The organism is Maricaulis maris, assembly GCF_049116555.1.
Classification (GTDB): domain Bacteria; phylum Pseudomonadota; class Alphaproteobacteria; order Caulobacterales; family Maricaulaceae; genus Maricaulis; species Maricaulis maris_C.
Genome location: NZ_JAGDYT010000001.1, coordinates 510,376 through 624,141, shown reverse-complemented (window position 1 = coordinate 624,141; position 113,766 = coordinate 510,376). Strand labels below are relative to the sequence as shown.

The following is a 113,766-nucleotide window of genomic DNA, read 5'->3' as shown; positions in this document are numbered from 1 at the left end:
ATCGAACACGCCTTCCGGTTCCGCTTCGACAACCGAGGCCTCGGCAACCGAGCCGTCTTCCGACACGGTATATTCGACCACAGCGTAACCTTCGATGCCGCGACGCTCAGCGCCTCGCGGATATTCCGGAGCTTCCACAGCGGTGCGCTCGCGGTCCTGAGCCAGTGCCGGAGCCGCAGTGAAAGCCAGAGCCGACATCGCGGCTGCCAGAATCATGGTTCCCGTCTTTTTCATGACTTACCCTTCATCCATTTTAAAATGGCGCGTCCGGGATTTTCCCCGTGTTCGAACGCCGTGTTGAATTCATGCGGGTCGTTTGCTGCCCGACGAGATGGAGAATGCACGAGAGCGGTTGCCAAACTTTTAAACCGACGCGGAAAAGGCGGTTTTTGGATTGATTTTTTATTCGAACAAAATCAGGAGCTTAAAGGCTTTCTCGCTCCCAAAAGTCCCGATTGTGCCAAAATGTGACAGGTTTCGATCTGATCTATGCTTAATAAAGCCATAACGGAACCGCACAAATCTTATGCATACAGCCGGTTTATTGAGAAAGGCAGATTGATCCAGAGATGAGCACACCGGAACGCCGCCTGAACCCGACCAATCTTCTGGAGTTTTGCGCCACTGTTCTCAGTGAGGGCGGGGCCAGCAAGGATGACGCAGCCTGTGTTGCCGCCCATCTGGTCGACGCCAACCTAAAGGGCCATGACAGCCATGGCGCCGGCCTCCTGCCCGCCTATGCCCAACACATGAAGCGCGGCCAGGTCAATCTGGAGGCCTCGGAACAGGTGCTGGCCGATACCAGCGTCATCCTGCGCATCGATGCCGATGGCGGCTGGGGGGCTCCGGCTGGTCAGCGCCTGGTCGAGAGGGCCAGCGTCAAGGCGCGCGAGCACGGGCTCGCCGCGGCCACACTGGGACATGTCCATCATCTCGGTCGCCTTGGCGCCTATGCCGAACAGGCGGCCGCTGCCGGCCTGGTCTCGATCCACTTTGTGAATGTGACCGACCATGCGCCCCTGGTCGCCCCCTATCGCGGTACGGATGCGCGCTTCGGGACCAATCCGGTCTGTATCGGCTATCCGGCGACGCCGAACCGACCCGCCTTCCTGCTCGACATGGCCACCAGCCAGATCGCCCTGGGCAAGGTACGCATCGCCGCCAATCGCGGCGTGCCCGTGCCGGGCGGCTCGCTGATCGACAAGCACGGCATGGCGACGACCGACCCCAGCGGCATGGCCGGGTTTGAGCTGGCAGGCGCCCTGACCCCGCTGGGCAAGCACAAGGGGTATGGACTCGCCTTCGCCTGTGAACTCCTGGCCGGCGTACTGGGCGGAGGCGGCACAATCCAGCCGGGCACACCCCGCAGGGGCGGGATCAGCAACGGCCTCTTCTCCATCTTCATCGACCCGGCGGCCTTCGGCGACGCCGACTGGATGCAGGCCGAGACCGACGCCATGGCCCGCTACGCCCTCGCCTCCCCGCCGATGGACTGGGACAGCCCCGTCCTCTATCCCGGCGACCCGGAACGGGCGATCGCCGGCAAGCGCGGCAAGGAAGGCATCCCGATGGATGACATCACGATCGGGCAGTTGAATGCTGTGGCGGAAGCGCTGGGTGTGGCAGAACGGCTTTAGCGCCTACTCCAGCTCTGCCCCCACAAGGCCGAACGCCGCCATCACATCTTCCCCAATCCGCATCGGGCGGCGACTTTCGCGGCCGATCCGGCACCATTCGGTGGTGGCGCGGGCAGAGACGCGTTTGGCGCCGGGCTTGCGGATATCGACATGGCGGTCGAAACGGGGGCCATGCACCTTTCCCAGCCAGGTGCGGATCTCGGCGGTTTCGCCGGGCAGGATCGGATCGCGGTATTCGATCGTGTGTTTCAGGGCGACCCAGACTTCCCCGGCCACTGTGTCGGGCGGGCTGATGAGATGCCAGTGGGTCACCGCCATCTCCTGCACCCAGCGCAGATAGACAACATTGTTGACGTGACCCAGCTCGTCGAAATCATCAGGCTTGGGCGTAATGGTCCGCATCAACGCGGTTTCATAGGAGATACAGCCCATACCCTCGCCGGGGGCGAGCGGTTTGTGGTCGATAATGCCGGTCAAACCGATCTGTCCGTCGTCCATGTCATCTCCTCAAGCCTGATACGGAGTCGTCTCACGCGTGCGCACGCGAGGGAAGTGAATGGGCGGTATTCAATGAAGCCCGCTCGACGCGCGAGACCCGGGGTCTCCGTATCGCGAGCTTACTCGCTCTGCCCTGTCATGTCGTCCGACAGGCTGATACCGGCGGCACACGCCGTTCCGCCGGCCAGAACACAGGCGAAAAAGTCACGAATGCGCTCTTCCATTTCCGGCGGGGTGGTATGTTCCACACCGGGGAGTGCCAGCGAGTTGAAATCACGCATGCCGAAGCCGACATAGAGATCCTGCACAAACGGCACCCGGTCGAGTGTCGATGCGCCCAATGTCTCATTCACCCACTGCGCCTGCTCACAGGAATAGCTGTCCGAGCGGAATGCATCACAGGTGAAGGGGGGCGCCCGCACGGAATCGTTTTCATCGGCGCCGCCCTGGTAGAGAAGGACGGGCGTTTCCCGCAACGCCTCAGCATTCAGCGCTCGCCCAGTGACCATTTCCAGGTCCGCGACACCGACGGGAAAGCTGAGCGCCTGGCCGTCAACTTCGCTGACAGGCAAGATCGGCAATCCGCCCAGTCCACCGGCAGCAACAGCGCGCACCCGCTCGGGATGGAGGGCGGCCATTCGGGTCACAAAATCACCCGCAGCTGAAAACCCCCAGAACAGGGCATCCTCGCTGACATCAAACCCGCTCGCTGCGAGCTTGGCTTGTGCATCATCCAGCATGGCGAGCAATTGCAGGTCCGGGCGCGCATATCGCGGCTCTTGATGCAGCATCGCGGCGCGCGTCATCGCATGGATGTACAGATTGCCCTCAGGGCCATCAACGAGCGGCCGTGGAAACACGGGAGTCAGCATCGGCGTACCGAGATGCCGCCCATAATCGACAAACAGCTGTTCGTTGCGCATAGCCGCCCAATAATCATGCGTCTCGAACGGTGCCCCGAACAGGCCGTCATTATTGGGTTCAACCAACACCGCACCACCGGGCGCCACGACATCCGGGACAAAGAGGTAGTATGGCCAGTGGAAACCGGCTTCGGGATCGGCTTCGATCCGATAGATCGTGCGGGGGGCAAGCTCACCGTGATAGACCTCGGCCGTCGGGGCAGGCCCTACAAGCTGGCTGATATGGTCCGGGGTCCGGGAATTCGGGTTCATGGACACACGCGCGCGCGGATCCACAGCTTCATCCGACTGGGCCTGCAGCCCGCCCGGCGCAACCAGCACAGCCACAACTGCCATCACCAAGCGCATCATCAGTACATCCCCCGGAGCCGCTCGAACACAGCCCCGGATTACAGCAGATCCCAAGCGATGGCGAGGCGCCGCCGTGCCCTGAAAGGGAGGAACGTCGCCGTCTGTTTCCCCCTTTGAGGGGCAGTGGCCAGGCCCGGAGAAAATCCGGGCTTGGCGAGGAAGGCGCTACTTCTTCGGTGCCGAAATATGGATCGGGTGGCCCAGCGCCGTCAGGGCGGCTTCGGCGAAGCCTTCGGTCAGGGTCGGGTGGACGTGGATCGTGCCGGCAATGTCGTCCAGGCGCGCGCCCATCTCGACCGCAAGGGCGAACTCGCCGGACAGTTCGGAGACATGGGTGCCCACGGCGTGGATGCCGAGGATGACATGATCCTCCTTGCGCGCCGTGACGCGGACAAAACCGCCATCCAACCCGGCTTCCATCGAGAGGTAACGCCCGGAGGCGGCCAGCGGGAATTTGCCGGTGATGATCTCTTCGCCCTTGGCCTTGGCCTCGTCCGGGGTCAGGCCGACGCCCACGATTTCCGGCTCGGTGAAGCAGACCGCGGCTATGGAGACCGGGTCATGCTCGCGGCGATGACCGGCGATGATCTCCGCGACCATCTCGCCCTGGGCCGTCGCCTTGTGCGCCAGCAATGGTTCGCCGACGACATCGCCGATGGCGAAGACACCCCGCATGCCGGTGCGGCACTGATTGTCGACCTTGATGAATTTGCCATCCAGATCGAGACCCATATTTTCCAAACCCCAGCCGTCCAGACAGGCCTTGCGACCTACCGCGACCAGGATCTTGTCAGCCTCGATGGTCTTGGCCGCGCCCTTGGCATCCTCATAGGCAAGAACGGCCTTGCCGCCCGTTTCGGTGACACCCTTGGCCTTGCAGGACAGGTTCACATCGACCTTGTGCTTCTTCAGCCACATCGTGATCGGGCGGGTGATCTCCTTGTCATAGAGCGGCAGGATTCCATCCGACGCTTCGATGAAAGTGACCTTGGAGCCCAGCTTGCGATAGGCGATGCCCAACTCGAGACCGATATAGCCGGCACCGACCACAATCAGGTTTTCCGGCAACTCGGTCAGGTTCAGCGCTTCGGTCGAACCAATGACGGTATCGCCGAACGGCAGGAAGGGCAGTTCAACCTCAACCGAGCCGGTGGCGAGGATGACATGCTCGGCCGTGATCTCGACCTTTTCGCCATCTTCCATCGTCACGACACAGGTCTTGGCGTTGGAAAATTCGGCCCAGCCAGCGATGTGCTCGGCTCCAGCGGCCTTGATCAGCTGGCCGACCCCGCCGGTGAGCTTGGAGACGATGCCGTCTTTCCAGCCCACCAGCTTGCCCATGTCGAGCTTGGGCGCTTCGGCCAGCGAGATGCCCAGCACATCACCGTCCGCATGCTTGCCCATTTCCTCGAACTTGGTCGCTGCATGGATCATTGCCTTGGAGGGGATGCAGCCGCGATTGAGGCAGGTGCCGCCCAGACCGTGCTTGTCGACAATAATGGTGTCCAGACCCAGCTGGCCGGCGCGGATGGCGGCCGGATAGCCGCCCGGGCCACCTCCGACAATGAGGACTTGGCAAGACCGTGTCTGCATCACAGGCGCTCCTTGGAAGATCAAAGCACGAAAACGCGTTTTCCGGGGTTGGATTTAGCGGTTCGGGGGATAAAGGGAAAGGGGCTGACTGAGCCTAGGCGGCCCGGGCAAGGCGCCGCCAGAGCAGCGAGCCGATCGGCGCAAGGACCAGGATTGCGGCAAAGCTGCCGAAGACGACCCCGGGCATCCACTCTGATTGGATACCGACCGACTTGTGAAAGAACATCAGCAAGAAGATGCCGGCCGCCCAGACCGCGATGACGGAGACGCTGTCGGACCAGGTCTGTTTGATGACTGACGGCATTTCGGGCACCCCTCTGGAGGCATTTGTGCCTTTGATCCCGCGCCATCGTCAAGCCAGGTGGAGGCCGTTTGGAGGCCGGCGGGACGCCGGTGAAAACTCACAGCCGGGCCTGTTGAATAACTCAGACAATTAAGGCATGACACCTGTAAAGCAAGCTGAGGACACGCCATGATCATCGGGAAACACCTTGTCGCCGGAAACTGGATCGGCAGCGATGCCAGCTTCACCTCAAGCCCGGCTCACGGCCCGTCCCATGCATTCGCCGTCGGCACGCCGGCCCTGGTCGACCAGGCCTGTCAGGCCGCTGAGGATGCCTTCTGGTCCTATGGGTATTCCTCACGCGAGGATCGCGCCAAATTCCTCCACACCATAGCCGACGAGATCGATGCACGCGGCGAGGCGATCACAGAGATCGGCACCCAGGAGACGGGCCTGCCGGACGCGCGCCTCAATGGCGAGCGCGGTCGCACGGTCGGACAGCTTCGCCTCTTCGCCGAGCACATCCTGAAGGGTGAGTATCTGGACACGCACCATGATGCCGCCCTGCCGGACCGCGCGCCCCTGCCGCGCCCGGATATCAAACTCGTCCAGCGCCCGGTCGGCCCGGTCGCCGTCTTCGGCGCTTCCAATTTCCCGCTCGCCTTCTCCACGGCCGGTGGTGACACCGCGGCGGCCCTGGCGGCCGGATGCCCGGTCGTTGTCAGAGGCCATTCCGCCCATCCCGGGACCGGTGATCTCGTCGCCCAGGCCATCGACGCGGCCATCAAGGCCTGCGGCGTGCATCCCGGCGTGTTCAGCCTGATCCAGGGGGGGGATCGCGCGGTCGGGCAGGCCGTGGTCGAGCACCCGCTGATCAAGGCCGTCGGATTTACCGGCTCGCTGGCCGGTGGTCGTGCCCTGTTCGACCTGTGCGCGGCACGCCCAGAACCCATCCCTTTCTTCGGAGAGCTCGGATCGGTCAATCCGATGTTCCTCCTGCCCGGCGCCATGGCATCCCGCGCCGAAACGATCGGCGCAGGCTGGGCCGCCTCGCTGACCATGGGCGCCGGCCAGTTCTGCACCAATCCGGGCATCGCAGTCGTCATCGATGGCCCTGAGGCCGAGACCTTCATCCAGGCCGCCGTCACCGGCCTCGGCGAAGTCGGCCCGCAAACCATGCTCACCGACGGGATTGCCCAGGCCTACCAGAAGGGCCGCGATGTCATCCGCGGCACATCCGGCGTTCGCGAAGTCCTGACCACGACCTGCGATCTGCGCAATGCCACGCCCTATCTTTTCGTCACGACAGGAGCTGACTGGCTGGCGAATGAAGCCCTTGGCGAGGAAGTCTTCGGGCCACTCGGCCTGGTGGTCACCGTCAAGGACGAGGCCGACATGCTGAAAATCGCCCACTCGCTGCAGGGCCAGCTGACCGCCACCCTGCACATGGAAGACGGCGATACGGCGCTCGGGCAGAAACTCATGCCGGTGCTGGAACGCAAGGCCGGTCGCATCCTGACCAATGGCTTCCCCACGGGTGTCGAGGTTTGCGACGCCATGGTCCATGGCGGCCCCTATCCGGCCTCGACCAATTTCGGTGCCACCTCGGTCGGCACGATGTCGATCCGCCGCTTCCTGCGCCCGGTCAGCTATCAGAACATGCCGGACGCGCTGATGCCCGGCGATTGGGCGGGGTAGCTTTCCTCCCGATGCCATCGGGAGGGGCCCCCGAAGCTGTGGAGGGGGTGGCGACTTCGCCACGTTGTGGAGGAAAAGCGGCCCAACCGCCACTTGGCGAATGCTGTCAGTCAACGCCTTGGCTGGCGCTGGGATTACGCCGACCGGAGACCGACATAAACCAGGCGGGGACTAAGACTGGCAACCATCGCCTGGCCCCAATCCCACCAAACCAACCGACCCGACCATCCGCCCACAAAAAAGCGGGACGCCCGATCCGGGTGTCCCGCTCTTGTCGCATCATCCTGTTCGCTCAGCTCACATGAACAGCGTCGCCGGGTTTTCCAGATAGCCCTTTACGGCCTGGATCAGCATGGCGGCCTCATAGCCATCAACGATACGGTGATCGAAACAGCTGGAGAGGTTCATCAGCTTGCGCGGCACGACCAGGCCCTCGGCAGTGTAGCGCGGCAGGGTCTGCATCTTGTTGACGCCGATAATGGCGGTTTCCGGCGCATTGAGGATGGGCGTGGTGACCAGGCCACCGATCGCCCCCAGCGAGGTGATGGTGATGGTCGAACCGGTCAGCTCGTCCTTGGTCGCCTTGCCGTCCTTGGCCGCGCCGGCCAGACGTCTCAGCTCGGCCGCGATCTGCCAGATATCGAGGCTCTCGGCATGCTTGATGACCGGCACCATGAGACCGTTCGGCGTCGCAGCAGCGACCCCGCAATGCACGGCATCATGCTTGGTCAGCAACATCGCCTCGCCATCAAAATGGGCATTGGCCTGGGGCGTGTTTGGCAGTGCCCTGGTCAGCGCCATGACCAGGAAGGGGATGAAGGTCAGCTTGGCCTGGTCATCCGATTTGGTCGCATTGAGATGGGCCCGCAATTCTTCCAGCGCCGTGACGTCGATTTCCTCGACATAGGCAATATCCGGAATGGTGCGCTGGGCGTGGGACATATTGTCGGAGATGCGGCGGCGGAGGCCGATCACCTTCTCCTCGGTGATACCGGTGCGCGGCGCGCGGACCGATGAACTGCCCGAACCCGAGCGGGCCACGAGACGGCCGCCGGACTTGATGAAGTCGTCCAGATCGTCATGCGTGATACGACCGGCCGGGCCGGTGCCCGGCACATTGGCCAGGTCGATGTCGGCTTCCAGGGCCCGCTTGCGCACGGCCGGGCTGGCCAGAGGGCGTTCACCGCCCGTACGGCTGGCGATCGACGGCGCCACGCTGGCGGCGACCGGCTCGGCGGCTTTCGGCGCTGCGGGCTTGGCCGGTTCGGCCGGCTTGGCATCCTCAGCCGGGGCCGCGTCTTCGGCCGGAGCCGCGCCGTCGACAGCGATGAACATGATCTCGGTACCAACGGCGATAACATCGCCCGGCGCGCCGACCAGCTTGGTCACCGTGCCATTGACGGCACAGGGGATCTCAACCGTGGCCTTGTCGGTCATCACGTCCAGGACATGCTGGTCCTCGGTGACCGTATCGCCTTCCTTGACGTGCCATTCGACGATTTCCGCCTCGACGATCCCTTCGCCGACATCGGGCATCTTGTAACGGTATTCGCTCATCGATCAGGCCTCCAGAACGGCGTTCATGGCATTGATGAAACGGTCGGGCCCCGGGAAATAGGCCCATTCATGGGCGTGCGGATAGGGCGTATCCCAACCGGTCACGCGCTGGATCGGTGCCTCGAGTGCATAGAAGCATTCTTCCTGCACCTGGGCGGCCAGCTCGGCCGCAAAGCCCGATGTGCGCGGCGCTTCCTGGGCGACGATACAGCGACCGGTCTTGTTGACTGAACGGGCAATCGTCTCGAGATCATAGGGTACCAGGGTCTTCAGATCGATCACTTCGGCATCGATACCGGCCTTCTCGGCGGCCGCCTGGGCAACCAGAACCAGCGTGCCATAAGTGACGATGGTGATCGCCGAGCCTTCCCGCACGACTTCCGCCTTGCCGATCGGCAGGCTGTAATAGTCTTCCGGCACCTCACCCTTGGGATGTTTGCCCCAGGACGACAGCGCGCCGCCGGAATGGCCTTCGAACGGACCATTATACAGGCGCTTGGGTTCGAAGAAGATCACCGGGTCCGGGCTCTCGATCGCGGCGATCAGCAGGCCCTTGGCGTCATAGGGGTTGGACGGCATGACCACCTGGACACCCGGCACCTGGGTGAAAAAGGCTTCCGGGCTCATCGAGTGGGTCTGCCCCCCCCGGATACCACCGCCACAGGGCGAGCGGACCACGACCGGAGCGGTGAACTGACCGGCCGAGCGGTAACGCAGGCGGGACATTTCCGAGACGATCTGGTCCAGGCCCGGGAAGATATAGTCGGCGAACTGGATCTCGGCGACGGGCTTCAAGCCCTTTGCCGCCATGCCGATCGCCATGCCCATGATGGCCGCTTCATTGATCGGCGCGTCGAAAGAGCGGTCGAGACCGTATTTCGTCTGCAGATTGGCGGTAACCCGGAAGACCCCCCCGAAATAGCCGGCATCCTCGCCAAAGCTGATCACGTCGGGATCGCTTTCCATCATGTTGTCCAGGCCGGAATTGAGGGCCTGGATCATGTTCATCTTGGCCATGATCTAGACTCCCAGGTCCTGGCGCTGGCGACGCAGGCGCCAGTCCGGTTCGGCATAGACATCCTCGAAGATCGACTCGACCGGCGACAGCGGCCCGTCATGCAGCGTGCCGTGGGTCTCGGCTTCCTTGTAGGACGCGATCACCATCTCGTTGAGCTCTTTCTCGAGCGCGGCATGGCGCTCCTCATCCCACTCACCCAGACCGATCAGGTGCTGTTTGAGACGCTCGACCGGATCGCCCAGCGGCCAGATCTCATTCTCGCCCTTGGGGCGATAGCCGGACGGGTCATCCGAGGTGGAATGCGCATCGGCGCGGTAGGTGAAGTGCTCAATCACGGTCGCGCCATGTCCGGCACGGGCACGCTCGGCAGCCCATCGGGTCGCCGCGTAGACGGCGAGGAAGTCATTGCCGTCGATCCGCAAGGACGCCAGGCCATAGCCCATGCCCTTATAGGCAAAGGTTGGCGCGTCCCCGGCGGCGATGCCCTGGAAGGTCGAGATCGCCCACTGGTTATTGACCACATTGACGATGACCGGCGCCCGATAGGTCGAGGCCAGAACGAGGGCGCCATGGAAATCGCCCTCGGCGGTCGAGCCATCGCCGATCCAGGTCGCGGCAATCTCGCCATCACCGCGATACTCGCAGGCCATGGCATAGCCGACAGCCTGCGGCAGCTGGGTCGCGAGATTACCCGAGATCGAGAAGAATTTGCCCTCGGCCCAGGTATAGTGGACCGGCAGCTGGCGCCCCTTGAGATTGTCGCGGGAGTTGGAAATGCAGTGGCACATCATGTCGACAATGTCCCGGCCGCGGGCAAACAGGATGCCCTGCTGGCGATAGGACGGGAAAACCATGTCGGAATTCTGCATCGCCATGGCGCCGGCGACAGAGACCGCCTCTTCGCCCGTCGACTTCATGTAGAAGCTCATCTTGCCCTGACGCTGAAGCTTCAGCATGCGGTCATCAAAAACCCGCGTCAGCACCATGTGACGCAGTCCCTCGCGCAGGACATCCGGGTCCAGCTTGGGATCCCACTCACCCACTGCCTGGTGATTGTGATCAAGCACGCGGACCAGGCCGAGGGCCAGATCGCGTGTCTCCATACCGGCCACATCGGTTGCAGGCCGCTTGGCCTCCCCGGCGGGCGGGATGGCGATATGGGAAAAGTCAGGCGTGTCTCCGGGACGCACATGCGGCGCGGGAACGTGGAAGCGGGGTTCAGTGTGTGCCATGGGCTCTCGCTGAAAACTTCGGCAGGACGTGCCTATATGGGGTTCCCGCGATGATACGGAAACGCGACCGGCGTCTAGCGCGGAAGAGCTGGTCTTGTCCAGCATAGCAATGCGGTGCCATTTCGGGGTTCGCAAGTGCGGAAAGTTGAATTATTTTCTCTCGAAATCATGATTTGAGGAAATAATGACCGTCACCCTGGACACGATTGATGTGCGCATTCTCGAAGCCCTGCAAGTCGATGCGGGTCGATCCGTCGCCGACATTGCCGAAATCGTCGGCCTGACCCCCTCGCCCTGCTGGCGCCGGATTCGCCGTCTGGAGACCGAGGGCATCATCAAACGCCGCTCGATCCAGCTCGACCGACGCATGATCGGCCTCATGTTCACCGCCTATCTGGAAGTGAAGATCCAGCCGGCGCGCAAGGCCAATTACGAGAAATTCGAGAAGGCCATCCAGACCTTCCCGGAAATCACCGAGGCCTGCACCATGACCGGCCCCTATGACTACCTGCTCAAGGTCGTGACCCCCGATATCGACGCCTATAACGAGTTCATGTCGGAGAAGATGATCCCGCTGGACGTGGTCGGCGACTTCCGCACCTCGGTCCAGATCCGCAATGTCAAGGAAGGCCGCGGCCTGCCGCTCGGGCATATCGACGGCTGAGGCCGGCGTCGGACTTTCGCCAGTGCAGCATGCGGGGCGGTCCGTTTTCCGGCATTCGTGTGCGGCAAGGCCTGAGGCATCAAAAAAGGGCGCAGCCATCCGGCCGCGCCCTCTTCATGTCCGCCTGTAGGACAAGGCTTACATCCGCTCGACGGCCACCGCCGTGGCTTCGCCGCCACCGATGCAGAGCGAGGCAACACCCTTGGTCTTGCCGTGCTTTTCCAGCGCGGCGAGCAGGGTGACCATGATGCGGGCCCCGGAAGCACCGATCGGGTGACCCAGGGCACAGGCGCCGCCATTGACGTTGATGATGTCGTGGGAAATGCCCAGCTCCTTCATCGCGATCATCGGCACGACCGCGAAGGCCTCGTTGATTTCCCACAGATCGACATCACCGATCTGCCAGCCGGCGCGCTCGACGACCTTGCGCATGGCGGGAACCGGCGCGGTGGTGAAATAGGCCGGTTCGTGGGCGTGGGCGGCGGTGGCGACGATTTTGGCAATCGGCTTGAGGCCACGGCGCTCGGCTTCCGACAGGCGCATCAGGATCAGGGCCGCAGCGCCATCGGAGATCGCCGAGGCATTGGCCGCCGTCACCGTGCCGTCCTTGGAGAAGGCCGGACGCAGGGAGGGGATTTTCTCAGGCATCGCCTTGCGCGGCAGCTCGTCGGTGTCGACGACGGTCTCGCCCTTGCGGGTCTTGATCGTGACCGGCGTGATCTCGCGCTTGAAATCACCCTCTTCGGTGGCGCGCTGGGCGCGGGCCAGGGTTTCCAGGGCGTAAGCGTCCTGCTGCTCGCGAGTGAACTGGTGTTCCTCCGCAATCATGTCGGCATAGCCACCCATCGGCTTTTTCTCATAGGCGTCCTCGAGGCCATCCTGGGCCATGTGGTCCTTGATGGTGTCGTGGCCGTATTTGAAGCCGCCGCGATGGGTCGGCAGCATGTGCGGGGCATTGGTCATGGATTCCATGCCGCCGGCGATGATGATTTCGGCATCGCCCGCGGCGATCGAGGCGCGACCCATGATGGCCGCCTGCATGCCCGAACCGCACATCTTGTTGAGCGTCGTGGCTTCGACCGATTTGGGCAGGCCAGCCTTGATCGCCGCCTGGCGACCCGGAGCCTGGCCCTGGCCGGCCATGAGCACATTGCCCATCAGGATCTGGTCGATGTCATCACCGGCAATACCGGCTTCTTCCATCGCCGCCTTGACGGCAACCGCGCCGAGTTCATTGGCGGACAGGGGTGCAAGTTCACCGAGCAGGCCACCCATCGGGGTGCGGGCCATGCCGACGATGACGATGGGATCGTCCACAGCACTCATTTGATCTCTCCTCTGGGAATATTCTGTCTTAGTCTGGCGCGCATGATCGAATTATGCGGCACAGCGTCAAGTTTTTTCGCAGATGCGAAACGCGCGGTCCGGACATGGCCGGGATTGGCCACTTGGGGGCAATCCCTTCTAATCCTTGTCGCTTTTGTCGTCGCAACGCTCACAATCAACACAGTTGAACCCCTGTTCACCTTTGCAGTGACGGATGACCCGGTGAGATTGTTAGCGGTAGCAGCAGTCGCATTCATTATTCCGGGCCTGACCGAGGAACTGGTTTTCAGGGTCGTCCTGGGTGGCCGCACGGGCCGGATTCGCGCCGCGCTCGCCATCACCGCCTTCGTGCTCTGGCATCCGATTCAGGTCTGGCTTGGCCTGCCGATGGCGCAAACGCTCTTTCTGGAACCCGGCTTTCTCGCCATCACCGCCGCGCTCGGCCTTGCCTGCACGATGGCTTACCGGTTCAGCGGATCGATCTGGCCCGCCGTGATCCTGCACTGGCTGGTCGTGGTCGGGTGGAAGGGCGTGACCGCGCCGCTCTAGTCGCGGCAGGCCTCTTCCAGGCCCAGCTCACAGGCCTGCACGAACAGCTCCCGCGCCCGGTCGGCATCGCGGCGCATGGTCTGGGCGCCGTCGCGCCCGCGATGATACATCAGGGCCAGCTCGTGGCAGGCCATCGCATCATCCGCGGCGCAGGCCGCTGCGCAATCCTCCTGCTTTCGCATACGTCCCGGGCGATTGCCGTAACAGGCTTCGCGTTGGGCCGGGAGCGGGTCCCGTCCGAGCGAGGCCAGGATATCAGCCTCACGGGCACACCCATCATTGAAACCGCGCTCGCAGGACCGGTTTGCCAGGGCGAGTCCCTCGAGTCGCTCGGCCTCGCTGCCATCCTCCAGCAAGCCGGCCGCCTGCCAGCACGCCATCGACGAGCGGTTCGCACAGCCCGCTCGCGCCACCGGCAAATAGCGGTCGCGATCATAGCGGACATCATCATAGGGATTGGGCTCATTGATCCGCTCGAACAGCCAGCACGCCCCATCCGAGCCGAGGCTGCAGCTGCGCAACATCAAATTGACCCCCTCATCGGTCAGCCAATAGGTCCGGTCTGCCCGCTGCAACAGCCCGTGCGCATAGCTGCAGGCGAATCCTTCGCCCGCCTCGCATCGCTCCAGAAAGGGGGCCGGGTCCGGTGATGCCGGCTGGGCCCGGGCGACAGGGGCCAGCAGGACGCCAAAAATCAGGATCAGGAGAATACGCATCAGGCCTCGCCGGGTTGATGGTCAGGATAGGCGGCGCCTGCCATCACCGGCAAGCGCCAGCATCGCCACGGCGCGAAGGCCTGGCGGTTTGGGCAGTTGAGGGGTGCGAGGTGCCTTGCCGGTGCCTTGCTATGGAAGTTTTGTGGGTGGCGCCGGGGGCACCTCGCACACGGAGATTTACTCGGGCCCCTTGCGGGCCCCGTCTCGAAACCGACAGGGACAAACGGTCGAGCTTTGTGCCGCCGTCCTGCCGATGGCCACGCCGGGTTGGTCTGGCGGTGTTTCCAGGCAACCGGACGAGCTCCGTTCTCCCAACGCCCCCGGATCACCAATCCGGGCCTCGAGCAGCGCGGGACGGGAGGATTATGCGGTGGGTGAGAAGGGGTGGGGATAAGGTTTCTCGATTATCCGCCCCACACACCGTCACCCCGATGACAATCGGGACCCAGATTGCGACGCAAGCCATTGCCAGGACGGGTGAAACCGCGTCTGCGAGGCTGGGTCCTGACTTGCGTCAGGATGACGGTATTGGGGGCGCAGGGCGGGGATAAGTTGCGATTTGAGAGATACGCGCCCGCGGCGCACACTCATCCATAATCCGCTTGCCGGATGCGGCCCGCTGGCTGCCAAGTGGTTTTGGTGAAGGGGTCGCGCTCGCGCGATCTCTCTCAATCAACGCGTAGGCACACTTTGTCATCCCAGCCGGATGACCTGCGAACGCAGGTCGCAGAGCGGGGATGGCGATATAGGCGTTGCAAGCGCGCCTTCACGTGGGGCTCACAGCGAATCATCCGTGAGGGGCCTCAAGGCGCCCTACCCGATCAACCTGACCCCGGTGCTTGAGCCACCACCGCGCCCGCCGCTCGTGCTGGCGATCCAGCCGCCGCCGAGGACACGATCGGCGTCGTCGGATGAGTAGAAGACACACGCCTGGCCCGGCGCGACGCCTTCTTCGCCCTTGGCGAGGATGACGCTGATGCTGTCACCTTCGACCGACAGCGCGGCGGGGACGGGCGGGCGCGTGGAGCGGACCTTGACCTGCACCGGTGCGCCGTCCAGCGGGGCCTCATCGCCCAGCCAGTTGATGTCCTTCAGGGCGATCGTGTCGACTTCCAGCGCTTCGCGCGGGCCGACGACGACCTCGGCCTTGTCGGCATCCAGGCGGACGACATAGAGCGGATCGCCGACAGCGATTTTCAGGCCGCGGCGCTGGCCGACGGTGTAGCGGATCACACCCTCATGTGTGCCCAGCACGCGGCCATCGACATGGACGATCTCGCCCGGCCTAGAGGCGCCGGGGCGGACTTTCTCGACAATGTCGACATAGCGGCCCTGGGGCACGAAGCAGATGTCCTGGCTGTCCGGCTTGTCGGCGACGATGAGACCGAAGGCCTCGGCCAGCTCCCGCGTCTGGTCCTTGTTGAGATGGCCCAGCGGGAAGCGCAGGAAATCGAGCTGGTCATGCGTGGTCGCGAACAGGAAATAGGACTGGTCCTTGCCGGCATCGTGGGCCCGGCGCAGTTCGGCGCCATTGGGCCCGACCGCGCGCTGGATGTAATGCCCCGTCGCCATGCACACCGCGCCCAGCTGTTTGGCGGTGGTCAGCAGATCGGCGAATTTGACGGTCTGGTTGCAGCGCACGCAGGGGATCGGGGTGAAGCCGGCCAGATAAGTGTCGGCAAATTCCTCGATCACCGCTTCGCGGAAACGGCTTTCATAGTCGAGCACATAGTGACGGAAACCGCAGGCCTCGGCGACGCGCTTGGCATCATAGATATCCTGGCCGGCACAGCAGGCGCCCTTCTTGGCCATGGCGGCGCCATGATCATAGAGTTGCAGCGTCACGCCGACGACGTCATAGCCGAGATGGTGCAGCAGGGCCGCGGTCACCGAGCTGTCGACGCCGCCGGACATGGCCACCACGACGCGGTGGTCACCGGGATGGCCTCCCAGCCCCAGCGGATCGCCGGCAAGGCCCAATTGTGCAATGAGATCATCGGCCTGCGCACGGGCGCGGCCGGTTTCTTGGGTCGTCATAGATCGCCTCCAGCGGGGTCAAGGCCCGCAGCAAACGGTTGATGGAGGCGGCTATATAGGCGCTTTAAGGGGAGAGGTTAAGAGCGGATATTCCCGGCATTGCCGACATAGGCACTCATCGCGGCGGGGTTTTTGTTGCGATCCAGCAGGGCGCCACCAAGGCCGAGCCCGAGCAGGCCGAAGATCGGGAGCATGAGGGCGGCGGCCACAAGGCTGGCGCCGACATGGCCGGTGGCCAGCCAGACGCATCCGGCTCCGATCGCGGCACCGATCGTCATGGTGATCAAGGTAACAAGAATGCGTTTGAGCATGCGGCCTCCCGTGAATGTGCCAAGCATGCAAGCCACCGCGAGCCCGATCAATCGGGAATACGCCTGAGACCGTCCCCCGACCTATCTCAGATATTGCAGCAGGGAGACCTGGCTGAGCGAGGAGAAGGTTTTTGCCGAGACATCCAGCGCGGTCTGGGCCTGCTGGAAGCGGGTCGCCGCTTCGGCCATGTCGACATCCTCGAGGTCCGACAGCATCTGCTGCAGGAAGGTCTGGCGGTCGGATTGGGAGTTTCTCATCGTTTCCACATTGGCCTGGGCCGCGCCGTTCTCGCCAATCTTGGTGTAGAGATTGTCCAGCGCCGTGATGACATTCTGGATCTCGCCATTGAGGAAGGTTTCCTGGGGCGCGCTCAGGGGCCGATCGAAGGGCCCATTGGCGCCGGCATTGAAATCGGCGATACGCTTGAAACTGTCGAAAACCTCACCGCCGACATCACTGGCCAGCATGCCGGTGTCGATGGTCAGATTCTGGTCAAGCTGGACCTGGGGACGGCGATCATTGTTGACGAAAGCCTCGCTGGCGGTGCCCATCGGGATCAGGTCATCGATGTCATTGGTCTCGACGGGGGCCGTATCGGTGCGGGTACCGCCAAAGATATAGGTCCCCGCATGCTGCATGTTGAGCGCGTTGGAGACCTTGTTAAAGGCTTCACGCACCTGGTGCATCGTGTAGTCGCCATCCTTGGAAGTGACAGCCAGGCGCAGATCGGTGATCGCCTCGGCCATCTGACCCATGGCAATATCCTGGGTCTCCAGCCGTGCCTCGGTCCGCACGGCCGCCTGCTCGTAGGCTTGCGCGCGCTGCAGGGCGGCGCGGGTGGCGGAAAGCGTCTCGGCCTGGTGGCCGACGCCCTTGAGATCGGTGGCCAGCTTGCCGGTCGTCAGCTGTTTTTGCGCATCAAAGAGCGACTTCTGGGCCTTCATCAGGTCCATCAGAGCATTCTGGTTTGCCGCGAAGGTGGAAACACGGGTCATGACGCATAAACCTCCTAGACGATCCGCATCAGCGTATCGGTCATTTCCTTGGCCGCCTGCAGCATGCGCGCGGCGGCGTTATAGGACTGCTGGTACAGCGTCATCGCTGCCAGTTCCTCGTCCAGACTGACCCCCTCGACATCGGCCCGCTTCTGAGCCGCTGTCGCCTGCAACGTCGCCGCCGAAGCAGCCTCGCTCTCGGCACGGGCTGCGCGGGAACCGATCGTGCCGGCAATGCGGGCGGTGTAGTCGCCCAGGCTGGCCGTCGAAGCGGCCAGAGAGCCGGCGGCATTGAAGCTGCGGGATGTCGACAGCGCGGCCTGCAGGCCGCTGCCGCCGCGATTATCACCGGCTGCCAGAACAAAATCGCCCACCACGGTTGCCGCATCCATGTCCAGCTTGCCCAGGGCAAGGCGGGCCGAGTCTGCGCGGATGGCGGTATCGACCGAGAAGGATTCCGCGCGCGCCGCCTTGGCTTCCAGCCCGACCCCGAAGAGTTTGGAGAAAGGCACGCCGGTGCTGCCGCGTGACGTGTCATCGCCGGTCAGGGAAAGCTCATAACCCTCATAGCCCGCATTGGCGGTGTAGGAGAGCTTGCCATTGCCATCCAGCGAGAAGGTGACATAGCGCCCCATCCCGGTCGTGGTGTCATTGAGGGCGGTGACGATGTCGTCGACGGTTTCACCTGTGACCATCGGAATGGAATAGGTGCTGGCGGTCTTGCCATCGATCGTGTCCATCCGGAAATTCAACGCGGTTCCGGTGGCGAACTGGTGGACGTCCGTTCCCGACAGGCCGGTCTCGAAGAAGCCCGGCGAGTCCGAACGGACGAGATCATTCAGTCCGAAGAAGTGTGACAGGCCGCGCCCGCCGCGATCCGATGGCGTGGTCTCGTCCTGCAGGAAGGCCACGCCATTATTGGCGGCACTGGCGGAGACACTCAGCGTGCCGTCGGTAAAGCTCGCGGAACCGACGCCGGCCAGGGCTGTATTCAGCGCCGTGGCGAGATCACCGACCGTCCCGGCGAAGCCGACGGCGGCGCCGCCGTCAACGGAATAGGTGCCGGCGTCGAAATCGACATCAATGCGGCGCACGAGCACGCCGGAATTGTCCGCCACGGCAAGCGTGGTCGCACCGGTGAAATTATGGGCATCGGCCGCGGTCAGGCCGGTATTGCGACCGGTCAGGCTCTGCGGGGCCGGATAGGAGGCGGCGTCATTGTGGGCCGCGTTCAGCGCATCAGCCGCGCCGGACGCCATCTCGGCCAATTCCTCAGCCACATCCGGCAGCGTCTTGTCGCGCAGATCGATCAGGGCGCGCAGCTCACCGGACGCGATATGGCTGTCCAGTTCCTGCGGGTTCGCGCCATTGGGCGAGTCCGCATAGATCTTGCCGTACTCGACGCCATAGGAGCCGGTGCCGGCAACCTTGTAGGTCAGCGTGGCCGGGTAATTGTCGAGCAGGAGAACGCCGTCCGTCGTACGCAGCACAACGCGGCCATTGCCCTGGAAATCGGCGCGGATATCCATATAGCCGGACATCTCGTCGAGCAGTTCGGAAATCCGGTTTTCGGCGCCGGAGGAGTCGCCGCCACCGGCAGACACGCTCTGGACGTTGGAATTGAGCTCGTAGATTTCCCGAAGGATTTCGTTGGAGCGCTGCAGCGTCGCATTGATCTTGGCGTCGGTCTCCTGGCGCTGGGCCCGGATTTCACCCGACAGGCGCTGGGCTTCCGTGAAGAAGCTGTCCAGATCCGCTGCGGCCGACAGACGGGCGACGGACAGGGTTGGATCGACACTGGCCTGGGAGAGCCCGTTGAAGGCTGAATTCAGGCGCGCAAAGATCGATCCGCTATCGTCCAGATTGCCGAATTGCGACTGCAACCGGTCCAGGGCACCGGCCCGGGCTTCGGTCATGCCGGCTTCCGAGATCGAGCGCAGCGAGGTCAGCTGGAGATGACGATCGACGACACGGACGATGCCATTGACCTGAACGCCCATGGCGACGCCACCCACATTGCGGGCTTCGAAACTGGCGATGGTGCGGGCATAGCCGGCAGTGTTGACATTGGCGACGTTGTTGGACGACGCCCGCAAACCGGCCTGGCTGGCCTGCAGCCCCGAAAGGGCGTTACCGAGAATACCGCTCAACGACATGGCTGGCTCCCTGCGCAGTCGGCAAAAAAGAAGCGGTTGCGGCGATATCTGCCGTCAAAGCGGCAAGCATTGCCCAGCGGGGCGGTCAACCCGAAGGGCGCCTCCACCTGACATTCCATGCCGTAACCATTTGCCTCAATTTGCTTTTTCATGCGCTTTCCGAATTCCTGACCCGACAGCGATGGCCGAGACCTGCCTTAACCATCGCAAGCGGTGGGCCAGACGCCGCGCCGGCTGCGAAATCCGGTCAGGACCTGCGTCCATGCCACCCGGCCCCCACGCCGGGCGCGCGCGCGCGCCCGGGCCCACGCGCGGTCTTAAAGACCCGACCCTGATCGTCGCAGGCCCGGCAGGGCTCCGGGGCGGCAGACGACCAACCCGGCAAATTGCGCCCACCGGCGGGCAGGGCTGACCGGACGATCCTGCCCACCACGAGGTATTACCACGAAATTAACACTATAAATCAGCAGGTTATGCCAATATCAGTCTGGCACACCGTTTGCGATCATCTCGGTGAGACGAGGCGTGACGTGCGCCTTGAGCCAAGCGAAGAGAGTCGATGACTCTGGACCTGACCACGACGAACCTGTTCTCCAACCCCGGTGGATCCGGCGGCGCCATTGCGCAGCCCGCGTCCGGCGAGCGCGGATCTGTGCAGGGCGTCGCATCGGTCGAGCCTGGCGCGTCGCCATTCGCATTGATGGTCAGCGCCAACCAGGCCCAGGCAAATGCCGCACGTGTCGGAGCGCCGACTGCCACCGCGCCGGCACAAACCGCAACATTTTCCAGTGCGCCCGGAGCCAATGCGAACGGAGCCAGTGCGACCGGCGCCCTTGCCGTCGGAAACACTCCGGCAGCACCGGTTCGCGAAGCCGCGCTCACCTCGACCTCGCCGCTGGCCATGGATGCCACAGCGCCGGTCGTACTGCCGGCCACATCCGGGGGCGATGTCGAGCTCGGCGATGACCTGGTCATTCCTGTAACGCCGGTTGCGCCGGTGGCTCCCGTTGGCACCAAGCCAGCCCGCCCGGTTCAGAATTTCATTGATCCGGCCAATTCATCCGGCAATGCCGGTCCTGGCAGCCCGACCGGCGACACCACACTGTCACCGGCAACCCCGGCGACCCTGGCACCTGCGGCGGCCGCGACGCCAACACCGATGGCCGCGACGCCTTCGGACACCGCACAGGTACAGGTCCAGGGACAGGGACTGGCTCAGGCACAAGGACAGGCTCAGGCACAAGGACAGGCTCAGGCATCAGCCCCGGCGCCGCAACAGCCGGTCCAGCCAGCCATGGCCGCCGCGGGTGCGCCTCCGGCCCCCGATGCTGAAGCGGGCACCAAGCCTGTCGCTGCCGGCAAGCCGGTTTCCGAGATCATTCTGCCCAAGCCGGGCCTGACCGCCCCGGCGACAGGCAACCCGACCCACGCCGCGAACACAGCGAGCCCGGCCGCCACGCCGGGCCCGCAAGCGCAGGGACCGGGTCTCTCGGCCCAAATGGCCACCGCCTCGAATGGCCAGGCGACAATCGTCGAGACCCCGCCAGCGCAAACCCCGGGCGTGCAGGCTCCGGCCACGCAGACTCCGGGCACGCAGACTCCGGCCACGCAGACTCCGGCCACGCAGACTTCGGCCACGCAGACTCCGGCCACGCAGACTCCGGCCACGCAGACTCCGGGCAGCCAGGCACAAGGCAGCCTGGCGCCGGCCGCTCCGCCGCCGGGCGTGCAGGCCCAGACCCAGCAAGCCCAGGGCACACAGGTCCAGGCCACGCCAGCCCAAGGCACGTCCGCACAGGCCAGCCCGACCCAGGCCGTCAGCACTCCGACCGCAGCGATCGGGCCGGACGCGACGCTGGCGGCTACCGCCAGCGACACACCTGCCAATCCCAAACCAACCGCGGCCACCGCCACGCCGGTCACGACGGCCGCCAATCTCGCCGCTCCGAAGTCGGCTGAACCGCGCCTCGACGCGAGCAAGCCGGTTGCCGGGAAAGCGGCTCCCGCGGCCGCCGCCCCGGCGTCCAAGTCAGCCGCTGCCAGTACGGCCCGACCGGCAGCTGCCGCAGCGGCTCCGACGGCGCCGGCCACCCAGACGCCCACCCCCACCACGGATGGGACTGTCAGCGAGCCACTGCGCCAGCGCGGCCAGGCCGAGGCCGCCATCCAGACCGCCAGCAGTCTCGCGGCGCGGCCTGGCGGACAGGCCGTCGGCACGCCGGCCGGGCAGGCCGGGAAACCGGCTCAGCCAGGCGCAGGTTCGACCAGCGCCACGCCTTCATCTGCCGGCATGCCGACCGCCGATCCCGCAGCCGCTGCCGCTGCCGCTGCCGCTGCCGCTGCCAACAAGGCTGCGCCCGCCCTGGCTGCGCAGACCGGCGCGCCAATCACACCCCTGCCCGCCGTCATGGTCGAAGGCCAGGTCCAGGCTGCGGCCATGGCCGACGCGGCCCAGGCCGAGGCTGCCCTTCAGGCCGAAACCGATTTCAACCTGTCGCGGGCCGATGGTCGTCTCGCTGCAGACCGGCCCGGCAATCCCTTGCCGCGCTTTACGCCGCACAGCGCCACACAGCTGGCAGGACAGATCACCAAACAGGTCTCGAACGGCAACCGGGTCTTTGACATCCGCCTCGACCCTGCAGAATTGGGCAAGGTCGATGTCCGCATCGAGCTGCGCGCCGACAATCGCGTGCATGCGGTGCTGACGGTCGAGCGGCCGGAAACCCTGAATGAGCTGCAGCGCTCGGCCCGCGACCTCGAGCGCGCCTTGGCGGACGCCGGGCTTGAGCTTGGCGAGGACGGGCTGAGCTTCCAGATGAATGACGGCCAGAACCCGGCTGACGACGAGGGTCGCAGCCAGGGCGAGGCCCTTCCGATCTTCACCCAGACAACCGAAATGGCGCAGCGCGCCGAGGATGAACTCGCATCCCGGCCTCGCACTGCCTACGGCTTCCTGCTGTCCGGACGCTCCGGCGTCGATGTGCAGGTCTAGGAGTAACGCATGGTAGACGCAGTATCCGGTCTCGGCTCCAGCAGCCCCGCCCTCGCGAACTCGCAGACGGGCCTGGCCGACAATTTCGAGATGTTCCTGACCCTGCTTACAGAGCAGATGAAGAATCAGGACCCGTTGAATCCGCTCGACTCGACCCAGTTCGTGAACCAGCTGGTCGACTTCTCGAGCGTCGAGCAGCAGATCGCCCAGAACCAGAATCTGGAAAACCTCCTGCTGCTCCAATCGGCTGCCGCCCAGAGTGCGTCGGTCAGCTATATCGGTCGCGTTGCCACGGCCCTGACGCCGCAAGCCATGCTCACTGAGGGCGAGGCGAGTTGGGAATACACATTGCCGAGCGAGGCCACCACGTCCTCGATCATCATTCGCGATGCCGAGGACCGCATCGTGGCCCGTTCTGACGGCGAGACCACCGCCGGTTCGCACGACTTCACCTGGGACGGACTGGGCGAGGGCGGCAATACATTGGAGGATGGCGTCTACTCGCTGGAAGTCATCGCCCAGAACGCTGACGGCGACAATATCGCCGTGAATATCCAGGCCGCTGCCCGCGTTACGGGTGTCGACCTGTCCGGTTCCGAAGTCGTCGTGGAAATGGGCGGGATCCGCGTCCCGCTTTCCTCGGTGATGTCAATCAAGGACGCAAACGCATAGCCAGGCCGCCGGCCTGATACGGATCGCCAGAAGGGCGAGCCGTCTAACCCGACCAGCAGAAAGCTCCGTTAAAACAACACAAACGCCAGGAGCATGCATAATGAGCATCAATTCAGCGCTTTTGGCCGGCGCATCCGGCCTGATCTCGAACTCGAACGCACTCGCCTCGATTTCGGACAATATCGCCAACGTCAACACGGTGGGCTACAAGCGCGCCTCAGCCGTTTTCACCCCGCTCTATGACAGCGACAGCTCGACCAAGGGCTATTCGGCTGCGGGCGTCAGCTCTGTCGCACGGCTCGCCATCGGCGAGAGCGGCCTGCTGACCGCCGGCTCCTCACCGACCGATCTGGCCATCTCCGGCCGGGGTTTCTTCGTGGTTCGCGATGACGCGTCGTCGAACTCCTCCGACCCGGTCTCCTTCACCCGTGCCGGCCGTTTCACGCCGGACACGACAGGCTATCTGCGCAATGATGCCGGCAAGTATCTGGCCGGCTGGCCGGTCGCAGCCGATGGCACGGTTCCGCAAAACCCGTCCGACCTCAACGCCCTGGAGACGATCAACCTGTCCTCCATCGGTGGTGCTGCGGAAGCCACGACGATCATGGGCATCAATGCCAACCTGCAGCAGAGCCAGGCGATCTCGGCTGACGAAGCGACCTATGATCCGACGGCCTCGGCGACCAATATGGCCTCGGGTACGGTGACGCCGGACTTCCAGCGCTCCATTCCCTTCTATGACAGCGTCGGTGGTGTCCGCACCCTGACCATCTCCATGTTGAAGAGCTCGACCCCGAACCAGTGGCACGCTGAAGTCCACATGGTGCCCGCCGGTGACGTCTCGACGGGTGCCGCCCTGATCGACGGCCAGATGCTGAACGGCACCGTCGCCTTCGACGCCCAGGGCCGCCTCGACAGTGCCAACACGACGCTGCCGACCCAGCTCGACTTCCTGTCCTCCACCAATGTCGCAGCCCTTGGTGCGAATGAATTCCAGTGGGCAACGTCCACCGGTGTGGACTCCCAGTCCGTCACCCTGGACTTCGGCGATCCGGACGCACCGGGTGGCTTCACCCAGTATGACAGCCCGTCCGCCCTGCTCTCGACCAATGTGAATGGCTCCGCCTTCGGTAATTTCTCGAGCGTGGATGTGGATGATGACGGCTTCGTTTTCGCCAAGTTCACCAATGGTATTGTCCGCAAGATCTACCAGATCCCGGTTGCGACCTTCGTCAACCCGGACGGTCTGGAAGCGCAAGCGGGCGGTACGTTCACGGTGACGCCGGAATCCGGTGCCTACACGCTCAACCCGCCGGGCCTGGGATCCTCGGGGTCCATCGCGGCTTCGACCCTGGAAAGCTCGAATGTCGATCTGGCGAATGAGTTCACCAGCCTGATCACCACGCAGCGGGCCTATTCCGCTTCATCGAAAATCATCACCACCGCCGATGAGATGCTCGACGAAGCCATCCGGATGAAGCGCTAACCATCACCCAACCGCTTCTGGACTATGGGCCTCGCCACTCGGCGGGGCCCATTTTTTATGACCGGCGGATGAGCGGGTTTGGAACATTTAGAGCCGGATTTTAGCGACACGGTTAAATGTAAATTTACCCAGTGGTTTAGGGCGATGTTAAAGGGCTGCGTGTAGGTTGATCCTACAAACAAGAAACGGGGATCGGACATGCAGCCGCGCCTTAAAAAAGAAAATTACGTCATTGGACCGGATGGTAGCCCGCTCACGATCGGCGATTTGCCCAACCCGAGCACCCAGCGTTGGGTGGTTCGGCGAAAGGCAGAAGTCGTCGCAGCTGTGCGGGGCGGTCTTCTCTCTCTCGAGGAAGCGTGCGAGCGCTACTCGCTGACCGTGGAAGAATTCCTCGGCTGGCAACGCTCGATCGACCGGCACGGCCTGGCCGGTCTGCGTACAACACGCATCCAGCAATACCGCTAGCAAGCTCCCCTTGCGAGCTCACGCAGGACGGCGGCCGCGCCCCCTCGGCCGCCGTTCGCCTGTGTTTGCGAGACGCTGGATGTTTCGCTGCAGAAAGATTGCGAGCCCTGATTGGTTAATCGGGCTCCGGTCATGACGTATGCAAGCGCATTAAAGTCTCGTTTACCCGACAGGTAGGAAAATTCTGCCCAGTGCTTCGCTGATGAAGCGCACGCAATGAGGCAGGGATTTTCACGTGAACGCGCTTTTCGAACAGTTCAGGGCTTTTGGCGCCGGACGGCTGACTGCGATCTTCGGCCTGGCCGCAGGCGTCGCTGCCGCACTCGTGTATTTCTCCGGAGCCATGGGCGGCGCCAGCCAGTCCCTGCTCTATTCCGGCCTCGACCCGGCTGATGCCGCTGCGACGTCGCAGCTGCTCGATCAGGCGAATATTCCCTTTGATATCCGCGAAGGCGGTACGGCGATCTATGTCGATCGCGCCCAGGTCGATGAGGCACGCGTCCGCGTCGCCTCCAATGGTCCGCTGAGCGGCGCTTCGGTGGGCTATGAGATTTTCGATCGCCAGGACAGTTTCGGCCAGACCAGCTTCGTCCAGAACATCAATGCCAAGCGCGCCATGGAAGGCGAACTGGCCCGCACCATCCAGTCACTGAACTATGTCAGCTCGGCCCGGGTCCATCTCAATCTGCCGGAGCGCCGCCTGTTTGCCCGCGACCAGCAATCCCCGACCGCCGCTGTCACCATCGCCACCAATGGCCGCCTGAACTCCGAGCAGGTTCGCGTCATCCGCAATATCGTCGCCTCCAGCGCCGGCATCGAGCCGACCGGGGTCTCGATCGCCGATGATCGCGGTCGCCAGCTCGCCAGCGGCGGGGACGGGCAGTCGGGCAATTCCATCCTGATGGATGAGCGCCGCGGCGAAATCGAAGCCCAGATGCGCCAGAATATTCTCGACATTGTCGAAGGTGTCGTCGGCGCCGGTGCCGCCCGCGTCCAGGTCACCGCCGAACTGGATCGCCAATCGATCACGCAGAGCTCGGAAACCTATGACCCGAACGGCCAGGTCGTGCGCTCGCGTGAGCGCGGTGAGGACCTGTCCAATGATCAGGACGGCGCCAACGAGAATCGCGTGTCGGCCTCGGAAAACCTGCCGAACGCTGGCGACGCCAACGAAGCAGGCGGTCCCAATAGCCGCTCCAGCCGCGAAAGCACCAGCGAGCGCGTCAATTACGAAATCTCCTCGACGACACGCACCGAAATCATCGAGGCCGGCGCCATCAATCGCCTGTCCGTCGCCGTTGCTGTCGATGGTGTGCTGGAAACCGCCGAGGACGGCACCGTCACCTGGCGCGAACGCCCGCAGGCTGAAATCGACCGCATCGAGGCCCTGGTCCGCTCGGCCATGGGATATGTGAACGAGCCCGGTGCCCGCGAGGACATGCTGACGGTCAGCCAGATCGAATTCGCCCGGACCGACCCGCTGCTGGGAACCGCCGCGACGGGCGGCATGTCCTTCTCCAAGAATGACCTGATGCGGGCCGCCGAAATCGGTGTGATGTTCATCACCGCCCTGCTCATCATCTTCCTGGTCGCCCGGCCGCTGGTCAAAGGGGCAAGCGGCATGGTCATGCCACAAGGCCTCGCCCTGGCCGGCGCCGGCGTGGATGGCGCCGTGAGCGGCGCGCCTGCTCCGGCCGCCCTGCCAACCGCAGCCGGCCGTCCGGCCGCCCTGCCCGCGGCGGGCGGAGGCGCAGGCGTGGCCACCGCCGAGGACTCCATCGACATCGAGAAGATCGATGGTCAGGTGAAAGCATCCTCGCTGAAGAAAGTCGCCAATATCGTTGAATCCCATCCGGAAGAATCGATCTCGATCCTCCGGTCCTGGCTGCATGAGAGTTAAGTCCGACCATGGGTGAAAAACGCGCCATTGAAGACCCGTCACGCCTGACCGGCCCTGAGAAGGCCGCTGTCATGCTCCTCGCCCTTGGCGATGAGGGTGAAGGCATGTGGCAGCATCTGGACGAGGAGGAAATCCGCGAGGTTTCCCAGGCCATGTCCAATCTGGGCACGGTGACCTCAAGCGCCGTGGAACGCCTGATCGTCGACTTCGTCGGTCAGATGTCCTCGACCGGCTCGCTGATGGGGTCCTTCGAAGCCACCCAGCGCCTGCTGACCTCCTTCCTGCCTGGCGAGAAGGTCGATTCCATCATGGAGGAGCTGCGCGGTCCGGCCGGGCGCACCATGTGGGACAAGCTGGGCAATGTGAACGAGGTCGTGCTCGCCAATTATCTCAAGAATGAATACCCGCAGACGGTCGCCGTGGTCCTGTCAAAGGTGAAGCCCGAGCATGCCAGCCGCGTCCTCGGCGCGCTGCCGGAGGATTTCGCCCTGGAAGTCGTCACCCGGATGCTGCGCATGGAACCGGTTCAGCGCGAAATCCTCGATCGTATCGAGGAAACGCTGCGTACCGAGTTCATGTCCAACCTGGCGCGCACCTCCAAGCATGACAGCCACGAGATGATGGCCTCGATCTTCAACAATTTCGATCGTCAGACCGAAAACCGCTTCCTGGCCGCCCTGGAAGAACGCAATCGCGAGAGCGCCGAGAAGATCCGCTCGCTCATGTTCGTCTTCGAGGATCTCTCCAAGCTCGATCCGGGTGGCATCCAGACACTCATGCGCGCCATCGACAAGGAACAGATGTCCCTGGCGATGAAGGGAGCCTCGGACAGTTTGCGCGATCTCTTCTTCTCCAACATGTCCGAACGCGCGGCCAAGATCATGCGCGAGGACATGGGGTCTATGGGTCCGGTCCGCCTCAAGGATGTCGACCAGGCGCAACAATCCATCGTTTCCATGGCCAAGGACCTCGCCGCCAAGGGCGAGATCATGCTGGCCGATGGCGGCGCCGATGATGAACTCATCTACTAGGGAGGTTGAACAATGAATCCGGTCAAATTTGATTTCGATACAGAGTTCGACCATGACGGCCAGATTCTGCGTGAAGGGGAGAGCTATAAGCGCTTCTTCACCCAGGATGATGTCGACGCGGCCCGCATGTGGGGCGTCGAGGAAGGCCGCGAAATGGAAGAGGGTCGCTGCGCGCAGTCGCTGCAGGCCATCGCCTCCCAGATGCAGCTCATCCTGGCCCGCCTTGCCAATGAATCCGACGCCCTGCGCCAGGAAGCAGCCGGACTGGCCATCGCTGCCGCCAGCAAGATCGCCGGTGAGGCCCTCTCTGCCTACCCGATCGACACCATCGAACAGGTCGCGCTGGAAGCCGTGCAGGACTTGCGCTCAGAGCCGCGCCTGTCGGTACGCTGCAATCCGGAACTCGTTGAATCCCTCGCCGAGCGACTCGAGAAGACGGCGCGCGATGCCGGTTTCGACGGGGCCATCATGGTGCGCGGCGATGACGCCCTGCCCAATGCCGATGTGCGCCTGGAATGGGGCGCCGGTGCGGTTCAGCGCAGCGCCGAGGAAATCGAGCACCGACTGAATGACATCGTCGCACGCTGGCTGGCATCGCCGCCAAGTGACGAGGAAACCCACTCTGACGCGCCCGGCGACCCCGCCGCCGGCGTAAGCGCGGCTTAAGGAGGCCTGACATGGCTGACGACAATCTCGACCTTCCCGATCTGGGCGATGACGGCACGCAAGTGCCCGTCGAGGCCCCCCAGCGCGGCGAGCAGATGATGGATGAGGAAGAAAAGAGCGCCGCCGATCTGGCGCCGGTCTTTGACGTTCCCGTCAATATCTCCGCCGTCCTCGGCAAGGCACATATCGATGTGAATTCGCTGTTGAAGCTGACATCCGGCTCGGTTGTCGAACTCGACCGCAAGATCGGCGAAGCCATCGACATCTACGTGAATAACCGGCTCGTCGCGCGCGGCGAAGTCGTGGTGGTCGACGACCGGCTTGGCGTCACCATGACGGAAATCATCAAGGACGGGGACGCAGGCTAAGGCCTCGCGGAAAGGACGGAAAATATCATGCGTATTCTGATAGTTGGCAGTTTGGGCGGGCAACTCCACACCGCCACCAAGATCGCCCTCGACCGTGGCGCGAAAGTCTCGCACGTCGACACGATCGAACAGGCCACCGCCCATCTGCGTGCCGGACGCGGCGCCGACCTTCTCATGGTCGACCTGCATCTGGACGTCCAATCCCTGATCGAGGCCAATGAGGCCGAGCGGATTTCGGTTCCCGTTGTCGCCTGCGGCGTCAATGTCCGTCCCGAAGCCGCGGCGGCCGCCATTCGCGCCGGCGCCAAGGAATTCATCCCGATGCCGCCGGACGCCGATCTGATCGCGGCGGTCCTGGCCGCGATTGCCGATGACGAACGCCCGATGATTGCCCGCGACCCGTCCATGCAGGCCGTCATCCATCTCGCCGATCGCATCGCCGGTTCCGACGCCTCCGTCCTGATTACTGGCGAAAGCGGCTCCGGCAAGGAAGTCATGGCCCGTTATGTTCACACCAAATCGAAGCGCGCCCAGGCGCCCTTCATCTCGGTGAACTGCGCCGCCATCCCCGAAAACCTGTTGGAATCCGAACTCTTCGGTCACGAGAAAGGCGCCTTTACCGGCGCGATCGCCCGCCGCGTGGGCAAGTTCGAAGAGGCCGATGGCGGCACGCTGCTGCTGGATGAGATCTCGGAAATGGACGTGCGTCTGCAAGCCAAGCTGCTGCGCGCCATCCAGGAACGCGAGATCGACCGCGTCGGTGGCACCAAGCCGGTGAAGGTCAATATCCGCATCCTCGCGACATCGAACCGTGACCTGCGCAAGGCTGTCGCCGATGGCAGCTTCCGCGAGGACCTGCTCTTCCGCCTGAATGTGGTGAATCTGGCCCTGCCGCCCCTGCGCGAGCGCCCGGCCGATATCGTCGCCCTGTCCGAGCATTTCGTGAAGAAATACTCGACCGCCAATGCGATCGACGAACGCGCCATTTCCGACGCCGCCAAGACCTCCCTGCTGGCGCGTGAGTGGACCGGCAATGTGCGTGAGCTTGAAAACGCCATGCACCGCGCCGTGCTGCTGGCTTCCGGTCGTGAGATCACACCCGACGCGATTCGCATGCCGGACGGCTCGGCCTTCACAGGCTCGGGCAATCATGTCGTCCGCCAGGCCGCAGATACCGCCCAATCGGTTCAGGCCGACATGATCGGTCGCACGGTGTCGGAAGTTGAGCAGGATTTGATCCTGAACACGCTCGACCATTGCCTGGGCAACCGGACCCACGCCGCCAACATTCTCGGCATCTCCATCCGGACCCTGCGCAACAAGCTGAAACTCTATTCGGACCAGGGCGTCGACATTCCCGCGCCCAACCAACCCGCCCAGGGTGTTTCCGTAGCCTGATTGGACTGATCATTGGCCGATACCGCTGCATCTCCGACCCCCGCTCCCGCTGCGGGTGGGTTTGATCTCCGCGCCTTCCTGAACCGCACGCTGCGCGGTGATGTGGCGCTGGCGGTCGGCATTCTCGCCATTCTGGTGATGCTGATGCTGCCCATGCCCAGCTTCCTGTTGGACATGTCGCTGGCGATCTCGATCTCGATGTCGGTCCTGGTCCTGATGACCGCCCTCTTCATCAAGAAGCCGCTTGAATTCTCGGCCTTCCCGGCCCTCTTGCTGATCACCACCCTGTTGCGTCTGGGTCTGAACATCGCCTCGACGCGGCTGATCCTGTCCAAGGGGCATGAGGGGACGGACGCGGCCGGCGAGGTCATCGAGGCCTTCGGCTCCTTCGTCATGCAGGGCAATGTCGTCATCGGCATCATTGTCTTTGCCATCCTGGTGATCGTGAACTTCGTGGTCATCACCAAGGGTTCCGGCCGGATCGCGGAAGTCGCGGCGCGCTTCACCCTGGACGCCATGCCCGGCAAGCAGATGGCGATCGACGCCGATCTGTCCGCCGGCCTGATCACCGAGGACGAGGCACGCAAGCGTCGCACCGAGCTGGAAGGCGAGAGCAATTTCTTCGGTGCCATGGATGGTGCCTCCAAATTCGTCCGTGGCGATGCCATGGCCGGCCTGATGATCACCGCCATCAATCTGGTCGGCGGCATCATCATCGGTGTCGTCCAGTCCGGCATGCCTTTCGGCGAAGCCGCCTCAGCCTATTCCTCCCTGACCATTGGCGACGGCCTGGTCTCGCAGATCCCCGCCCTGATCATCTCGGTCGGTGCCGGCCTGCTGGTCTCCAAGGCCGGCGTCAACGGTCAGGCCGACAAGGCGTTGTTCGGGCAGCTGACCGCAAACCCGCAAGGCCTCGGCCTGGTTTCGGGCGTTGCCCTGATGGTCGGCCTCCTGCCCGGCATGCCGCTCATCCCCTTCGCCATGATGTCCGCCGGTGCCGGCGCCCTGGCCTGGATGAATCGCGATATCGCCGAACGAACGGCCCAGGCCGAAGCGGAAGCGGTCGCCGAGAAAGAAGCCGAAGTCGCCGAAACCCAGTCTGACCAGGAAGCCCCGATCGAGGACAGTCTTGCCATTGACGAGCTGAAGATCGAGCTGGGTTATGGCCTGCTGCCGCTGATCAATGATGTCGATGGCCGCAAGCTGACCGACCAGATCCGCGCCCTGCGTCGCTCGCTGGCCGAAGAAATGGGCTTCATCACACCGGCCGTGCGGATCATCGACAACATGTCGCTCGGCAATCACGAGTACACGATCCGGATCAAGGAATTGGAAGCCGGTCGCGGCGAGCTGGAATTGCACAAGCTGCTGGTCATGGATCCGGCCGGCCTGCAGATCGACATGCCCGGCAAACACGTCAAGGAACCGACTTTCGGTCTGCCCGCGACCTGGATTGATGAAGGCCTTCGCGAGGAAGCCTCCTTCCGCGGATATACCATCGTCGAGCCGGCCGCCGTCCTGGTCACCCATCTGACCGAGCTGCTGCGCGAGAACATGGCCGACCTGCTGTCCTACGCCGAGGTCGAGAAGCTGATCAGCAAGCTGTCCAAAGAGCACAAGGCCCTCGTTGACGACATTACCCCGAACCAGATCAGCCGGGCCGGCATCCAGCGTGTCCTGCAATCTCTGATCAAGGAACGCATCTCGATCCGTGATCTGCCGACCATTCTGGAAGGCATCGCGGAAGCCAGCGCCACGACCCAGAATCTCGACGCCATAGTCGAGCATGTCCGGACCCGCCTGGCGCGTCAGATCTGCCACACCAACAAGGCGCATGATGGCGTCCTGCCGGTACTGGCGATGGGCCCGCAATGGGAGCAGGCCTTCATGGAAGCGCTGGTCGGTGAAGGCGATCGTCGCCAGCTCGCCCTTGCGCCCTCCAAGCTGCATGATTTCGTGGCTGCCATTCGAAACTCTTTTGAAACCGCATCAGCTCAGGGTCATGTACCAGTGCTGCTGACGAGCCCGCTGATTCGTCCGTATGTGCGTTCTCTGGTTGAGCGTTTTCGCCCGCAGACCGTGGTGATGTCGCAGAATGAAATTCACCCGAGCGCGCGCCTTCAGACGATGGGCCATGTCGGTTAAGCGACCGAATTTGACCTGTGATATGATCCGAGCCCATGCATCTTAAAACCTTTGCTGCCCCGTCCCTGACCCAAGCCATGGCCGAAGTGCGCCGTGAAATGGGGCCCGACGCCGTGATCATTGCCACCAGCGATGGCCCCGACGGCGGCGTGCAAGTGCGTGCCGCCAGCGAGATGGCGCGCATTGCCGAGCCGGCCGAGCAGGTTCGCGACCGCGCCATCCGCCTTGCCGGCGAAGCCGATATCGAGCGTGGCCTGCGCGAGGACAATGAGCTGGACCGGGTGATTCGTGCGCTCGGCTTTCATCGCGCTCCGGGTTCAGCCGCCCAGGCCCTGATCCGCTCCGCCCATGATCTCTCCGATGGCCAGGCCGTGGCCCGCCTCGCCCATGCCATCGAGAGCCGCTACACCTTCCAGCCGCTGCCTGCCGTGCCCGAACATGCCGTCCTGTTCGCCGGGACGCCGGGCGTCGGCAAGACGTCGGCCCTGGCCAAGACGGCCGCCCGGGCGATCACCGCCGGGGCTGTGCCAACCCTCATCTCCTGTGATGGCGAGCGTGCCGGTGCCAATGACCGGCTGCAGGAACTCGCCCGCCGCATGGGCGCCGGTTTCCGCGCCGTGGATGATCCGCGCGAGATGATCGAGGCCGTCGACGAGATCGAGGGCCCGGTGCTGATCGACAGTCCGGCGGTCAATCCGTTCGAGCTCGACGATCTGGACATGACACTGGCCTTCGCCGACAGCGCCAACGCCGAAATCCTGTATGTCTTCGACGCCGGATTGACGCCCGAAGATGCCGAGGACGCCGCCTCGCTCTTTGCCTCGATCGGCGCCAGCCGCTGTATCCCGGTAAAGCTGGATTGCGCCCGCCGGCTTGGCGCCGTGCTCGGCGTCGGTGAAACCGGCCTGTCCTTCGCGCAGATTTCCTCGACCCCCTTCATCGGCGGCGGCCTGGCTCCGGCCACGCCACTGCGCATGGCCCGGGTCCTGATCGAGGACCGAAACACCCCCTTCGAGGAGGAAGACTGATGAAGATCGCGTCCGCACCGCAGGACCGCTCCGCCGGTCGAATCCTCGCGATCGCCTCCGGCAAGGGCGGCGTCGGCAAGACCATGCTGTCCATCGGCATGGCCCGCGCCTTCTCGCAAATGGGTGAACGCTGCCTTTTGATGGATGGCGATCTCGGCATGGCCAATATCGACGTCCAGCTCGGCCTGCAGCCCAATTCCGACATTTCCAGCGTCATCAATGGCCGCGTCAAGATCCAGGAAGCCGTCTGCCCGGCCATGGGCGGTGCCAGCCAGAAAGGCGGCTTCGATGTCATTTCCGGGCGCTCCGGTTCGGGTGCCCTGGCCAATCTGGCCGGTCCCGGCCTGACCAAGCTCGCCACCGGCGTCGCGGCTTTGGCGCTGTCCTATGACCGGGCCATTCTTGACCTCGCCGCCGGTGCCGACCGGGCCACGGTCCGCCTCGCACTGACTGCCGATGATGTCGTGATCGTGCTCAATGACGAACCGACCTCACTGACCGATGCCTATGCCTTCGTGAAGACGCTGCGCCTGCATGATGACGGCGCCTCGCCGCTGGTCGTGATCAATAATGCGCCGGACATGAATGCCGCCAATGAGGCCTTCGGTGCCTTTCGCAAGACCTGCGAGGCCTTTTTGAGCTTCACACCGACACTGGCTGGCATCGTGCGCAAGGATCCGACAGTCCCGGCCGCAATCCGGGCCCAGACCGCGGTCTCCCTGCGCGCGCCACAATGCCAGGCAGCGAAGGACATCCAGGCTCTGGCGGGCTCTTTGGCGCGCGGCAAGCAAGCCGCCTGATCGACCGGCCCGGGAGGCCTGACCATGTATGACAGTTTCGCAGATCGCCTGAGCGCCGGTTTCACGCCCTTCGACTGGTGGCTGATCATCGTCTTGTCGCTGGTCGCCGCCCTGATCATGCGCAAATGGCCGCAATGGCCGGCCGCGGCCTCAATCGCCTTCCTGATCGATGCCTGCGCCCCCTTCTTCTATCGCTGGTCGACCGGCATCCCACCGGATTTCGCCTTCGACTTTGCCTTCTCCCGCCTTGATGAGCGCGGTGGAGTGGTCGTGATCATGCGCCTGGTCATCTACATGATGACCATCGGCGCGATCTTCTGGGCGAAACGGCGTTACGGGCGCTAATCCGCCAACGGGCCAGCCTCCAAAAGGAAAAGGGCGACGCTCGGGCAAGCGCCGCCCTCCCTCACCATCCAGCTGCGAAGCTATTGGACGACGGTGATCTGGCTTTCGAGATAGGTCTCCGCCTCTTCGAAGGCGGCCTCGGCATCGCTGATACCGAACAATACCCGCTGGCCGGCTTCCAGAACCGGGCCGTAGAGCAGCGTCCCCTCGGCATCATCCTCGATATGGAAACGGCGCGTCCCGTCGGTTTCCAGCGCATCAAAGCGGGCCCGGACCAGCGCCCAGTAATCCTGGGTGGCGTTCCAGTAATCGCGCGCGGCCTGGGCATTGGACAGCGCGGTGCGGCGATAGGTGTTCACCCCGACTTCGCGAACCAGCTCATGCGCCTGCCCGTCTTCGTCCAGGGCGAGCTTGGAATTGTCCTGCTCGTGGATCCAGCCCCATTGCGTGACCGTGTGGCGGTTCACAGCGGCGATGGTGTCATAGTCGTCGCGCGTGGTGTCGTCACGACGTGGCAGGGGGCGCCACGAGACGGGCGGCTCCCAGGTCGAGATGCCATCGGCATCATGGTGCCAGGGCGCGACCGCGGCATAGCGCGGGCTGTCATCAACCTGATAGACGGTCTGCGACCAGGCGCCGTTGGCGTCCGCGGCGGCAATTTCCTCGACAGTCCAGTCATCGAAACCCTGGAAGGCCAGCATCGTCTCCGGCTCATAGCGCCAGTCCTGGCGCCAATGCTTGACGATGAAGGGATTGGCCGCGTCGCCGACGATCAGCAAGTGCTGCAACATGATGAAATCGCCGCGGTCCTCCACCACGACCACGACTTCGCGCGCGGGCGTCAGCTTTGGCTCGGCCAGCTCATAACCCGGCGCGATTGGCACGATCTCACGGAAATCGAATGTGACAGCGTATTCGCCCTGCATGGCGAGAATGGCCTGCCTGTCCTGTTCGAACGCAGCCTGGCTGTGCACGGGATGGGAATCCGTCGCAGCCAAGGCCGCGCGATCGGACGGTGCCGTGGTGGCGCAACCGGCCAGCGTCAGTGCGGCGGCGGCAATATAGGCGAGTTTCATAAGCCCCTCTTTGTCTCTGGGATGCGTCGGGTCCCTGGAATGACCCTGAAGAAATTGGCGTGTTGTTGATAAAGATTCTCACTTGCATTTGCATAATGCAAACGGCAGAAAGCAGCAAGTGCAAATCATTCGCAACAACGGGACATCACCATGAAACGCGTTTTCCTCGCCACAACCGCCCTGCTTACCCTCACGACGCCCGGCCTTTCCCAGGACGGCGAGACAGAGACCGGCGAGGATGTGATCATCGTCGAAGTCACGCGAACCCGGCTCGACAGCTTCGTCTATCCGGGCGCCACCGCGACCGTGGACACCGAAACACTGGACCTGACCCGCCCCGCCGATCTCGATGACCTTCTGCGCCAACTGCCCGGTGTTGAGGTATCCGGCGGCCCGCGTCGCACCGGCCAGACCCTTTCGCTGCGCGGTCAAGGCCGGGCCAACACAACCCTCTTGCTCGACGGTGCCCGACAGAATTTCGGTTCGGCCCATGATGGCGTTTTCTTTGTCGACCCGGCCCTGCTGGTTGGCGTCGATGCGGTCCGCGGGCCGGCCTCGGCGCTCTACGGGTCCGGCGCTTCGGGCGGCGTACTCGCCTTCCGGACCGCCAGTGCGGATGACGTGCTGGGCGCCGGCGAGACCTGGGGTTATGGGCTGGGCGCCGGCTACCGCTCTGTGGATGAGGAAAGCCGTGGCTCGGTCAGCCTTTATGGCCGCACCGGCGTCTTCGACGCCCTCGCCTCCGTCTCCACGCGCCAGTCCGGCGATATCACACTGGGGTCCGGCGCGGACCTCCCGGCCGATGATGAAAGCGTCTCAGGCCTCTTCAAGCTCGGCGCGGATCTGGCCGATGGCATTCGCACCGAGCTGAGCTGGCAGACATTTGACGGCACGGCCACCGAACCCAATAACGCCCAGGGCGTGGCAGGAGTCGGGTCGCTCAACGCGCTGGTCGACAAGGACATCACCTCGGACGCCATCACGCTCAATGCCTCGATCACGCCGCCGGCCATCAGCTGGCTCGACCTCGACGTCACGCTCTATCGCAATGAGACCGGCGTCGATGAAACCGAAACCGTGTCCGGCCGCGAGCTTCGCCGCGACCTGGAAACCGCCGGCATCCGCCTCGACCAGCGTTTTGGATTCACCCTCGGCGCCTTCGATGCCGGGCTGACGATGGGCGGCGAATATTATGAGGACAGCCAGGACGGGCATGACAGCGCCGAAACGAATGGCGTCCGCGGTGGCGCGCCCGATGCCGACAGCCAGTTCACCGCCGGCTGGGTTCAACTGGAACTCGACGGGCCGGCACCCTTGGGCCTGCCGGGCCGGGTCATCCTGCTGCCCGGTGTGCGCCAGGACCGTTTCGAGACCTCGACCCCGACCACGACGACCGTCTCCAGTGACGCCACGTCCAGCCGTTTCGCGGCGACCTATGCGCCGATCGAGGATTTCAACATCTTCGTCAGCTGGGGCGAGGCCTTCCGGGCCCCGTCGATCAATGAACTCTATCTGGACGGCACGCATTTCTCCCTGCCGCACATCATCCTTGGCCCGCCCACCTTCATCACGAACGCGTTCATCGCCAATCCGGACCTCCTGCCGGAAGAGACGGAGACACTGGAAATCGGCCTGCGGATGGATCTGTCCGGACGTACCAGTCTCGACCGCCTGGATGTCAGCGCCTCCTGGTACCAGACCGAAGCGGAAAACCTGATCGACCTGTTCGTCGACTTCGCCTTCGATCCGACCTGTTTCGCCCCGCCCTTCTTCGCCCCCTGTTCGGCGGGCACCACGCAGAGCCGGAATGTCGGATCGGCCGAGTTGGAGGGCTATGAAATCCAGTTGGGTCTGAGTGAAGGCGCCTTTTCGCTCGACGCGTCGCTGACCGGGATTGACGGCAAGGACGTCGCCACCGGCGCCCCGCTCGGCTCGCTCGCTCCGACCCGGCTCTTCCTCGATGGTCGGTGGTATTTCGAGGACAGTCGCCTGACCCTGGGCGGACGGGTCGCTGCGGCGACCGAGTATGACGAACCGCTGGACGTGGCCGAACACCGCGCCGGCTATGTCGTCGCCGACGCCTATGCTCGCTGGCAGCCCCTTGCCGACAGCGGTCTGCGTCTCAATGCCGGCATCGAGAACCTGCTGGATCACGATTACGACCGTGTCTTCGCCGGCACCAGCGAACCGGGCCGGTCGGTGCGGTTCGATGTGAGCTGGTCCCAGGCCTTCTAGGCGGCCCACCCCAAAACAAAAGGCCCCGGACCAGCCGGTCCGGGGCCTTTTGTGTCTTTACAGAACGCGCTGGGTCAGTGCGACGCGCGCCCGTGCCGGATCTGGGCGATCTCGTCGAGTTCATCCTGTTCGGCGGCGCGCACCGATTGCTCGATCCGGGCGAGGCGACGCTCTTCCAGAAGCTCGTATTTCTTGAGGTCCGTGAAGGCTTCCGACAGCCGGTCACGCAGGGCATTGGCCTGGACATCGACCTCATCGAGCGACGCGCGGATATTTTCCTTCCGCTTGATCACCGCCTGGGCGTAGGAGCCGTAAGCGACATAGCCTTCCTTGGACTGGGCCGCCGCCGCCTGCTCTTCCGGGACCGACGCCTCCAGGCGCTCAATCTGGCCGATCAGCGCTGCGCGCGAGCGATCAAGCTCGGCCATCTGCTTTTGCAATTCTTCCACTTTGAACCGGGCAAGCCGGATCAGAGGTTCATGTGAGCGTGTCATTGCCGCACTCCTTCACCACCACCCAAAATCTCCGACAGCCTTGCGAAAGTCGACGGAATGTCCGCCGCATCGTCTTTTTGCTGACCGAGAAACGCTTCCAGCGGTTCGTTGAGCTCTATGGCCCGATCCACCGCTGGATTGGATCCCTGGGTGTAGGCACCCAGACGGATCAATTCTTCCATGTCGGCATAGGCCGACAAATGCTTGCGCGCCTCCGCGACCAGGGGTCGCTCGGCAGCGTCATAAACTTCGGGCGCAGTCCGGCTGACCGACTTCAGAACGTCGATCGCCGGGTAGCGCCCCCGCTCGGCAATGGCTCGGCTCATGACCACGTGTCCATCCAGGATGCCGCGAACGGCATCGGCTATGGGTTCGTTATGATCATCACCATCCACCAAAACAGTGAAAAGACCGGTAATGGAGCCGGTTTTTCCGCCATCGGTCCGTTCCGGACCCGGGCCGGCGCGCTCAAGTAGCCGTGGCAATTCAGCAAATACGGATGGCGTATATCCACGCGTGGTCGGCGGTTCGCCGGCGGCAAGGCCGATTTCGCGCTGCGCGAGGGCAAAACGGGTGACACTGTCCATCAGGCAGAGCACGTCGAGCCCCTGATCGCGGAAATACTCGGCGGTGGTCAGGGTAAGGTGAGCGGCCTGGCGCCGGGCCAGGGCCGGGGCATCGGACGTCTCGGTGATCACCACGGAGCGCTTGCGGCCCTCCGGACCCAGAACATCATCGACGAATTCGCGCGCTTCACGGCCCCGCTCACCGATCAGGCCAATGACGATGACATCGGCATCGCAGGCGCGCGCCAGCATCGACATGAGCACCGACTTGCCGACGCCGGACCCGGCAAAAATGCCGAGCCGCTGGCCCCGTCGCATGGGAACAAAGCCGTTGAGGACCCGAACGCCCAGATCCAGACGGTCACCCAGGCGGGCCCGGCCATGGGCGCTGGGCGGATTGCCCTTGAGCGGATACGGGATGCCGCCTTCGGTCAGCGGCGCGCCATTATCAAGCGGTCGTCCGAAACCATCGAGCACCCGGCCCAGCCAGGACCGGCTCGGCCGAACCCGTGCTGCTTCCGGCTGCAGGCGAGCCCGCGCACCGGGGCGCACACCCTCAAGCGGGCCGAAGGGCATCATCAAGGCTGTCTCGCCACGGAAACCGACAACTTCGCATTCCGCGACCCCGTCCCCGGTCTCGATCTGCGCATGCGCGCCCAGCGATAAACCCGCCTTTGGCCCTTCCGCCTCAACCAGCAGTCCGTTCAGCGCGGTGACGCGCCCTTCAAGGACGCGGTCATCCATTCGCCCAACGCGATCGATCAGGGTTTCCATCATACGGGTCAGCCCGCCTTGCAAAGCGTGGCACAAAAGCCACTTCCCGATCAGTTTAGGTGCCGTCAGTTGCCTCGACGTAAACACCCGGCAAATTCTGCAGCCCCTGATCCCGACCGATTCTAGACCTGTCCGGATTCCGATTCCGTTTCAGAGTCAGGACCGGAAGCAAATTGCTTGTGGATAAGTTGAGCCCTGATCTTCACAGCCAAATTGAGCTGATTTGCCCATCAACACAGGCAAAAACGGCCCTCCGCCGTGAATACTTTATACCGCGCATATTTGATCAATCCGCTGCCACCGCCCATGGATCCGGCGAAATGGAGCCCGTTAACCCCTGAATGGTTAACGCGAAATCCGAATCAAGCTTCCCAGCAAGGACATCGCGAGCTGCCGATTCCAAAATCGGGTCAAGTCGCAGTTAACTTTCGTTAAGGGTTTCCGCATAGCGTCCAAATAAGGTTAATCACGAGATGAGGCCGGGCGAGAAGTGATTCGCCCCGCGTAGCAAAAACCGGAGGCGAACCAAATGCGGGTTCTTCTTATTGAGGACGATCGGGCGACGTCCCAGTCGATCGAATTGATGCTGAAGTCAGAAGGCTTCAACATCTACACCACCGACCTCGGCGAAGAGGGCGTGGACCTCGGCAAGCTGTATGATTACGACATCATCCTGCTCGACCTGAACCTGCCCGACATGCCGGGCTTTGATGTGCTCAAGACGCTGCGCGTGGCCAAGGTCGACACCCCGATCCTGATCCTCACCGGCAATGCCGACATCGACAACAAGGTGCGCGGCCTGGGCTGTGGCGCCGACGACTATATGACCAAGCCCTTCCACAAGGACGAAATGGTCGCCCGCATCCATGCCATCGTGCGTCGCTCCAAGGGGCATTCCCAGTCCATCATCAAGACCGGTTCGATCGGCGTGAATCTCGACGCCAAGACGGTTGAGGTTGAAGGCCAGCGCGTCCATCTGACGGGCAAGGAATACCAGATGCTCGAGCTGCTCTCCCTTCGCAAGGGCACGACGCTCACCAAGGAAATGTTCCTCAACCACCTTTATGGCGGCATGGACGAGCCGGAACTGAAGATCATCGACGTCTTCATTTGCAAGCTTCGCAAGAAGCTCGCAGCGGCCACCAATGGCGAACACTATATCGAGACTGTCTGGGGCCGCGGCTATGTGCTTCGCGACCCGGTGGAGGAGAAGGCCTCGGCCTGATTTCCGGTCTCAGCGTGATGAAAAGGCCCGGGCTGCCCGCCCGGGCCTTTTTCTTTGCGCGTCGCCGGCAGCCTCCCCTCAGGGGCGGACCCGGTCGCTGATCACAAATACCGGTCCGACCCGGTGAAGGAGGTCGAGACGCGGGAGTGACGGCACCCAGGCACCCGATACGACCCCGTCCAGATAAAGGGCATTCTCGCTGCCCAGCCCATCGCGGAAAAAGCGCGCCAGCCGACCGAAGGAAACCGGCTCAAGGCTGAGCACAAACAGGGCTGCACCCTCCCCGATCACGCCAACCCCGTTACGTACCCGGCGCGAGGGACCGTCATGCTGGATGGCAGGGTGCAGGGCCCCGTCGATGATGAGCATCGGCCCGGACTGGCTCGCCCACACGGCGTCGTCGGCATGATCCGGCCAGTCGGCACTGGTCACCACGAACGGGTGTCCGCGACCATCGGTATAGAAGACCCCATTGGGCATGAGATAGAAATTGCCCCGATGTCCCGCGCGCGTATTCAGGGCGCGCCCTGTCCTGCCCTCACCCACAAAGAGGCCCAGTGGCCGTCCGGTCTCCTCGAACATGCCGGCATTCATCGCGAAGCGAACGCGGCGCCCCTCAATGTCCGGATCGCGCAACAGCGCGTCGAGGCGACGCGAGCGTTGCGGGTCCAGATCATTGCGCACGAGACGGAGCGCGTGGCGGTCGGCCACGTAGTCGCAGACCAGGAAGCGGGATGTCTCGAAGATTTCTATCTCGCAGGCCGGAGGCTGCGGGACAATTGCCGGCGCGCTGTCGGGCTGCCCCCATGCAAGGCTGAGGGCAAAAGCGGCCAGGATCATACTCATGCGGACACCTTCGACACGCGGGCGGATCGGTTGACGAAATCGCCTCTACTAGGGCGCGCGCTCCGGCTCGGGTCAAGAAAAAGGCCCCGCAGCCGGGCTGCGGGGCCTTGATCAGGCAGAGCGGCGCTGGCCGGTCAGGCTGCGGCCGACTTTGCGGCAGCGGCACGGCCATAAAGACCCCGACGCCCTTCAACCGGCGAGAAATCACTTGAAAGCCCCACCACTGTCTCGGCGGCACCCATGATCAGATAGCCATCCTGGGCGGTCTGGTGGGCGATGCGTCCGAGCACCTTCTTCTTGGTGTCGGCATCAAAATAGATCAGGACATTGCGGCAGAATACCAGATCAAACGTGCCCATCAGGGAGAAGTTCTCGAGCAGGTTCTGCTTCTGGAACGTCACCATGGAACGAATGTTCGGCTTGACGCGCCACTGCTCACCCTGCTGCTCGAAATGTTGGACCAGGCGCTGTACGGCCAGGCCCCGCTGGACCTCGAACTGCGAATAAACGCCGGCCTTGGCCTTTTCGAGCACACGCGGTGCCATGTCGGTGGCGATGATTTCGATCCGCAGGTTTCCGAGCCGGGCACGCTCTTCCTCGAGCAGCATTGCCAGGGAATAGGGTTCCTGACCGGACGAGCAGGCCGCGCACCAGATGCGGATCTGACCATTATTGCCGCGGGCACGGGCCAGGACCGGCAGGACATCCTGCTTGAACAGGTCAAACGGTGTGTTGTCGCGGAAAAAGAAGGTTTCGTGTGTCGCAAGGGCTTCCGTGATCGACCAGAGGAGGCGCCCCCCGGGGTCGCGCCGGGCGGCTGAGATCAGCGCCTCGATCGACGGATACCCTTCGGCCCGGGCCAATGGCGCCAGACGGCTTTCCAGCAGATACCCCTTGTCGGCAGACAAAACGAGACCCGAGCGCTTGAACGCCTCTGCGGCCACGAAAAGGATGTCATCTTGTTTTATCATTATTACAGTCCACCTTTCACGCGCCGGACGATGCCCGGACCTATCTCCGACAAAGACAGGATTTCATCGGCCAGCCCGGCTTCCGCCACGGCTCCCGGCATGCCCCAGACGATACTGGTCGCCTCGTCCTGGGCCAGAATCGTACCGCCGGCATTGCGCAGCATGCGCGCGCCTTCGCGGCCGTCATGGCCCATGCCCGTCAGAATGATACCCAGTGCTGCTCCGCGCGTGACCTCGGCCACCGACTGGAACAGGGGATCGACTGCCGGGCGACAGAAATTGATCGGCGGTGTCTGATCGAGCACCGCATAAAAGCCCGCCGCATCCTTGCGGATGGTCATGTGAAAATCACCGGGCGCGACATAGACACAGCCCGGCTTCAGCCGCTCATTGTCTTCGGCTTCCTTGCACACCAGCTTGCCGGCCTTGGTCAGGTGTTCGGCGAGAATCTTGGTGAACAGCGCCGGCATGTGCTGCGCAATGACAATCGGCGCACGAACATCGGCCGGAATCGCAGCGATCACATCGCGCAAGGCCTGCGGCCCGCCGGTTGAGGAACCGATGGCGATGAGGTCCGGACGGCCGGTATGTCGCGGCGTGCCACGGGTCTGCGGCGGCTGAGCCACCGGCGCATGCATCTTTTTCGCGGGCGCCGAAGCCGGCGGCGGCGCGGAGATCGTGCGGGCGGTCGGTGCAGCCGGTGCGGCAGGAGCACTGGGCGCGATCTGGTTTTGCGTCGGGACCGGCGGAATCGGACGCGGCGCCAGGGCCTTCAGCTTGGTGAGAAGATCGCGGCGAAATTCCTCGGCACCCGCGAGCCGGCCGGCCTGGGGCTTGGAGGCATAATCTGCGGCGCCCATGGAGAGCGCGCGAATGGTCACTTCACCACCACGACGCGTCAGCGTCGAGGCCATGACCACCTTGCAGCCCGGCACCGCCTTCAGCAGCAGAGGGAGGGCTGCCAGACCATCCATTTTCGGCATTTCGACATCAAGCACGATCAGGTCGGGCTTGAGTTCCTCGGCCTTTCGCAGGCCTTGCTCGCCATCGACGGCAGCGCCGACGAGGGTGAGATCCGTGTCCTCTTCCACCCAGCGCGTCATGAGACCGCGGGCGACTGCCGAGTCATCGATCACGAGGACCCGGGCGATGGAATGGGCGGGAGACGCCGTACGGGCGAGTTCCGTCATTGGAAACCCCCTCAGGAAGCGCGCAGCAAACCCGTTTGCTGGAACTTGGACTCGATGATGTCGCCATCAAACGGCTTCATGACATACTCATCGGCACCCGCCCGGAGGGCTTCGGTGATGTGCGCCATGTCGTTTTCGGTCGTGCAAAAGACGACGACCGGCTGATCGCCGCTCTCTTCGCGCCGCAGCGCCTTGACGAAATCCAGCCCGTTCATGACTGGCATGTTCCAGTCCAGGAGGATCGCGTCCGGCATCTGCTTGCGGCAGGCTTCCAGGGCTTCCGACCCGTCACCCGCCTCGACACATTCAAACTGAAGTTCTTCGAGAATTTTGCGCGCGACTTTCCGGATCACCCGGGAATCGTCGACGACCAGACACATTTTCATCCCAACACCCTCCGCTAGGCGGCTTCTGCCCTGGCGCCAGCCGTTCCGATAACGGCCGAGACGTCGAGGACTGCCAGCAATTCCTTATCGAGACGGTGCACACCCTTGACCATCGACCGCCAGGTCGGATCGACATGAGCCGGCACCGGCTCCAGCTCCGCCCTAGGCCGACGAAGCACTTCACCGACACTGTCCACGATAAGTCCAAAAATTTCGCTACCACGCTCGACGCCAAGTGCCATTCCGGCATCATCGGCTTCGCGCGGCGGCAGACCGAGGCGGCGGCGGGCATCAATCGCGGTCACGATACGACCGCGCAGATTGAGCAGGCCGGCCACTTCATTCGGGGCCAGCGGGACCGATGTCACCGATTGCGGCGCGAACACTTCACGGATCGCGTCGACCGGAGCGCCGAAGAGCTGATCACCGATGCGCACCGAGACATATTCATTCATCGACTCGGCGCTGAGCTCCGAGTTGTCATCGTGATTCGTGGTCATGCCACCTTCTCCTCTTGAGACACCGAGTCGAGTGCGGCGATGAGAGCGCCACGATCAGATCTCGGCAGCACGGCCGTCAGGCCCTCGGACTGCGTATCTTCCGGCCAGTCGGTCACAGCGAGCGTCGGCAGGTTCGGCCACAGGCCCTCCTGGCGAATGCGCGACAGCGCCGTCGGATCACCGACCATGGCGTCGAACTGCTCCCCGGCCTCGGCAATGGCGTGCACTTCGTGCATGCCGCCGGTCGGGGTCACGTCATAACCTGCAGCAGCCAGCAGCGGCGCGATCATGCGGCGCGCAAAGGCGTCGGCATCGACCAGCAGGATGCGGCGGCGGCGATTGCTCGTCTTGCGCTGGATATTGCCGGCGCGGGACTGGTCGAGATACCAGGCGATGTCGACCACATCGGTGGCCTTGCCCTTGATGATGGCCGAACCGATGACGCCCTGCTTGTCCGAAGACATCTGCATGTCGACACGCTCTTCAACCACATCGACGATCTCGTCGACAGCCAGACCGATGGAGGTGTGGTTTTCGGCAAAGACCAGGACCGGCTGGCGCTGACCTTCCACCGTGCGGATTTCCGAGCCGATCGGCACGATCGGCATCAGGCGGCCGCGATACTGGACCACAAGGCGCCCATTCGTGCTTTCGATGGTGTCCGGATTGAATTCTTCCAGACGTGTGACCAGGGCGAGCGGAACCGCTTTCGGTTCGGACCCACCGGCGCGCACCAGCAGGAGGCGCTGCGTATTGGTGGCCTCTGCGGCTTTCGCGGCCGAGGCTTCCATCGAGGCTTCTTCGTCCAAGGCTGTTACAATCTCGCCGGCCAGACCATTCGGGTCGAGGATCATGATGACCGAACCATCGCCGAGGATGGTGGCACCGGAATAGGCATGAACGCCGCGCAGGGAATCCGAGAGCGGCTTGACGACGATCTCTTCCGTGTCGAGGACATTGTCGACGACCAGGCCGACATTGCGGCCACCGGCATCGAGAACGACCACGAAACCGGTTTCGTCCTCCTGGCCGTTATAGGCTTCGCCGACACCCAGCACATCGTGCAGGTCGACCAGCGGCATGAGCCGGTCGCGCAGACGCATGACGCGGGCGCCATTGAGGTTTTCAACCGTGTGCTCGGACCCGGCGCCAACACGAACCAGTTCGCGCACGGCGAGCTGGGGAATGGCGAAGCGCTGCTCGTCGCAACCGACGATGAGCGCTGACACGATGGCCAGGGTGAGCGGGATCTTGATCGAGAAATGCGAACCCTTGCCGGCGGTCGAGGTGACATCGATGACACCGCCGATCTGCTCGATATTGGTGCGCACCACATCCATGCCAACGCCACGGCCGGACAGGTTGGTGACTTTCTCGGCGGTCGAGAAACCCGGCGCGAAGATGAAGCGGTGGATCTGCTGCTCCGGCATCCGCTCGAGTTCGTCGTGCGTGGTCAGCCCCTTCTCGAGGGCTTTCTCGCCGATACGGGCCGTGTTGAGGCCCATGCCATCATCGGAGATGGCAATAATGATGTGCCCCCCTTCATGATAGGCGGACAGCTTGATCGTGCCCTTCTCGGCCTTGCCCGCCTTGACGCGGTCAGCCGGCATTTCCAGGCCATGGTCAGCGGAGTTGCGGACCATGTGCGTGAGCGGATCCTTGATGAGCTCGAGGACCTGGCGGTCGAGCTCGGTCTCATTGCCTTCCATCACCAGTTCGATCTTCTTGCCAAGATCGGTGGAGACGTCACGGATGATCCGCGGCAGCTTGCGCCAGGCATCGCCAATCGGCTGCATGCGGGTCTTCATGACACCGTCCTGCAGCTCACCGGTCACGGCGGACAGGCGCTGGAGCGGACCTTTGAGTTCTTCATCTTCCAGACCGCGTATGGTCTGCATCAGCTGGTTCCGCGTCAGAACAAGCTCGGAGACGGTGGTCATCAGCGCCTCGAGCACGTCGACACCGACGCGCACAGTCTGCTGGACCTTCACCCCGCCTTCGCCGGCAACGGCGTCATCGCCGCCCTTGAGCTCCGCCATTGCTGTCGCGAGGGCTTCGGCCTGACTCATGTCCTTGGTGATCAGCTCGGTCGCCGGCGGCGCGACAGCCGGGTCCGGCTCGGCGCTGGCAAAAGCGGCTTCAAGTTCAGCCGCGGACACTTCACCCGGGCGCAGCTCGCGACCCAGGGCCGGGTCGAACTCGCCGACGCCGATATGCTCGACCGGCTCGGCGACCGGTTCCGCGCCGGTCTCGACTTCCGGCTCGGTCCCGTTGAAAGCGGCTTCCAGATCAGCAAGGGAAACTTCACCCGGGCGCAGTTCGCGGCCCAGATCATTATCCCAGTTTTCCGGCTGCTGCGGGACGTTCTCGTCGGCCTGCTCCGGCAGGCGTCCCATCGAGGCGTCTTCGAGACGGCCGATCAGTTCGGAGTCATCACCGGCCGGTTCAACGCCGGTATTCTCGAGGGCTTCAAGCACGACCTTGATCTGGTCGATCGCCTGCAGGACCAGCGTCACCATCGGCGGTGAAACGCTCAGTTCGCCATCACGGAACTTGCCCAGAAGGGTTTCGCCAGCATGCGCCACCGCTTCCAGTCGCGGCAGTCCGAGGAACCCGCAAGTTCCCTTGATGGTGTGCAGGAGACGGAAAATATTATCGAGGATCGCCCGGTCTTCAGGGTTATTCTCGAAGCGCACCAGTTCGGAATCGATGACATCCAGGCTCTCGGCCGTCTCCGTCAAGAATTCGCTGATTAGATCGTCCATGGCAGGCCCCGTGCGGTTCTGATTCAACAGCAACCTGACAGGCCTTGGTTAACGGACTCTTGGCCGCGACGGTCTTCTCGCAGACAAATCGGTCATACGATATGCAACGCTGCCCACACCTGCGTCATCAACCAATCATCCCTTCCGGACCCTTCACCAGCGCGATGAACTCCACCCGGTTTTCATCCGCCTGCGCGCTCACCCTGCCGCCATTCGTGCGAGCAATCAGCCCCGTATAATAGGGCTGGATCGAGCGACCATCATAACCGTTTTCAGGCGCATGGGCTTCCAGGGCGCGGGCTGTGCCCTCTTCCAGGCGCGCGCGCGGGCCTTCCGATATGACACGAAGACGCGCCCCGCCAGCTGCGGTCGTCGCCTCGATGGTGACGGTGCCACCACGCGGCGCGGCATCAACGCCCAGAAGGCACATATTCAAGAGCAGCCGAGCCGCCTGCTTCTCCAGCCCGGTCGGCTCCACCTTCCAGACAATGTCCGGCTTGACCGAAGAGAACATGTTTTCGGTCAGGCGCTGCATTTCGCGACTGTCCAGAATGCCCGGCGCAGACCCGCCCGCCCCGAAAGCGAGGCGGCAGAATTCCAGCTTGGATTGGGCTTGCCGCGAACTTTCGCGCACCAGATCCATGGCGTCATCATGCATGTCACCACTGTCCGGATCATCGAACACGCTGAGCGCAGCGCCCAGCGCGGAGACCGGGCTGACAAGGTCATGACAGAGCCGTGCACAGAGCAGGGCGGCGAGTTGGTCGGCCGGGAGTTCGGCGGTGATATCGTCTTGCATGGCATTTTCCATACATGATTCTTGACCGCCGGGACCGGTTTTCGCACCGAAACTGCGATCGGGACTCCGGAAAGGTCTTGGCAACCGGATCAGTCCAAGACATGATTCGTTCCCGGCTGTGGGGACAGGTTTCGCGGGAATACGGGGCAACCCGGCAAACGGTGCGAGACTTGCTTGATGGACCACACATGCAGTGTCGTGTGAGCAGACCGGAGTTTTGCGCCTGTGGCTGAGTTTGACGTGACCCGTGCCGATACCCGTCGCACGCGAGGCCTCGTGGCCTTCGCCAGTCTCACCTTGTCTGCCGGCCTTCTGGCCGCGCTGATGGTGGGTGGAGAGCCGAGCAGTGACGCTGCCAGCAGCGACGCGATCAGCCTGGCCGTCGCGGCACCGATCGATGCCGGTTCCGAACCTGCCCTGCCCATCGATGTCTCGGAGCAGGACACCCTGCCGGTCGAACCGATTTCGGTCCTGCTCGATCCGAGCGAGCTGGTCCATGTCAATGACGCCGCCTTCACCCAGTGCGCCAATTGCCCGACCCGGATCCAGATTGAACGCACCGTGCCGCGCGGCGGCACCCTGGCGGGCGTGCTGGATGATGCCGACATTGACCGTGTCCAGGCGGCCCGCGCAATTGCGGCCCTCGGCACTGTTTTCGACCTGCGCTATCTGCGCGCCGGCGAGCGGATCAATCTCTATTTCGAAACCGAGACCCCGGCTGATGGCAGCGAGTCCTTCACGCGCTTTGACGGGCTCTCCTTCCGTCCCGATGTCGAGCGCTCGATCACCGTCGCCCGCACCTTTGATGACAGTTTCCGGGCTCGTGAGACCATTGCCGAATTCGACCGTGAGATGGTGCGGGCCTCCGGCTCCATCACCGCCTCGCTCTACGTCGATGCGCTCAATGCGGGTGCCACCGACCGCGTCGTCGTCGAGCTGGCTGGCGTTCTGGCCTATGCGATCGACTTCCAGCGCTCGATCCAGCCCGGTGATGATTTCGACATCCTGTTCGAGCGTTTCGTCGACGAGGAAGGCAATACCGCGCGCACCGGTGACATTCTCTACGCCATGTATGACGGGCGCGGCGACGCCAAGGAATTCTTCCGCTACGAGACCGAGGACGGCATTGTCGGCTATTACAGCACGGAAGGGGCCAGCGCCCAGCGCCTGCTGATGCTGACACCCGTCAATGGCGCCCGCCTTTCCTCATCCTTCTCGACAGCCCGCCGCCACCCGATCCTGGGCTATACGCGCCGCCATAACGGCACCGATTTCGCCGCCCCGCGTGGCACCCCGGTCATGGCCGCCGGCAATGGTATCGTCGAACGGGCCGATCGCTTTGGCAGTTTCGGCAATTATGTCCGGATCCGTCACGCCAATGGCTACGAAACCGCCTATGCCCATTTGAACGGCTTTGCCCGCGGCATTCGCGCCGGCAGTCGCGTCACCCAGGGCCAGGTCATCGCCTATGTCGGCACGACAGGGCGTTCGACCGGTCCGCATCTGCATTATGAAGTCCATCACAATGGTACCCCGCGCAATCCGATGACTCTGGACCTGCCCACAGGGCGTCAGTTGTCAGAGGACGAGATCCCGCTCTTCGAGGCCGAACGCGACCGCATCATCGCCATCCGCGAAGCTGCGCGCCCGGCCGCAGAAGACGAGACACCGGTCGTGGCCGATGCGGGGAATGGGGCGCAGTAACGCCTCCCGGTCGGACCACCATTGACGCGACTGCCCGAAAACCGTACCAGCACGGCAGGCATGGAGATGCCCGCCGCTCGCAGGTTTCGGCCCTGGTGAAATCTCCCCTGGATACGACATTTCCCTCACGTCTTTTCGACATGCGGCGGGATGGCAAGGCGAGCCCCATCACTTGATCCGCATGCCAGGAAAGAAGGGCATGTCATGACCCCAACCCAACCGCTTTCGCGCGACGCGCTGAAAGCCCAGGCCAAACGCTTGCGCAAAGCGCTCGAAGCGGAAGGCAATTTCATCTCCCATGGTGAAGCGCTGGAACTCCTCGCTCACCAGATGGGCCATCGCGACTGGAACACGCTGAGTGCCAAAGCCGGCAATCGGCCGGACACACCGCTGGCCGTCGGCGGACGCGTGTCAGGCCACTATCTCGGCCAGCGCTTTGACGCCGACATCATCGGCCTCCAAAGTGTCTCCAGTGGCAGCGGCGGCTGGCGGGTTTCACTCGATCTCGACGCGGCGGTCGACGTTGTGAAATTCGACGGCTTCTCGAATATGAGGCGCCGTATCAACGGTACGGTCGGCCGCGACGGTCGATCAGTCGCACGGACATCAGACGGCACGCCGCACGTGCAGCTGTCGCTTCGTTAAAACGCGAAATGAATACCGGTTGAAAGCCATCAACCAAACCAGTACGACCCCGCCAACAGGCAAGACTGCGGGCGGGGTCGCATGCTGAACATTCTGGTCCTTTGTACGGGCAATTCGGCCCGCTCGATCCTGGCCGAGGCGCTGCTCAATGCGCGCGGCGACGGTCGCATCAGCGCCTTCTCGGCGGGATCCTGTCCGACCGGCGCTCCCAATCCGCTGGCGCTGGAGACCCTGGCAACCCACGACCTGCCGACCGAGGGCTATCGCTCGAAGAGCTGGGACGAGTTCGCGGCTCCCGATGCGCCGGAACTGGACGCCGTGATCACCGTTTGCGACAGCGCTGCTGCCGAGGTTTGCCCGGTCTGGCCCGGCGCGCCGGTCCGCGCCCATTGGGGTCTGCCCGATCCGGCCGGCATTGACGATATCGACGCCGCGCGCAAAGCCTTTGTCGACACCTTCCGCGCGCTGGATGCCCGCATCCTCGCCCTGCTCGATGCCCTGCAGGGTAGCGACCGGATTGCGCTACAAGACGCGTTCGACCAGATCAGACATCGGGAATTCTAGCATTATGGCCACGACAGCAGAGCAACCCGCCCCGGGCGGCATCGGCTTTTTCGAGAAATGGCTGTCGGTCTGGGTGGCCATGGGCATGGCCGGCGGAATCGCGCTGGGCGTGATCGTGCCGGACCTGTTCACCTGGCTGGCCGGGTTTGAATACGCCTCGGTCAATCTCGCCATCGCGGTGCTGATCTGGGCCATGGTCTGGCCGATGATGATCCAGATCGACTTTGCCTCGCTGACCCGTGTTGGCGAACGTCCCAAGGGCCTGATCATCACCCTGGTGGTCAACTGGTTGGTCAAGCCTTTCTCGATGGCGCTGCTGGGCGTGCTCTTCTTCGAGCGTGTCTTCGCGCCCTGGCTGCAGCCCGAAGACGCCCAGCAATACCTCGCCGGCGTGATTATCCTGGGCGCCGCACCGTGTACGGCGATGGTTTTCGTCTGGTCGCAACTGACCAGGGGCGACGCCAATTACACCCTGGTGCAGGTCGCCGCGAATGACCTCATCATGGTCGTCGCCTTTGCCCCGATTGTCGCGCTCCTGCTCGGCGTAACCGACATCACCGTGCCGTGGGACACACTCCTGCTCTCGGTGGGCTTGTATGTCGTCATCCCGCTGATCGCCGGCTGGCTGACCCGCACGGCGCTGTCTCGCGGCAAGTCAGCCGAAGCGGCGGGCAAGGCCGTCGGTGATTTCACCGCGCTCATCAAACCGGCCTCGATCATCGGGCTGATCGGCACGGTCATCATCCTGTTCGGCTTTCAGGGCGAGGTCATCCTGACCCAGCCGATCACCATCGCCATTATCGCGACGCCGCTCCTGATCCAGACCTATGGCATTTTCGCCATCGCCTATGGCGCGGCCTGGCTGTGGAGGACCCCGTTCAACATCGCCGCCCCCTGCGCCCTGATCGGCACCTCGAATTTCTTCGAACTGGCCGTCGCCGTCGCCATCAGCCTGTTCGGCCTGAACTCCGGCGCAGCGCTGGCAACCGTGGTCGGCGTGCTGGTGGAAGTCCCGGTGATGCTGTCCCTGGTGGCGTTCGCCAACCGGACCCAGGGATGGTTTGCGGGGCGCTGAGGGGGCCGCACACAGCTCCTTTACATAGCGAATATTTGTTTGCAGGACGCATGGACTCGCCTTCAAATATCGCATGGTCTGAAAAGATGGCACAAATGAGCAAGTTAGTTTTCAATAATCCAAGAAAAAAGCTTTCTCGCGCGGCTCGGCACATACAAACTGCTGAGCAGCTTGCCAAACAATTCGCGGACAAAGCCAAACCGGAGTTAGTTCCGATCTGTGTCTATCCGGTTGAGGGTGAAACAAACAAAGTTCTCTATGAACTTCGGTTTTCTTCTCCGCCACCGGAGGATTTCCCACTTGTGGTCGGAGATACGCTTCATAATTTGCGCTCGGCGCTGGATATACTGATATGTGATATAGCAGAATTACGCGGAAAAAGAAGAGTATTTAGCTTCCCCTTTGCAGCAAATGAAGAACAACTCAACGATTTAATGGATAAAAAAGGAGTATCTAAACTTGGAAACGATGTCGTTGAAAAAATTAAATACCTGGCTCCATACAAAGGTGGAAACAGGGGACTTCGCGCGCTGCATGATTTAAACATTATCGACAAGCACAGAAACCCAATATCGATATTTATGTTCACGCGCGCACGTATTGCTATGCCTCCGCAATTCAATGATTTTGTCGCTTCCCACACCGGCCTAAATTTAAACAACTCGGTGATGCCACTTCGAGAAGGGAGCCGTGCAGTTGCGCGCGAAGGTACCAATCCATGGAGCTTATTCGGATCAATCGATGGACCTCCTGCACCTTTCTTCCCGGAAGCGGTGCCGTTCGAAGGAGAGCCGGTTATCGGGACGTTGAACGGCCTATTACGCATGACGGAAGAGATCGTACAAATTTTCGAGAACGGAATTGAACCAAACTGATTACTCTAGAAATGTACCAGCCCCGTACTGCTCACATGCTCCTGACTGAGTACCGACCACCAACACGTGACGGGCTGCCTTCGCTTCTCGAAAAGCCAAAATTAAACAACTTGCAGCTTTGAATCCCGCTCCTCTTCCAGAATGGGGCGGCCTTCGCGACCGCCCCGACAATCCTGCCTAGTTCACCACTTCCAGCGTCGGTTTTTTCACACCGACGGCAACTCCATTCACCGTCAGCACGCCGGCTTCGGTGGAGACCTGGATGGTGTCGCCATCCTTGATGCCGCCTTCCAGCAGGAGGCGGGCCAGTGGGTCCTGGAGCTCCTTCTGGATGACGCGCTTCAGGGGACGCGCACCATAGGCCGGGTCATAGCCCTTGGCCGCAAGCCAGGCGCGGGCGCCGGCATCGATCTCGATCGTCATGCGGCGGTCTTCCAGCAGGCGCTGGAGATAGCCCAGCTGGATGTCGACAATGGCGCCCATATGCTCTTCCGCCAGCTTGCGGAACAGGATGACCTCGTCGATCCGGTTGAGGAATTCCGGCCGGAAATGGCCGCGCACCACCGTCATGACCGAGTCCCGTGCCTCCTCGACATCGTCGACCAGTTGCAGGTGTTCGGACCCCAGATTGGAGGTCATGATGATAATCGTGTTGCGGAAATCGACGGTACGGCCCTGACCATCGGTCAGCCGGCCATCATCAAGGACCTGCAGCAGCACGTTGAAGACGTCCGGGTGCGCCTTCTCGATCTCGTCGAGCAGGACGACCTGGTAGGGTCGGCGGCGCACGGCTTCGGTCAGGGCACCGCCCTCCTCATAGCCGACATAGCCCGGAGGCGCGCCGATCATGCGGGCGACCGAGTGCTTCTCCATGTATTCCGACATGTCGAGCCGCGAGACAGCCGTCTCGTCATCAAACAGGAATTCGGCCAGCGCCTTGGTCAGCTCGGTCTTGCCGACGCCGGTCGGGCCGAGGAAGAGAAACGAGCCGATCGGACGGGCCGGGTCCTTGAGACCGGCACGGGCCCGGCGCACAGCATCGGACACGGCTTCCAGCGCCGGGTCCTGACCGATCACCCGGCCGCGCAGCGCGTCTTCCATGCGCAAAAGCTTGTCGCGTTCTCCTTCGAGCATCTTGTCGACGGGCACACCGGTCCAGCGCGAGACGATCTGGGCGATCTGCTCGTCATCAACGACTTCCTGCATTGTGGAGCCGGCATCACCGTCACTCTCGGCAGCTGCGAGCTTGCGCTCCAGGTCCGGCAATTGGCCGTATTTGATCTCGGAAGCCCGACCCAGATCACCGCGCCGTTCGGCATCGGCCAGATCGGAACGCGCCCGGTCGAGCGCTTCCTTGATCGTGGTCGCAGAGGCCAGCTTGTCCTTCTCGGCACGCCAGGCAGCAGTCAGCTCGGCCGAACGCGATTCCAGCTCCGCGACCTCTTTCGAGATCGTGGCCAGGCGTTCTTTCGAAGCGTCGTCGCTTTCCTTCTTGAGGGCTTCCGCCTCGATCTTCAGCTGGATGGCGCGGCGATCAATCTCGTCGAGCTCTTCCGGCTTCGAGTCGATCTGCATGCGCAGGCGGGCCGAGGCCTCGTCCATGAGGTCGATCGCCTTGTCGGGCAGGAAGCGGTCAGTGATGTAGCGATTTGAGAGATTGGCAGCCGAGACAATGGCACTGTCGGCAATGCGCACACCGTGATGGACCTCATACTTCTCCTTCAGGCCACGCAGGATGGAGACCGTGTCGGCCACGGTCGGTTCCTCGATCATCACGGGCTGGAAGCGCCGCGCCAGGGCGGCGTCCTTCTCCACATGCTTGCGATACTCGTCCAGCGTGGTGGCGCCGACGCAGTGCAGCTCACCGCGGGCCAGCGCCGGCTTGAGGAGGTTGGAGGCATCCATGGCGCCATCGGTCTTGCCGGCGCCGACCAGGGTGTGCATCTCGTCAATGAAAAGGATGATCTGACCGTTTGCGTTCTCGACTTCGGACAGGACTGCCTTGAGGCGCTCCTCGAACTCACCGCGATATTTCGCACCGGCGATCAGGGAACCCATGTCCAATGCCAGAAGACGCTTTTCCTTCAGGCTTTCGGGAACATCGCCATTGACGATCCGCAGGGCCAGGCCCTCGGCGATGGCCGTCTTGCCAACGCCGGGCTCACCGATGAGGACGGGGTTGTTCTTGGTACGGCGGGACAGGACCTGGATCGCGCGGCGGATTTCCTCGTCGCGGCCGATGACCGGGTCGAGCTTGCCCTCGCGGGCGACTTCGGTGAGGTCGCGAGCGTATTTCTTGAGCGCTTCATAGCCCTCCTCGGCCGACTGGCTGTCGGCGGTCTTGCCCTGGCGCAGATCATTGATCGCGGTGTTGAGGGCCTGCGGCGTAACCCCGGCGGCTTTGAGGATGTCATGCGCCTTGGATCCTGCCGTCAGCGAGATGGATTGCAGGATGCGTTCAGCGGTGACGTATTGGTCGCCGGCCTTCTTGGAGGCGTCTTCGGCAGCGCCGAAGAGCTTCGCGGTCTCGGGCGCGAGATAGAGCTTGGCCTCACCGCCCTCGACCTTGGGCAGGGCGGCCAGGGCCTGGTCGACCCCGTCCTGGACCTGTCGGACGCGGCCGCCGGCGGCCTTGATGAGATTGCCGGCAAGGCCCGCATCGTCATCCATGAGGGCCTTGAGCACGTGGATGGGTGCGAATTGCTGGTGGCTTGATTTCAGCGCCAGGCCTTGAGCGGCCTGTATGATGGACCGCGCGCGGTCTGTATAAGTCTCGAATTCCATGTCGATCCCCCGGATAAGGCGAGATAGGTTGCGTTTCGCCGCCTTGATCAAGCACGGCCAAAACGCGTTTCAGACCGCATGTAGGTGTTGCATATCGACAACACAAGGGGGTGAGGCGCGACATTCTGACCACGGTTTCATCCGTCAGCACCGGAGCGACTCACACCCATGCCGCAGCTTACAGCCATCACGCGATTTCCGATCAAGGGACTGGGTCCGGATTCTCTCGACCGCATAGCGCTGGAGGCCAACAAGACGCTTCACATGGACCGCGCCCACGCGATCGAGAACGGTCCCTCGCCCTTCGAGGATGCTGCGCCCGGCCATGTGAAGAAAAAGCATTTCCTGATGCTGGCCGGTCAGGCCGCGCTGGCGAGGCTGAAATGTCGCTACCGCGAAAAGGACGGGACCTATTCGGTCGCCCTGGACGGGACCAGGCCGATCACGATCCTGCTCGACAATCCCGCCACACACGACCCGCTCTTCGACGCCTTGCGGGCGCTGCTGGGCGAAACCATACGCGGACCATTGCGGCTTGTGCATGCGCCGGATCAGGCCATGACGGATATCCCGCAGCCTCAGATCTCGCTGATCAATGCGGCCTCCGTGCGGGACCTGTCGGACAAAACCGGGCACACACTCGACCCGCTCCGCTTCCGCGGCAACTTGCTGATCGACGGTCTCGCGCCGTGGGAAGAATTCGATCTGATCGGTCACGAAATCCGGATTGGCGGCGTGACCTGTCGGGTCGAGTCCCGCATCCGTCGGTGCGTTGCCACCAGCGTCGATCCGGAGCGCGGGGAGCTGGATATAGATGTGCCCGCAGCGCTGTTCGAACACTACGGGCACATGGATTGCGGTATCTATCTGTCCGTCCTGGAAGACGGCGAAATCGCGCTGGGCGACCCGATCAGCCTGGCTTAAGCCGCCTGGGTTTCGGGTCCGTCACCACCGGTCTTGTCGCTCTCGCCAGCATCGGCAGACGCAGAGGCCGTTTTCAGAGCGGCTTCCGCGGCCCGTGCGGCTTCCATCTCGGCCTTGGTGCGGCGCGGACGGCGGGTCCGGCGGCGTGGCTCTTCGCCCTCGCCATCCTTGTTGCCATCATTGCGGTCGGCGGCCTCGGCCGGCGTGCTCTCGGCTTGCGGCGTCACGACGCCGAGCGGATCCTCGACCTTGTCGCCTTCATTGTCCTGGTCACGTTCCTGGTCCCGATTTCCCGACGGGCGGCCACGGCCACTGCGGCTCCGGCGCTCACGACCTTCGCCCTGGTCGCGGCTGTCGCGGCCATCGCGACTGTCACGATTATCGCGACTGTCTCGATTGTCGCGGCGACCGCGGGACTGGCGCTCCTGGCCCTGATCCTCATCCGACTCGTCATCGGTGTTGTTATCGCCATGCTCGTCCTGATTGGGGTCACGCTTGGGCTGGTTGAGCTGAAGAATGCGCAGATAGTGCTCTGCGTGCTGGTACAGGTTTTCCGCCCGGACACGGTCACCGGCGGAGGACGCGTCCCGGGCCAGTTGCATGTATTTATCGTAGATCTGGGAGGCGTTGCCGTTGATCTTCACTTCGCCGGCGCAATTGCTTTGAAAGCTCCGGTTCGACGGATTGCCGGGCTTACGTCCTCGACCACGTTGACGCTTCATGTCGCGTATTCCTGTTCAACAGCGATGCAAATCAAATCGGGCTTTGCGGTGCATTCGCAGGTGCAAGCCTGTGCGCTGATACTTGGGGATCCAATGATTTGACCGGATAATGGCAGGTGGGTCATCCGGCCGCGCGAGACCCCCGTACTGGCGCGATCCACCTGCCTTGATCGGGACCCTAGACCGCAAGGCCGGTCATTCCAAGCCCTTTTAGCGGTCACCCGGGCGCACGCCGCCCGATCACGACTCGGTCCTGACCGGAGAGGTCCTGTTTCACGCCAATCCCGACCAGACCAGCCGCCGCGGCCAGGGCGCTGACCGACTCGCCCTGATCAAAGCCGATCTCGAGGGCGAACAGACCATCGGGCACCAACAAGCGCGGCAGATCAGCAATGATGACACGATAGGCGTCGAGCCCGTCCGCACCACCATCAAGCGCCAGCGACGGCTCGTGATCGCGGACTTCCGGCTCCAGACCCGCCAGAACATCGGAGACGATATAGGGCGGGTTGGAGACCAGGATATCCGCTGCGCCAGCGCGAAGGCTCTCGCCCCAGCGACTGCGCAGGAAACGGGCGCGGTTCGCAAGGCGGCACGTGCCGGCATTGCCCCGGGCAACGGCCAGGGCCGCGTCTGACAGGTCGACCCCGATTCCGGTCCAGCGCGGCCGTTCCGAAAGCAGCGCCAGGAGAATCGCCCCCGAGCCGGTGCCCAGATCGACCAAACGCGACTCGCTGTCCCCGGCCTCGGCCAGCACCGCTTCCACCAGGGCCTCGGTATCGGCGCGCGGTGTCAGCACATCAGCCGTGACGGCAAGGTCCAGCGTCCAGAAGGGCTGGCTGCCCAGGACTTGCGAGAGCGGGACACGCTGCAACCGGCGCCAGGCCAGCGCGGCGAGCATTTCCGCCTGCTGCCAGGAGAACAGCGCCGGATCAGCGAGGGCCTGGGCCAGGCTGGCCGGTGCCAGGACATGATTGAGCAGGAAGCGGGCCTCGTCAGCGCCTTCCGCGATCCCCGCCTGCTCCAGCCGGCCGGTCAGATCCTTGCGGATATCCGCAAGGGACAGGCCCCGCCAGGCCTCCATCAGCGGCTTGTGGGCCGCCGCATCGAATCCCGACCGGGCGGCCTCGACCAGCGTGTCGAAGGGCCCGCTCACCCGCCAGCCTTACGAATCGTCTTCGAGGGCGGCGAGGCGCGCGGCCTGGTCCTCGGAGATCAGTGCCGTGACCACTTCATCCAGCCCGTCCCCGGCAATAATGTCGTCGAGCTTGTACAAGGTCAGATTGATCCGGTGATCAGAGACACGGCCCTGCGGGTAGTTATAGGTCCGGATCCGCTCGGAGCGATCGCCGGAACCGATCTGACCCTTGCGTTCGGCGGCGCGCTCCGCATTGGCGGCCTCGCGCTGCATGTCATAGAGCTTTGCCTTGAGCAATTCCTGCGCCCGCGCGCGGTTCTGGTGCTGGGATTTTTCCTGGCACACCACCACAAGCCCGGTCGGGATGTGGGTCATGCGCACCGCCGAGTCGGTCTTGTTGACGTGCTGGCCGCCGGCGCCGGACGCGCGCATCGTGTCGACGCGGACCTGGCCCATATCCAGCTCGATATCGATATCTTCCGGCTGCGGCATGATGGCCACCGTGGCCGCCGAGGTGTGGATCCGCCCCTGGCTTTCGGTCGCCGGGACCCGCTGGACCCTGTGCACGCCGCTTTCGAACTTCAATCGCCCGAACACGCCATTGCCCGATATTGCAGCGACGACCTCCTTGAAGCCGCCATGCTCGCCATCGGAGGCGGAAACCAGCTCCCAGGTCCAGCCCTGAAGCTGGGCGTAACGCTGATACATGCCGTAGAGATTGCCGGCAAAGATCGCCGCCTCGTCGCCTCCCGTGCCGGCACGGATTTCGATCATCGCATTGGCGCTGTCATCCTTGTCCTTGGGCAGGAGAAGGAGGCTCATCGCGTGTTCGAGCTCGGGCAGGCTTTCCTTGAGCGCGTAGTATTCCTCACGCGCCATTTCGGCCATTTCGGGATCCCCTCCCTCCATCATCTCGGAGAGGTCCTCCAGTTCGGCGCGAGCCGCCTTCAGCGCGTTGGCCTTCTCGGCCACGGGCTTGAGTTCGGCATGCTCCTTGGAGAGCTTGACGATTTCATCGGGATCGCCGGCGGCGCCCAGGCGGGCTTCCACCTGGTCGAACCGGTCGATCACTTGGGCGAGTCTGGCTTCGGGTGCGTGCATGGCGTTCGGTTAGCACCAAGCGCAGGCGATGAAAATCCTGCGCCGCTGCAGTCGACGGGTCAGGCCATCACAGCCAGCACGTTCCGCACAGCCATGATGACCAGCACGATCGAGCCGAGACAGAAGACCAGGAAACGCATCGGGATGAAATTCCACAGGCACTGGATCAGCGAATGGATCACCCGGATCAGCACATAGGCCCAGGCCAGCATGATGTTGAACTCGTCCGAAACGCCGCCGAGCTGCGAATACAGCACCAGAGCGTAGAAGATGACCGGTTGTTCGTGCAGGTGATTATAGTTGTCGGCGATGCGGCGCACTTCGATGGGCAGCTTGTCCATCACCGACTTGTCTTTCGCCGTAGCCGGATCGATCCCGGCCTTGCGCATCGCCGGAATGCGGGTGGCATACATCCACACCCACATGATCAGCGTCCAGCACACCAGCGCCAGTATTGGCGTCATCATTGATTGGAACATATCTCGGCCCTTCCCTGCAGTTTCCCGGACGGTAGGCCGGTTCGGGGGGGAATGGCGAGATGAAATCAACATGATGGTGGAAATGCCCCGGCCTGCGGGACGTCCTGCATCCGAATGACGCTCGCCCCGCATCAACTGGACTGACGTCCAGATTCACGGGACACACAACCATGGCTGACACACAGACCTCCACTCCGGCGCCCGAGCGCTCACGCTTTCAGCGCAATCATGAGCGCATTTATGGCGCGGCCATCAGCCTGTTCGCGGCCCGCGGACCAGACGCAGTGACCATGGAGGATATCGCCGACGCGGCGGGGATGTCTCGCTCCAGCGTGTTCAATCATTTCCCGTCCAAGACCCTGATCCTCGCGACCTTCTTCACGCGGATGACGGATGAGGTCATCGCCGAAGCCCGGGCAGAGCCGGCGCGCGACTTTCGATCGGCCCTCATCGATCTGGGCCGGATCGCCGGTACCCACGCCATGCAACAAGGCCCGATCGTCGCAGCAATCGCCGGCCTGACCGCACCGAGCCAGCCGCTCGCCCCGACCGAGCAAGCGACCGATGCCGCGATGTTGACCTATATGCTGGCGCTTATTGAGTCCGGACAGGCGCGCGGCGAAGTGCGCGATGACCATCCCGCGAGCGCCCTGGCCAACCTGCTGCTCGCCGTCCTTACGGCAAGCGCCCACGAATGGGTCGCGAACGGACAGGCGACAGACCTCTCCACCCTTCTGGAAAGCCGGTTCTCGCTGATACTCGATGGCTTGATGCAAAAAAACTGACGCGGTCTGCATCCATTCCCGAACCCGGCTGCATCTCCTGATCATGGAATTTGGACTCGAGTCCAATTTGATGAAACGGAGACTGCATGACTCGCATTTCGACTGGCCTTGCCGCCCTGAGCCTGGCGCTCACCGGCGCGACCGCACTGGCGCAACCCGCTCAGCATGACGCGGCTGAATGGACCGCGGATCTCGACGCGCTCGTCGAAGTGCTGGAGGCCAACCACCCCAATCTTTTCCACACCACATCGCAGGCGGTCTGGGAGGCCCAGCTGGATGCTTATCGCGACAGCATCCCCGTGATGTCGGACGCCGAGCGCACGGTCGGCATGGCACGCCTGCTCGGGATGATCGGCGATGGTCATACCTGGATGCCCATGCATGCCCTGCCCTTTGACGGCCTGCCGCCCGGCCCCGGCTTCCGCTCCCTGCCGGTCCGCTTTGAACTCTTCGATGACGGTCTTTTCATCATCGGCGCGACAAACCCGGAACTGGTCGGCCTTCGGGTCGAAGCCTTTGGTGATGTTCCGGTCGCCGAAGCGCTGGCCCGGACCCTGGAAATCCTGCCGCAGGACGCCGTGAACTTCTCACGCGAACTGGCACCGGAATGGATGATGCAGGCGGAATTGCTGACCGCGCTGGGCCTTGCTGCAGATGCCGAGCGCATCGCGCTCACCCTGACGGATGGCGAGGCCAGCCGTGTTGAAACCCTTCAGCCCCTTGGGTCGGACGCCCGCTATGATTGGGTTTTCTCGATGGATGGCGGCCCGCAGGGCAGCGCGGTCTGGCATACAGCTGCCGCCGGCACGCCGGTCTGGCAAGCGCCGATGACAATGCCGGTGCGCCTCGTCACGTCACTCGAAAATGCGGCTTATCTGCAGCTCTTCTCGATCGCAAACGGACCGGAGACCTATGCCGATCTGGCGCGCCAGGCCGTCGCGGTGGCCGAGTCCCTGGATGATCCCGTCCTCATTATCGACCTGCGTCGCTGCCTGGGCGGAGACGGGTCGCTGAACCCGGCCTTTGTTGACGAATTGGTGGCCAGCGAGGCCCTGGCCCAGCCCGGACGCATTCGTGTCCTGACCAGTCGCCAGACCCACTCCGCCGCCATCATGCTTCTGTCCCGCCTGAAGAACCGGACCGGTGCCATCCGCTTCGGCCAGGCCGCCGCCGACCGACCCAATCACTATGGTGAAACCAATATCTGGGTGACGCCGAATACCGGCCTGCCATTGATCCACGCCAGTGAATACTACGCCACCTCGACGCCCGGTGACACGCGACTCCATCACGCGCCGGACATCGTCATTCCTTACCACTTCGACGATTACGCCGCCGGCACGGACCCCGTCCTCGCGGCCGCCCTGTCCTACAATCCGGAGACCTGATCCATGACCAAGACCCTCGCCCTCGCGACAACCGCCCTCGCCCTCCTGACCACGGCCTGCCAGGCCAATGACGAGTTCGTTCATTCTGCCGAGAACGACCATGTCGGGCGCATTCTGTACTACGAGCGAACCAACCAGGATGGCAGCCTGGATGAACGCATCACCGTCTACCGGGCCAGTCCGACCTCGCTCGAAGTCTACAAGGAGGCCGCCCTGTGCGGAAATGCGGCGCTGGTTACCGCAGAGCTGGACCTCGACACCTTCTCGACAACGACGTTCGTCGGCGGCCGCCTGCTGCCGGACGCGGAGGTGATGCCGTTCGCCTTCCTCGACCAGAACGAGACCGGCGACCGCATGGACATGGTCGTGCGCCTGCCCGACACGGAAATCCGCAATGAGTTCGAGATTGCCTCATCGCACTGGCATTTGTTCGATTTCGATCTCGCCAGCCTGACTGCGGTCACGCCCTATCTCTCCAACCCGGACGAGGCCTTCGGCTTCGGCATGGCCCTCCTCTGGGCCGACCCGTCCGCCGAGGACCCCCTGGTCTGGATGGGCGATGTCACCGCCAGCCCGACCGGGCTGGACAATGGCGAGTACAGCTATGCGCTGAGCGGCTCAGCGCTCAATGGTGACCGCTCAACCGGTTCGGATGGAACACTGCGGATCAATGCGGATGACGGTTATATCACCTATGCCGCGTTTCCGGTGCCCAACCATCCCGGCTACACCGATTTCGAACTGAATCTCCTGCGGGTCAGTGATGGCGGTGCAGAAGAATGGGATGCGCTGCTGCGCGCTCACTGGGCCGATTGCGGCGACTGACGCGCCGCCACGATGCCGGACACTGCCGACACCCTGCCCGATCGGGCGGGGTGTCTTGCTGTCAGCCGCAATTTCGCCGCCATGCCTGCCAATTCCCGCCCCTCAACGGGACTAGCCTCTTGCGAGATCAGTCGAGACCGCGTTTTATGGGACAAAATTCGAGCATCCCGGATTCAACGATGGAATTTCACCGCACCAAGCGTCTACCGCCCTATGTTTTCGAAGAAGTCAATCGTCTGAAGGCCCAGTTGCGGGCCGATGGCGCTGACATCATCGATTTCGGCATGGGCAATCCGGACCTGCCAACGCCGCCCCATATCCTGGAAAAGCTTCGTGAGACCACGGAGAAGCCGCGCACCAATGGTTATTCGGCTTCGCGCGGCATTCCCGGCCTGCGCAAGGCCCAGGCGCGTTACTACAAACGGCGCTTCGACGTCGACCTGGATCCCGACAGCGAGGTCATCGTCACGCTGGGCTCCAAGGAAGGCTTTGCCAATCTCGCCCAGGCGATCACCGCGCCCGGCGATGTCATCCTGGCGCCCTCACCCTCCTACCCGATCCATACATTCGGATTTCTCATTGCCGGTGGCACGATACGGCATGTTCACGCGCCGTCACCGGAAGACTATCTGCGCGGACTCGAGCACGCAGCGAGGCATTCGGTCCCGAGTCCGATCGCCGTCGTGGTTTGTTTTCCCTCCAACCCCACGGCACAGACCGCCTCGCTGGAATTTTACAAGGAGGTCGTGAAGTTCGCGACACGGCACGACCTCCTCATCCTCTCCGACCTCGCCTATTCCGAGATCTATTTCGGCGATGAGCCAACCCCGTCCATGCTGCAGGTCGACGGCGCCAAGGAGCGCACGATCGAGTTCACCTCGATGTCCAAGACCTATTCCATGGCCGGGTTCCGGGTTGGATTCGCCGCCGGGTCACAGCGCCTGGTGGGTGCGCTGGCCCGGGTCAAATCCTATCTCGACTACGGCGCCTATACGCCGGTCCAGGTGGCCGCCTGCGCCGCGCTGGATGGGCCGCAGGACTGCGTTGACGAGGCGCGGGCCATCTACAAGCACCGTCGCGATGTTCTGGTGGAAAGTTTCGGCCGGGCCGGCTGGTCGATCCCGTCACCGGAAGCGTCCATGTTTGCCTGGGCCCCGCTGCCACAGGGGTGCGAGGCGATGGGCTCGCTGGAGTTTTCAAAGCAATTGATGGAAGAGGCCGGCGTCGCCGTCGCGCCGGGCATCGGCTTTGGCGAGCATGGCGAGGGCTATGTCCGTCTGGCGCTGGTCGAGAATGAACAACGCATCCGCCAGGCCGCCCGAGGCGTGGCCGAATTCCTGAAGACACGACAACCGGCAATCCGGGCGGTCTGACCGCCCGGACTGCCTGTCGACGCAGGACCGGTTGAGGGAGGGTGCCGATCCTGCGGTATCTATGGGTCCGAGACCTTCACGGCATCAGAAATAATGGTGCACCGCTCCGGTCGAGTGACCCCAGCTGCCACCAGCCTTGGCCCGGCCGCGACGGCGACGCATACGGTTCTGCATGACCTTGCGGACATCCTCGAGTGGCGGCATTTCGGTCGCCTCCGGTGACTTCAGGTCTTCCCGGTGCGCCACAAACTCGGAATAGGCTTCAATTTCCGGCGCCAGGCCGGCTGCCACCAGCTCAATCATGATGGCGTCATCGATATAGCCGATTCCCGGCGTCGAATCGGGGATGAGGTCTTCCGGGTCCGCGAAATAGGCCAGCGCGTTCAGGACGCGTTCGCGATCCTCACCCTCAAGCTTCCAGTCTGCATCATCGAGCATGCCGACGAGCGGACCGAGCTGGGTCAGGCGGGTCTTGACGAATTCCGGCGGATTGGCTGCCAGGGCCTTCTTCATCATGTCCGCCACGCCTGCCGTAATGCGGCCCTCGTCCAGATCAGCACGATCTTCGCGTGCCGAGTCGAGACGGTCCCGGAAGAAGGCGAGATCGGATTCAGACAGTTCGAACTCAACCTTGAGAGTCGGGGTAGGCGGGTTGGTCATGATGGTATGGCACCTTCCTGTGGCCGTTGATTGATGGACACTGTGTCTCACACCGGCTTTTGCGCCAATAGCGGGAACGCAATTCTACCAGTCCCGGGGGACGCCGACCCTGCCCCATCCGCACGCGCCGGCTGCATCCAGCGACGCGTTACCCCGCCTTAACCACGGCACCAGTCTTCGCTGCCTCGCCCACCGGGGAGGTGCTAGGGTGAGGCCATGAATGTCGCTTTCAATACCGCCATCGCCGGCATGATGTCCGCCCAGTCCCAAGCCGGGTCTGCGGCGCGCGAGATGGTCAATAATGCGGCCAAGGGCGAAGACATCATCCAGGCGGCCGTTGCCCTGAAAAAGGCGGAGGCCTCTCATGCCGCCGCCGCGGTAACCGCGCGTATCGCCAGCGACATGACCGAAACACTGCTGGACATCACGGTCTAGCCAGACTTCCGGTCGGTGGGTGGCCGGTGGGCGTCATCCCCCCTGTGGCAGGCTCGCGATGGCCTGACGTCCAAGCCGGGGGGATGACGGACCGGTCCACCGGATCAAACCAGCCCCGCCTCTCGCAATTTGGATCGAACATGCCTAAATCGACGGCATGACTCATTCCGTATCCGTCGACATCGTCTCCGACCTCGTCTGCCCCTGGTGCTGGCTGGGCAAACGCTATTGGGATGAAGCGCGCAAACTGACCTCCGATATCAAGGTCGACACGACCTGGCGGCCCTTCCAGCTGGACCCGACGCTGGCCCGCGAAGGACTCCCCTACAAGGACTACATGCGCGAGAAATTCTCCGGTGCCGACGCCTCCGGCCGCTGGAAGGCGATGCGCGACCATCTCGAACAGGCCGGCCCGACCGTCGGGATTGATTTCCGCTTTGACGATATCGCCATGCGCCCGAACACACTCAATGCCCACCGGCTGATGCGATGGGCGGGCGGCCAGAACAGGACGGACACCATGGCCGAGGCCCTGTTTTCGGCCTTCTTCAAGGCCGGTCGCGATATCGGCGATACCGACACACTGATCGAACTGGCGGCCGATGCCGGGCTCGAACGCGATGTCACCGCCGACCTGCTGGCCTCTGATCGCGACGAGAAGGCGGTCTGGGAAGAAGAACTCTTCTACCGCAAGCTCGGCGTGTCGGGCGTGCCAACCTATATTTTCAACGGTCGTTTCGCCGTGTCCGGCGCCCAGGAACCGGCCGTGCTGGCCGATGCCATCCGCCAGGCCGTCAAGGAACCGGCCGAAACCGAATAAGCCCGCCGCAAGCGGGCAGGTCCAAGAGGGAGATACCATGACCGCACTCGACGCATTCGCGCTTTACACCGGGCTCAACGGCTTGTTGATCATCGCGCTCGCCTTCAATGTGATCCGCCACCGCCAGCGCGCCAAAGTCGGCATCGGGATCGGCAATGACGAGAAGTTGGAACTGGCCTGCCGGGTCCATGGCAATGCGGTGGAATACATTCCCGTCGCCCTGGTGATTATCGGCGGCCTCGCCCTGACCAATGCGCCGGTCCTGCTGATCCACGGACTGGGTATCGGCCTGACCGTGGGTCGCCTCCTGCATGCCTGGGGGCTGTCGCAGAGCTCCGGTTCGTCGATGGGCCGTTTCATCGGAACATTGTTGAGCTGGCTGGTCACGATTATCGGCTCGCTCTTCCTGATCTGGACCGCCATCAGTTGAGCCATTGCCCGGCAGGGCCTCACAGGGCTATAGCCGACACATGACACAGACCTTCCAAGCTCCCGACCCCGCCCGCCTTCAGGACATCGCTGCCGATCTGGTGGCCCGGGCCCTGAAGGCCGGTGCTGACAGCGCCGAAGCCTCCGTCGCCGAGTCGCGCGAAACCGAACTCTCGGTGCGGGACGGCAAACTGGAGGACATCGGCCGCTCGGAGTCACTCGATGCAGGCCTGCGGGTCTTTGTTGGCAAGCGGCAAGCCGGCGTCGCCTTCTCCGATCTGTCGGAGAAGGGACGCGACTTCACCATCGGACGCGCCGTGACCATGGCCAAGGCCGCCCCGGAAGATCCCTATTCCGCCCTCGCCGATCCGGACCGCCTGTGCAAGGACCCGCCCGCGATCGAACAATTCGAGGCCGGCGAGTGGTCTCCTGAGGAGTTGGAAGAAACCGCCCTCGCCATCGAGACCGCCGCGCGCGCGGTCGAGGGCGTGACGATGACCGATGCGGCCTTTGCCTCTTCCGGTCAGGGGGCGGCAGCCTATGCCACCTCCACCGGCTTCAATGCCGGCTGGAAAAAGAGTGTATTTGGTTATGGCGCCAGCGTCATTGCCGGCAAGGACGGCGCCATGGAGCGCGATTACGCCGCCACCTCGGCCCGCCGCCGCGCCGATCTGCGTGACCGGATCGAGATCGGGCGGGAAGCCGGCGAACGGGCAGCCCGCCGGGTTGGCCCCAGCAAATTGCCTTCCGGGGTCATGCCCGTGGTCTTCGACCGTCGGGTCGCGACGACATTCCTTGGTTCGCTGGCCGGCGCCGTGTCCGGGCCGGCCGTTGCCCGAGGGGTTTCCTTCCTGCGCGACAAGCTGGGCGAGCGCATCTTCGCGCCCGGCATCACCGTCATCGACGATCCGCACCGCGCCTGGGGCCACGCCTCGGCGCCGTTCGACGGCGAAGGCACGCACAACAAGCGCAGCGCCATCATCGAGGATGGACGCCTGACCACCTGGTTTCTCAATTCAGCCGCCGCGCGCCAGCTCGACATGACCCCGACCGGTCATGCCCGACGCTCCATGGGCGGCTCACCCGGTGCCGGACCGACCAATTTTCATATGGAAGCGGGCGAAACCAGCCGCGATGACCTGGTCGGCGGTATCAAGGACGGCGTCCTGATCATGGAAATGTTCGGCCCCTCGCTGAACTCCAATACGGGTGACTGGTCGGTCGGCGTGTCAGGATATCGCATCGCGAATGGCGTGATTGATCACCCGGTCAGCGAAATCACCGTCGCCGGCAATCTCATTGACATCTATGCCCGTCTAATTCCGGGCAGTGATCTGGAATTTCGGGGTTCTGTTAACACCCCCAGCGTATTCGTGGACGCGATGTCCATCGGTGGCCTTTAGGCCGCCCGGTCAGGACAGCGCATTTCAAGGAGCCCGGCATGAGTGAAACCAAGATCAACAACCAGCTGCTGCATCTCGTCATTGGTGGCGAGCTGGCCTGCGTTGACCCGACCAATTGTGAGTTCAAGGACCTCGACGAAGTCGATTTCGTCGGCGCGTTCGGCAGCTATGCCGAAGCCCGTGCCGCCTGGAAAGGCGCCGCCCAGCGCACGGTCGACAATGCCCACATGCGCTATTTCATCATCCACGCCCACAAGCTTCTCGATCCTTCGACCGAGAAGAAGAACGGCTAGGCTCTGACACAGCGCGTGAGCGATCCTGACGATACCGCCGGCGCGAAACCGGCCTCGACCGCCACGCTCGGCAAGCGCCTGTGGCGTGACTGGCTGTTGCGTCGCCCCGGTCTCGTCATTCTGGCGCTGATCCTGTCGGCAATCACGGCGGCGGCGGCAGCCTCCTATGCCGGTGTGATCGCCTGGACGTTCGACAAGCTCAACTCCGGTGCGGCTGACTTCTTCCCGCTCGCCCCGCTGGCCGTGATCGGTCTGGCGACGATCCGCGGGGGCAGCCTCTATCTTCAGACCGTGCAGACCAATCGGCTGGCCCTGAATGTCATGCAGGACCTGCAGAACGCCATGTTCGCCAAGCTGGTCCGCGCCGATTTCGCGCGCTTGCAGTCCGAAGGCACCGGCTCTCTGGTGTCGCGTTTCACCAATGACATCACCCTGCTGCGCGAAACGATTGTCCGGCTCACCAATAATCTGATGCGCGATGTGCTGACGGTGATCATCACCATCGGCATCATGCTGAGCCTGGACTGGATGCTGACCCTGCTCATCCTGGTCGTCTATCCGATCGCCGCCTGGCCGGTCATCCGGATCGGTCAGCGCCTGCGCAAGACGTCCTCCCAGGCGCAGAGCCAGATGGGCGAGGTCACCAGTCAGCTCGAGGAAAGCTTCTCCGGCGCCCGCATGATCAAGACCTATGGTCTGGAAGGCTATGAAAGCGAGCGCGCTCGCAAATCCTTCTTCGAGCGGCTGCGCTTCCTGCTGAAAATCACCGAGAACAAGGCCCGCGTCGATCCAATCCTCGAGGTTGTCGGCGGCCTGGCCTTTGCCGGGCTGGTCGCCTTCGCCGGCTGGCGCATGCTCGAGGGCGAGACCTCTTTGGGCAACATCATCGGTGTGTTGACCGGGATCGGCGTCATTTCGCCGGCCATCCGCGCCCTGGGCACGCTCAACGCTGTTGTCCAGGAAGGCTTTGCCGTTCTCGATCGCATTTTCACCATTCTCGATACCGACGAGACCGTCACGGCCGCCCTCGACGCGCCGGCCCTGACCGTGGATCGCGGGGCAGTGGAACTGGACGCGGTCAGCTTCGCTTATCCCGATGGCTCCGTGGCGCTGAGTGACATCACAATGAAGGCGAAGCCGGGGGCCAAGATCGCCCTGGTCGGCCCGTCCGGTTCCGGCAAGTCGACCATCCTCAATCTCCTGCCCCGCCTCTATGACGCCCGCTCCGGCACGATCCGGATCGATGGCAGCGAGACACGTTCGGTCTCCCTGTCATCCCTGCGCCAGGCCATGGCTCTGGTCAGCCAGGATGTGACCCTGTTCGACGATACCGTACGCGCCAATATCGGCTTCGGGGATCTGGAGGCCGACGAGGCCGCGATCATCGCAGCCGCCAAGGCCGCCGACGCCCATGATTTCATCATGGCGCTGCCGGACGGGTATGACAGCCCGGTCGGTCCGCGTGGCAGCAATCTCTCCGGTGGCCAGCGCCAGCGCCTGTCGATCGCGCGGGCGATTCTCAAGGACGCGCCCATCCTGCTGCTCGACGAAGCGACCAGTGCCCTCGACACCGAGTCCGAGCAGCGCGTGCAGACCGCCCTGGAACGCTTGTCCCAAGGCCGGACCAGCCTGGTCATCGCCCATCGACTCTCGACCGTGCGCGATGCTGACTGGATCTATGTCATGGATCAGGGACGCATCGTCGAACAGGGCAAGCACGACGCGCTCGTCGCCCAGGATGGCCTCTATGCCCGCCTGTGCCGGATGCAGTTCGGCGACTAGGCCTCGCGGGCCTGCACGACTTCGCTGCGGCGACCGCTTTCCGGCAGGGTAACGGTGAATTTGGAGCCGGCTCCCGGCGCACTCTCGACCCCGATATCGCCGCCCATCAACTCGGCCAGTTTCTTGGCAATGGCGAGACCGAGCCCGGTTCCGCCATTCTTGCGTTGCATGACGGCCTCACCCTGCGAGAACGGCATGAAGACGCGGTCCATCAATTCGCCATCCATGCCAATGCCGGTATCACCGACTTCGAAGCGAACATCATGCGTCCGGTCCGGTGTCTGGGTCATCAGGCAGCGGACCCGGACCTCGCCACGATCGGTGAACTTGACCGCATTCGACAAGAGATTGGACAGGATCTGGCGTACCCGAGCCGGATCACCAACCACATCGCGCTCGGCCACCGGATCGATTTCCAGATGCAGGTTCAGCCCCTTCTCCAGCGCCTTCATGCGATAGGGGCCGGCGACCGTGCGAACGAGCTCGGCCGGGTTGTAACTGTCCTGTTCGACCTCGAACCGGCCGGACTCGATATTGGCCAGGTCGAGAATGTCATTGAGGATGGCGAGCAGCGCCTGGCCGGACCCTTCGATCAGATTGACCATTTCGCGCTGGGAGGGTTCCAGCTCGGTATTGGCCAGCAAGGCCGACATGCCCAGGACACCATTCATCGGCGTCCGTATCTCGTGCGACATGGTCGCCAGGAAGCGCGACTTGGCGCGGCTGGCCTCGGTCGCCTGCTGGCGCGCTTCGACCAGGTCATGAATATCGGTCATGGCACCGACCATGCGCACGGGATCGCCGTCCGGCGTGCGGACCGCTTCGCCACGCATGCGGAACCAGCGGTGCAGCCCGCCTACCACGCGCAGGCGTATGGTGAGATCGAAGGGACGCCCGGCGCGGAAATGAGCCTTCATCCCGGAGTCAAATCGCGTCCGGTCATCGGCGTGGATGAGGGTGGTGAAGCTGTCCGTCCCCGAGGTGACGTCGCGCGACTGGTAGCCGAGCAATTCGCGTCCCCGGGCGGAGATGTAGATCTGGTTGGTCTCGAGGCAGAAATCGAGGATGCCATCCGATGTTCCCTGCATGGCCAGCTCGGCCCGGTCCCCGGATTCGGCGGCCAGGATTTCGCCGGTCAGGCGGCGGCGATAATGGTGGAAGACCGCGAGCAGCTCGTCGGCAATCTCGATCGGGCGCTTGAACATGGCCACGACAATGCCGACCGACTGGGCCCCATTATAGAGCGGCATGGCCACATAGGCGCGCATGCCCATCTCCTCGAGCATGAAGTCGTGCGGAAACCGACCGGAAACATTGTCCTCGAAGATATCGGCACCGGCGTCCATCACCTCGGCGCACGGTGTGCCCTTGAGCTCGTAACAGTAATTCCCGACCAGCGCGCTGCCGCAGGCAACCTTGAGCGTCCGCATGCGCGAATGCGTGGCGTCGATCCTGGCGATGAAGAGGCGATCGGCGGCGAAGATTTCGGATGTCTGCTTGACGAAACCCTCGAGAAAGGCCGGGCCACACTCTCGCGACAACAGGAAATTGAGGCGGTTCAACCGCTCCTGGGAATAGTCCGTGCGAATGGCCAGATCAGGCATGAGCCCCTCTCCCTGTACGGCTCCCGACCAGGGAAGCTGAACGTGGTTAACGGGCGTTAATGTGACTCAATCCTGTGGAAAGAGTCGTCATATCTGATGATTCCGGTGGTTATAAAAAATGGGCGCCCGCTATTCGCGGCGCAGCAGCTTTTCGGTCAACAAGTTACCCCACCAGCTGGACATGAAGCCGGCTTGAACCGCGTCACGATCATAGACCGTTTCAACCCATTCCCAGAAATCGATCGGATGGGTTTCATTGTAGGCGCGGTAGCTCTCGAAGAAATAATCCAGCACCCCGGTCTTGCCGGCCTTCACGTGCAGATATTTCAGCGACAAATGCTTGATGGCTTCGTCATAGGGCAGTTTGAGATGGGTCAGCGCGAACAGGACAGAGATGATGCCGGCCCGGTCTGCCCCCGACTTGCAATGGATCAGCGCGGGATATTCGATCGACTGGAAAATCTTCACTGCCCGCTGCATGCGATCGACATAAGGCGCCTCGCGTGATCCGAAGGGCATGTCGATCATCTCGAGGCCAAGGCGCTCGCACGCATCTTTCTCCAGATCGTAATAGCAGACGCCCGGCTGGGTCCCGCGAATATTGAGGATTGTCTTGAACCCGTCGGCCGCCAGCGCCTCCAGGCGCTCCGGGGAGGGCTGGTTGGCGCGCCACATGCCACCACCGACTTCATGCATATTGTGGAATTTCTGGCGCAGAATGCCGTGATCCTTCCACAGGAAATCCTGCCAGGCGCGCTCACGGTCCTTCGGGTCATTCAAGTCATAGGGCATGCTGGGCCTTTCATCTGGCTGCGCATTTAGGCCGGTCTCGGCGATGACGCAACCGCTCGCCATGCTTGACCTTTTGCGCCATGGAGGTGAGCTAGGGTCTGTCATGACCAAACGTCTGCTCTCCCGGCCCTGGGCCCAGGAAGTCCTTGCCTTCTTCGTCCTGCTCTATCTGGAGCTGGCGCGGCGCACCGTTCGCTGGGAAGTTCGCAACGCTGATTTCGTCGAGTCTGTCTGGGATGAGCGCAAATCCATCCTCGGCTGTGTCTGGCATGGACGCGTCCTGATGGCGCTGGAGGGCTGGGCCCGCCAGAAGGAGCGCATGGTCGCGCTAGCCTCACGCTCCCGCGAAGGGGAAATCGGGTCCCGACTGGCGCGCTGGTACAAGGTGGGTGTGGTCCGCGGCTCCTCGCGCAATCCCAACAAGCCGGGCGCGGCCAAGGGCGGCGAAGCCGCCTACCGCGCCATGGTCAATCATCTCAATGCCGGCGGCTGCGGTGCCGTGACGCCGGACGGACCGCGCGGCCCCCGCATGCGCGCCGGCTTCGGGGCGGTGCGCATGGCCCGTGACACCGGAGTACCCATCCTGCCCTTCACCTGGTCGACCCGGCGCAAGACAGTGCTGCGCAAGGCCTGGGACCATCATTGCCTGCCGCATCTTTTCACCCGTGGCGTGATCATCTGGGGCGAACCCATCTATGTCAGCAAGCAAGCCGACGCGGCGGAGCTCGAAGCCGCGCGACTCAATCTGGAAACCCAGCTCAATTCGCTGACACGCGAGGCCGATGAAGCGGTCGGCGGCGAGATCATCGAACCCGATTCCAAGCATCGCCCGGGCACCGGCAAAGCCAGCACGAGCGGAGCGAGCGGGGCGTCAGCGTGAACCTGCCGGCCTCAATCAGGGCCTATCGCGCGCTGACCGGGCTCGCCGCGCCCCTCCTGCCTGTCATTCTCGACCGCCGCGCCCGCGCGGGGAAAGAAGATCCGGAGCGGCGCCATGAACGCCTCGGGCGACCACAGATACGACGACCGGAAGGCCGCCTCATCTGGCTGCACGGGGCCAGTGTCGGCGAAAGCCTGGTCCTCGCCACCCTCGTTGACCGCATGGCCGCCGCGGACCCCGAGCTGGAATTCCTGGTCACCACGGGCACCGTCACCTCAGCCAAGCTGATGGCCAAGCGCCTGCCACCGCAGGCCAAGCACCAATACATTCCCGTCGACACGCCGGGCGCGGTCCGTCGCTTCCTCGACCACTGGCAGCCTGATCTTGGTGTTTTCGCCGAGTCCGAGCTCTGGCCGAACCTGTTGGTCGAGGCGCGCCGTCGCGCCATTCCGATGGCCCTCGTCAATGCCCGCATGAATGCGGCCTCCCTTGCGCGCTGGCGCCGCCGCGGCGATGCGGTCCGCAGCCTTCTCGACACCTTCGCCTGGATCGGTGCGGCCGACACCCGCACCCGCGACGGTCTGGAAGACCTGACCGGGCGCGAGATTGTGCTGGCCGGCAATCTCAAGCTGGAGGCGCGTGCGCCGGAGCCGGATGCCGGCGAGCTCAGCGGCCTGAGAAGCGTCATGGCGGGCCGCCCCGTCTGGCTCGCCGCCTCAACCCATGCCGGTGAGGACGAGACCGTGCTGAGTGCGCATGCGCTTGTGCGCAAAACCCAACCCGGCGCGCTATTGATACTTGCGCCTCGTCACCCGGAACGCGCTCCTGCGCTGGCCGATCTGGTCCGCGCGCGCGGCTTTCATCTCGCTTGCCGCTCGAAGGGCGAAGTGCCCGATGGTCAGGACACGGTGTGGCTGGCCGACACGCTCGGCGAAATGCCGCTCTGGTTTGCGCTTGCCCCGGCGGCCTTCATTGCCGGCAGTCTCAGGGCCGGTATTGGCGGCCATAACCCGATCGAGGCCAGCCAGGCCGGCGCCTGCGTGATCACTGGTCCGCATGTCGACAGTTTCGACGATATCTATACCGCCTATCGCGATCATGCCGCGATGCTGGAAGTCGATGACGCGCTGACCCTGTCCGAAGCGGTGGAACAGGTCTGGCAGGGCCGGGCTCCCGGCAAGGCTATGGCAGACCGCGCCATTGCCGCCGCTTCCGGCGGCGCGATGGAGACGACACTCGCGGCGCTCCACAGCCTTTTCGCTCCGGACGCAGCCAGCGAGGCAACGTCATGAAGGAGCCCGCTTTCTGGCGCACTGATGGCGGTCGCGGGTCCGGCGCCCTGGCGCGGGCCCTGCTGGCGCCACTGGGCTGGATTTATGCATGGACCGTGGCCCGTCGCCTGAGGCGGGCAGACCCGTTGCGCATAGCCCCGAAAGTGATTTGCGTCGGCAATCTGACCGTCGGCGGCACCGGCAAGACACCCATCACCCAGAGCCTGATGCAACGCGTGAGCGAAATGGGCCATGTCCCGGCATCCCTGTCCCGCGGCTATGGCGGATCGGAACCGGGTCCGGTGCGCGTCAGACCGGCTGAGCACGGCGCCGAGGCGGTAGGCGACGAACCGCTTCTGCTCGCCCGCAGCGGTGCGGCCTGGATCTCCCGGGACCGGGCCGCCGGTGGCCGAGCCATCGAGGCCGAAGGCGAGGCCGACCTCGTGCTGATGGATGATGGCCATCAAAACCCGGACCTGGCCAAGGATTGCTCCATTCTCGTTGTTGACGGTGTCACCGGCTGGGGACCCGGTAGCCTGTTTCCGGCGGGGCCTTTGCGCGAACCGGTCCGCACGGGTCTCGCGCGGGCCGATGCGGTCATTGTCATGATGCCCGGTCCGGACAGGGAACCGGACTGGAATCGCCTCGGCCTCGCCGATCTTGAAATCCCCCTCTTCCACGCCTGGCTGGAACCGGAAGCCCCGCCGCCACCGGGCAAGCTGATTGCCTTTGCCGGCATTGGCCGCCCGCAGAAATTCTTCGACGCGCTGGTCGCGGCCGGCGGTGATTTGTCGGAAGTCGCCGTCTACGGCGATCATCACGCCTTCAGCACGGCCGACCTTCGTCATCTCGACGCCCTTGCCCTCGCCCATGGGGCCCGGCTCATTACCACCGAGAAGGATTGGGTGCGCCTGCCGAAAGACGCGCGCGACCGCATCACCGCCTGGCCGGTCCGGGCTGCCTTCACCAATCCCGGCGCTCTGGACGGCCTGTTGCGCGACGTCATGGACGCCGCGCCCGAGGCTCGTTAAATCCGTTTCATGATTGAAGCCCAACGCAACGCCTCTGCCATGACCCGGTTCGGCTGGCGCTTTGAAGCCGCCGCCTGGGACGCCTATGCGGGCTGGTACAAGATCAAGGGGATCGACAAGGCGTCGGACGCAGCCGGTGAGCTCCTGCGCAGGCTCGGCCCCCTGATGCCGGTCCACAAGGTCGCCCGCATCAACATGCAACGTTGCTTCCCCGACGCCGCTGCGCCCGAGATCGAACGCCTGCTGGGCGGCATGTGGGAGAATTTCGGGCGCCTGGCCGGCGAGATGCCGCATCTGGGCGTCTTCTCAGGGCCGGAATTCAATGAGCGCGTCGAGTTCATCGGACGCGAGAAGTTCGAGGCGTTGCGCGATGCCGGCAAACCGGCGGTCATCATCTCGATGCACCACTCCAACTGGGAAATCGGCGCCGCCGCGATCAGCCAGACCGGCCTGCCCTGCCACATCACCTATCGGCCCGCCAACAATCCGCTGATCGACCGCCGCATCACCGACATGCGCGTCGGCTACGGGGTCAAGACGCTGACCGCCAAGGGCGGCGACGGGGCCAAGGCGCTGATGCAGGCGCTCAAGGCCGGCGAGGCCGTGGCGCTGATGAACGACCAGAAGATGAATGATGGTGTCGAGGCGCCTTTCTTCGGCCTGCCGTCGATGACCGCGCCCGGCCCGACGCGCCTCGCCATGCGCCATGGCTGTCCGCTATTGCCGCTGTCGATCCGGCGCATGGGCGGCGCCCGCTTCCGCGTCGAGGTCCATGACCCGATCGAGATCTCCACCAATCCGGACAAGACCGCTGCCATCATCGAGACGGTGACGCGGATCAATCAATGGGTGGAAAGCGAAATCCGCCAGGCGCCGGAACAATGGTTCTGGGTCCATCGGCGTTGGGCGAAGTCGGTTTACAAGGGCTCCGAATAGGCGGGGACACACACCATTTGATGCGCTGAAAAACCGCGATATCTGCAATGGTGCCCCTAAACGTCCGCGCCTGGCGCAAACCCCACCATAAACAGCTTGCCGAGAGGTCACCGTATCCGGTTTTCAAGCTCAAGGGTGAAACCGCGAAGCGGCCGCTGCGCGGCCCTTGACCTTGAAAACCGGATACGGCCTGCTGGCTGACAAGCGATGTATGGCTGATTGCGCGCGCGGCGCTATGGTCCGACCGAGGGACGCGAGCCGCCCGCCTAGCGCAGCTCACTCAGATCCAGATCCAGCAGGCTTTGCGGATCGGCGTAGAACTGGTTGCGCAGCTTTACCCGCCAGTCCAGGTGCGAGCCGGTGGCCCGGCCGCCGGCGCCCATGGCGCCAATCAGCTGGCCCTGCTCGACGATATCGCCCTCGGAGACCTCGACACCGGACAGGTGCAGGAAGGCCGAAACCAGCCCGTGACCATGATCGATGAAGATCAGACCACCCTCGTAATACATGTCCGGCTCGGCCAGCGTCACCAGACCGCCAGCCGGTGCATGGACCGGCGTGCCGACCTCATTGGCCCAGTCCAGACCCCAGTGTGGGCTGCCCTCATGGCCATTATTGTAGACCCGTGCCGAGCCATAGACGCCGGTCGTGATGCCCTCGGCGGGCGGAATGAAACCGTCGAGGAAGCCCTGACCGTCCCAGACCGAGTTGAAGGCGTCCTGCTTTTGCGCGTATTCGCGCTGACGCCGCGGCAGGGTGGAGGGGTCCGGCGTGACGGTGGCCTGGGGCACACCGTCGACATGCTGGAGATTGTATTCGCGCTGGGCGATGGTCACAGACTCCTGGAGATCACCGAGGCTGCGCGCCATCGTCAGCGTCATCTCACCGGGCGCCTGTCGCGGGATGGCCAGGACAGCATAGCCGTCAGAATCGGCTTGCGCGGAGATATCGTCCAATGACACCTGCTCGCCGGGCCCGGTCTGGCAAACAAGGAAACTGCCCTCGCGCCACTCGCCGCGGCATCTTTGACTGGGCGGCATCGCGACCATGGCGCGACTGTCGTCATCAGCCTGCTGCTCACGCGCCGCCGGCGCATTCTGGGCGATCAGATCGCCGATCGGATCCGCAGCGCCGTCGACCAGCGCCGTAGTGGACTGCAGGGCGAAAGCGAGCGCGAAACCGATCATCTGCCCGGCTCCGAATTGAGCTCGATCCAGCGCTGCTTGGCGATCTGGACGTTCTTGTAGGCTTCCTGCTCGTCGACATTCCAATAGCGCAGCTGGTCGAGCTGGATCGGGTCTCCGCTCACCGCACAACGCACAAAACTGCCCGCCTTCAGGATGATGAAGTCGCTGTCGCCGAATTCCAGGATGGCTTCGCCCTGGAAGTCCTTGTCGAAACTGAAATCACTCATGCATTTGTCTCTAGCAGGGTTTGCGCGCGAGCGGGAGGCCCGGCCCGCATCAGAAAAGCCGCCCCTGACCTGCCGCCTCCGGCTTGCTGCGGGGCTTGGGTTTCGGCTTGGACTTTTTCGGCAGGGCCGGGGTTTCCGGCGCGCGCTTGGAGGGTTTGCGGTCGCCTTCGATCCGCGCCGCTCGCTCGCCATCGGCGAAAACGAGATCAATTCCGGCCCCCTCCATCAACGCGGCGCCGGACCGCACCAGCTTGCCGGCGCGATCCCGCACCAGGACGAAACCGCGCTTGAGGACGGATTGGTGCGACAGGGATTCGAGGCGGGCGGCCCAATTGTCCAGCTCGCGTTTGCGGTCCCGACGGACCCGCGCCGCCGCCGGTGACAAACGATCGGCGCGTTCTGTCAATTGCTCGCGCTTCTGGCGCAGATCCCGCGTCAGGGCCGCTGGTTTCAGGCCTGCGGCAAGGACCAGCAGACGCCCGCGCTTCTCGGCGGCATGATTGAGCAGGGCCGGGTCAAGCTTGTCAGCGACCATGTCGAAGCGCTGACGCTTGAGCTCCATCAGCGCGGCGGGTCTTGGCAGCGCCCGGGCCGCCGAGCGCAATTCGGTGCGCCGCCGCTCAATGTGACGTGACAGGGCGGAGACGAGACGTCCGCCGAGTTGATCGAGATCGGCCTTCAGTTCCGCACGGACCGGCACCGCCATCTCGGCCGCTCCAGTCGGGGTTGGCGCACGACGGTCCGAGGCATAGTCGATCAGCGTGGTATCGGTCTCGTGGCCAACGGCCGAGATCAGCGGGATTTCGCTCTCCGCCGCGGCGCGCACCACGATTTCCTCGTTGAAACCCCAGAGGTCCTCGATCGAGCCGCCACCGCGGGCGACGATCAGCACATCCGGGCGCGGCACCGGGCCACCGTCTGGCAGAGCATTGAAGCCGCGAATGGCCTCGGCGATCTGCGGGGCTGCGCCCTCGCCCTGCACCAGGACCGGCCACAGGAGGACATGGCGCGGAAAGCGGTCGCGCAGACGATGCAGGATATCGCGAATAACCGCACCGGTCGGCGAGGTCACGACACCGATCGTGGTCGGCAGGAAGGGAATCGCTTTCTTGCGCGCCGGCTCGAACAGACCTTCCGCAGCCAGCTGCTTCTTGCGCTCTTCCAGAAGCGCCATGAGCGCGCCAGCCCCGGCGGGCTCCATGCTCTCGACAATGAGCTGGTATTGCGAGCGCCCCGGATAGGTCGACAGCCGCCCCTCAATGACAACTTCCAGCCCCTCTTCCGGGCGGAAGCGGAAGCGCTGCGCCGTCCCTTTCCAGGCGATCGAGGCAATGACCGCCTTGTCATCCTTCACATCGAAATAGACATGGCCGGACTTGGCGACGACAACCCGCCCCAGCTCGCCGCGGACACGGACATGACCGAAAGCGTCCTCAACCGTTCGCTTGAGCGAACCGGCGAGCTCTGAAACCGTGAATTCGTGGATGTTACCGGCGGGCGTGTTCATGACGACTCTGGTAAATCGGATCGCTCACTGCCGCAACGGGCCGAAGGCGGTCGGATAGACTCGCGATTGTCCGGCGATTGCGCTAGGCAGTGCCCGGGCATGGCCGATTAGACGTATTGAGGTTCACATGAAGGTTCTGGTGATTGGATCGGGCGGACGCGAACACGCCCTTGTCTGGAAGATTGCCCAGAGCCCCGCGGTCACGTCGATCCTGGCCGCGCCGGGCAGTGCCGCGATCAGCGAGCTGGCAACCTGCCACGACATGTCCGTCGCAGATCTGGATGGCATGGTGGAGCTGGCCCGTCGCGAATCCGTCGACCTGGTCGTTGTCGGACCGGAAAATCCGCTCTGCGACGGTCTCGCCGACCGGCTGCGGCAGGCCGGAATCGCCACATTCGGTCCCTCCAAACTGGCCGCGCGGCTGGAAACCTCCAAGGCCTTCGCCAAGGATTTCTACGCGCGCCACCATGTCCCCTCCGCGCGTTATGGTACTTTCTTCGACGCCGCCGAGGCGAAGGCCTTCCTCGACCAGTTCGAGCCGCCCTATGTGCTCAAGGCAGACGGGCTGGCGGCCGGCAAGGGCGTGGTCATCGTTTCCGACCGTGCCGAAGCCGAGGACGAGGTTGATGCCTTCCTCTCCGGCAAGTTCGGCGATGCTTCGCGCACCCTGGTGATCGAGGAATTCATGGCCGGCGAGGAAGTCTCCATTTTCGCGCTGTGCGATGGCGAGGATGTCCTTTATTGCGGCGCGGCCCAGGATCACAAGCGCGTGGGCGAAGGCGATTCCGGACCGAATACGGGCGGCATGGGCGCTTATTCCCCGGCTCCGATCGCCACACCGGCTTTGATCGAGACGGCGATGAAAACGATCATCGAACCCGTTGCGCGCGGTCTCGCCGCTGAAGGCTCACCCTTCCAGGGCGTTCTCTTTGCCGGATTGATGGTGACCGCCGAAGGTCCCAAGGTCGTCGAGTTCAATATCCGTTTCGGCGACCCGGAATGCCAGGTCCTGATGATGCGGATCGAGACTGACATCCTGCCCTATCTGCAAGCCACGGCGACCGGCAAGCTGGCCGACATGCCGGCCCTGAGCTGGACCGCCGAGCCGGCGATCACGGTGGTGATGGCGGCGAACGGCTATCCGGGCAATTACGAAAAGGGCAGCGTCATTGGCGGGGTCGACGCGGCCAACAAGATGGAAGGCGTGGTCGTCTTCGAAGCCGGCACGGCCCGCAATTCAGACGGCGAACGGACGGCCAATGGCGGCCGGGTGCTCAATGTCACGGCCAGCGGTGAAACGCTGCATTACGCCGTCGACCGGGCCTATGCCGCCGTCGACGAGATCGACTGGCCCGAAGGCTTCTGTCGCCGCGATATCGCCTGGCGCGCGCTCAAGACGCATTAGAACAAGCCGCGCGCATCGTTTGACTTCGCGGGCCCGGTCGTCATCTTCTTGCGCAAACACATGTTTGCGGGGAGGCAGACGAGATGCTGAAGACAGCCATGACCGCGATCGCCCTGATCGCCACCACCACACTTGCGCCGAGTGCCCTGGCCCAAAATGGTGATGACGCACTGACCGTCATCCATGCCGGCTGGTTGCTGGCCATACCGGGCGAAGACCCGGCCATGGAGCAGTCCATCCTGGTCCGCGGCGAGCGGATTGAAGCAATCGAGGCCGGTTATGTCTCGCCGGACGGGGCCACCATCATCGACCTTTCCGATGATTACGTGATGCCCGGCTTCATCGACAGCCATGTCCATCTGCAGTCGGAACTCGGACCGGGCCGGCGCTTCAACGCCTTCACCATGTCGGCCTCCGATCTCGCCTTTGACGGCGCGGTCAATGCCCGCACCACGCTGATGGCCGGCTTCACCACCGTGCAGGATGTGGGCGGCAATTTTGAGGCTTCACTCGCCCTGCGCGATGCCATCGCGGCCGGCGATGTGCCGGGCCCGCGCATGCGTGTCGCCGGTTCCGCAGTGACCCCGACCGGCGGTCATGCGGACATCAATGGTTTCTCGCTGGACGTGTTGCACATGTTCGCCAGCGAAACCGCCTGCAATGGCGAGGCACAATGCCGCGAGGCCGTCCGCACGCTGATCCGCGGCGGCGCCGACGTGATCAAGATCACCGCGACCGGTGGTGTCCTGTCCGACACCGCAGCCGGCGTTGAACAGCAATTCTTCGATGACGAGCTCGCGGCCATTGTCGAGGCCGCGCACATGATGGGCCGCCGCGTCACCGCGCATGCCCATGGCGTGACCGGGATCAATTCCTTCCTCGAGGCCGGCGGCGATTCGATCGAGCACGGCACCTATCTTGACCGCGAAAGCATCCGCCTGATGCGCCGCAATGGCGCCTATCTCGTCCCGACGGTGCTTGCTGGCGCCACTGTGGCCGAACTGGCCGAGACGGCTGACTTCATGACCGACAATCAGCGCGCCAAATCGCGCGAGGTGGGTCCGGTCATGCTCGACATGGCACGCCGGGCCCATGAGGGCGGCGTCTCCATCGCTTTTGGTACCGATAGCGGTGTCTCACGCCACGGCCTCAATGCCCGCGAGTTCGAGCTGCTCGTCGAGGCGGGCCTGAGCCCGATGGAAGCCATCGTCACCGCCACCATCAATGCCTCGCGCCATCTGCAGATGGATGGCGATATCGGTACGATCGAGGCCGGAAAGCTGGCTGACATCATCGCCGTCGACGGCAATCCGCTGGAGAATATCTCCGAGCTGCGCGAGATGGGTTTTGTGATGCAGGGCGGCGAGGTTTACCAGGACTGATGAGTGAGATCGACGACAGCTTCTCCGGCACCAAGCCGGTAGTCGACGCGCTGGCCTTTGACGAGGCGGCGCTGGCCGAGTGGATGCGGGCTCATGTCGGGGGGTTCTCCGGACCGTTGACGGTGGAACAGTTCAAGGGCGGACAATCCAACCCGACCTACAAGCTGGTGACGCCTGGCAAGGCCTATGTCCTGCGCCGCAAGCCGCCGGGCAAGCTTCTCCCCTCTGCACATGCGGTGGACCGGGAATTCCGCGTCATGAAGGCGCTGGGCGAGGCAGGCTTCCCGGCTCCGCTCATGCACGGCCTGTGCATGGAGCGGGAGGTCGTCGGGACAGAATTCTACATCATGGATTTCGTCGAGGGCCGGATCTTCTGGGACCCGCTCCTGCCCGATCTCGACACGGCCGAACGCGGTGCCATCTATGATGCGTCCAATGCGACGCTGGCCCAGCTGCACGGGATCGATTTCGAGGCTGCAGGTCTCGGCGATTACGGCAAGCCGGGCAATTATTTTGACCGCCAGATCGGCCGTTGGACCAAGCAATACAGAGCTGCAGAGACCGTGACCGTCCCGGCGATGGACAGGCTGATCGAGTGGTTGCCGACGGCCGCACCGGAACAGGAACGCACCAGCGTCGTGCACGGCGACTACCGTCTCGACAATATGGTCTTCCATCCCACAGAGCCGCGCGTGATCGCCGTGCTCGACTGGGAGCTCTCCACCCTCGGCGACCCGCTGGCCGACTTCACCTATCAACTGATGGGCTGGGTCATGCCGCCGGAAATCCGCAATGGCCTGCTCGGCGTGGACATCGCCTCTCTGGGCATACCCACGATCGAGCAATACACGCAGGCCTATTGCGACCGGACCCATCGCTCGGGCATTCCGGCGCTGGATTTCTATTTCGCCTACAACATTTTCCGCCTGACCTCGATCATCCAGGGGGTCTATGCCCGTTCCCTCCAGGGCAATGCGTCCAACGCCAAGGCGTCGGAAATGGGCGCGGCTGTCGAGCCGATGGCGGAAGCGGCCTGGGGATTTGCGAAACAGGCCGGGGCGTAGGGCAAGCTGCGGGCGATCAGTCGCCCGCAGGAATCGGAACGAGATTTTCCTGAGTGTCTGCGCCAGTCACCCATGCCGGCGCACGACCTGTTGATGAGGGTCTGCAGCCTTCAAAGCCGGCCTGCACCACACGCTCGCCCACCTCGCCCGAGGCGATATAGTCCGGCCATGATCGCCGCTTTCATCCTGCTAGCAACTTTCGTCACCGCCTTCATTTCCGGCGTGTTTGGCATGGCCGGCGGATTGATCCTGATGGGGGCGCTGGCTCTGGTCCTGCCGGTGGCGTCGGCGATGGTTGTGCATGGCGTGATCCAGAGCGTGTCCAATGGCTGGCGGGCCATCCTGCATCTCAAATGGATCGACTGGCGCGTGCTGGGGATTTACCTCGCCGGCTCCGCCGCCGCGGCGGGCCTGCTTGTCTTCGCCAGTTTCGAATTGTCCAAGCCATGGCTCTTCATCATTCTGGGCCTGGTACCGGCGGTGATCTGGCTGCCCAAACACATCCTCCATCTCGACGCCAGCCGCCCGCATCACGCGGTTGTCTGCGGCTTTGTCGTCACCGGGCTCAATGTCGTTGCCGGCGTCTCCGGACCGCTGCTGGATGTCTTCTTCGCCGACACCCGGAGCGACCGGCGCAGCATTGTCGCCACAAAGGCGGCGACCCAGGTCGTCAGTCATGGCGTCAAGATCGCCTATTACATCCTGCCCGCGATCGGTGCAGCCGGCCTGCCCTCGGCGCACTGGTTGCTGGTCGCCGCGCCTCTGGCCATTCTGGGAACGACGGCGGGCGCGCGTTTCCTCGCCTTGATGAGCGATGTCCAGTTCCGCCAGTGGACGAAATGGATCGTCTCCGCCATCGGGGCTATCTATGTCCTGCGCGGCGTTCTCCTGCTGACCGGATCCGGCTCATGATCATCACACCTCACATTCGCGAGAATGCGATTGCCCGCCTCGAACCGCTCACCGAGGCCCACCGCGAGGAACTCCGGCCACTCGCCGACGAGGCCGAGCTCTGGGCGCTGACCTCGCTCCGCGGCGATGGTGAGCACTTTGATCCCTGGTTCGACCTCATGCTCGGCAACACCCTGTCCGGCCAGCAGATCAGCCACCTCGTGCGCCGCCGTGACGATGGCGCAGCGGTGGGACATTCGGCCTGGCTCAGCCTAGTACCGGCCCACAAACGGGTGGAAATCGGCTGGACCTGGTATGGCAGGATGGCGCGCGGCACAGCGATCAATCCTGCTGCCAAGCTTCTGCTTCTGGCCGGCGCCTTTGATGCCGGTGCGGAACGGGTCGAGCTCAAGACCCACCATCTCAATGCGCGCTCCCAAGCCGCGATGACCAAGATGGGCGCGACGCGAGAAGGCACACTTCGCCGTCACCTCCTGTGCTGGACGGGCGAGTGGCGCGACACGGTCTTTTTCTCGGTCCTGAAAACGGAATGGCCCGCCGTGAAAGCCGGCCTGGAAGCGCGTCTCGCCTAGCGGCCGAAACCGGCAAGCGCCGCGCCCGGCCCGACACGGGCCAACGCGGCGGTGGGGAGGAGCTGGATCCGAGAATGCCCATGGCGGCGCTCCGACAGGGCGTTTTCCCATCGTTCAGCCCGCCAATCTCCTCACGCCACAGATTCGTGACAGATTTGCGATATCAGGAATTACCCCGACCCCACGATCATTTCGCGGGCAGCGTCGTGACGAAATCGGCTGTCAGCTTCGCCCAGCCGGCGAGCGCGTCGTCATCCAGATCGGACGGGCCGTCAACCGTCACCCAGCCCTTCATCACGCGACCCGTGAGATCCATTTCACGGGCTCCCGGCATCGCAAGGGCCGCCGCATAGCGATCGGGTCCGACCCGGACATGCAATTGATCATTCGACGTGCCGAAACTCATATTGCCGCCGATCATCAGCGCGACGCCGCCGAACATCCGCCGACGTTCCGGGCGCTGGCCGAGCGCGATCAGCGCCGCCTCCATCCGGTCGACAAGATCAGGGTCAAATGCCATCGCGCGGCTTTCCCTTGGCCTTGCGCCGGGCGCGAAAGAAATCCTTCAGCAGGCCGGCGCCCTCATCAGCCATGATGCCGGACACAATGTCGGGTCGCCAGTGACAGGTCGGCTGATCGAAGAAGCGCGGGCCCGAGATCACGGCTCCGCCCTTGGGATCGCTCGCGCCGAAGACCAGTCGGCCGATCCGGGCATGACTGATCGCGCCGGCGCACATCGCACAGGGTTCCAGCGTGACATAGAGTTCCAGCCCGGTGAGCCGGTAATTGCCCAGCGTCACAGCGGCCTCGCGCAGGGCCAGGATTTCAGCGTGGGCGGTGGGATCATGGCCGGCAATCGGGCGATTATGGGCCTGTGCGATGATTGCATCGGTCGCCGGATCGACGATGACCGCACCGATCGGTGCCTCGCCAGCCTCAGCTGCGGCTTGCGCCAGGCGTAGCGCCGCCGTCATAAAACGTGTATCGCGCGGGTCTGTCATACTGCGCGCGATAGAGCGCCGCTGCGAAAGGGTCAAGCGTGACCGGAACTGCCGACACTTCTGAACGTATTGCCAAATTCCTCGCCCGCGCCGGTGTGGCCTCACGTCGCGAGGTCGAGCGCATGATCGAGGATGGCCGGATCAAGGTCGACGGCAAGACGCTCGACACGCCGGCCTTCAAGGTGACGGGCAGCGAAAACATCGAAGTTGACGGCAAGCGTGTCGAGCCGCCCGCAGCCACCAAGCTCTGGCGCTATCACAAGCCGGACGGTCTGGTGACAACCCATGCCGACCCGGAAGGCCGCGAGACCGTGTTCGACGCGATCCCCAAGGATATCGGCCGGGTCATTTCGATCGGTCGCCTCGACCTGACCTCGGAAGGCCTGCTGCTGCTGACCAATGACGGCGCTCTCGCCCGCGCCCTGGAATTGCCCTCGACCGGCTGGACGCGTCGCTATCGGGCTCGTGCCTTCGGGTCTATCTCCGAGTCGGCGCTGAAGATCCTGCGCGCCGGCGTTACCGTTGAGGGCATCAAATACGGCCCCATGGAAGTCGAGGTCGAACGCGAGACCGGCTCGAATATCTGGCTCGAGGTTGGTATTCGCGAAGGCAAGAATCGCGAGGTCCGCAAGGCGCTCGACGCGGTCGGCCTGCGGGTGAACCGGCTGATCCGCATCGCCTATGGTCCGTTCCAGCTTGGGCAGCTGAGCAAGGGTGAGATCAAAGCCGTGCCCTCACGCGTGCTGCACGACCAGTGTGGTCACCTGATCGATTTGGGCGAGACACCGACCGGCCAGGCCATCGCCAAGCCGCGCCCGGCCAACCGCGCAGCGCGCAAGGGACCGGGTCAGAAGCCGGGCCATCGCGCCATGGGTGGCCCCGGTCAGCCCGGCCTCCCCAAACGCGACGTCGATGACAGCCTGCTCGAGGACAGCCGCAAGGGCCGTCCGCTGGACGCCAAATCGGCACGCGCCCGCCGCGGCAAGGATGGCAAGCCGACCGCCAAACCGGCTCCTGGTCGTGCTGCTCCGCGCGCGACCACATCGCGACCCGATACGCCCCGCACGGGCGGCCCCCGCAAGCCCGGCGGTCCGCGCCCGGGTGGGTCCCGATCGGGTGGGCCACGCAAGCCCGGCGGCCGGAGCTAGCGGCCATGCGTATCGTCGGCGGCAGGTTCCGCAATCGTGCCCTTGTAGCCCCCAAGGGGAAGTCCACCCGTCCGACCTCGGACCGGGCGCGCGAGAACATGTTCAACGTGATCGAACATGCCGACTGGTGCCCGGCGATCGACGGTGCCCGGGTCGCTGACTTCTATGCCGGCTCCGGCGCGCTGGGCCTGGAAGCGATCTCACGCGGGGCGGCTTTCTGCCTCTTCGTCGAGTTTGCGGCCGAAGCGCGCGGCGCCATCCGCGACAATGTCGACACACTGCAGCTCTTCGGCGTCACTCGCATCCACCGCCGCGACGCCACGGCGCTGGGCGAGAAACCCTCCAATCTGGGCGCACCCTTCAACCTGGTCTTCCTCGACCCCCCCTATGGCTTCGGCCTCGGCCCCAAGACTCTGAGCAAACTGCTCGACGGCAATTGGGTGAGTGACGACGCTGTGGCTGTGCTGGAAGTCGGAGCCGAAGAAGAACCGGTCACACCGGGTTGGACGTGTCAGGTGGAGAAGATCTATGGCGCGGCGAAGGTGCTGTTTTTGACGCGGGCCGAGTGATAGCGACGCCGACCGGTCACACTCGCGTGAAACCCGCTGCAGACCTCGGACGGGCTTCCCATATGGGCGGCAGCACAGGAGACTGCCATGAGCGCGACCACGATCGGCCATCCCGCTTTCAAGGACGCCATCCGGAATCCGGCCAATGCCGATCACCTCATGGTCCTGCAGCCGGTCGACCGACCGGTCGAGATCCAGCTTGCCGGGCGCACCATTGCCCGCACGACCCAGGCGATCCGTCTGGTGGAGATTGGCCGCGGCGTCTACCCACCGCGCATCTATCTGCCACTGGCCGATGCCACCGTACCATTGGAGACAGTCGACAAGTCCACCCACTGCCCGCTCAAGGGTGATGCCGTCTATCATGCCGTCGATGGGGTGGAGGTCGGCTGGTCATACAAGTCGCTGGACTTCGCCGCGGCCATCGACGGGTTGATCTCGTTCGACGGCCCGACAATCCGCATGATCGAGGATGAAAGCACCGAGGACTGACCGCCCTGGACCGGTCGGGTGACTACCGCCGCCCGAACAGGCGCTCGATATCGCTCAGCTTGAGCTCCACATAGGTGGGCCGGCCGTGATTGCACTGGCCGGAGTGCGGGGTCGCTTCCATTTCGCGCAGCAGGGCGTTCATCTCCTCGCCATTGAGGCGGCGGCCGGAGCGGACGGAACCGTGGCAGGCCATGGTGCCGACGACGTCTTCCAGCTTTTCCTTCAATGACAGCGCCTGGTCGTATTCGGCGAGGTCGTCGGCGAGGTCGCGGATCAGACCTTGGACGTCGAGCTTCTTGAGCAAGGCCGGCGTTTCGCGCACGGCGATGGCGCCCTGGCCGAAGGCTTCGATGACAAGGCCGAGCTCTTCCAATTCTTCCGTGCGTTCGAGCAGGCGGCGCGCCTCGGCCTCGTCCAGATTGACGATTTCCGGCACCAGAAGACGCTGACGCTGGACACCGGTCTCGGCGATCATCTTCTTCATGCGCTCATAGACGAGACGCTCATGGGCGGCGTGCTGGTCGACGATGACAATGCCGTCCCCGGTCTGGGCGACGACATAGGTTTCGTGCAGCTGCGCCCGGGCGACTCCGAGCGGCCAGTCCGGCGGCGGGCTGGCGGGTTGGGCGGCTTCAAAACCGGCTGGCACATCCTCGCCCATGCCGGCGCCATAGTCTGACGGGTTCGGCTCGACACGCGCCGACATGCCCGGATCGAAGACGCGGTCCTGAATGGGTTCCGATGGCGGTCGTGGCGCGCCCCAGCCGGCCAGACTGGCAGTGTGCGACTGGTAGCCGCCCGGCGGCGCTTGCGGCGGCTGATACCCTTCCGGTCGCACCCGCCCCAGCGCATAGCCGGCAACGGTGGTCGAAGCCCGGTGTCCGGCGGCGGCGAGGGCGTGGCGCAAGGACCCGACGATCAGGCCACGCACCAGGCCCGCATCGCGAAAGCGGACCTCGGCCTTGGCGGGATGGACATTGACGTCGACCAGATCGGTTGGCAGCTCGACATTGAGCGCCACGACCGGATGTCGGTCGCGAGCGAGGAAGTCCTGATAGGCGCCGCGCACGGCCCCACCCAACAGCTTGTCCCGCACCGGGCGGCCATTGACGAAGAGATATTGATGCATGGACGAGCCGCGCGAATAAGTCGGCAGGCTGGCGAAGCCGAAGATCCGCACGCCGTCGCGCTCCTGGTCAACCTCGAGCGCGTTCTCGCCGAAGTCCGAGCCTAGAATGGCCGACATGCGGGCAATGCGGGCCTCGGAGCCCTCGCCGCGCTCGGCCGCAACCGAGAGGCGCTTGCGCCCGTCCAGGGTGAGGAAAAAGCCGACATCGGGGCGCGACATGGCCATACGCTTGACCACATCGGCAATACCGAGATTCTCCGAGCGTTCGGATTTGAGAAATTTCAGCCGCGCGGGGGTGGCATAGAAGAGGTCACGCACCTCGATCCGCGTTCCGCCCCGCCCCAGCGGCGCGGCCGGGGCGATACCCTTGGTCTTGCCGCCTTCGACCAGAATCGCCCAGGCATCGCCGGCACCCTTGGCCTGGGTGGTGATGGAGAGCCGCGCGATCGAGCCGATCGAGGGCAAGGCCTCGCCGCGAAAGCCCATGGTGGAGATATTGAGCAGATCGTCCTGCCCGTCCTCGGCAATCGGGAGTTTGGACGTGGCGTGACGCTCGATGCAGAGTTCGAGCTCTTCCGGGCTCATCCCCTTGCCATCATCCTCGATCAGGAGACGCACCAGCCCGCCACCCTCGGCCGTGATATCGATCCGCTTCGCGCCGGCATCGAGGGCGTTCTCGGCCAATTCCTTGACGACAGAGGCCGGCCGCTCGACGACTTCGCCGGCAGCAATTCGGTTCACCGTCTCCGGTGGCAGGCGTCGGATAATGGGTTGGGTCATGGCCAAAGACATAGGGCCAGCCTCTTGGCTGGCCCCGAGTCGGTCAAGTGTTTCGGTCGGTCAGGTCTGCGTGCCCGCGCAGGGCTCGCGAAATCGGATCAGAGACCGGGAAGCTTGGGCAGGAGACGACGATCGCGCTCGATCTCCACATCGCCACCGCCGGTGACATTGTGGATGTTTTCCTGCGCGGCAGCCTCGGCAGAGGCATCGAGCGGCGTGGCGTCGCCTTGCGGGCGATACTCGCCATCACGCCAGAACAGGACCATGTCGGCAAAGCTGCGATTCTTGCGCACGACGCTCGCCATCTCGCCATCAATGATGGAACGGATGAAGGGGTCGGCGGAACCGCCACCGGCGCGAGCGACAAGCAGGGCTTCCGCATCGGAACCCTCAAAGTCACCCTGGGCACCGAGCAAAGCCGCACGGGCCTGCTGATCAGGATAAATCTCGTCCGGGCGCGGCTCACCGGGACGCGGCGGGCGCAGATTATATTCCGGCGGAACCGTCAGCGGAGCGATGGTCACGGTGCGAAACTCGTCCGGGGTCGAGCGTTCGGCGCCGAGCGCGCGCGAAACATTGCTGCAGCCGGACAGGGCGATGGCCGCAGTGGTCGCGGCGAAAAGAGCAGTACGCAAACGCATCTCTGTGAGACTCCGAATTTCTGTTGGCACGAGTTTAACCCAAATCCGGGTCTTCACTCCAGCCCGCTTTCATTACCGATTGCCTGCACCGGGCTTTCGATCGTTCAGGAAGACATCGAGCACTATCGCGGCGACACCCAGATTGATACCGACATCCGCGATATTGAAGACGTAGGGAAAGTGAATGTCCGAGAAATTGAGAAAATCGACGACAGCTCCGTAGGCCGCCCGGTCGATCGCATTGCCCAGCGCACCACCAATGATGAAACCGAACGCCACGCCCTGGAGGATGCGGCTGGTGCGGATCGGCCCGCGATCAAACAGCCCGGCGATCAGACCCAGCGCCACCAGCACCGAGAAGACAACCAGAAGCCAGCGCCCGAGCGGTCCGTCAGCACCGAGCAGGCCGAAACTGACGCCCTTGTTCCAGACCATGGTCAGATCGAAAACCGGCGAGACCTCGATATGGCCGCAGGTGTTGAGCAGGTTGAGGCGCTCGGCACCTTCGGCGCGCTGATAGTCGAGACAGCCGGGCGGCGAAAAATTCAACCCGGCGAGCACCCACCATTTACTGAGCTGATCCAGCACAAGGACCAGGGCGGCAATGCCAAGACCCAGGCGCGGGACCGGCGACGCGGCGAAGCGCCGCCGGATCTCACTCGCCCAGTCAGGCATTCTGTCCGTCCCACCAGGCCACGGTCGCCGCGTCGCGCGGGCTCAAATCGGGATAACGCTTGTCGGCGCCGATCTCGGTCGAGTATTTCCACGACCGCGCGCACTTGGCGCCTTCGGCCCGCCCCGGGATGACGGCCACATCGGCGACATCATCGAGACGGAAGGCCTCGCCCTCGGCGGCACCATCGACCAGATAGGCCTGGCTGGTGATCCCGATCTCGGCCAGGAAATCATCGACCTCACCGGTTGTTTCGGCTGTCAGTGCGGCGCGATAGGCGGCGTCGGTGACATGGACGCGCGGTGCCGCCTCAAGGCTGGAACCGATCCGCTTTTCGCGGCGCTCAACTTCCAGCGCGCCGTTCACCACACGTCGCAGACGGCGGATCGTGCGCCAGTTCTCGGCCAGCGCCCCATCATGCCAATCGCCCGGCGTGGCCGGGAAAGTGCGCAGATGGACACTGTCATCCTCGGACGGGAAGCGCGACAGCCACGCCTCTTCCATGGTGAAGGGCATGATTGGCGCAAGCCAGGCGGTCAGCCGCATGAAGATCTCGTGCATGACCGTGCGGCAGGCCTGCCGGCGGACATCGTCCGGCCGGTCACAATACAGGCTGTCCTTGCGGATATCGAGATAGAAGGCCGACAGGTCGACGACGCAGAAATTGAACAGCGCCGAATAGACCTTCTTGAAGTCATAGGCGGCATAACCATCGCGAACGACCTGATCGAGCTCATGCAGGCGGTGCAGCATGAAACGCTCGAGCGAGGGCATGCGATCATGGCTGACATGCTCGACCGTCTCGTCATAGGCATGAAGTGCACCGAGCAGGTAGCGCAGCGTATTGCGCATCTTGCGATAGGCATCGACCGAGGTCTGCAGGATCTCCTCGGAAATGCGCAGGTCATCGGTGAAGTCCTGGGCCGAGACCCACAGGCGCATGATCTCGATGCCGTATTTCTTGGCGATTTCGTTCGGCGCCAGCGTATTGCCCAGGGATTTCGACATCTTGCGGCCATCGCCAGCCATGACAAAACCGTGCGTCAGGACCGCATCATACGGCGCGCGACCGCGGGTGCCGGCACTTTCCAGAAGGGAGGACTGGAACCAGCCGCGATGCTGGTCAGACCCTTCCAGATAGAGATCGGCCGGCCATTTCTGGTCCGCCCGCGGCTCCAGCGCGAACGCATGGGTACAGCCACTGTCGAACCAGACATCCAGGATGTCGGTGATCTTTTCATAGGCGTCAGCGTCATAGTCACCGCCGAGGAAATCGGAAGCGGGACGCTCGAACCAGGCATCGGCGCCATCCTCCGCGACAGCGTTGATGATGCGTTCATTGACCTTGGGATCGTTGAGCACGCGCGTTGTGCCGGTCTCCACGAACATGGTCAGCGGCACACCCCAGGCGCGCTGACGCGAGATCAGCCAGTCCGGCCGCTGCTCGACCATGGAGCGGATGCGGTTCTCCGACACTTTCGGCGTGAAGGTCGTCTCGGTGATCCCCTTCAGCGCCTTTTCGCGCAGTGTGCCACCGGACTTCATCGGGCGGTCGATGGCAACGAACCATTGCGGCGTATTGCGGAAGATGACCGGCGCCTTGGAGCGCCAGGAGTGCGGATAGGAATGCTCAAGCCGGCCGCGTGCGAGCAATTTGCCCTGTTCGACCAGACGCTCGATGACGGCCTTGTTGGCCGGACCTTCCTGGCCCTGCTTCTTGCCATCCAGACGGATGATATTGAGACCGGCAAAGACCGGGACGTGCGGGTAGTAGGCACCGTCCTCATCGACCATGTGCGGGACCGGCGCATGCTTGTCATGCCATTCCGGGAATTCCATCCAGGCGGCATAGTCCTCGGCGCCATGGCTGGGTGCGGTGTGCACGAAACCGGTACCGGCCTCATCGGTGACATGGTCGCCGGGCAGAAGCGGGACGGCGTAATTCCAGAAGCGATCCAGCTCCAGGAGCGGATGCGAGCAGACGAAACCGTCCGGATCGATTGTGTCGACCCGTTCCCAATTGCCGATCTTGGCGGCCGCGGCGGTCTCTTCCCAGAGCGCATCGGCCACGATCAGAAGATCGCCCGGCATCGCCCAGGGCTTGAAGTCGCCACCATCGACGCCGGTGACCTTGTAGAGGCCGTAGCTGATCTCGGGTGAGAAGCAGATCGCGCGATTGCCCGGAATGGTCCAGGGCGTGGTCGTCCAGATCACGACATGGGCGCCGATGCAGGATTTCGGGATCGCCGTGCCGTCCTTGCGCACACCGCGCACCGGGAAGCGGACATGGATCGTGGTCGATACCTTGTCCTGATACTCGACCTCGGCCTCGGCCAGGGCGGTCTTTTCGACCGGCGACCACATAACGGGAGCCGAGCCGCAATAGACCAGACCCTGTTCCACGAAAGCGAGGAATTCGCGCACAATCGCGGCCTCGGCCTCGAAGGCCATGGTGGTGTAGGGGTCATCCCACTCACCATTCACGCCCAGGCGCTGGAACTCACCGGACTGGATGCCGACCCATTCGCGCGCATAGTCGCGGCATTCGGCGCGGAATTCCTTGACCGGGATGTCATCCTTATTGCGCCCCTTGGCGCGGAAATTCTGTTCGACTTTCCACTCGATCGGCAGCCCGTGACAATCCCAACCCGGACGGTAGGGCGCGTCAAAGCCGAGCATCTGGTGCGAGCGAACGACGATATCCTTGAGGATCTTGTTCTGGCCGGTGCCGATATGGATGTGGCCATTGGCATAGGGCGGTCCGTCATGGAGCACCCAGCGCTCGCGGCCTTTGCTCTCGGCGCGCAGGCGCTTGTACAGGTCGAGCTTGTTCCAGCGCTCGAGCCATTCCGGCTCGCGCTTTGGCAAACCGGCCCGCATCGGGAATTCGGTGCTCGGCAGGAAAAGTGTATCGCGATAATCGCGGGTCGCGGCTTGGTCGCCGGACTTCGAAGGCGTGTCCGTCATCGGATCGGATCCTTGCGGTCTTTTGTCGTCATGGGTTCAAGGCAGGACATGTCCCGGAACCGCCCACATCACGCGTGGCGGCCCGGGCCGGTAATTCGCCCGGTGGCGAGGGCCGCGACGGGCGCGCCCGAGCGTATGAACAGGGACATACAGACCATGCCTCGCATGTAACAGAGCCCGTCAGGCCGGTCCAGACAGACGGCTCAGCGCCTGGCGTGCCGCAATGGCATCCTCGGCGATCTGGGCCTTGAGTGCATCGAGACCGTCAAACCGCTTTTCCGAGCGCAGATGATTGAAGAATTCGACTTCGAGCGAGCGACCATAAAGATCACCCGACCAGTCGAGCAGATGGATTTCCAGAAGCTCTGTCGCCCCGTCGACGGTCGGGCGTTTGCCGATATTCGCCACACCCGCCATCGTCGGCGCGTCACCATCCATACCCACGCGCACGGCATAGACGCCATAATCGGGACGCACATAATCGCCCAAGGTGAGATTGGCCGTCGGGAAGCCGATGGTCCGGCCACGCTGGTCGCCGCGCTGGACAATCCCCTCCACGGCCCAGGGCGTGCCGAGCAGCGTTTCCGCGGCCTGCATGTCGCCATCATGGATCGCCTTCCGGATGCGCGTGGATGACACCTTGTCGGCGCCATTGCCGTGCAGGTCGGCAAAGGCGGTGGCGATTCCACGCTGAGCGCACAGACGGGCGAGCTCATCGGTATCGCCGCTGCGGCCCGCGCCAAAGCGGAAATCCTCGCCAGTGACGATGCCGGCAATGCCGAGCCCGTCCGCAAGGACGGTTCCAACGAAATCGGCCGGCGTCATCTTCGCCATATCCATGGAGAATGGCAGGACATGGAGCTGATTCACGCCCAGGCTCTCGAGGATGCGATTGCGACGGGTTTCGCTCATCAGCCGGAAAGCCGGCGCCTCCGGGGCGAAGAAGCGGCGCGGATGCGGATCGAAGAGTGCCGCGCCCAGCGGGGCTTTCCGGGTCTCCGCCAGACTCGCGGCCAGGGCGATGACATGCCGATGCCCCATATGGACGCCGTCAAAATTGCCAAGGGCGATCACCGCGCCGCGGCTGTCGTCCGGCAATCCGTTATGGCCACGCAGAACACGCATCGATGATCAGGCGTCCGCCGAGCGGCGGCGCTTGCGGACCATGACTTCAGCTTCCGCCTGCATGGTCAGCTTGTCGCCGACATAACAGGTGCAATCCATGACGGCCTTGCGCGATTTGAGATCGACCGACTTCACTTCGACCCGCGTCTTCACCTCATCCCCGATCCGGGTCGGATGGAAAAACCGCATATTGAGGCCGAGGAAGATCGCTCCCGGTCCCGGCAGCTGGTTTCCGAGCACGCCAGAAATATAGGACGCCACCAGAGCGCCATGCGCAATTCGGCCGCGAAAAGGCGTCTTGCGAGCGAATTCCTCGTCCATATGGACCGGATTATAGTCGCCAGAGACTTTTGCAAACATTTCCAGATCTTCCTCAGTGACAGTCCTAACTGTCTCTGCGGATTGACCAATTTCCATTTCCTCGAGGGCGATAGCGCGCGCTTCAGACATGGGTGACTCCATCTTTGTACCCGCTTTAACCGATTTTTATCCGCGAATGTCTAGGGTCCTCACTGAAGACAGCGGAACAAGCTGTCCTTGTGTAAACGCGCCGAGTGGATGGAGACTAAGCATGGCTGTCGAAATGACGATGCCGATCCTGGTCGTGGATGACTACAAAACCATGATCCGCATTATTCGCAACCTGCTCAAGCAGATTGGGTTCGAAAATGTGGACGAGGCCGCCGATGGCCAGGAAGCATACGCGAAAATGCAGGAAAACAAGTACGGTCTGGTGATCTCAGACTGGAACATGGAGCCCATGACGGGCTACGAGCTTCTGCAAAAGGTTCGCGCTGACGAAAGCATGAAGGCGACGCCCTTCATCATGGTAACCGCAGAATCCAAGACCGAAAACGTGGTCGCGGCGAAACGGGCCGGTGTGAACAACTACATCGTGAAGCCCTTCAACGCCGGAACTCTCAAATCCAAGATGTCAGCGGTTCTCGGCGACTTCTAGTCGCTCGATCAACCGCCCAGTCCTTGTTTGAGTCTGCAAAGGAAGGAGGGCCCCATGCCCGCCGCCAATGTTGCCGCGCAAGTCCGCACGTCACTCGCTTCACTGAAGACGAGCGATCTGCAGGATGCCCAGATCATGGAAGTCCTGAAGCTGGCCCACCAGCTGACGGATACGATGAAGCTGTTCTTCAGCTCCCTCGACCAGTCGATCTGCCAGGAATTCAACTATATCGCGGATTATATCTCGCGAACCCGTGACGAGATCGCGGCTTTGAGGCCGAATGATATCAAGACCTCGCGCATTCCCTCCGCCGGCCAGGAACTCGAGGCTGTCGTCGGGGATACCGAACGGGCGACCGAGACGATCATGAGCGAGGCGGAGGCCGTGCTCTGTGACGATGAAGCCGACTATGACGCCTATCGCGCCAGCGTCGAAGCCCGGATGATGACCATCATCGAGGCTTGCAGCTTCCAGGATCTCGCCGGCCAACGCGTTTCCAAGGTCGTGACCTCGTTGCGCCACGTGGAAAACCGCGTCTCCCGCTTCGCCGAAGTGATGGGCGTGCGTGATGCGGACCAGGTTGTCGAGGAAAGCGACGAAGAAAAGCGCGCTCGCGAGCTTCTGCTCAACGGCCCCGCAATCGGCGGTCCGGAAACCAGCCAGGATGACATCGATGCGATGTTCTCCGACGCGGAGCCGGCGTCCGATCTCGACCAGGGATCTATCGACTCCCTGTTCGATTGATCTGCCGAACGACTACCAGGTGAGCTGCGCCGCCACATAGCGCGCGGCAACACCGTAATCCTTCAGCGCGACGGCGGCTGTCTCGGCATCGAGACGGCCGCCGTCAAGCGTTCCGCCGAGAATTCCGTCGGCAATGAAGAGGCAGTCGACCCCGGCGCGTATGGCCCCCTCGACATCTGTTTCCGGCCCATCGCCGATAGCCAGAACGCGGCTCAATTCCACCTCGAACCCGTTATCTTCCAGCGCCCGCTTCGCAAGCCGGTAGATCGGACGGTGCGGCTTGCCCGCCACAATGCTGGTGCCCCCCATCTCGCGATAATGGCGGGCGATGGCCCCGGCGCAGAAGACCAGCCGATTGCCCGACTGCACGACAATATCCGGATTGGCGCAGACCAGTTCCAGCCCGCGCTCGAGCGCGCGCCGCAGGACCCCGTCATAATCCTCCGGCTGGCCATTGAAATAGTCATCCGGCCCGGTACAGGAAATGAAATCCGCCTGATCGATATCGGTGAATTCCAGATCGAGACCGGCATAGAGGCTGCTATCCCGCTCCGGCCCGATATTGAAGGCGCGCCCGGGGGTGCGCTTGACCAGCTGGGCATGGATGGCATCACCAGACGTGACCATGGCGTCAGTCGCCGCATCCGGCAGGCCCATATCGGCAAGAAAATGCGCCAGGCTGGAACTGCGCCGCGGCGAATTGGACACCAGACAGACACGGCCGCCGCTTTCGCGGAAACGGATCAGGGCGTCGACGGCATCGGGCAGGAGGTCCGAGCCATCGCGAATGACGCCCCAGACATCACAATACAGGGTGTCATAGCGGTCGCGGAGCGGGCCAAGTGTGGCGAGTTCAGGAAGCATGGCCTGCTTGAAGCAGGCCTGCGCTACCCGGTCAATCGCGGCGGTTGGCGCGGGACCATCTAGGCCGTCATCTGGATGACATTGCTGCCGCTCTCGGGAGTGGTCTCCAGGACATCATCGCGGACCGGGCGCGGCTCGCCGAAAAGATGGCCCTGCCCGTAGGCGACATCCATTTCCAGGACCTCGACCACAGTGGATTCATCCTCGATCTTGTCGACGATGAGCTCAATGCCATGACGACCGAAAAGGCCGGCCAGGTCCTCGGTGGCGATGGCCCCGGCTTCATAGCCTGCGATGGACTCGTAATTGTCGATCGCATCAAGCAGGCGTGCCCCGCCAATCTTGGCGAAACGGACCCCGGCCCGCTCCATCTCGGTCAGGTCGAGCTCGACATGGGCGATCTGGTCAATCGAGAATCGGAAACCGAAATCGGCCATACGCGCCATGTTGCGCGCCGCTATCGCGTCGCGCTCTTCGAAGGCCTGCTGCGATATCTCGAAAATGAGCGAACCTGACAAATCCTTGTTCTGACGGATGAAGTCGAGGAATTCGGGAAAGAAGGTCTCGTCAGACAAGGAGTTGAGCGAGACATTGCAGAAGATCGCGACCTTGCGATCCTGACCCGTCAGGCGGCGCACGATCTGAACGCAACGGAACAGAAGGAGATTATCTACTTCCGCCATCAGGCCCGCTTCTTCAGCGGCGGCCATGAAGGCTGACGGCGCGAGCACGCGGCCGGTCGCATCACGCAGGCGGGTATAGCTCTCATAGAAAGCTGTCCGACGCTGCGGCAAGGTCACGACCGGCTGGAGATAAAGGTCAACGCGATTGGCGGCCAGCGCCTCGCGAACCGTGTCGATATCGGTGTGGGCTGTGCTGGCCTGGGGCACAGCTGCGGATCCGTTGAAATCTTCGGCGCCGGCCGGACCGACCCGACGGACCAGGTCTTCCAGGACCTTCACTTCCTGGACGAGCGCATTGTCACGCTCGACCGATTCCGCGCGCAGCTCGTCCGCGATCTCGTCAATGCGCGACTGGGCCGCCTCGAATTCCTCGGCCAGGGCCAGATTGGCGGCCTTGAGCTCATGGATCTCATCCTCCAGCGCGCGACGCTCATGACTGCGGGTTGCGGCTGAATGCGCCATGCCGGCAACAATGAAAACAATCGCCCCCATCATCCAGGCATTGAGCGTCGGCATCAGGCCGAAAAACTCGAAGCCGATCGCAGCGACCGCCGCAATGGTGATGTAGGTCAGGAGGATCAAAATGTCGGATGCGCGGGGCATGTAGGGCCTTCGAATCAGCGAATCGTCAGATGTGCTTGAAGGTTAAGCTGTGTCGGCTCGGGTTGTCGTTTGGTTAACGAAGGTAAACCGCAAGCGCCCAGATACCAGTCAACCTATTGATTTGTAGGGACATGCATAAATTAAAGCGGCCCGCCAGACTGACGGGCCGCTCTCAATTTCAGTGGAGAACCAGCGCACTCAGGACGCAGCATGCGGCCGGATCAGGATTTCCACACGACGATTCTGCTGGCGCCCGGCGGGCGTATCGTTCGAGGCGATCGGTGAGCGCTCGCCCATGCCGGCGATGTAGAAGCGGTCACGCAACACACCCTGGGCGATGAGATAATTGCCGACCGATACGGCCCGGCGCTCGGACAGCTGTTGATTATAGTCGGCGGCACCAACCGAGTCGGCATGACCGACAACGTCCACATAGGTCGCCGGATAGCGGTTCAGAACCGTGCTGACATCGCCAAGAATGCCATAGAACTGGCCCTGGATGTCCGAGGAATTGGTGGCGAAGGTGACATCACCTGGCATGATCAAGCGAAGATCATTGCCTTCGCGGCGGACACCGACGCCCGTGTCGGACAGGGCTTCGCGCATGGCCGCTTCCTGACGATCCATGTAATTGCCGATGGCACCACCGGCGAGCGCGCCGATACCAGCGCCGATAAGGGCGTTTGTGCGGCCCTCCTCGCTGTCATTTGTATTGGTGAGATAGCCGAGCGCTGCGCCGGCGGCGGCGCCCAGGAGGATGCCGCGCCCCGTATTGTTGGCCCGGGTTTCGCCGGTATAGGGGTCGGTCGTCGTACAGGCCACCATGGCGAGCGCCGTAACGGTGAGAACAGTTGTGCGAAGTGTGATTTGGCGGAGTTTCATCGTGGATCCCTCTCGGTAACGCAACTCGATGCCTATCATATCGAGACATATGGCGGGCATGGCAATGGCTGGAATTATCTTTCCCGACATGAACGCAAGCTGAGCGGAAAAATCCGCCACCAATTGCATCGCGTCTCTCTTGACGGGTCGTGGATGAACTCCTATCTCCGCGGCTGTTAGCAATCGGAAGGGGCGAGTGCCAACTCCCTCCTGATGAGTGCCAGAAACCTTCAGTCCTCTGTTTGGAGATAGACAAAGATGACTTTTCGTCCTCTGCACGACCGCGTGCTGGTGAAGCGCGTCGAAGAAGAGTCCACGACCAAGGGCGGGATCATCATCCCGGATACGGCCAAGGAAAAGCCGCAAGAAGGCGAAGTTGTCGCCATCGGCGGCGGCGCGATCAAGGAAGATGGTTCCGTGCGTCCGCTCGACGTCAAGGCCGGCGATCGCATCCTGTTCGGCAAATGGTCCGGCACCGAAGTCACCGTTGACGGTGTCGAGCTGCTGATCATGAAAGAGTCCGACATTCTCGGCGTGATGGCGTAAGCCGCACACCCGATAGAACACCCCTCACAAGCTAGAAGAACGGATATATTCCAATGGCTGCCAAAGACGTACTTTTCGGCTCCGACGCGCGTGAACGCATGCTGCGCGGCGTCGATATCCTCGCCAACGCTGTCAAGGTCACGCTCGGTCCCAAGGGCCGCAACGTGGTCATCGAGAAATCCTTCGGCGCACCGCGCACCACCAAGGACGGCGTTTCCGTCGCGAAGGAAATCGAACTGACGGACAAGTTCGAGAACATGGGCGCACAAATGCTGCGCGAAGTGGCTTCCAAGACCAATGACGTCGCCGGTGACGGCACCACGACCGCCACGGTCCTGGCCCAGTCGATCGTCCGCGAAGGCATGAAGTCGGTTGCGGCCGGCATGAACCCGATGGACCTCAAGCGCGGCATCGACAAGGCCGTCGCCATCGTCATGGACGACATCAAGGCCAGCTCCACCCCGGTCAAGGACTCCGGTGAAGTTGCCCAGGTCGGCACCATCTCTGCCAATGGCGCCAGCGATATCGGCGAGATGATCGCCAAGGCCATGGACAAGGTCGGCAAAGAGGGTGTCATCACCGTCGAGGAAGCCAAGTCCCTGGAAACCGAACTCGACGTCGTCGAAGGCATGCAGTTCGACCGTGGCTACCTGTCGCCTTACTTCATCACCGACGCTGACAAGATGCAGGTCGAGATGGAAGAGCCCTACATCCTGCTCTTCGAGAAGAAGCTGACCTCGCTGCAGCCGATGCTGCCGATCCTGGAAGCCGTCGTTCAGTCCTCGCGTCCGCTGCTGATCATCGCGGAAGACGTTGAAGGCGAAGCCCTCGCCACCCTCGTGGTCAACAAGCTGCGTGGCGGCCTGAAAATCGCTGCCGTCAAGGCACCGGGCTTCGGCGATCGTCGCAAGGCGATGCTGGAAGACCTCGCCATCCTCACCGGCGGTCAGGTCATCTCCGAAGACCTCGGCATCAAGCTGGAAACCGTCACGCTGGACATGCTCGGCTCGGCCAAGCGCGTCAACATCACCAAGGACGACACCACGATCGTCGACGGTATCGGTGACAAGGCCCAGATCGAAGCCCGCGTCACGCAGATCCGTCGCCAGTCCGAGGAAACCACCTCCGATTACGACCGTGAGAAGCTGCAGGAACGTCTGGCCAAGCTGGCCGGCGGTGTTGCCGTGATCAAGGTTGGCGGCGCCACCGAGATCGAAGTGAAAGAAAAGAAGGACCGCGTCGACGACGCCCTCAATGCCACCCGCGCCGCGGTTGAAGAAGGCATTGTCCCGGGCGGCGGTGTTGCGCTCCTGAAGGCCTCCGCCAAGCTGGCCGGCCTGGAAGGCGAAAACGCTGACCAGACCCAGGGTATCGCCATCGTGGCCCGTGCCCTGCAGTCCCCGATCCGTCAGATCGCCACCAATTCCGGTGTCGAAGGCTCGATCGTGGTCGGCAAGGTCATGGAAAACGCGTCCGCGACCTTCGGCTTCAACGCCCAGACGGAAGTCTATGGCGACATGCTTGAGTTCGGCGTCATCGACCCGGCCAAGGTTGTCCGTACGGCTCTGCAGGACGCGGCTTCCGTCGCCTCCCTGCTGATCACCACGGAAGCAGCCGTGGCCGACACGCCGAAAGAAGAAGGCGCCGGCGGCGGCATGCCTGACATGGGCGGCATGGGCGGAATGGGTGGCATGGGCGGCATGATGTAATCATGCCGGTCACCTGACCGAACAAAGGAATGGGCCGTCCCGATGGGGCGGCCCTTTTCTTTTGGCCATGCCCCCATGAATCCGCCCATCATCAAAAGCGAGCCGTCCGGCAAGCCGGACGGCATGGGCGGAATGGGTGGCATGGGCGGCATGATGTAACAAACATCATAAAGCCGCCCATCATCGAAAGGTGAGCAGACCGGCTAGCCGGTCTGCGGGGGCGGCATGATGTAATCATGCCGGTCACCTGACCGAACAAAGGAATGGGCCGTCCCGATGGGGCGGCCCTTTTCTTTTGGCCATGCCCCCATGAATCCGCCCATCATCGAAAGGTGAGCAGACCGGCAAGCCGGTCTGCGGGGGTGGCATGATGCAATCATCCGCCTGAGCCATGCTCGAACGTTATGATGAAGGCCGCTCCGGAAACGGGGCGGCCTTTTTCATTTCATGAGAGATGGCCCGAACAGCGACCCGTCGCCGTCTAGTCTTCGGCTCGAGCCGCCTGCGACGCGGCCACAAACTCTCCCAATACCGACACCGCATAGGCCGGACCGATACCCGAATTGCTCATCGCGGCCACTGTGAAGGCCGTGTCGTCATCCTGCGCCGTGAGGAAAACCGTCGTACTGCCCATGGAGCCGCCGGTATGCCCATAGCTGATCATGCCGTCAAAGATCGCCGTGGTTCGGGCGACATCCTCTTGGGAATAAATCTGGGCCGTTCCCTGTAGCTGGCGCGGAATCATGTCGATTGCCCAGCCCAGGCCGTAATTGGTGGCCGTGCCATCAGTCGTATGCATCGTTTCGCGCATGGCTTCATAGGCTTCAGGAGACACCAGGGTGCCATCCTCCATCGCCAGACCGAAGCGCAGCAAATCGGTCGGCGTCGAAACAAAACCGCCACTCGCCCATTTGAGTGAATTGTTGACCGGCGGCGCGACGGCCAAAGTCTGATCCTGCTGATCATAGAGATAGTAGGTCACCTGTCCGTCAGGTGTGTCCGCGCGCCCCTCGGCAAATGTGCTGTCCATACCGGCTGGATCAAACACATCCGTTTGCATCAAGTCGAGATAGTCCCGGCCCGTCGCCCCCTCGACCACGGCGCTCAACAGATTCCAGCCATAGCTGGAATAGGAAAATTGGGTGCCCGGCTCGAACTCGAGTGGATCATCCTGAAAGATCACCAGTCCGTCGGAGACGGTGTCGTAGGCGACATTGCTGGCAAACTCATCGCCCGAATAGTGGCGGATCCCCGCAGTGTGGCCCGCCAGTTGGCGTGTCGAAAACTCATGCTCCTTTGGCGGAAAGGCCGGAAAATACATCCGGATGTCCGCGTCCAGATCCAGCTCACCGCGCGCCTCGGCCTGGACCAGAAGCGGCGAGGTCAGCGTCTTGGCGACACTGCCCGCGCGAAACAGCGTATCAATCGTCACCGGCGTTTCCGCCTCGATATCGGCAAAGCCGAACCCGGCCTGCCAAACGATCTGCCCACAAGCACTGACTGCCACGCTGGTTCCGTGATGATCCCCGCCCGCAATCGTCTCCACCAGCGAGAAATACCCGTCAATCCACGCTTCCGAGCGCGCAATCGCATCGCTCAATGCCGCCTCATCCAGTTGGCAGGCATTCAGCTCCGGCTCGACAGCGCACGCCGAACCCAAAAGACCCGCGCTCAAGACGGTTCCGGCAAGAATTTTCCGTGGTGACAGCATGATTTCCCCGCTTGTCTCAAACGTTGAACCTGCCCCGCCCCACCCGACTTGTCGACAATCGAGTTGAGGCTGCCACTTCGCCGTCGCGGCAGTTTTCATGCCCGGGACAATACCCGATCCAATCCTTCACCGGCTGTCGCTTGGGACTTCAAGGCCGGGACATTTACCTTGGGTGCTTGTCCCATCGAAAAACAGCGTACCTGCAGGGCCGTCCCGATGGGACGATCTTTTTCGTTTGCTGTTGCATTCAACCGAGGAAGGACCACCATGGCGCCCTCACACTTTCGGGGGAAGATTGATGACATTGCGCATTGTGTTGGCCATGAGTGGCCTGATCGTCACGGCGGCCTGCCAGCCGGCACCGGACCAAGCCGCGACGGAAGCGGGCACCGACGGCGCCACCTCCACTACCGTCGAGCGCCAGACGCACGATGCGGCCACCTTCCACCAGACCACCAGTTTCGGCATGGCCTCCTCGGCCGGCTTCGCCTGGTCGTCCGACGACAGCCGAGTCCTTATCTCCTCGGACGAGACCGGCGTTTTCAACGCCTATGCGGTCGACCCGGCAACTGGCGGGCGCGAGGCCCTGACCACCTCCGAGACCAATGCCACCTACGCCGTGTCCTGGTTCCCCACCGATGACCGTGCCGTGGTGACCGCCGATAGCGGCGGCAATGAAATCTCCCACATCTTCGTGCGCGAGCTGGATGGTCGGCTCAACGACATCACGCCGGGCGAGGAGGTCCGCGCGCAATTCCTCGGCTGGGCACCCAACGGCAATGACATGTGGCTGATGACCAATGAGCGCGACCAGAGCGCGATGGACATCTACGCCTATGACACGCTGAGCTATGAAAGTGGCTTTGTGTTCCAGAATGACGACGCGCTGCAGATTGGCGATATCAGCCCGGATGGCCGCTGGCTGGCGCTGGTGCGCAACCGGACGTCCGCCGACAGCGACATCCTGTTGCTCGACTTGGCCTCCGGCGAGACCGAGCCCAGCGTGATCACGGCCCATGAGGGCAATATCGCGCATGGCGTCTACACCTTCACCCCGGACAGCTCCCAGCTGGTCTATGCCACGGACGAGCATGGCGAATTCAACCAGGCCTGGACCTATGATCTGGCCGACGGCTCCACTGCGCCTCTGATCGAGGCCGACTGGGACGTCCAGTTCGTGATCTATTCCGACACTGGACGCTATCGTGTCTCCGGCATCAATGCCGATGCCCGCACCGAAGTGACCATTCTGGATGCGCAGAGCGGCGATACGCTGGCCCTGCCCGAGCTTCCCGCTGGCGACATCAATTCGGTCCGCTTTTCGCGCGACGAAAGCCGGATCGCCTTCCTGATCAACTCGGCCACCTCGCCGTCAAATCTTCACGTTGTCGATCTGGCCAGCCAGGACCACGCTCAACTGACCAATGCCCTCAACCCGGCGGTCACGGAAGACGAGATGGTCGACGCGCAAGTGGTCCGCTTCGAGAGCTTCGACGGGCTGGAAATCCCCGGCATCCTCTATCGCCCACACGGGGCAAGCGCCGACAATCCGGTCCCGGCCCTGGTCTGGGTCCATGGCGGCCCGGGCGGTCAGAGCCGGATCGGTTATTCCGCCACCATCCAGCACCTTGTCAATCATGGCTATGCCGTCTACGCCGCCAATAATCGCGGCTCGTCCGGCTACGGGAAGACCTTCTTCCACATGGATGATCGCCGCCATGGCGAGGAAGATCTGCGCGACATCGTCGCCGCCGGTGACTGGCTGCGGACACAAGACTGGGTCAATGCCGACGAGGTCGGCGTGATCGGTGGCTCCTATGGCGGTTACATGACCGCTGCCGCCCTCACCTTCCACCCGGAAGCCTTCGAGGTCGGGATCAATATCTTCGGCGTCACCAACTGGGAGCGGACCCTGGCGTCCATTCCACCCTGGTGGGAGAGCTTCCGCGAAGCGTTGTATGACGAGATGGGCGACCCGGCCACCGATGCGGAGCGTCACCACGCCATCTCACCCCTCTTCCACGCCGAGAACGTGATCCGTCCGATGCTGGTCATCCAGGGTGCCAATGATCCGCGCGTTCTGCAGGTCGAGAGCGACGAGCTGGTCGAAGCCGTGCGCGCCAATGGTGTTCCGGTCGAATATGTCCTCTTCCCCGATGAAGGGCACGGATTCCGTCGCCGCGAGAACCGTATCACGGCGTCAGAAGCCTATCTGGGCTTCCTCGACACCTATCTGCGTGGGGCCGGCGACACCCCTGCCGAATAGGCCCGCAAGCTTGAAAGCCGGGACGGGCCCACGGCCTTCGTCCCGGCTTCACCGCCGGCAAAAAGCCAGAGCGCAACGCCTGTACGAATGACCAAAACCGTCAGGCCGTCTCCGATATCGGGATGGCAGTCGAGAATTTGTGTGTGGTGAACACCACCGATGTCTCGTATCGGCGGATACCGGGGTCGCCCAACAGATGCTGTTCCGCCCATGCCTCGAAATCGCGCAGGCTGGTGGCGTGGACGTGGATGATGAAATCAACTTCGCCGGCGATGGAATAGCATTGCGTCACGCAGTTTTGCGCCAGCATGCGCGTACGAAATCCGATATGGTTCGCCGGCGTGTCATCGGCAAAGACGACGGATACGATCAGGGTCTGGCCCAGGGCATCACGATCGAGAAGCGCGACATCGCCGCAGATCAGGCCAGACGCTCGCAACCGATCCAATCGACGCCGGACGGCGGTTTCAGACAGGTTGATACGCGCCGCGATCTCACGGTTGGGAAGCCGGTTGTCCACCTGCACCAGGGCCAACAAGGCCCGGTCGAACGCGTCAATATCCATGGCCCCAGCCTATGTGGCGAAATTCGCCATTTCAAGTGCGGAATTCGCCGATTAAAACCTGGCAGGTTGGGCTAGCCTGACCGCTTATTGATCAGGAGACCTGCCGTGCGTTGCGTTATTGATGTGATCCGGGCCACCCTTGTCGCGGCCTTTTGCGCCGGATGTTCCAACGCCCAACCGGCCGACCCTCAGGCATCCGACCCTCAGACATCCGACGTGCGGGCGTCGCACGCCGGGCGGATTGTCGAGCGCATCGACACGGCTCTGGCGGAAAACGACATTCCCGGCGCAATCGTGCTGCTGGACATTGCGGGCGAGCGCGTGTCCATCGCCCGCGGTCTGGCCGATCGGGAAACCGGGCTCGCGATGGAGACCACATTCCTGTTGCGCGCCGCGAGCATCGGCAAGCTCCACACCGCCGCGGTGGTCCATCAGCTGATCCTGAACGGAGACCTGTCGCTGGACATGTCCCTCGTCGATCTCGTCGCCCCCCATTTCTTGGAGGGCGTGGCGAACGCAGATCAGGCCACGATCCGCCAGCTCCTCAATCACACAAGCGGCATTCCCGACTATTATGATGACAGCTGGTTTGCCCAGGTGAATGCTGTTGAAGGCAACACGGCAGACCGAGCGCTCGCCCATATCCGCGGCGCACCAGCCGATTTCCCGCCGGGAACCCAACACGCCTATTCCAACACCAACTATCAGTACCTGGCCCTGGCCGCCGAAGCGGTGACCGGCCAGACACTGGACAGCCTCTACCACCAATTCGTGTTCACGCCGCTGGGGTTGGTGGCAACCGGGTACAATATCCAGTTCGATCCGCGCGACCGGATTCACGGCTATGGCAGCGTGCTGGATCCCGAACAGGATGTGTATGAGCTGCTGGAGAACAACGGCCCGGATGGCGGCATCTTCACAACCGCGGACGAACTGGCGGACTTCCTCGCGGCTGTCTTCGCCGAAGATGGTCGCCTGCAGGCCATCGGCGCATCGATGATGTCGGATCTCTATGATCGCGGCGAAGGTCGGTATCGCGCGCTTGGCCCGACCTATGTTGAACACCCGCTGGGTTTCACAGCGGTCACCCATGGCGGCTCGATTGCCGGCTACGGCACGATCGCCATCCGGCTTCTGAGCCAGGATGCGACCATCATTGTCCATGTGAACCGCGACCGCCCCGACATCGCGGGTCAGCTGGCGCGACAGATCTTGCTGGAAGCGCTGACAGGCTCCGCGGACTAAAGCCCGACCCGCGCCTTCAGCACAGCCAGCCGGGCGACCGACTGGTTGATCCGGTGCTCGGTCAGACGCCCTTCGGCGATGGCGGCCTCGACCCAACCGACAATACGCTGCGGCAGTTCGGCGTCGGGCGCGGCCGAGTTGGACAGCATGATCATGTCATTGCCGGCCTCGATCGAGCGCAACACGGCTTCGCGCTGGCTGTAATTCTCGCGGATCGCGCCCATGTCCAGATCATCGGTCATGACGACACCGGTAAAGCCTAGCTCTCGGCGCAGCAAATCATTCAGGACCGGCGCCGAGAAAGTCACCGGTTCGCCACTGGGGTCGAGCTGGCGATTGGTCAGATGCCCGCCCATCATCAAATGCGCACGCCCCTGGTTGATGAGTTCGCGGAACGGTGCCAGCTCGGCCTCGCTCCAGCTGTCGGAGATATCGACGAAACCGTCGTGGCTGTCTCCGCGCGAGCGGCCATGCCCGGGGAAATGCTTGATCGCACACGCAACGCCCTCGGCCTCGAAGGCGTCGATGAAGGCCGAGGCATAGGCGGCGATCGTGTCGCCGTCCGTACCATAGGCGCGGCCATGCCGCCCGATGACCGCATTGTCCGGATCGTGGAGATCGGCAACGGGTGCCAGGTTCATGTTGAAGCCGGCCGCACGGAATTCTCCGGCGCCGAGGCGGTAGAGATCGCCGGCGCCTTGCGGTGTGCGCGCTTCGGCGACCTGCATGGCGCGGGGCAGATGGGTGTAGCCCAGATCCCGTGACAGGCGCTGGACCAGACCGCCCTCCTGGTCAATCGCCATCCAGGCACCCGGACGCGTGGCGAGAAAACGCGCCGCCGAGCCCTCTGCTCCTTCCCGCGACCGCACATTATGGCGCAGGAACAAAACCCCGCCGATCCGATTGGCGGCGAGATGGGCATTGATGATGTCGGCACCTTCGGTCTCATTGTGCGAGCCGATGAAGCCCAGCAGCAACATGTCACCGACCCGGTCAGCCAGCGGTCGATCGAGCTGTTCGCGCAGACTGGCACGCATGCGCGCCTGAGCGGCCGGTCCCGCAGTGGCCATCAACGTGGCGGCGAGTCCTGATTGCAATACGCGACGACGATCCATGATCCGCTATTCCTTGCCTATTCCCCGCCCCGGAGCATGCGGATCGACCCGACCGGTGGCAAGTATGGGCGTCACGTCAGCCCTGACCCGCGTCGGCAGGCCGCGATCGGGACCGTCGCCTCAGGTGACAAATATTTTAGGCCCGAACAGGAACGTCGTAAGGCTGGACCGATCACATTTGCGTCATAACGAAGAGGGATAGCAGCAATGAAAAAATTTCTGATGGCGGGCGTTGCCCTCGCCATGACCGGGGCCGCAGCCTATGCGCTGGATGACGATCATGTCCGCCAGACCCGCATTCATGTGACCAGTGACAGCCAGGCCACCTTTGTCGGCGGTGATGGGCAGATCGTTGAAATCCGTGGCGCCGATGGCGATCGCACCATCCATATCGATCGTGATGGCGAGGAATCGATCATCGAGATTGATGGTCAGCGGATCGAGATCGCGAACGGTGCCGTTCGCGTCGATGGCCAGTTGGTTGATGTCGCGAATGACGGTGTCGTGGTGATCGACGGCATGGACATCCGTGTCATCGAGGGCAATCACGCCCGCATGGGACGCGAAATCCAGCTTCACATGGCCGAGCGTGCCGAGCATCTCGCCGAGATGGAAAACCACGTCGCACGGATGGTCATCGACATGAATGTCGAGGGTATCGAGGAAGGCGTGATGCAGTCGCTCGAGCTGGCCCTGTCCGGCCTCGACGAAAACCGCATCGTCCACTCTGATGATTGGGACGACCTCACACCAGAAGAGCAGGAAGAGGTCCGCGCCGAGTTGCGTGAGGCCCGCGAGGAAATCCGCGAGGCCATGAGTGAAACCCGCCGTGAGCTGCGTGACGCGCATGTCGAGATGGAAGGTGCCCGCCGCATGGCCCGCATCGAGATCGAGCGTGCGACCCGTGACATGGCTCGCGCCGAGCGTGACATGGCCCGCGCCCGGGTTGAGATCCTGCGCGCCGGCGAGGACGCCCGGCACGTTGATGTAGACCGCATGCGTCACATTCTTCGCGACAGCGATACCGGCAGTATCCGGATTGAGGAAGATGATGGCCGTCGCCGTGTCTGGATCGATGGTGAGGAGCAAACCGGCGACGACCTGGTTGACTGGCTGAACCGTCTCGAGACCGACCGCCTGGAAGGGCGTCATGATGGCCGCCATGAAGGCCGTCGCGCGGAGCGCGAAATGCGCGTCGAGCGCCTGCACCACGGCGAAGGACGCCGCATCATCGAACTCGATGGCGGCGAGCGTGTGGTGATTGTCGAAATCGACGAGGACGACGACGAGCGCTAGGTCGATTCGACCCTGACTCGTGAAGGGGCGGGCCCGCACGCGTGGCCCGCCCTTTTTGTGCGGTAAGGACCGGGCCCGGCCTGCACGCAGACAAAAAAAGGGGCTGGCAAGGCCAGCCCCGAGATAACGGTTGGTCGATAAAGGGCGTCTCCTCCCCGAAACGCCAAAGGACAGAGCGGTCAGGCCCAGTCCGATTGCGACGTTGACGTAGCACTCGGGTTGCGTCAACCCCCGTAATCTTAACGCTTGGGGATAAGCCCTACCGCCCGCTCGACTTTTTGCTACTACTTGTTGCGCTGCGCGACCGTGGCTACCGTGGCAATCCAGTTGTCGCGCGCGACAGTCTCCTGGGCCGGCTGCTCCTCGCGCCACTGCTTGTTGTCACTGATGTCGGCCGCAAGGCGAGCGCCCAGCTTGAGGTCCTTGATCGTGACCAGCCCCTCTTCGCGCTCGTTCGAGCCCACGATCACCGCCGCCACCGCACCGCGGCGGTCAGCGTATTTCATCTGCTTGCCCATATTGCCCGAGCCGACGAAGGCCTCGGCCCGAAATCCGGCAGCCCGCAACTCGCCAGCCATGGCGAGATAATCCGCCGAGCGATCCTTCTCGCTGGCGACAACGAGGACCAGCGGCTTTTCCTCCACCGAGCCTGTCAGACCCAGAGCAGACAGGGCTGCAGCAAAGCGGCTGACCCCGAAGGAGAAACCGGTCGCCGGCACAGCCTGTCCGGTAAAACGCGAGACCAGGTCATCATAGCGCCCGCCGCCACCGACCGAGCCGAACTGGATCGGCGAGCCGTCCTCATATTGCGCCTGGGCCAGCAACTCGGCCTCAAAGACGGGGCCGGTGTAATAGCCAAGACCGCGCACGACGGACGGGTCGAAGACCGCACGATCAGCGGCCACACCAATAGCCGACAATACGGCGTCGATCTCGGTCAACGCGGCCAGGCCGGACTTGCCTGTGTCAGACGTTCCGATCAGCGGCTCGAGGCGCGCGATGACGTCACTGCGGCTGCCACCGCCGGCATCGAGGAAGCCAAGCACGGTTTCGATCCCGGCCACGTCCAGCTTGGCACCTTCGGTATAATCACCGGATTCGTCCTTGCGGCCTTCACCCAGCAATTGAGCGACCCCGTCACGCCCGAGGCGGTCGAGCTTGTCGGCAGCGCGCAGCACCCGCATGCGGCGGTCCGGATCGGCCGCGCCGATGCTTTCCAGGACACCATCAAGGATGCGGCGATCATTGACCCGGACAACATAATCACCATCAGCCAGTCCAACCGCGCGCATCACGTCGGCGGCGAGCGCGATCATCTCGGCATCCGCCGAAGGGCTGCCCGCGCCGACGGTATCGGCATCGCACTGCACGAATTGGCGGAAGCGCCCCGGCCCCGGCTTCTCATTGCGCCAGACATCGCCTGCCTGGTAACGGCGATAGGGCTTGTTCAGGTCCTGATAATTCTCGGCGACAAACCGCGCGAGGGGCGCTGTGTGGTCATAGCGCAGGGACAGCCATTGACCGTCATCATCCTCAAGCGAGAACACACCTTCATTGGGGCGCTCTTCGTCGGGCAGGAATTTGCCGAGCGCGTCGGCATATTCGAAGGCCGAGGTCTGCAACGGCTCGAAACCCCAATCATCATAGACATGGCTTGCCGTTTCCACGAGATGGCGCTCGACCCGGAGGACTGACCCGCTGCGGTCTTCAAAGCCGCGCGGTCGGCGAGCCTTGGGTCGGAAGGGTTTCTTGGCGCTCATCACGATCTCCGGTTTATCCGCCGCAGCGCCTGGCGCTGCGGTCTTGATCAGGCGGTGTTTTCCACGAGCGGGCGGGCCCTGTGAACCCGCCTGTGCATGCAGCTAGGGGAGATGCCGGTCGATTCACCGGAAATCAAGGCGTTACTGCGATAATTCGGATCGACCTGACCGGAGAGACCGATGAAATCCGCCCTGATTGCCGCTTCAATCGCGCTAATTCTGGCCCCCGGCACTGCCCAGGCCGGGCCCGGCAGCGAGTTTGCAGCTTTCGCCGAGACCCTTGGACAAACGGCCCAGGCCCGCTCTCGCGATGCCGCCAGCCGACCAGCCGCACCGGCCACACCGCTGGACATCGAGGATCCGTTCTCCTTCGAACTGGAACAATTCGCGCTGGAAGCCATGCTGATGAGCCGCCGCATTGACGCAGCCGGCGGTCCGGTGGACCTGCGCTGTATCTTCCGCGGCATGTCCGCCGATGCCGCGGCCCGGCTCGAAGCCCTCAACGTGGCCGAGACAGCCGCCGAACAAGCGCATATCTATGCGGACCTTGCCGCCCTCATGTCGGATGCGAGCAATATCGCTCCCGCCGTGGACGGCGAGACCGACCTCGACGACGTGGACCTGCCAGCCAGCTGCCCGGCCATGACTG

106 protein-coding genes (2 of these 106 cut by a window edge) are annotated in these 113,766 nt (G+C 63.4%); 55 read left to right on the top strand and 51 right to left on the bottom strand.

All coding sequences use genetic code 11. The annotated features are described in order from the left end of the window. A protein-coding gene (locus JXQ94_RS02855) for an energy transducer TonB (RefSeq protein WP_421922306.1) crosses the window boundary here: on the bottom strand, positions 1–234 show its 5' portion. It extends 99 nt beyond the left edge of the window; the window shows 234 of its 333 coding nt (coding positions 1–234); its start codon is at positions 232–234; the stop codon falls past the left edge of the window. Between the two features lie 335 nt (positions 235–569). Here JXQ94_RS02855 and JXQ94_RS02850 point away from each other — a divergent pair, with 335 nt between their 5' ends. Further along, complete coding sequence (locus tag JXQ94_RS02850; RefSeq protein ID WP_421922305.1) at positions 570–1,637, top strand: malate/lactate/ureidoglycolate dehydrogenase; 1,068 nt, start codon at positions 570–572, stop codon at positions 1,635–1,637. Between the two features lie 3 nt (positions 1,638–1,640). On the opposite strand, the gene JXQ94_RS02845 is transcribed toward JXQ94_RS02850, so the two are convergent. From JXQ94_RS02845 to JXQ94_RS02830, 4 genes are all read right to left on the bottom strand, one after another. After that, the gene (locus JXQ94_RS02845; protein ID WP_421922304.1) at positions 1,641–2,135 is read right to left on the bottom strand and encodes an acyl-CoA thioesterase; all 495 of its coding nucleotides are present in this window, start codon (positions 2,133–2,135) and stop codon (positions 1,641–1,643) included. Positions 2,136–2,254: 119 nt separating this feature from the next. Beyond that, positions 2,255–3,409, bottom strand: a complete 1,155-nt coding sequence (locus JXQ94_RS02840) for a hypothetical protein (protein WP_421922303.1) — start codon at positions 3,407–3,409, stop codon at positions 2,255–2,257. Between the two features lie 165 nt (positions 3,410–3,574). Further along, positions 3,575–5,005 carry a dihydrolipoyl dehydrogenase gene (gene lpdA, locus JXQ94_RS02835; protein WP_421922302.1) on the bottom strand — a complete coding sequence of 477 codons (1,431 nt, stop codon included), beginning with the start codon at positions 5,003–5,005 and terminating at the stop codon, positions 3,575–3,577. A 91-nt stretch (positions 5,006–5,096) separates the two neighbouring features. Continuing rightward, a complete protein-coding gene (locus JXQ94_RS02830) occupies positions 5,097–5,306 on the bottom strand; it encodes a hypothetical protein (RefSeq protein WP_421922301.1) in 210 nt (69 codons plus the stop codon). Between the two features lie 168 nt (positions 5,307–5,474). On the opposite strand from JXQ94_RS02830, the gene JXQ94_RS02825 reads away from it, so the two are divergent. After that, positions 5,475–6,983: an aldehyde dehydrogenase (NADP(+)) gene (locus JXQ94_RS02825; protein WP_421922300.1), complete on the top strand. Its 1,509-nt coding sequence runs from the start codon at positions 5,475–5,477 to the stop codon at positions 6,981–6,983. Between the two features lie 297 nt (positions 6,984–7,280). Here the strand turns inward: JXQ94_RS02825 and JXQ94_RS02820 are convergent, their stop codons facing one another. Genes JXQ94_RS02820 through JXQ94_RS02810 form a run of 3 tightly spaced genes read right to left on the bottom strand, consistent with a single transcriptional unit; the run spans position 7,281 to position 10,790 of the window. Continuing rightward, the gene (locus tag JXQ94_RS02820) at positions 7,281–8,540 is read right to left on the bottom strand and encodes a dihydrolipoamide acetyltransferase family protein (RefSeq protein WP_421922299.1); all 1,260 of its coding nucleotides are present in this window, start codon (positions 8,538–8,540) and stop codon (positions 7,281–7,283) included. Positions 8,541–8,543: 3 nt separating this feature from the next. Then, complete coding sequence (locus JXQ94_RS02815; RefSeq protein WP_421922298.1) at positions 8,544–9,557, bottom strand: alpha-ketoacid dehydrogenase subunit beta; 1,014 nt, start codon at positions 9,555–9,557, stop codon at positions 8,544–8,546. 3 nt (positions 9,558–9,560) lie between these two features. After that, positions 9,561–10,790 carry a 3-methyl-2-oxobutanoate dehydrogenase (2-methylpropanoyl-transferring) subunit alpha gene (locus tag JXQ94_RS02810; RefSeq protein WP_421922297.1) on the bottom strand — a complete coding sequence of 410 codons (1,230 nt, stop codon included), beginning with the start codon at positions 10,788–10,790 and terminating at the stop codon, positions 9,561–9,563. 184 nt (positions 10,791–10,974) lie between these two features. Here JXQ94_RS02810 and JXQ94_RS02805 point away from each other — a divergent pair, with 184 nt between their 5' ends. Further along, positions 10,975–11,454: an Lrp/AsnC family transcriptional regulator gene (locus JXQ94_RS02805; RefSeq protein ID WP_295693819.1), complete on the top strand. Its 480-nt coding sequence runs from the start codon at positions 10,975–10,977 to the stop codon at positions 11,452–11,454. 138 nt (positions 11,455–11,592) lie between these two features. On the opposite strand, the gene JXQ94_RS02800 is transcribed toward JXQ94_RS02805, so the two are convergent. Continuing rightward, complete coding sequence (locus JXQ94_RS02800) at positions 11,593–12,780, bottom strand: thiolase family protein (protein ID WP_421922296.1); 1,188 nt, start codon at positions 12,778–12,780, stop codon at positions 11,593–11,595. A gap of 222 nt (positions 12,781–13,002) precedes the next feature. Between JXQ94_RS02800 and JXQ94_RS02795 the strand changes: the two genes are divergently transcribed. Beyond that, entirely contained in the window at positions 13,003–13,329 is a 327-nt protein-coding gene (locus JXQ94_RS02795) for a type II CAAX prenyl endopeptidase Rce1 family protein (protein WP_421922295.1), read from the top strand. On the opposite strand, the gene JXQ94_RS02790 is transcribed toward JXQ94_RS02795, so the two are convergent. The 6 genes from JXQ94_RS02790 to JXQ94_RS02765 form a co-directional block, all read right to left on the bottom strand. Next, entirely contained in the window at positions 13,326–14,045 is a 720-nt protein-coding gene (locus JXQ94_RS02790; protein WP_421922294.1) for a hypothetical protein, read from the bottom strand. The genes JXQ94_RS02795 and JXQ94_RS02790 overlap by 4 nt on opposite strands. Positions 14,046–14,858: 813 nt before the next feature. Continuing rightward, a complete protein-coding gene (gene mnmA / locus JXQ94_RS02785; protein WP_421922293.1) occupies positions 14,859–16,082 on the bottom strand; it encodes a tRNA 2-thiouridine(34) synthase MnmA in 1,224 nt (407 codons plus the stop codon). A gap of 77 nt (positions 16,083–16,159) precedes the next feature. Further along, positions 16,160–16,393, bottom strand: a complete 234-nt coding sequence (locus JXQ94_RS02780; protein WP_421922292.1) for a hypothetical protein — start codon at positions 16,391–16,393, stop codon at positions 16,160–16,162. An 81-nt stretch (positions 16,394–16,474) separates the two neighbouring features. After that, entirely contained in the window at positions 16,475–17,389 is a 915-nt protein-coding gene (locus JXQ94_RS02775; RefSeq protein ID WP_421922291.1) for a flagellin, read from the bottom strand. A 14-nt stretch (positions 17,390–17,403) separates the two neighbouring features. Next, the gene (gene flgK, locus JXQ94_RS02770; protein ID WP_421922290.1) at positions 17,404–19,545 is read right to left on the bottom strand and encodes a flagellar hook-associated protein FlgK; all 2,142 of its coding nucleotides are present in this window, start codon (positions 19,543–19,545) and stop codon (positions 17,404–17,406) included. After that, positions 19,536–19,697 (bottom strand): hypothetical protein, encoded by a 162-nt coding sequence (locus JXQ94_RS02765; RefSeq protein WP_421922289.1) that lies wholly within the window; start codon positions 19,695–19,697, stop codon positions 19,536–19,538. Before JXQ94_RS02765 ends, flgK begins: the two co-directional genes overlap by 10 nt. 407 nt (positions 19,698–20,104) lie before the next feature. On the opposite strand from JXQ94_RS02765, the gene JXQ94_RS02760 reads away from it, so the two are divergent. The 13 genes from JXQ94_RS02760 to JXQ94_RS02700 all read left to right on the top strand — a co-directional run bounded on the left by JXQ94_RS02760 (position 20,105) and on the right by JXQ94_RS02700 (position 34,844). Then, positions 20,105–22,537 carry a flagellar hook-length control protein FliK gene (locus tag JXQ94_RS02760; protein ID WP_421922288.1) on the top strand — a complete coding sequence of 811 codons (2,433 nt, stop codon included), beginning with the start codon at positions 20,105–20,107 and terminating at the stop codon, positions 22,535–22,537. A gap of 9 nt (positions 22,538–22,546) precedes the next feature. Continuing rightward, positions 22,547–23,209 (top strand): flagellar hook assembly protein FlgD, encoded by a 663-nt coding sequence (locus JXQ94_RS02755; RefSeq protein ID WP_421922287.1) that lies wholly within the window; start codon positions 22,547–22,549, stop codon positions 23,207–23,209. Between the two features lie 100 nt (positions 23,210–23,309). Next, positions 23,310–24,695 carry a flagellar hook-basal body complex protein gene (locus JXQ94_RS02750; protein WP_421922286.1) on the top strand — a complete coding sequence of 462 codons (1,386 nt, stop codon included), beginning with the start codon at positions 23,310–23,312 and terminating at the stop codon, positions 24,693–24,695. 198 nt (positions 24,696–24,893) lie between these two features. Then, a complete protein-coding gene (locus JXQ94_RS02745; RefSeq protein ID WP_295693022.1) occupies positions 24,894–25,163 on the top strand; it encodes a DUF1153 domain-containing protein in 270 nt (89 codons plus the stop codon). Positions 25,164–25,398: 235 nt separating this feature from the next. Next, entirely contained in the window at positions 25,399–27,063 is a 1,665-nt protein-coding gene (gene fliF / locus JXQ94_RS02740) for a flagellar basal-body MS-ring/collar protein FliF (RefSeq protein WP_421922285.1), read from the top strand. A gap of 8 nt (positions 27,064–27,071) precedes the next feature. Next, positions 27,072–28,094, top strand: a complete 1,023-nt coding sequence (fliG, locus tag JXQ94_RS02735; RefSeq protein ID WP_421922284.1) for a flagellar motor switch protein FliG — start codon at positions 27,072–27,074, stop codon at positions 28,092–28,094. Between the two features lie 12 nt (positions 28,095–28,106). After that, positions 28,107–28,760: a hypothetical protein gene (locus JXQ94_RS02730; RefSeq protein ID WP_421922283.1), complete on the top strand. Its 654-nt coding sequence runs from the start codon at positions 28,107–28,109 to the stop codon at positions 28,758–28,760. Between the two features lie 95 nt (positions 28,761–28,855). Further along, the gene (gene fliN, locus JXQ94_RS02725; protein ID WP_366511510.1) at positions 28,856–29,128 is read left to right on the top strand and encodes a flagellar motor switch protein FliN; all 273 of its coding nucleotides are present in this window, start codon (positions 28,856–28,858) and stop codon (positions 29,126–29,128) included. A gap of 27 nt (positions 29,129–29,155) precedes the next feature. Further along, positions 29,156–30,526 carry a sigma-54 interaction domain-containing protein gene (locus JXQ94_RS02720; RefSeq protein WP_421922282.1) on the top strand — a complete coding sequence of 457 codons (1,371 nt, stop codon included), beginning with the start codon at positions 29,156–29,158 and terminating at the stop codon, positions 30,524–30,526. 12 nt (positions 30,527–30,538) lie between these two features. Continuing rightward, positions 30,539–32,671: a flagellar biosynthesis protein FlhA gene (gene flhA / locus JXQ94_RS02715; RefSeq protein ID WP_421922281.1), complete on the top strand. Its 2,133-nt coding sequence runs from the start codon at positions 30,539–30,541 to the stop codon at positions 32,669–32,671. Between the two features lie 35 nt (positions 32,672–32,706). Further along, complete coding sequence (locus JXQ94_RS02710; RefSeq protein WP_421922280.1) at positions 32,707–33,699, top strand: flagellar biosynthesis-like protein (FlhF); 993 nt, start codon at positions 32,707–32,709, stop codon at positions 33,697–33,699. Further along, entirely contained in the window at positions 33,699–34,499 is an 801-nt protein-coding gene (locus JXQ94_RS02705) for an AAA family ATPase (protein WP_421922279.1), read from the top strand. Before JXQ94_RS02710 ends, JXQ94_RS02705 begins: the two co-directional genes overlap by 1 nt. Positions 34,500–34,523: 24 nt before the next feature. Beyond that, positions 34,524–34,844 (top strand): hypothetical protein, encoded by a 321-nt coding sequence (locus JXQ94_RS02700; protein ID WP_295692999.1) that lies wholly within the window; start codon positions 34,524–34,526, stop codon positions 34,842–34,844. 80 nt (positions 34,845–34,924) lie between these two features. On the opposite strand, the gene JXQ94_RS02695 is transcribed toward JXQ94_RS02700, so the two are convergent. Further along, positions 34,925–35,920 carry a DUF6607 family protein gene (locus JXQ94_RS02695; RefSeq protein WP_421922278.1) on the bottom strand — a complete coding sequence of 332 codons (996 nt, stop codon included), beginning with the start codon at positions 35,918–35,920 and terminating at the stop codon, positions 34,925–34,927. A 150-nt stretch (positions 35,921–36,070) separates the two neighbouring features. Between JXQ94_RS02695 and JXQ94_RS02690 the strand changes: the two genes are divergently transcribed. Continuing rightward, positions 36,071–38,155, top strand: a complete 2,085-nt coding sequence (locus tag JXQ94_RS02690; RefSeq protein WP_421922277.1) for a TonB-dependent receptor domain-containing protein — start codon at positions 36,071–36,073, stop codon at positions 38,153–38,155. Between the two features lie 74 nt (positions 38,156–38,229). Here the strand turns inward: JXQ94_RS02690 and JXQ94_RS02685 are convergent, their stop codons facing one another. Further along, positions 38,230–38,649 carry a flagellar FliJ family protein gene (locus JXQ94_RS02685; RefSeq protein WP_421922276.1) on the bottom strand — a complete coding sequence of 140 codons (420 nt, stop codon included), beginning with the start codon at positions 38,647–38,649 and terminating at the stop codon, positions 38,230–38,232. After that, positions 38,646–39,989 carry a flagellar protein export ATPase FliI gene (gene fliI, locus JXQ94_RS02680; protein WP_421922669.1) on the bottom strand — a complete coding sequence of 448 codons (1,344 nt, stop codon included), beginning with the start codon at positions 39,987–39,989 and terminating at the stop codon, positions 38,646–38,648. The genes JXQ94_RS02685 and fliI overlap by 4 nt, the downstream gene beginning before the upstream one ends. A gap of 529 nt (positions 39,990–40,518) precedes the next feature. On the opposite strand from fliI, the gene ctrA reads away from it, so the two are divergent. Further along, complete coding sequence (gene ctrA, locus JXQ94_RS02675; protein ID WP_075188927.1) at positions 40,519–41,214, top strand: response regulator transcription factor CtrA; 696 nt, start codon at positions 40,519–40,521, stop codon at positions 41,212–41,214. A 78-nt stretch (positions 41,215–41,292) separates the two neighbouring features. On the opposite strand, the gene JXQ94_RS02670 is transcribed toward ctrA, so the two are convergent. The 7 genes from JXQ94_RS02670 to chpT all read right to left on the bottom strand — a co-directional run bounded on the left by JXQ94_RS02670 (position 41,293) and on the right by chpT (position 48,671). Next, the gene (locus JXQ94_RS02670) at positions 41,293–42,060 is read right to left on the bottom strand and encodes a phosphodiester glycosidase family protein (protein WP_421922275.1); all 768 of its coding nucleotides are present in this window, start codon (positions 42,058–42,060) and stop codon (positions 41,293–41,295) included. A 134-nt stretch (positions 42,061–42,194) separates the two neighbouring features. Then, complete coding sequence (locus tag JXQ94_RS02665) at positions 42,195–43,031, bottom strand: CheR family methyltransferase (RefSeq protein ID WP_421922274.1); 837 nt, start codon at positions 43,029–43,031, stop codon at positions 42,195–42,197. Between the two features lie 2 nt (positions 43,032–43,033). Then, positions 43,034–44,221 (bottom strand): protein-glutamate methylesterase/protein-glutamine glutaminase, encoded by a 1,188-nt coding sequence (locus tag JXQ94_RS02660; RefSeq protein WP_421922273.1) that lies wholly within the window; start codon positions 44,219–44,221, stop codon positions 43,034–43,036. Positions 44,222–44,232: 11 nt separating this feature from the next. Further along, entirely contained in the window at positions 44,233–44,607 is a 375-nt protein-coding gene (locus tag JXQ94_RS02655; protein WP_421922272.1) for a response regulator, read from the bottom strand. A 14-nt stretch (positions 44,608–44,621) separates the two neighbouring features. Next, complete coding sequence (locus JXQ94_RS02650) at positions 44,622–45,107, bottom strand: chemotaxis protein CheW (protein ID WP_421922271.1); 486 nt, start codon at positions 45,105–45,107, stop codon at positions 44,622–44,624. Beyond that, a complete protein-coding gene (locus tag JXQ94_RS02645) occupies positions 45,104–47,872 on the bottom strand; it encodes a chemotaxis protein CheW (protein WP_421922270.1) in 2,769 nt (922 codons plus the stop codon). The genes JXQ94_RS02650 and JXQ94_RS02645 overlap by 4 nt, the downstream gene beginning before the upstream one ends. Before the next feature lie 127 nt (positions 47,873–47,999). Then, the gene (gene chpT / locus JXQ94_RS02640; protein WP_295692968.1) at positions 48,000–48,671 is read right to left on the bottom strand and encodes a histidine phosphotransferase ChpT; all 672 of its coding nucleotides are present in this window, start codon (positions 48,669–48,671) and stop codon (positions 48,000–48,002) included. 225 nt (positions 48,672–48,896) lie between these two features. Between chpT and JXQ94_RS02635 the strand changes: the two genes are divergently transcribed. The 5 genes from JXQ94_RS02635 (at position 48,897) to JXQ94_RS02615 (ending at position 53,534) form a co-directional block, all read left to right on the top strand. Next, positions 48,897–50,375, top strand: a complete 1,479-nt coding sequence (locus JXQ94_RS02635) for a peptidoglycan DD-metalloendopeptidase family protein (RefSeq protein WP_421922269.1) — start codon at positions 48,897–48,899, stop codon at positions 50,373–50,375. A gap of 204 nt (positions 50,376–50,579) precedes the next feature. Continuing rightward, positions 50,580–51,020, top strand: a complete 441-nt coding sequence (locus JXQ94_RS02630; protein WP_421922268.1) for a glyoxalase superfamily protein — start codon at positions 50,580–50,582, stop codon at positions 51,018–51,020. 81 nt (positions 51,021–51,101) lie between these two features. Then, positions 51,102–51,584 carry an arsenate reductase ArsC gene (locus JXQ94_RS02625; RefSeq protein ID WP_421922267.1) on the top strand — a complete coding sequence of 161 codons (483 nt, stop codon included), beginning with the start codon at positions 51,102–51,104 and terminating at the stop codon, positions 51,582–51,584. Positions 51,585–51,588: 4 nt separating this feature from the next. Next, positions 51,589–52,659 (top strand): ACR3 family arsenite efflux transporter, encoded by a 1,071-nt coding sequence (arsB, locus tag JXQ94_RS02620; RefSeq protein ID WP_421922266.1) that lies wholly within the window; start codon positions 51,589–51,591, stop codon positions 52,657–52,659. 95 nt (positions 52,660–52,754) lie between these two features. Beyond that, on the top strand, positions 52,755–53,534 hold the full coding sequence (locus JXQ94_RS02615; RefSeq protein WP_421922265.1) for a hypothetical protein: 780 nt from the start codon (positions 52,755–52,757) through the stop codon (positions 53,532–53,534). A gap of 177 nt (positions 53,535–53,711) precedes the next feature. Here the strand turns inward: JXQ94_RS02615 and clpB are convergent, their stop codons facing one another. Next, on the bottom strand, positions 53,712–56,318 hold the full coding sequence (gene clpB, locus JXQ94_RS02610) for an ATP-dependent chaperone ClpB (RefSeq protein ID WP_421922264.1): 2,607 nt from the start codon (positions 56,316–56,318) through the stop codon (positions 53,712–53,714). A 168-nt stretch (positions 56,319–56,486) separates the two neighbouring features. Between clpB and JXQ94_RS02605 the strand changes: the two genes are divergently transcribed. Continuing rightward, positions 56,487–57,242, top strand: a complete 756-nt coding sequence (locus tag JXQ94_RS02605; protein WP_421922263.1) for an MOSC domain-containing protein — start codon at positions 56,487–56,489, stop codon at positions 57,240–57,242. Here JXQ94_RS02605 and JXQ94_RS02600 read toward each other — a convergent pair. From JXQ94_RS02600 to JXQ94_RS02585, 4 genes are all read right to left on the bottom strand, one after another. After that, on the bottom strand, positions 57,239–57,964 hold the full coding sequence (locus JXQ94_RS02600) for a DUF4167 domain-containing protein (RefSeq protein ID WP_421922262.1): 726 nt from the start codon (positions 57,962–57,964) through the stop codon (positions 57,239–57,241). The genes JXQ94_RS02605 and JXQ94_RS02600 overlap by 4 nt on opposite strands. Before the next feature lie 217 nt (positions 57,965–58,181). Next, complete coding sequence (gene prmC / locus JXQ94_RS02595) at positions 58,182–59,120, bottom strand: peptide chain release factor N(5)-glutamine methyltransferase (protein WP_421922261.1); 939 nt, start codon at positions 59,118–59,120, stop codon at positions 58,182–58,184. A 9-nt stretch (positions 59,121–59,129) separates the two neighbouring features. Further along, on the bottom strand, positions 59,130–60,203 hold the full coding sequence (prfA, locus tag JXQ94_RS02590) for a peptide chain release factor 1 (RefSeq protein ID WP_421922260.1): 1,074 nt from the start codon (positions 60,201–60,203) through the stop codon (positions 59,130–59,132). Positions 60,204–60,262: 59 nt separating this feature from the next. Continuing rightward, complete coding sequence (locus tag JXQ94_RS02585; RefSeq protein WP_295696345.1) at positions 60,263–60,682, bottom strand: MAPEG family protein; 420 nt, start codon at positions 60,680–60,682, stop codon at positions 60,263–60,265. 170 nt (positions 60,683–60,852) lie between these two features. On the opposite strand from JXQ94_RS02585, the gene JXQ94_RS02580 reads away from it, so the two are divergent. The 4 genes from JXQ94_RS02580 (at position 60,853) to JXQ94_RS02565 (ending at position 65,053) form a co-directional block, all read left to right on the top strand. Beyond that, positions 60,853–61,467: a TetR/AcrR family transcriptional regulator gene (locus JXQ94_RS02580; protein ID WP_421922258.1), complete on the top strand. Its 615-nt coding sequence runs from the start codon at positions 60,853–60,855 to the stop codon at positions 61,465–61,467. A gap of 86 nt (positions 61,468–61,553) precedes the next feature. After that, on the top strand, positions 61,554–62,855 hold the full coding sequence (locus JXQ94_RS02575; RefSeq protein WP_421922257.1) for a hypothetical protein: 1,302 nt from the start codon (positions 61,554–61,556) through the stop codon (positions 62,853–62,855). 3 nt (positions 62,856–62,858) lie between these two features. Continuing rightward, positions 62,859–63,680, top strand: coding sequence for a hypothetical protein (locus JXQ94_RS02570; protein ID WP_421922256.1), 822 nt, complete (start codon positions 62,859–62,861; stop codon positions 63,678–63,680). Between the two features lie 179 nt (positions 63,681–63,859). Beyond that, positions 63,860–65,053 carry an LL-diaminopimelate aminotransferase gene (locus tag JXQ94_RS02565; protein WP_421922255.1) on the top strand — a complete coding sequence of 398 codons (1,194 nt, stop codon included), beginning with the start codon at positions 63,860–63,862 and terminating at the stop codon, positions 65,051–65,053. 84 nt (positions 65,054–65,137) lie between these two features. Here JXQ94_RS02565 and JXQ94_RS02560 read toward each other — a convergent pair whose 3' ends face one another. Beyond that, positions 65,138–65,713, bottom strand: a complete 576-nt coding sequence (locus tag JXQ94_RS02560) for a YkvA family protein (RefSeq protein ID WP_421922254.1) — start codon at positions 65,711–65,713, stop codon at positions 65,138–65,140. A gap of 216 nt (positions 65,714–65,929) precedes the next feature. Here JXQ94_RS02560 and JXQ94_RS02555 point away from each other — a divergent pair, with 216 nt between their 5' ends. The 6 genes from JXQ94_RS02555 (at position 65,930) to JXQ94_RS02530 (ending at position 70,875) form a co-directional block, all read left to right on the top strand. After that, on the top strand, positions 65,930–66,148 hold the full coding sequence (locus JXQ94_RS02555; protein WP_421922253.1) for a hypothetical protein: 219 nt from the start codon (positions 65,930–65,932) through the stop codon (positions 66,146–66,148). A gap of 157 nt (positions 66,149–66,305) precedes the next feature. Beyond that, complete coding sequence (locus tag JXQ94_RS02550; RefSeq protein ID WP_421922252.1) at positions 66,306–66,968, top strand: DsbA family oxidoreductase; 663 nt, start codon at positions 66,306–66,308, stop codon at positions 66,966–66,968. 37 nt (positions 66,969–67,005) lie between these two features. After that, the gene (locus tag JXQ94_RS02545) at positions 67,006–67,398 is read left to right on the top strand and encodes an MAPEG family protein (RefSeq protein ID WP_421922251.1); all 393 of its coding nucleotides are present in this window, start codon (positions 67,006–67,008) and stop codon (positions 67,396–67,398) included. A gap of 40 nt (positions 67,399–67,438) precedes the next feature. Beyond that, positions 67,439–68,800, top strand: coding sequence for a TldD/PmbA family protein (locus JXQ94_RS02540; RefSeq protein ID WP_421922250.1), 1,362 nt, complete (start codon positions 67,439–67,441; stop codon positions 68,798–68,800). Positions 68,801–68,838: 38 nt separating this feature from the next. Beyond that, positions 68,839–69,093 carry a DUF4170 domain-containing protein gene (locus JXQ94_RS02535; protein WP_295696325.1) on the top strand — a complete coding sequence of 85 codons (255 nt, stop codon included), beginning with the start codon at positions 68,839–68,841 and terminating at the stop codon, positions 69,091–69,093. Between the two features lie 15 nt (positions 69,094–69,108). Beyond that, a complete protein-coding gene (locus tag JXQ94_RS02530; RefSeq protein WP_421922249.1) occupies positions 69,109–70,875 on the top strand; it encodes an ABC transporter ATP-binding protein in 1,767 nt (588 codons plus the stop codon). Here the strand turns inward: JXQ94_RS02530 and JXQ94_RS02525 are convergent. Both JXQ94_RS02525 and JXQ94_RS02520 read right to left on the bottom strand, forming a co-directional pair. Continuing rightward, entirely contained in the window at positions 70,872–72,479 is a 1,608-nt protein-coding gene (locus tag JXQ94_RS02525; RefSeq protein WP_421922248.1) for an ATP-binding protein, read from the bottom strand. The genes JXQ94_RS02530 and JXQ94_RS02525 overlap by 4 nt on opposite strands. 129 nt (positions 72,480–72,608) lie before the next feature. Further along, positions 72,609–73,271, bottom strand: coding sequence for a fused DSP-PTPase phosphatase/NAD kinase-like protein (locus tag JXQ94_RS02520; RefSeq protein ID WP_421922247.1), 663 nt, complete (start codon positions 73,269–73,271; stop codon positions 72,609–72,611). Positions 73,272–73,374: 103 nt separating this feature from the next. On the opposite strand from JXQ94_RS02520, the gene JXQ94_RS02515 reads away from it, so the two are divergent. The 4 genes from JXQ94_RS02515 to JXQ94_RS02500 are packed head-to-tail and all read left to right on the top strand — an operon-like array spanning position 73,375 to position 77,389. Beyond that, positions 73,375–74,151: a lysophospholipid acyltransferase family protein gene (locus JXQ94_RS02515; RefSeq protein WP_421922246.1), complete on the top strand. Its 777-nt coding sequence runs from the start codon at positions 73,375–73,377 to the stop codon at positions 74,149–74,151. Then, positions 74,148–75,443: a 3-deoxy-D-manno-octulosonic acid transferase gene (locus JXQ94_RS02510; protein WP_421922245.1), complete on the top strand. Its 1,296-nt coding sequence runs from the start codon at positions 74,148–74,150 to the stop codon at positions 75,441–75,443. The genes JXQ94_RS02515 and JXQ94_RS02510 overlap by 4 nt, the downstream gene beginning before the upstream one ends. Then, positions 75,440–76,453, top strand: coding sequence for a tetraacyldisaccharide 4'-kinase (gene lpxK, locus JXQ94_RS02505; RefSeq protein ID WP_421922244.1), 1,014 nt, complete (start codon positions 75,440–75,442; stop codon positions 76,451–76,453). Before JXQ94_RS02510 ends, lpxK begins: the two co-directional genes overlap by 4 nt. 9 nt (positions 76,454–76,462) lie before the next feature. Then, positions 76,463–77,389: a lysophospholipid acyltransferase family protein gene (locus JXQ94_RS02500; protein WP_421922243.1), complete on the top strand. Its 927-nt coding sequence runs from the start codon at positions 76,463–76,465 to the stop codon at positions 77,387–77,389. Between the two features lie 266 nt (positions 77,390–77,655). Here JXQ94_RS02500 and JXQ94_RS02495 read toward each other — a convergent pair whose 3' ends face one another. Genes JXQ94_RS02495 through xseA form a run of 3 tightly spaced genes read right to left on the bottom strand, consistent with a single transcriptional unit; the run spans position 77,656 to position 80,310 of the window. Beyond that, entirely contained in the window at positions 77,656–78,576 is a 921-nt protein-coding gene (locus JXQ94_RS02495; protein ID WP_421922242.1) for a M23 family metallopeptidase, read from the bottom strand. Further along, a complete protein-coding gene (locus tag JXQ94_RS02490; RefSeq protein ID WP_421922241.1) occupies positions 78,573–78,803 on the bottom strand; it encodes a DUF2093 domain-containing protein in 231 nt (76 codons plus the stop codon). The genes JXQ94_RS02495 and JXQ94_RS02490 overlap by 4 nt, the downstream gene beginning before the upstream one ends. A 49-nt stretch (positions 78,804–78,852) precedes the next feature. Then, positions 78,853–80,310, bottom strand: coding sequence for an exodeoxyribonuclease VII large subunit (gene xseA, locus JXQ94_RS02485; RefSeq protein ID WP_421922240.1), 1,458 nt, complete (start codon positions 80,308–80,310; stop codon positions 78,853–78,855). Between the two features lie 127 nt (positions 80,311–80,437). Between xseA and purD the strand changes: the two genes are divergently transcribed. The 5 genes from purD to JXQ94_RS02460 all read left to right on the top strand — a co-directional run bounded on the left by purD (position 80,438) and on the right by JXQ94_RS02460 (position 85,645). Then, positions 80,438–81,715 (top strand): phosphoribosylamine--glycine ligase, encoded by a 1,278-nt coding sequence (purD, locus tag JXQ94_RS02480; RefSeq protein ID WP_421922239.1) that lies wholly within the window; start codon positions 80,438–80,440, stop codon positions 81,713–81,715. A gap of 83 nt (positions 81,716–81,798) precedes the next feature. After that, the gene (locus JXQ94_RS02475) at positions 81,799–83,097 is read left to right on the top strand and encodes an amidohydrolase family protein (RefSeq protein ID WP_421922238.1); all 1,299 of its coding nucleotides are present in this window, start codon (positions 81,799–81,801) and stop codon (positions 83,095–83,097) included. Next, positions 83,097–84,161: a phosphotransferase gene (locus JXQ94_RS02470; protein ID WP_421922237.1), complete on the top strand. Its 1,065-nt coding sequence runs from the start codon at positions 83,097–83,099 to the stop codon at positions 84,159–84,161. Before JXQ94_RS02475 ends, JXQ94_RS02470 begins: the two co-directional genes overlap by 1 nt. Positions 84,162–84,329: 168 nt before the next feature. Then, positions 84,330–85,073, top strand: coding sequence for a TSUP family transporter (locus JXQ94_RS02465; protein ID WP_421922236.1), 744 nt, complete (start codon positions 84,330–84,332; stop codon positions 85,071–85,073). Then, positions 85,070–85,645: a GNAT family N-acetyltransferase gene (locus JXQ94_RS02460; protein WP_421922235.1), complete on the top strand. Its 576-nt coding sequence runs from the start codon at positions 85,070–85,072 to the stop codon at positions 85,643–85,645. Before JXQ94_RS02465 ends, JXQ94_RS02460 begins: the two co-directional genes overlap by 4 nt. 187 nt (positions 85,646–85,832) lie before the next feature. On the opposite strand, the gene JXQ94_RS02455 is transcribed toward JXQ94_RS02460, so the two are convergent. Next, positions 85,833–86,165, bottom strand: coding sequence for a TfoX/Sxy family protein (locus tag JXQ94_RS02455; RefSeq protein WP_421922234.1), 333 nt, complete (start codon positions 86,163–86,165; stop codon positions 85,833–85,835). Then, positions 86,155–86,646, bottom strand: a complete 492-nt coding sequence (tadA, locus tag JXQ94_RS02450) for a tRNA adenosine(34) deaminase TadA (protein WP_421922233.1) — start codon at positions 86,644–86,646, stop codon at positions 86,155–86,157. Before tadA ends, JXQ94_RS02455 begins: the two co-directional genes overlap by 11 nt. Positions 86,647–86,684: 38 nt before the next feature. Between tadA and JXQ94_RS02445 the strand changes: the two genes are divergently transcribed. From JXQ94_RS02445 to JXQ94_RS02435, 3 genes are all read left to right on the top strand, one after another. Further along, positions 86,685–87,794, top strand: coding sequence for a pseudouridine synthase (locus JXQ94_RS02445; protein WP_421922232.1), 1,110 nt, complete (start codon positions 86,685–86,687; stop codon positions 87,792–87,794). 5 nt (positions 87,795–87,799) lie between these two features. Then, entirely contained in the window at positions 87,800–88,363 is a 564-nt protein-coding gene (rsmD, locus tag JXQ94_RS02440; RefSeq protein ID WP_421922231.1) for a 16S rRNA (guanine(966)-N(2))-methyltransferase RsmD, read from the top strand. A gap of 87 nt (positions 88,364–88,450) precedes the next feature. Next, positions 88,451–88,855, top strand: coding sequence for a DUF427 domain-containing protein (locus JXQ94_RS02435; protein WP_421922230.1), 405 nt, complete (start codon positions 88,451–88,453; stop codon positions 88,853–88,855). 22 nt (positions 88,856–88,877) lie between these two features. On the opposite strand, the gene mutL is transcribed toward JXQ94_RS02435, so the two are convergent. The 6 genes from mutL to JXQ94_RS02405 all read right to left on the bottom strand — a co-directional run bounded on the left by mutL (position 88,878) and on the right by JXQ94_RS02405 (position 96,620). Continuing rightward, complete coding sequence (gene mutL / locus JXQ94_RS02430; RefSeq protein ID WP_421922229.1) at positions 88,878–90,764, bottom strand: DNA mismatch repair endonuclease MutL; 1,887 nt, start codon at positions 90,762–90,764, stop codon at positions 88,878–88,880. Between the two features lie 98 nt (positions 90,765–90,862). Continuing rightward, complete coding sequence (locus tag JXQ94_RS02425; protein WP_421922228.1) at positions 90,863–91,405, bottom strand: DUF3035 domain-containing protein; 543 nt, start codon at positions 91,403–91,405, stop codon at positions 90,863–90,865. Between the two features lie 72 nt (positions 91,406–91,477). Then, positions 91,478–92,080 carry a signal peptidase II gene (gene lspA / locus JXQ94_RS02420; RefSeq protein WP_421922227.1) on the bottom strand — a complete coding sequence of 201 codons (603 nt, stop codon included), beginning with the start codon at positions 92,078–92,080 and terminating at the stop codon, positions 91,478–91,480. Then, positions 92,073–95,045 (bottom strand): isoleucine--tRNA ligase, encoded by a 2,973-nt coding sequence (gene ileS / locus JXQ94_RS02415; RefSeq protein WP_421922226.1) that lies wholly within the window; start codon positions 95,043–95,045, stop codon positions 92,073–92,075. The genes lspA and ileS overlap by 8 nt, the downstream gene beginning before the upstream one ends. A 180-nt stretch (positions 95,046–95,225) precedes the next feature. Continuing rightward, positions 95,226–96,170 carry a bifunctional riboflavin kinase/FAD synthetase gene (locus JXQ94_RS02410; protein WP_421922225.1) on the bottom strand — a complete coding sequence of 315 codons (945 nt, stop codon included), beginning with the start codon at positions 96,168–96,170 and terminating at the stop codon, positions 95,226–95,228. 6 nt (positions 96,171–96,176) lie between these two features. After that, positions 96,177–96,620, bottom strand: a complete 444-nt coding sequence (locus tag JXQ94_RS02405; RefSeq protein WP_421922224.1) for a MaoC family dehydratase — start codon at positions 96,618–96,620, stop codon at positions 96,177–96,179. Between the two features lie 121 nt (positions 96,621–96,741). On the opposite strand from JXQ94_RS02405, the gene JXQ94_RS02400 reads away from it, so the two are divergent. After that, positions 96,742–97,128: a response regulator gene (locus JXQ94_RS02400; protein WP_417487659.1), complete on the top strand. Its 387-nt coding sequence runs from the start codon at positions 96,742–96,744 to the stop codon at positions 97,126–97,128. A 54-nt stretch (positions 97,129–97,182) separates the two neighbouring features. Next, positions 97,183–97,872 (top strand): protein phosphatase CheZ, encoded by a 690-nt coding sequence (locus tag JXQ94_RS02395; protein ID WP_421922223.1) that lies wholly within the window; start codon positions 97,183–97,185, stop codon positions 97,870–97,872. A gap of 12 nt (positions 97,873–97,884) precedes the next feature. On the opposite strand, the gene JXQ94_RS02390 is transcribed toward JXQ94_RS02395, so the two are convergent. The 3 genes from JXQ94_RS02390 to JXQ94_RS02380 all read right to left on the bottom strand — a co-directional run bounded on the left by JXQ94_RS02390 (position 97,885) and on the right by JXQ94_RS02380 (position 100,904). After that, on the bottom strand, positions 97,885–98,736 hold the full coding sequence (locus JXQ94_RS02390) for a TIGR01459 family HAD-type hydrolase (protein WP_421922222.1): 852 nt from the start codon (positions 98,734–98,736) through the stop codon (positions 97,885–97,887). A gap of 59 nt (positions 98,737–98,795) precedes the next feature. Beyond that, positions 98,796–100,022: an EAL domain-containing protein gene (locus JXQ94_RS02385; protein WP_421922221.1), complete on the bottom strand. Its 1,227-nt coding sequence runs from the start codon at positions 100,020–100,022 to the stop codon at positions 98,796–98,798. 198 nt (positions 100,023–100,220) lie between these two features. Continuing rightward, a complete protein-coding gene (locus JXQ94_RS02380) occupies positions 100,221–100,904 on the bottom strand; it encodes an OmpA family protein (protein ID WP_295694525.1) in 684 nt (227 codons plus the stop codon). A 258-nt stretch (positions 100,905–101,162) separates the two neighbouring features. Here JXQ94_RS02380 and JXQ94_RS02375 point away from each other — a divergent pair, with 258 nt between their 5' ends. Continuing rightward, complete coding sequence (locus JXQ94_RS02375) at positions 101,163–101,450, top strand: co-chaperone GroES (protein ID WP_011642545.1); 288 nt, start codon at positions 101,163–101,165, stop codon at positions 101,448–101,450. A gap of 53 nt (positions 101,451–101,503) precedes the next feature. Next, positions 101,504–103,159, top strand: a complete 1,656-nt coding sequence (groL, locus tag JXQ94_RS02370; RefSeq protein ID WP_421922220.1) for a chaperonin GroEL — start codon at positions 101,504–101,506, stop codon at positions 103,157–103,159. A gap of 481 nt (positions 103,160–103,640) precedes the next feature. On the opposite strand, the gene JXQ94_RS02365 is transcribed toward groL, so the two are convergent. Continuing rightward, a complete protein-coding gene (locus JXQ94_RS02365; protein ID WP_421922219.1) occupies positions 103,641–104,870 on the bottom strand; it encodes a serine hydrolase domain-containing protein in 1,230 nt (409 codons plus the stop codon). Between the two features lie 298 nt (positions 104,871–105,168). Here JXQ94_RS02365 and JXQ94_RS02360 point away from each other — a divergent pair, with 298 nt between their 5' ends. Then, positions 105,169–107,136, top strand: coding sequence for a S9 family peptidase (locus JXQ94_RS02360; RefSeq protein ID WP_421922218.1), 1,968 nt, complete (start codon positions 105,169–105,171; stop codon positions 107,134–107,136). 100 nt (positions 107,137–107,236) lie between these two features. Here JXQ94_RS02360 and JXQ94_RS02355 read toward each other — a convergent pair whose 3' ends face one another. Further along, positions 107,237–107,701: an Lrp/AsnC family transcriptional regulator gene (locus JXQ94_RS02355; protein WP_421922217.1), complete on the bottom strand. Its 465-nt coding sequence runs from the start codon at positions 107,699–107,701 to the stop codon at positions 107,237–107,239. A gap of 105 nt (positions 107,702–107,806) precedes the next feature. Between JXQ94_RS02355 and JXQ94_RS02350 the strand changes: the two genes are divergently transcribed. Beyond that, positions 107,807–108,946 carry a serine hydrolase domain-containing protein gene (locus JXQ94_RS02350; protein ID WP_421922216.1) on the top strand — a complete coding sequence of 380 codons (1,140 nt, stop codon included), beginning with the start codon at positions 107,807–107,809 and terminating at the stop codon, positions 108,944–108,946. Here JXQ94_RS02350 and JXQ94_RS02345 read toward each other — a convergent pair. After that, a complete protein-coding gene (locus JXQ94_RS02345; RefSeq protein ID WP_421922215.1) occupies positions 108,943–110,016 on the bottom strand; it encodes a glycoside hydrolase family 3 protein in 1,074 nt (357 codons plus the stop codon). The genes JXQ94_RS02350 and JXQ94_RS02345 overlap by 4 nt on opposite strands. 252 nt (positions 110,017–110,268) lie before the next feature. Here JXQ94_RS02345 and JXQ94_RS02340 point away from each other — a divergent pair, with 252 nt between their 5' ends. Further along, positions 110,269–111,357: a hypothetical protein gene (locus tag JXQ94_RS02340; protein ID WP_421922214.1), complete on the top strand. Its 1,089-nt coding sequence runs from the start codon at positions 110,269–110,271 to the stop codon at positions 111,355–111,357. A gap of 284 nt (positions 111,358–111,641) precedes the next feature. Here JXQ94_RS02340 and hisS read toward each other — a convergent pair whose 3' ends face one another. Next, positions 111,642–113,117, bottom strand: a complete 1,476-nt coding sequence (gene hisS / locus JXQ94_RS02335) for a histidine--tRNA ligase (protein WP_421922213.1) — start codon at positions 113,115–113,117, stop codon at positions 111,642–111,644. A 180-nt stretch (positions 113,118–113,297) separates the two neighbouring features. Between hisS and JXQ94_RS02330 the strand changes: the two genes are divergently transcribed. Further along, positions 113,298–113,766, top strand: the 5' portion of a protein-coding gene (locus JXQ94_RS02330) for a hypothetical protein (protein WP_421922212.1). It continues 29 nt past the right edge of the window; only the first 469 of its 498 coding nucleotides appear in the window; its start codon is at positions 113,298–113,300; the stop codon falls past the right edge of the window.

Excerpts from the sequence above, each read along its gene's own strand:
- JXQ94_RS02525 (WP_421922248.1), bottom strand. The coding sequence starts at position 72,479 with ATGCCTGATCTGGCCATTCGCACGGACTATTCCCAGGAGCGGTTGAAC.
- purD (WP_421922239.1), top strand. The coding sequence starts at position 80,438 with ATGAAGGTTCTGGTGATTGGATCGGGCGGACGCGAACACGCCCTTGTC.
- JXQ94_RS02395 (WP_421922223.1), top strand. The coding sequence starts at position 97,183 with ATGCCCGCCGCCAATGTTGCCGCGCAAGTCCGCACGTCACTCGCTTCA.
- JXQ94_RS02745 (WP_295693022.1), top strand. The coding sequence starts at position 24,894 with ATGCAGCCGCGCCTTAAAAAAGAAAATTACGTCATTGGACCGGATGGT.
- JXQ94_RS02780 (WP_421922292.1), bottom strand. The coding sequence starts at position 16,393 with ATGCTCAAACGCATTCTTGTTACCTTGATCACCATGACGATCGGTGCC.
- rsmD (WP_421922231.1), top strand. The coding sequence starts at position 87,800 with ATGCGTATCGTCGGCGGCAGGTTCCGCAATCGTGCCCTTGTAGCCCCC.
- JXQ94_RS02575 (WP_421922257.1), top strand. The coding sequence starts at position 61,554 with ATGACTCGCATTTCGACTGGCCTTGCCGCCCTGAGCCTGGCGCTCACC.
- JXQ94_RS02490 (WP_421922241.1), bottom strand. The coding sequence starts at position 78,803 with ATGAGTGATTTCAGTTTCGACAAGGACTTCCAGGGCGAAGCCATCCTG.
- JXQ94_RS02645 (WP_421922270.1), bottom strand. The coding sequence starts at position 47,872 with ATGGACGATCTAATCAGCGAATTCTTGACGGAGACGGCCGAGAGCCTG.
- flgK (WP_421922290.1), bottom strand. The coding sequence starts at position 19,545 with ATGTCGTTGAGCGGTATTCTCGGTAACGCCCTTTCGGGGCTGCAGGCC.
- JXQ94_RS02390 (WP_421922222.1), bottom strand. The coding sequence starts at position 98,736 with ATGCTTCCTGAACTCGCCACACTTGGCCCGCTCCGCGACCGCTATGAC.
- JXQ94_RS02720 (WP_421922282.1), top strand. The coding sequence starts at position 29,156 with ATGCGTATTCTGATAGTTGGCAGTTTGGGCGGGCAACTCCACACCGCC.
- JXQ94_RS02515 (WP_421922246.1), top strand. The coding sequence starts at position 73,375 with ATGACCAAACGTCTGCTCTCCCGGCCCTGGGCCCAGGAAGTCCTTGCC.
- JXQ94_RS02560 (WP_421922254.1), bottom strand. The coding sequence starts at position 65,713 with ATGACCAACCCGCCTACCCCGACTCTCAAGGTTGAGTTCGAACTGTCT.
- ctrA (WP_075188927.1), top strand. The coding sequence starts at position 40,519 with ATGCGGGTTCTTCTTATTGAGGACGATCGGGCGACGTCCCAGTCGATC.
- JXQ94_RS02820 (WP_421922299.1), bottom strand. The coding sequence starts at position 8,540 with ATGAGCGAATACCGTTACAAGATGCCCGATGTCGGCGAAGGGATCGTC.
- JXQ94_RS02570 (WP_421922256.1), top strand. The coding sequence starts at position 62,859 with ATGACCAAGACCCTCGCCCTCGCGACAACCGCCCTCGCCCTCCTGACC.
- JXQ94_RS02555 (WP_421922253.1), top strand. The coding sequence starts at position 65,930 with ATGAATGTCGCTTTCAATACCGCCATCGCCGGCATGATGTCCGCCCAG.
- JXQ94_RS02660 (WP_421922273.1), bottom strand. The coding sequence starts at position 44,221 with ATGACGGAACTCGCCCGTACGGCGTCTCCCGCCCATTCCATCGCCCGG.
- JXQ94_RS02565 (WP_421922255.1), top strand. The coding sequence starts at position 63,860 with ATGGAATTTCACCGCACCAAGCGTCTACCGCCCTATGTTTTCGAAGAA.
- JXQ94_RS02850 (WP_421922305.1), top strand. The coding sequence starts at position 570 with ATGAGCACACCGGAACGCCGCCTGAACCCGACCAATCTTCTGGAGTTT.
- JXQ94_RS02845 (WP_421922304.1), bottom strand. The coding sequence starts at position 2,135 with ATGGACGACGGACAGATCGGTTTGACCGGCATTATCGACCACAAACCG.
- JXQ94_RS02775 (WP_421922291.1), bottom strand. The coding sequence starts at position 17,389 with ATGACCCGTGTTTCCACCTTCGCGGCAAACCAGAATGCTCTGATGGAC.
- chpT (WP_295692968.1), bottom strand. The coding sequence starts at position 48,671 with ATGCAAGACGATATCACCGCCGAACTCCCGGCCGACCAACTCGCCGCC.
- groL (WP_421922220.1), top strand. The coding sequence starts at position 101,504 with ATGGCTGCCAAAGACGTACTTTTCGGCTCCGACGCGCGTGAACGCATG.
- JXQ94_RS02540 (WP_421922250.1), top strand. The coding sequence starts at position 67,439 with ATGACACAGACCTTCCAAGCTCCCGACCCCGCCCGCCTTCAGGACATC.
- JXQ94_RS02535 (WP_295696325.1), top strand. The coding sequence starts at position 68,839 with ATGAGTGAAACCAAGATCAACAACCAGCTGCTGCATCTCGTCATTGGT.
- JXQ94_RS02730 (WP_421922283.1), top strand. The coding sequence starts at position 28,107 with ATGAATCCGGTCAAATTTGATTTCGATACAGAGTTCGACCATGACGGC.
- JXQ94_RS02755 (WP_421922287.1), top strand. The coding sequence starts at position 22,547 with ATGGTAGACGCAGTATCCGGTCTCGGCTCCAGCAGCCCCGCCCTCGCG.
- JXQ94_RS02840 (WP_421922303.1), bottom strand. The coding sequence starts at position 3,409 with ATGATGCGCTTGGTGATGGCAGTTGTGGCTGTGCTGGTTGCGCCGGGC.
- JXQ94_RS02410 (WP_421922225.1), bottom strand. The coding sequence starts at position 96,170 with ATGCGTGTTCTGCGTGGCCATAACGGATTGCCGGACGACAGCCGCGGC.
- JXQ94_RS02630 (WP_421922268.1), top strand. The coding sequence starts at position 50,580 with ATGACCCCAACCCAACCGCTTTCGCGCGACGCGCTGAAAGCCCAGGCC.
- JXQ94_RS02455 (WP_421922234.1), bottom strand. The coding sequence starts at position 86,165 with ATGGCATTTGACCCTGATCTTGTCGACCGGATGGAGGCGGCGCTGATC.
- mutL (WP_421922229.1), bottom strand. The coding sequence starts at position 90,764 with ATGACCCAACCCATTATCCGACGCCTGCCACCGGAGACGGTGAACCGA.
- JXQ94_RS02760 (WP_421922288.1), top strand. The coding sequence starts at position 20,105 with ATGACTCTGGACCTGACCACGACGAACCTGTTCTCCAACCCCGGTGGA.
- JXQ94_RS02815 (WP_421922298.1), bottom strand. The coding sequence starts at position 9,557 with ATGGCCAAGATGAACATGATCCAGGCCCTCAATTCCGGCCTGGACAAC.
- JXQ94_RS02465 (WP_421922236.1), top strand. The coding sequence starts at position 84,330 with ATGATCGCCGCTTTCATCCTGCTAGCAACTTTCGTCACCGCCTTCATT.
- JXQ94_RS02435 (WP_421922230.1), top strand. The coding sequence starts at position 88,451 with ATGAGCGCGACCACGATCGGCCATCCCGCTTTCAAGGACGCCATCCGG.
- fliI (WP_421922669.1), bottom strand. The coding sequence starts at position 39,989 with ATGGAAACCCTGATCGATCGCGTTGGGCGAATGGATGACCGCGTCCTT.
- lspA (WP_421922227.1), bottom strand. The coding sequence starts at position 92,080 with ATGCCTGACTGGGCGAGTGAGATCCGGCGGCGCTTCGCCGCGTCGCCG.
- JXQ94_RS02655 (WP_421922272.1), bottom strand. The coding sequence starts at position 44,607 with ATGAAAATGTGTCTGGTCGTCGACGATTCCCGGGTGATCCGGAAAGTC.
- JXQ94_RS02345 (WP_421922215.1), bottom strand. The coding sequence starts at position 110,016 with ATGGCCACTGCGGGACCGGCCGCTCAGGCGCGCATGCGTGCCAGTCTG.
- JXQ94_RS02385 (WP_421922221.1), bottom strand. The coding sequence starts at position 100,022 with ATGCCCCGCGCATCCGACATTTTGATCCTCCTGACCTACATCACCATT.
- JXQ94_RS02615 (WP_421922265.1), top strand. The coding sequence starts at position 52,755 with ATGAGCAAGTTAGTTTTCAATAATCCAAGAAAAAAGCTTTCTCGCGCG.
- ileS (WP_421922226.1), bottom strand. The coding sequence starts at position 95,045 with ATGACGGACACGCCTTCGAAGTCCGGCGACCAAGCCGCGACCCGCGAT.
- JXQ94_RS02810 (WP_421922297.1), bottom strand. The coding sequence starts at position 10,790 with ATGGCACACACTGAACCCCGCTTCCACGTTCCCGCGCCGCATGTGCGT.
- JXQ94_RS02550 (WP_421922252.1), top strand. The coding sequence starts at position 66,306 with ATGACTCATTCCGTATCCGTCGACATCGTCTCCGACCTCGTCTGCCCC.
- JXQ94_RS02545 (WP_421922251.1), top strand. The coding sequence starts at position 67,006 with ATGACCGCACTCGACGCATTCGCGCTTTACACCGGGCTCAACGGCTTG.
- JXQ94_RS02600 (WP_421922262.1), bottom strand. The coding sequence starts at position 57,964 with ATGAAGCGTCAACGTGGTCGAGGACGTAAGCCCGGCAATCCGTCGAAC.
- JXQ94_RS02580 (WP_421922258.1), top strand. The coding sequence starts at position 60,853 with ATGGCTGACACACAGACCTCCACTCCGGCGCCCGAGCGCTCACGCTTT.
- xseA (WP_421922240.1), bottom strand. The coding sequence starts at position 80,310 with ATGAACACGCCCGCCGGTAACATCCACGAATTCACGGTTTCAGAGCTC.
- hisS (WP_421922213.1), bottom strand. The coding sequence starts at position 113,117 with ATGAGCGCCAAGAAACCCTTCCGACCCAAGGCTCGCCGACCGCGCGGC.
- JXQ94_RS02710 (WP_421922280.1), top strand. The coding sequence starts at position 32,707 with ATGCATCTTAAAACCTTTGCTGCCCCGTCCCTGACCCAAGCCATGGCC.
- JXQ94_RS02405 (WP_421922224.1), bottom strand. The coding sequence starts at position 96,620 with ATGTCTGAAGCGCGCGCTATCGCCCTCGAGGAAATGGAAATTGGTCAA.
- JXQ94_RS02765 (WP_421922289.1), bottom strand. The coding sequence starts at position 19,697 with ATGAAAAAGCAAATTGAGGCAAATGGTTACGGCATGGAATGTCAGGTG.
- JXQ94_RS02670 (WP_421922275.1), bottom strand. The coding sequence starts at position 42,060 with ATGAGTATGATCCTGGCCGCTTTTGCCCTCAGCCTTGCATGGGGGCAG.
- JXQ94_RS02375 (WP_011642545.1), top strand. The coding sequence starts at position 101,163 with ATGACTTTTCGTCCTCTGCACGACCGCGTGCTGGTGAAGCGCGTCGAA.
- JXQ94_RS02690 (WP_421922277.1), top strand. The coding sequence starts at position 36,071 with ATGAAACGCGTTTTCCTCGCCACAACCGCCCTGCTTACCCTCACGACG.
- JXQ94_RS02800 (WP_421922296.1), bottom strand. The coding sequence starts at position 12,780 with ATGAGTGCTGTGGACGATCCCATCGTCATCGTCGGCATGGCCCGCACC.
- JXQ94_RS02365 (WP_421922219.1), bottom strand. The coding sequence starts at position 104,870 with ATGCTGTCACCACGGAAAATTCTTGCCGGAACCGTCTTGAGCGCGGGT.
- JXQ94_RS02705 (WP_421922279.1), top strand. The coding sequence starts at position 33,699 with ATGAAGATCGCGTCCGCACCGCAGGACCGCTCCGCCGGTCGAATCCTC.
- JXQ94_RS02360 (WP_421922218.1), top strand. The coding sequence starts at position 105,169 with ATGACATTGCGCATTGTGTTGGCCATGAGTGGCCTGATCGTCACGGCG.
- JXQ94_RS02650 (WP_421922271.1), bottom strand. The coding sequence starts at position 45,107 with ATGACCACGAATCACGATGACAACTCGGAGCTCAGCGCCGAGTCGATG.
- JXQ94_RS02830 (WP_421922301.1), bottom strand. The coding sequence starts at position 5,306 with ATGCCGTCAGTCATCAAACAGACCTGGTCCGACAGCGTCTCCGTCATC.
- JXQ94_RS02425 (WP_421922228.1), bottom strand. The coding sequence starts at position 91,405 with ATGCGTTTGCGTACTGCTCTTTTCGCCGCGACCACTGCGGCCATCGCC.
- JXQ94_RS02380 (WP_295694525.1), bottom strand. The coding sequence starts at position 100,904 with ATGAAACTCCGCCAAATCACACTTCGCACAACTGTTCTCACCGTTACG.
- JXQ94_RS02460 (WP_421922235.1), top strand. The coding sequence starts at position 85,070 with ATGATCATCACACCTCACATTCGCGAGAATGCGATTGCCCGCCTCGAA.
- JXQ94_RS02605 (WP_421922263.1), top strand. The coding sequence starts at position 56,487 with ATGCCGCAGCTTACAGCCATCACGCGATTTCCGATCAAGGGACTGGGT.
- JXQ94_RS02790 (WP_421922294.1), bottom strand. The coding sequence starts at position 14,045 with ATGCGTATTCTCCTGATCCTGATTTTTGGCGTCCTGCTGGCCCCTGTC.
- JXQ94_RS02700 (WP_295692999.1), top strand. The coding sequence starts at position 34,524 with ATGTATGACAGTTTCGCAGATCGCCTGAGCGCCGGTTTCACGCCCTTC.
- JXQ94_RS02470 (WP_421922237.1), top strand. The coding sequence starts at position 83,097 with ATGAGTGAGATCGACGACAGCTTCTCCGGCACCAAGCCGGTAGTCGAC.
- clpB (WP_421922264.1), bottom strand. The coding sequence starts at position 56,318 with ATGGAATTCGAGACTTATACAGACCGCGCGCGGTCCATCATACAGGCC.
- JXQ94_RS02500 (WP_421922243.1), top strand. The coding sequence starts at position 76,463 with ATGATTGAAGCCCAACGCAACGCCTCTGCCATGACCCGGTTCGGCTGG.
- JXQ94_RS02750 (WP_421922286.1), top strand. The coding sequence starts at position 23,310 with ATGAGCATCAATTCAGCGCTTTTGGCCGGCGCATCCGGCCTGATCTCG.
- JXQ94_RS02585 (WP_295696345.1), bottom strand. The coding sequence starts at position 60,682 with ATGTTCCAATCAATGATGACGCCAATACTGGCGCTGGTGTGCTGGACG.
- tadA (WP_421922233.1), bottom strand. The coding sequence starts at position 86,646 with ATGACAGACCCGCGCGATACACGTTTTATGACGGCGGCGCTACGCCTG.
- prfA (WP_421922260.1), bottom strand. The coding sequence starts at position 60,203 with ATGCACGCACCCGAAGCCAGACTCGCCCAAGTGATCGACCGGTTCGAC.
- fliG (WP_421922284.1), top strand. The coding sequence starts at position 27,072 with ATGGGTGAAAAACGCGCCATTGAAGACCCGTCACGCCTGACCGGCCCT.
- fliN (WP_366511510.1), top strand. The coding sequence starts at position 28,856 with ATGATGGATGAGGAAGAAAAGAGCGCCGCCGATCTGGCGCCGGTCTTT.
- JXQ94_RS02665 (WP_421922274.1), bottom strand. The coding sequence starts at position 43,031 with ATGATAAAACAAGATGACATCCTTTTCGTGGCCGCAGAGGCGTTCAAG.
- JXQ94_RS02825 (WP_421922300.1), top strand. The coding sequence starts at position 5,475 with ATGATCATCGGGAAACACCTTGTCGCCGGAAACTGGATCGGCAGCGAT.
- JXQ94_RS02685 (WP_421922276.1), bottom strand. The coding sequence starts at position 38,649 with ATGACACGCTCACATGAACCTCTGATCCGGCTTGCCCGGTTCAAAGTG.
- lpxK (WP_421922244.1), top strand. The coding sequence starts at position 75,440 with ATGAAGGAGCCCGCTTTCTGGCGCACTGATGGCGGTCGCGGGTCCGGC.
- JXQ94_RS02475 (WP_421922238.1), top strand. The coding sequence starts at position 81,799 with ATGCTGAAGACAGCCATGACCGCGATCGCCCTGATCGCCACCACCACA.
- JXQ94_RS02355 (WP_421922217.1), bottom strand. The coding sequence starts at position 107,701 with ATGGATATTGACGCGTTCGACCGGGCCTTGTTGGCCCTGGTGCAGGTG.
- JXQ94_RS02625 (WP_421922267.1), top strand. The coding sequence starts at position 51,102 with ATGCTGAACATTCTGGTCCTTTGTACGGGCAATTCGGCCCGCTCGATC.
- JXQ94_RS02340 (WP_421922214.1), top strand. The coding sequence starts at position 110,269 with ATGAAAAAATTTCTGATGGCGGGCGTTGCCCTCGCCATGACCGGGGCC.
- JXQ94_RS02400 (WP_417487659.1), top strand. The coding sequence starts at position 96,742 with ATGGCTGTCGAAATGACGATGCCGATCCTGGTCGTGGATGACTACAAA.
- JXQ94_RS02695 (WP_421922278.1), bottom strand. The coding sequence starts at position 35,920 with ATGAAACTCGCCTATATTGCCGCCGCCGCACTGACGCTGGCCGGTTGC.
- JXQ94_RS02520 (WP_421922247.1), bottom strand. The coding sequence starts at position 73,271 with ATGCCCTATGACTTGAATGACCCGAAGGACCGTGAGCGCGCCTGGCAG.
- JXQ94_RS02495 (WP_421922242.1), bottom strand. The coding sequence starts at position 78,576 with ATGATCGGTTTCGCGCTCGCTTTCGCCCTGCAGTCCACTACGGCGCTG.
- JXQ94_RS02805 (WP_295693819.1), top strand. The coding sequence starts at position 10,975 with ATGACCGTCACCCTGGACACGATTGATGTGCGCATTCTCGAAGCCCTG.
- mnmA (WP_421922293.1), bottom strand. The coding sequence starts at position 16,082 with ATGACGACCCAAGAAACCGGCCGCGCCCGTGCGCAGGCCGATGATCTC.
- arsB (WP_421922266.1), top strand. The coding sequence starts at position 51,589 with ATGGCCACGACAGCAGAGCAACCCGCCCCGGGCGGCATCGGCTTTTTC.